This window comes from Blastococcus sp. KM273129 (assembly GCF_021698995.1).
GTDB lineage: Bacteria > Actinomycetota > Actinomycetes > Mycobacteriales > Geodermatophilaceae > Blastococcus.
Genome location: NZ_SSXB01000017.1, coordinates 1 through 103,160 on the forward strand (window position 1 = coordinate 1; position 103,160 = coordinate 103,160).

Below are 103,160 nucleotides of genomic sequence, written 5' to 3' on the forward strand. Positions count from 1 at the left end.
TGCGGAGCCACGGGGGCCTGGGGGGCCGCCTGCGGCGCGGGGGCGGACGGACGCGGCGCGGGCGCGCTCGGACGCGGGGCGGCTGCCCCGTCGTTGCCGCCGCCGGTGGCGGCGCCGAGCGCCTCACGCAGCCGCCGGGCCACGGGGGCCTCGACGGTGGAGGACGCGGACTTCACGAACTCGCCCTGCTCCTTGAGCTTGGCGAGCACGGTCTTGCTGTCGACACCGAACTCCTTGGCGAGTTCGTGTACGCGGGCTTTGCCTGGCACGGGTCTCCTCTTGGTGAGGCCGGCGGCTTGCCCGCTCGACCTCGTCGTCAGTGGCGCATGGTCATCGTGAGAACTTCACGGCTGAGTCATCCGACGGTGTCCTGTCAACGTGCGGACCGGCCTGGTGCCGGCCCGACTGGGTACTGCTCCCGCCCGCTCCCGACCCGCTCCCGGCGGCCTCCGGAGAGACACCCAGGACGTGGGCCCGGAGCGGACCGACCTCCACCGGGGCGCTGGTGCGCAGCGCCCGCGGGAAGGCCCGGCGTCGCTCCGCTGCGCGCAGGCACTCCGCCGTCGGGTGCAGCGAGGCACCTCGACCGGGGAGCCGCCGACGCGGGTCGGGGACGAGGTCCCCGGCCACGACGACGACGCGCAGCAGGTCGTCGACCGACGCGCGCTCCCGGCACCCCACGCAGGTGCGGACCGGGTTCGACGTTTCGGCCATCCGCAACTCTAGCGCGTGGCGGGTCCGCGTTGTTCCGCGCGGCGGGGAGCCGAACGCGGACCACCCGCCGGCGCCTGCCCCCGGGCCCCGGGGGCGCCGGCGCGCGACCCGCCCGGGGCGGGCGGCAGGCCCGAGCGCAGCGGCGGGCGGCCCACCCCGGGCGACGGGGTCGAGCCGGCCTCGTCGTCCTGGGCGTCGCTGCGGATGTCGATCCGGCAGCCGGTCAGCCGGGCGGCGAGGCGGGCGTTCTGACCCTCCTTGCCGATCGCCAGCGACAGCTGGTAGTCGGGCACCACCACGCGCACCGCCTTGGCCTGCGGGTCGACCAGCTCGGCGCTGGACACCCGGGCCGGGCTGAGCGCGGAGGCGACGAAGGACGCCGGGTCGGCCGACCAGTCCACGATGTCGATCTTCTCGCCGTGCAGCTCGCTCATGACGTTGCGCACCCGCTGGCCCATCGGGCCGATGCAGGCGCCCTTGGCGTTCAGCCCGGGCACGGAGGTGCGCACGGCGATCTTCGACCGGTGCCCCGCCTCGCGGGCGACGGCGACGATCTCGACGCTGCCGTCGGCGATCTCGGGCACCTCGAGGGCGAAGAGCTTGCGCACCAGGTTCGGGTGGGTGCGCGAGACGGTGACCTGGGGCCCGCGGTAGGTGCGGGAGACGGTGACGACGTAGGCCTTCAGCCGGCTCCCGTGGGGGTAGGACTCGCCCGGCACCTGCTCCGCGGAGGGCAGCACCGCCTCGACCTTGCCGATGTCGATCATCACGATGCCGCTGGCGTTGCGGCGCTGGTCGGCCTGCACGATGCCGCTGACGATGTCGCCTTCCTTGCCGGCGTACTCGCCGAAGGTCTGCTCGTGCTCGGCGTCGCGCAGCCGCTGCACGATGACCTGCTTGGCGGTGCTGGCGGCGATGCGGCCGAAGTCCGAGGGGGTGTCGTCCCACTCGCGGACGACCTCGCCGTCGGGGCCGAGCTCCTGCGCGAGCACGGCGACCTCGCCGCTCTTCCGGTCGACGTGCACGCGCACGTGCTTGGCCGCGCCGTCGGCGTGCCGGTAGGCGGTGACCAGGGCGGTCTCGAGCGCCTCGATGACCGTGTCGACCGGGATGCCCTTCTCCCGCTCCACCGCCTTCAGCGCGGTGACGTCGATGTTCACTTCTCTCCTCCGTCGTCGTCCGCGAGCCCGGCCTGGTCCAGGTCGTCGTGCTCGGCGGCGTCGTGCTCCGCGATGTCGTCCGCGGTGTCGTCGGTGCTGTCGCCGGGCTCGTCCGCCCGGCCGAACTCGACCTGCACCCGCCCGGCCCCGAGCTCGGCCCAGGGCAGCCGGCGGGGCTGCGGGGGGCGCTTCTTCGCGCCCGGCTTGCCCTTCGCCTCGACGGCCAGCGTCACACCGTCCTCCTCCACCGCGGTGATCCGCCCGGTGAGCTGCTCGGTGGACCCGGCCGGGCCGGCGGTCACCACGACCAGCCGCCCGGTGTTCCGGCGCCAGTGGCGCGGCTCGGTGAGCGGCCGGTCGACCCCGGGGCTGGTCACCTCCAGCACGTAGGGGGTGCGCCCCATGCCGTCGTCGTTGCGGTCCAGCACGTCGGAGACCGCGCGGCTGACCTCGGCGATGTCGTCGAGGGTGACGCCGGCGTCGCGGTCGACGACCACGCGGACGACGCTGCGCCGGCCGGCGGGGGTGACGACGAGCTCCTCGAGGTCGTACCCCGCCTCGGTGACGACCGGCCGGATCCAGCCGGTGAGCCGGTCGGTGGCGGGGTCGCTCCGCTGGGTTCCGCGAGAGGCGGACACGCTGGCCTCCTCAGGCTCGTCGGCGGCACGGTGCCGTGCGCGCAGTTCTGCGGCCCGGCGCCGCGGACCTGCGTCGCTGGCCGGGCCCGGTGTCGAGGGGAAGTGCTCAGGCTACCGCCCGTCCCGGCGCCCCGGCCCGGCGCGGTGGGGCCCCGGCCGCCCGGGTACCCACCGCACCGCCGCGGGGCGACGACGGCGTGCGGCCGACGTCACGGTGACGCGGCGCGCCCGCCCGCGCCAACGCCCGGCTGCCGGCACCACCGGCTGCGAGGATGGGGGTGATGTCCTCCACCCCCCGTCCCGGCCCGCGGACGCTGACCCGCCGGACCCTGCTGGTGGCCTCCGCCGCCGGGCTGGCCGTCGCGGCGACCGGGTGCACCTCCTCGCCTCCCGTGGCCGAGCGCGACACCGTGACCGGCGCGCAGGCCTCCGAGCTGGCCGCGCAGGTCGCCGTCCAGGAGACCCTCGTGGGGGCGTACGAGACCGCGTTGGCCGCCGACCCCTCGCTCGCCGCGGCGGCCGGCGTCCTCGCCGACCAGGCCGGCGAGCAGCTCGATCGGCTGCGTGCGGCCGCCCCCGGCAGCAGCCCGTCGGCCACCCCCCCGGTGGACGCACCGGCGGGCGGGGACGCCCGGGCCTGGCTGCGCACGCAGGTCGCCGCCGCCGCCTCGTCGCACGCCGACGCCGCCCTGGGGCAGACCGGCGCGCGGGCGGCGCTCCTGGGCTCCATCGCCGCCGGCCTGGGCGGCCACGAGGCACGACTGGCATGACGGAGGGCCGCCATGGCTGACGACGAGACCACCGGCACCGCGGCCGAGGACGCCGCCCTGGACGCCGCGCTGGCCGCCGAGCACGCCGCCGTGTGGGGGTACGGCGCGGTGGGTGCGGCGCTGGGTCCGGAGGACCGCGGCACCGCCGCCGCCGCCGAGGCGGCCCACCGCGAGGTGCGCGACCGGCTGATCACCCTGCTGGACGCGCGGGGCGCCGACCCGGCCGCCCCCGAGGCGGGCTACGAGCTGCCCTTCCCGGTGCTCTCGCCGGTGGATGCCGCCGCCCTCGCCGTCGTGCTGGAGGAGGGCGTCACCGCCGCCTGGGTGCGGGTGCTGGACCGGGCGGTGGAGCGGACCACGCGGGGGCTGGCCGTGGCGGAGCTCGGCGCCGCGGAGGTGCGGGCCGTCGGCTGGCGCGAGGCCGCGGGGCGGACGCCGGTGACCAGCGCCCTGCCCGGCCTGCCCACCGGGTAGCCACGGCGCGTCAGCCCAGGGCGCCCAGGAAGACGTCGGTGACGGCGACCGCGGCGCTGCTGGACTGCCCGGCCTCCACGAGCGTCGCGAAGGCGATGTCGCCCTGCGGGCCGCCCAGCTGGTAGCCGGTGAACCAGCCGTGCGACTCCGGCGGGCTGGCCGTGCCGAACTCCGCGGTGCCGGTCTTGCCGTGGACCTCGCCCCGGTCGGCCAGCGCCTGCGCGGTGCCCGAGAGCACGACCTGCCGCATCATCGGGCGGAGCGCGTCGAGCACCGCGGCCGCCGGTCCGGCCGGCACCGGCCCTGCCGCCTCGGCCCCCACGACCTCCACCGGAGCGACCGGGGTCCCGCCGGCGATGCCCGCGGCGACCAGGGCCAGCTGGGCGGGGCTCACCAGCACCCGGCCCTGGCCGATGGCGTTCGCCGCCTTGGTGGTGCCGGTGCTGTCGCGCGGGACGCTGCCCCCGAAGACGTCGACCGGCAGGTCCCAGTCGGTGCCGAGGCCGTAGGCGGCGGCCGCGTCGGCGAGCGCCGCGTCGGGCAGCTCGAGCGCCTGCTGGATGAACGTGGTGTTGCAGGACTGCGCGAAGGCCTCGGTGAAGGGGACGGTGCCGAGGTCGAACTGGTCCTGGTTCTCGAACTCCCGGCCCTCGACGACCGTCGTCGCCGGGCAGGGCACCGGCGTCTGCGGGGTCAGGCCGCCGTCGCCGAGCAGCGCGGTCGCGGTCACCGCCTTCATGCTCGACCCCGGCGGGAACTGCCCGGTGAGCGCGTTGGCGGGGTTGGCCGCCTCGTTGGAGGCGACGGCGAGGATCTCGCCGGTCCCGGGGCGCACGACGACGAGGTGCGTGGGCAGGGGCTCGGTGGCGACGGCGGTCTCCGCGGCCGTCTGGATCGCGGGCACCAGCGGCGTCTGGACCGGCTCGCCCGCGACGGGCGGCACCGCGGCGATCTCGCGGCCGGTGTCGCCGGTGGTCTCGTCGGTGCTGGCCACCGCGACGGTGAAGCCGGCGGTGCCGCTGAGCTGCTCCTGGTAGGCGCGCTGCAACCCGGAGAGCCCGAGCTGGTCGCCGGCGGCGTAGCGGGGCTCCCCGTCGACCGCGGTCTCCTCCAGCAGCTCGGCCGTCGCCGGGCCGACCCGGCCCAGCAGCGCGACGGCGAACCGGGGTGAGGGGGCCAGCAGCCGGGTGTCGGTCGGGAAGACGGCGCCGGGCAGGTCGAACACCTGCGCGCGGATCTGCTCGAACTGCGGCCGGCGGAGGTCGATCACCGGCACGAACTGCCCCTCGGGTGCGGCCTCGACGTCGGCGACGATCTCCTCGGCGGCGATCCCCGTCGCGGCCGAGAGCCCCGCCGCCAGCGCCGGCAGGTCGGTGACCCGGGCGGGGTCGACGCCGACCCGGACCACCTCGGTCGGGGTGAACAGCGGCGCGCCGGAGGCGTCGGTGATCGGCGCCCGTTCCGGCAGCTGCCGGTCGAGCACCAGACGCTGCCCCTCGCCCAGCTCGGGGTGGACGAGGGCCGGCTCGGCGACCACCTCCCACGCGTCCTCGCCCTCGCGCAGCCGCAGGGTGCCCTGGTAGCCCCACCCGGGCGCGGCCTCCAGGTCCCAGGTGGCGGTCCAGCCGACGGTGGCGAGGTCGTCCTCGACGGCCACCTCGCCGACCTCCGCGGCCAGCTCCGCGCCGGGCAGGTCCCCGGCCGTCTGCTCGAGCAGCGCGGTGGCGGCGGCGGGGTCGGTGGTCGCCGCGGCCGCGGCGGCGAGGTCACCGGCCGACCAGTCCGCCAGGAAGGACTCCGCGGCCGCCCGGACGTCGTCCTCGCTGCCCGAGCAGCCGGCCAGCAGCGGCGCGGCGAGCAGGACGGGGATCAGCAGGGCCGGGGTCGGGCGGGTGCGCACCGGCACAGGTTCCCAGACGTCACCGACCGTTCAGAACAGGACGCTGGCGTACTCGCCGACCTCGCGGAACCCGACGCGGCGGTAGGAGGCGCGCGCCCGGGTGTTGTAGTCGTTGACGTAGAGGCTCACCACCGGGGCGATGGCCGCGCGGGCGTACTCGACCACGGCGGCGGTGCAGGCCGTGCCGATCCCCCGGCCGCGCAGCGACGGCGCCACCCAGACGCCCTGCACCTGGCAGGCCGCCCGGCACACCGCGCCGATCTCCGCCTTGAACAGCACGCGCCCGTCCTCGATCCAGGCCAGCGACTGCCCGGCCCGCACCAGCTCGTCCACCCGCGCGCGGTAGCCGGCGCCGCCGTCGACCCGGAGCGGGCTGACCCCGACCTCCTCGGTGAACATCGCCACCGCGGCCGGGAGCAGGACGTCCAGCTCGTCGGTGCGCACCGGCCGCACCCGCGGTTCGGGGGCGACGGCGGGCGGCCCGTCGATCGCCAGCAGCGGTTGCCGGGGGCGGTGGTCGCGCGCCGGCCCCCACGCCGGGGCGAGCAGCTCCCACAGCGGCGCCACGGCGGCGGAGGGACCCACGATGGTGGAGCAGCGGCGCCCGGCCCGGCGGGCCCGCTCGGCGAAGGCGACGGCGGCGGCGCGCTCGGTGCCGGGCAGGGCGAACGGGATCAGGTTCGCGCCGGCCAGGCAGACCGCGTCGAGCTCGCGGCCGGTGCCGATGCCCCAGAGCGGCGCGCCGAGGGAGACCGCCGCGGTGCCCGCCGCCTCCACCCGGCCGGCGACGACGCAGGCCGCGACCGGGTCCGTGGCCAGCAGCCGGAGCACGGTCGGCTCGTCGGCCTCGTCCAGGACGCGGGCGGCAGGCGTACGGAGCACGGGTCAGCTGACGGTGACGACCGGCGGCCCGGAGGGCTCACCGGCGTCGACGTGCTCTCCGGCGATGCGCATGGCCTCCTCGATCAGCGTCTCGACGATCTGCGACTCGGGCACGGTCTTGATCACCTCGCCCTTGACGAAGATCTGACCCTTGCCGTTGCCCGAGGCGACGCCGAGGTCGGCCTCGCGGGCCTCCCCCGGCCCGTTGACGACGCAGCCCATGACGGCGACGCGCAGCGGCACCTCCATGCCCTCCAGGCCGGCGGTGACCTCGTTCGCGAGCTTGTAGACGTCGACCTGCGCGCGCCCGCACGAGGGGCAGCTGACGATCTCCAGGCCGCGCTGCTTGAGGTTCAGCGACTCGAGGATCTGGTTGCCCACCTTGACCTCCTCGGCCGGCGGGGCCGAGAGCGAGACGCGGATGGTGTCGCCGATGCCCTTGCTGAGCAGGGCGCCGAACGCGACCGCGGACTTGATCGTGCCCTGGAAGGCCGGCCCGGCCTCGGTGACGCCGAGGTGCAGCGGGTAGTCGCACTGCGCGGCGAGCAGTTCGTAGGCCCGCACCATGACCACCGGGTCGTTGTGCTTGACCGAGATCTTGATGTCCCGGAAGTCGTGCTCCTCGAACAGCGAGCACTCCCACAGCGCCGACTCGACCAGGGCCTCCGGCGTCGCCTTGCCGTACTTGGCGAGCAGCCGCTTGTCCAGCGAGCCGGCGTTGACGCCGATGCGGATGGGGATGCCGGCACCCTTGGCCGCCTTCGCGATCTCCCCGACCTTGTCGTCGAACTTCTTGATGTTGCCGGGGTTCACGCGGACGGCGGCGCAGCCGGCGTCGATCGCGGCGAAGACGTACCGCGGCTGGAAGTGGATGTCGGCGATCACCGGGATCTGCGACTTCCTCGCGATGATCGGCAGCGCCTCGGCGTCGTCGGTGTCGGGCACCGCGACGCGCACGATCTGGCAGCCCGAGGCGGTGAGCTCGGCGATCTGCTGGAGCGTGGCGTTGATGTCGGCGGTCTTCGTCGTCGTCATCGACTGGACGCTGACGGGGAAGTCGCTGCCGACGCCGACGCCGCCGACGTCCAGCTGCCGGGTCTTCCGGCGCGGAGCGAGCACGGGCGGGGGCGCAGCGGGCATGCCGAGGCCGACGGGGATCGCCATGGGTCCAGTATCCCCTGCCCGGGCGTCCGCGCCGGTGGAGCGGCTGTGAGGTGCGCCCGCCCGGCCGTCCCGGATCACCCGGCCAGCCGCACCGGGTTGACGACGTCGGCGATGAGCAGCAGCAGCGACAACCCGAGGAAGAGCCCGGCGACGGCGTAGGCCACCGGCATCAGGCGGGCGATGTCGAAGGGCCCGGGGTCGGGCCGCCCCCGCAGCCGGGCGACCGTCGCGCGCGCCTTCTCGTACAGCGCGCCGGCGACGTGCCCGCCGTCGAGCGGGTAGATGGGCAGCAGGTTGAACAGGAACAGCACCAGGTTCAGCCCGGCCAGCAGCTGCACGAAGTAGCCGATCTTCTGCACCGGGGAGAGCTGCTCGAGGGCGAAGACCTCCCCGGAGATGCGGCTGACGCCGACCACGCCGATGGGCCCGAGCGGGTCGCGCTCCTCGCCGAGGAACGCGGCCCGGAACAGCTGCGGGACCCGCTCGGGGATCTCCACCAGGCGGTCCACCGACCGCACGAGGATGTCCGCGAAGTGGCCGGGCACCTCGGTGACCGACTGGCGCACCTCGCGCTGCAGCGGGCTGATGCCGACGAAGCCGACCACCTGGGTCGCCTCGCCCTCCTCGTCGGCGTAGACGACGTTCTCGATCGGCGTCACGGTGAGGTCCAGCCGCTCCCCGTCGCGCTCGACGGTGAACACCACCGGCTCGTCGGCGCTGGCGCGGATCGCCTCCTGCACCTGCTCCCAGCCCACGTCGGTCTCCTGCGGCACGGGCTCGCCGTCGAGCGCCAGCACGGTGTCGCCGGGCTGCAGGCCGGCCCGGGCGGCGGGGCTGCGCGCCGGCAGCGCGCAGCCCGCCGCGCCGGCCTCGCACAGCTCCCCCGCCGGCGTGATGGGGACGGCGCAGGGGTCCTCCGCGCCGGCGCTCGCGGCGCCCGCGGGCAGCACGCACTCGGGCACCTGGCGGATCGTCGTGGTGATCTCCGGGATGCCGAAGCCCATCAGCACGACGGCGAAGAAGACGACGGCGAGCACCAGGTTGTGGAACGGGCCCGCGAACATCACGATGACCCGCTGCCACCACGGCTTCTTGTAGAACACGCGGTCGCCGTCGCTGGGCAGCACGTCGTTGAGCGCCTGGCCGCGGACCTCGGCGATGAAGCTGCGCATCCGGGTGGCGCGCTTGCTCTCGCCCTCCTCGGCCGGCGGGATCATGCCCACGATGCGGATGTAGCCGCCGAGCGGGACCGCCTTGATGCCGTACTCGGTCTCGCCGCGGCGCCGGGAGAAGACGGTCGGCCCGAAGCCGACCATGAACTGCGGCACGCGCATGCCGAACTTCCGCGCCCACCAGAAGTGCCCGGCCTCGTGGAAGGCGATGGAGAGCATCAGGCCGAGGGCGAACAGGACGATCCCCAGGACCGTCAGCAGGAATCCGCTCAGCTCAGCCTCCGGCGATGACGCCCCGGGCGTGCTCCCGGGCCCACTTCTCCGCCGCCAGCACGTCCTCGACGCAGGTGGGGGCGCCGAGGTCCGGCGCGGCGTCGAGGGTACGCGCGACGAGCTGGACGATCCCTGGGAACGAGAGCCGACCCGCCGTGAAGGCGGCGACCGCCTCCTCGTTCGCCGCGTTGTACATCGCGGGCACCACGCCCCCCGACTCGCCGGCCGCGCGGGCCAGGCGGACGGCCGGGAACGCCTCCTCGTCCAGCGGCAGGAACTCCCACGTGCTCGCCGTCGACCAGTCCAGCGCGGGCTGCACGTGAGGCAGCCGGTCGGGCCAGGCCAGCCCCAGGGCGATCGGCAGCCGCATGTCCGGCGGGCTGGCCTGGGCGATCGTCGCGCCGTCGGCGAAGGTGACCATCGAGTGCACGATCGACTGCGGGTGCACGACGACGTCGATGTCGGCGTACGGGATGCCGAAGAGCAGGTGCGCCTCGATCAGCTCGAGCCCCTTGTTGACCAGCGTCGCCGAGTTGATGGTGACGACAGGGCCCATCGCCCAGGTCGGGTGGGCCAGCGCCTCGTCGACGGTGACGTCGGCCAGCTCCGCGGCGGTGCGCCCGCGGAAGGGCCCCCCGCTGGCCGTCAGCACCAGCCGGGCGACCTCGTCGCGGGAGCCGCCGCGCAGGCACTGGGCGAGGGCGGAGTGCTCGGAGTCCACCGGCACCAGCTGGCCCGGCGCGGCCGCGGCGAGCACCAGGTCGCCGCCGGCGACCAGCGACTCCTTGTTCGCCAGGGCGACGGTGCGCCCGGCCCGCAGCGCCGACAGCGTCGGCCCCAGCCCGATCGAGCCGGTGATCCCGTTGAGGACGACGTCGGCCGGCCGGGCGGCCAGCTCCTCGGCGGCGCGCGGGCCGGCCAGGATCTCGGGGAGCGCGAACTCCCCCGTGGCCCAGCCGCGCTGCTGCGCCGCGGCGTAGAAGGCCAGCTGCAGGTCCTGCGCGGCGGTGGCCCGCGCGACGGCGACGGTGCGGACCCCGAGCGCCAGCGCCTGCTCGGCCAGCAGGGCGACGTCGCCACCCCCGGCGGCCAGGCCGGTGATGCGCAGCCGGTCCGGGTTCTGCGCGGCGACCGCCAGCGCCTGCCGGCCGATGGACCCGGTGCAGCCCAGGACGGTGACCTCGCGCGGCTCGCTCATGCGGGCATCCTGCCAACCGGCCCGGTGCGGACCCCACCCCCGGCGCCCCGGCGCGGGCACGGGCAGGGCGGCGACCCGCCGATCCGGCACCTCGGGACGTGCGCCGCGGCGGCTCCTGCCAGAATGGCCGGGTGACCGAGGCACTGCACTCCCCGTCGACCCAGCGGGTCAACCAGCCCGGCCGTGAAGAGGCCGTCGTCCGCGCCGGCGAGCACCCCGTCGAGCACGAGCAGCCCGAGGACTGGGGCTGGCACGGCGAGACCGGCAAGTGGGGTCAGATCGGTGGCTGGTTCTCGACCGGGGTGATCCTGCTGTACCTGGTCGGCAACCACGAGGGCCGGGTCGAGGACATCTGGCTGCTCTGCCTGGCCGGCGTGATGGCGGCCGTCCTCATCTGGGACCTGCGCCGCAAGAGGACCGCCTGGCGCCGCTGACGGTGCAGCGGGCAGCGGCGCGGCTCAGGTGACGCTGACGCCGATCGCCGCGCCGATCAGGTAGGTCGTCCCGGCCGCTGCTGCACCGAACAGGAGCTGGCGCAGGCCGCCGTACCACCACGGCCGCGGCGTGAAGCGGGACGACAGCGCCCCGGCCAGCAGGAGCCCCAGCCCGCCGCTGAGCAGGGCGACCCACAGGACCGGGACGCCCAGCAGGTAGGGCAGCAGCGGCAGCACGGCGCCGGTGCCGAAGGTCAGGAACGACGAGACCGCCGCCACCCGCGGTGAGGGCTTGTCCTCCGGGCTCAGGCCGATCTCCGCGACGACGTGCAGCCGCAGGGCCGTCTCGGGATCGCGGGACAGCTGCACCGCCACCGTGCGGGCGAGCCGCTCGTCGACCCCGCGGACCCGCAGCATCTCGACGAGCTCCGTGAGCTCACCCTCGGGGTTCCGCTCGAGCTCGCGGCGCTCCTTCTCCACCTCGAGGTCCAGCTGCTCGTTCTGCGTCTTGACCGAGGTGTACTCGCCCAGCGCCATGGAGATCGCGCCGGCGACCAGGCTCGCGACGCCGGCGAGCACGATGGCCCGCGGGGCGGCGCCCCCGCCACCGACCCCGGCGACCAGGGCGGTGTTGGTCACGAGCCCGTCCATCGCCCCGAAGACGGCGGCCCGGAGCCAGCCGCCGGACACGTCGCCGTGGGAGTGCTCGTGGGCCTCCGCGTCGGGTGGCGCCCCGCTCACCCCTGGTCGGCCTCCGCGCCGAGCGCGACCGGCGCCTCGACCGCCGGGGCGGGCAGCGCGACGGCGGGCACGCCCTCGACCCGGTCCGCGGCGGCGAGCTGCCCGCAGGCGCCGTCGATGTCCTGGCCGCGCGTGTCGCGCACCGTCGTCGCGACCCCGGCGGCCCGCAGGCGGGCGACGAACTCCCGCTGAGCAGGCAGCGGGCTGGCGTCCCAGGGGCTGCCGGGCGTCGGGTTCAGCGGGATGAGGTTGACGTGCGCGAGCTTGCCCGCCAGCAGCTTCCCGAGCAGGTCGGCCCGGAACGGCTGGTCGTTCACGTCGCGGATGAGCGCGTACTCCACCGAGTAGCGGCGCCCGGTGCGCTGCGCGTAGGCGTCCGCGGCCTCGATCACCTCGCCGACCTTCCAGCGCGTGTTGATCGGCACCAGGGTGTCGCGCAGCTCGTCGTCCGGCGCGTGCAGGCTGACGGCGAGGGTGACGTTGCGCCCCTCCTCTGTGAGCCGGCGGATGGCGGGCACCAGTCCCACGGTGGAGACCGTCACCGACCGCTGCGAGAGGCCCAGCCCGTAGGGGGCGGTGCCGAGCAGCGCGTCGAGGGTGGCCCGCACGCGGGCGTAGTTGGCCAGCGGCTCCCCCATGCCCATGAACACGACGTTGGACAGCCGCCCCGGCCCGCCGGCGACCTCGCCGTCGGCCATCGCCGCGGCCGCCGCCACCGCCTGGCCGATGATCTCGGCGGCGGAGAGGTTGCGGGTCAGCCCGGCCTGGCCGGTCGCGCAGAAGGGGCACGCCATGCCGCAGCCGGCCTGGCTGGAGATGCACACGGTGGCGCGGTCGGGGTAGCGCATGAGGACGCTCTCCACGAGCGCCCCGTCGTGCAGCCGCCACAGGGTCTTGCGGGTGCGGCCGTTGTCGGCGGTCTGGTGCCGCACCACCGTGAGCAGCTCGGGCAGCAGCGCCTCGCGCAGCGCCTCGCGGGCGGCGGCCGGGATGTCGGTCATCTGCGCGGGGTCGGTGGTCCCGCGGTAGTAGTGCCGGGCCAGCTGGTCGGCGCGGAACGCCGGCTGACCGAGCTCGGCCACCGCGGCACGGGCCTCCTCACGGGTGAGGTCGGCGAGGTGGCGCGGCGGCTTGCCGCGGCGGGGGGCGTCGAAGACCAGGGGCAGGGCAGTCATGGCATCCCCATCGTCCCACTCCCCGGCCCGGCGGACCGGGTCCGGAGAGCGAACTCACGCGGACGGGCCGGCTTCCTGGCAGTGTCGGTGCTCATGAGCCGGCTGGACGACGTCGACCTGGGCCTCCGACTGGGCAAGAAGGAGGCGAAGGAGCAGCTCGCCGCCGCGCAGGAGCGCCTGGTCCACCTGCGGCTGCTGCTGGGTGGCCAGATCGGGCCCGGTGCGCTCGGCCCGCCGCTGCTGGTCCTCTTCGAGGGCTGGGACGCGGCCGGCAAGGGCGGCGCCATCCAGCGGCTGGTCGGCGAGCTCGACCCGCGGCACGTGCGGGTGGCCCAGTTCGCCGCCCCGACCCGCGACGAGAAGCGGCACCACTTCCTGTGGCGCTTCTGGCCGGTGCTGCCGGGCTGGGGCGGCATGGCTGTGCTCGACCGCTCCTGGTACGGCCGGGTGCTGGTGGAACGGGTGGAGGGGTTCGCCCCGGAGGACGCCTGGCGCCGGGCGTACCAGGAGATCGTCGACCTGGAGACCTCCCTGGCCGCCGAGGGCACGGTGCTCGTGAAGTTCTGGCTGCACGTCTCCCCCGAGGAGCAGCTGCGGCGCTTCGAGTCCCGCCGGGCGGACCCGTACAAGGCCTGGAAGCTGACCGACGAGGACTGGCGCAACCGGGAGAAGCGCGGCGAGTACGAGGCCGCCGTCGAGGAGATGCTCGCGCGCACCCACACCGGGGTGGCGCCCTGGCACGTCGTCCCCGCCGAGGACAAGCGGTGGGCGCGGGTCGCCGTCGTCCGGACCGTCTGCGAGGCGGTGGAGGCGGCGCTGCACGCGCGCGGCATCGACCCCGACCCGCCGCTGGAGGGCTACTGACCCGGGGTGCCGAGGTCGGCGTGCCGGCGCACCCAGGCGTGCATGGCGATGCCGGCGGCCACGCCTGCGTTGATCGACCGGGTCGAGCCGAACTGCGCGATGGAGACCGTCATGGCCGCGCCCGCACGCGCCTCCTCGGTCAGCCCCGGCCCCTCCTGGCCGAACAGCAGCACGCAGCGCCGCGGCAGCTCGGCGGACTCCAGCGGCACGGCGCCGGGGCCGTTGTCGACGGCGACGACGACGAGGTCCTGCTCCGCCGCGAAGGCGAGCAGCCCGCCGACGTCGGGGTGGTGGCGCAGGTGCTGGTACCGGTCGGTGACCATCGCCCCGCGCCGGTTCCACCGCCTCCGGCCCACCACGTGCACCTCGGCGGCGAGGAAGGCGTTGGCGGTGCGGACCACCGTGCCGATGTTGAGGTCGTGCCCGAAGTTCTCGATGGCGACGTGGAAGGGGTGCCGGCGCCGGTCGAGGTCGGCGACGATCGCCTCGACGGTCCAGTAGCGGTAGCGGTCGACGACGTTGCGCCGGTCGCCCTCGGCGAGCAGCTGCGGGTCGTACCGCGGATCGGCCGGCCACGGCCCCTCCCACGGGCCGACGCCGACCGTCGCGCCCCAGTCGGTGGGGCCGGGCAGTTCGTCCTCGCGCACCCAGGGAGGATGGCAGGGTGACCGACGGCGTCCTCCTGCACCTGGTCGAGCCGCCCGCCTGGCGGGCCGCCCTGCGCGCGGGCTCCATCGCCCCCGCGGCCGAGGGCTTCGTGCACCTCTCCGCGCCCGGGCAGGTGCACCTGCCCGCGCAGCGGCTGTTCCCCGGCCGGCGCGACCTGGTGCTGCTCGTCGTCGACCCCGCGCGGCTCCCGGACGCGGTGCGGTGGGAACCCGGGCACCCGGACGACCCGGCCGGCTCGCTCTTCCCGCACCTCCACGGGCCACTGCCCACGTCGTCGGTCGTGGCGGTCATCCCCTACCGGCCGCCGGCGCCGGTCGAGCCGCCCACGCCCGAGGACGCGCTCGGCCGCGCGGTGGCCCTGTACACCTCGGTCCCGGTGCGTCGCGCGGTCGGGGTGGGCGACGTGCCCGGCGGGGTGGCCGTGCTGGACCCCGACCACCCCCACTCCCGGGACAACAACCGGCTGGTCCTGACCCGGCCGGTGACCGCCGCGGCCGTCGAGGCCGCCGCCGAGGAGGTGGGGGGCAACGCCGGCTGGCCGCACCTGGCCGCCCTCCTCACCTGGCCGGGTGCCGGATCGGTGGCCGCCGAGCTCGCCGGCCGCGGCTGGAACGCCGAGGAGCTGGTCCTCATGGGTCGGCCCGCGGACCTCCCGGTGCCGGGGACGGCGGTGCGCGCCGAGGTGGTCGACCAGCGCGAGGTGCACGACCTGTGGGACCGGGGCTGGCGCCGCGACCTCGCCGGCCTGGGCGACCGGCTGGAGCCGGTGGTGCGCCAGCTGATCGGCCGCGAGCAGCTCAACGACCGGGTGCTCGCGGTGACCGACGTGGTGGTGCGCGAGGACGGCCGCGTCGTGGCCGCCGCACAGCTGCGGGTGGACGGCGCCACCGCCGCGGTGGAGTCGGTGATGACCGACCCCCGTGCCCGCGGGCGCGGGTACGGGGACGCCGTGCTGGCCCGTGTCCTGGAGCTGGCCGCGGCCGCCGGCTGCGACCTGGTGGTGCTGGAGGCCGCCGGTGACGACTGGCCGCGGCACTGGTACGCCCGGCGGGGCTTCACCGGGCTGGGCTCGACCTGGGCGGTCGACCGGCCGGTCTAGGCAGGCGCCAGCAGCGCCAGCAGCAGGTAGGCGGCGGCCGCGGACGGCAGCAGGGAGTCCAGCCGGTCCATGATCCCGCCGTGACCGGGCAGCAGGTCCCCCATGTCCTTGATGCCGAGGTCCCGCTTGATCAGCGACTCGGCGAGGTCGCCGATGGTCGCCGAGACGGCGAGCGCCGCGCCGAAGATCAGCCCGCCCCACCAGGGTGCGTCCAGACCCAGGACCAGGATCGGGGTGGCCACGAGCATGCAGGCGAGCACGGAGCCGGCCATGCCCTCCCAGGACTTCTTCGGGCTGATGGACGGCGCCATCGCGTGCTTGCCGAACAGCACGCCGGCCGCGTAGCCGCCCACGTCGCTGGCGATCACCGTGGCGATGAAGGCGGTCACCCGCACCGCGCCGTCGTCGGGCACCAGGAGCAGGACGGCGAAGCCGGCGAGGAACGGCACGTAGAGGGCGGTGAGCACGCCGGCGGCGGCGTCGCGGCGGTAGCCGACGGGGCCGCCGGCCAGCCGCCACAGCAGCACCGCGAGGGCGGTGAGGAAGAAGCCGGTGAGCAGGCCGGTGGGGCCGCGCGTCCAGGCCAGCCCCTCCATGGCGAGCGCGCCCACGAGCAGCGGGACCAGCGGCGCGGAGAAGCCGCCCTTGCCCAGCGCCCGCGTGAGCTCGACGACGGCGACCAGGATCGCCACGACGAGCACGCCGAGGAACGCCGGGCGCCAGAGGAACAGCGACAGCAGGATGACCGCGACCAGCGAGACGCCGACGCCGATGGCCGCACGGAGGTTCCGACCGGCCCGGCTCACCGGCTGCTCCGTGGTGGGCAGCTGCGCGACCGCCTCGGGCAGCGGCATCGCCGTCGCCGTGCGGGCGTCGTCGCCGGCTGGGGCGGCATCGTCGGGCAGCCCGTCGTGGGCGGCGGGCTCAGCGCTCCCGGGGTCGTCGGACGCCCGCTCGTCGGGCACCGGGACCGGAGCGCGCGACGGGAGCGGCGGCAGCGGGCGGGAGGCCGCGACCGGCACCGGACCGGTGTCGTCACCCCGCCGGCGCCCGCCCGCTCGCGGCTCAGCGGCCCGGGGGAACGGCTGTCCCCCCGGGCGCAGGGAGCCGGGACGGTCGGCGGGAGGAGGTGTCATGGGAGCGGCGGCCGAGCTCGGGATCAGACCTCGAGCAGCTCGGTCTCCTTGTTCTTCATCGCCTCGTCGACGTGCGCGACGTGCTGCGCGGTGAGGTCGTCCAGCTCCTTCTCCGCGCGGCGCACGTCGTCCTCGCCGGCCTCGCCGTCCTTGGCGATGCGGTCGAGCTCCTCCTTGGCGCGGCGCCGGATGTTGCGGATCGCCACCTTGGCGTCCTCGCCCTTGGCGCGGGCCTGCTTCACCAGGTCACGCCGGCGCTCCTCGGTGAGCTGCGGGAACACCACCCGCAGGATCTGCCCGTCGTTGGTCGGGTTGACGCCCAGGTCGCTGTCGCGGATGGCCCGCTCGATGGCCGTCAGCTGGCTCATGTCATAGGGCTTGATCACCGCCATCCGCGCCTCGGGCACGGTGATCGAGGCCATCTGCGGCACCGGGGTGTACGCACCGTAGTAGTCGACCATGATTTTGCTGAACATCGAGGGCGTGGCCCGGCCGGTGCGGACCGAGCCCAGGTCCTCCCGCGCCACCGAGAGGGCCTTGTCCATGCGCTCCTCGGCGTCGAGCAGGGTGTCGTCGATCACGGGTTGTCCCTCCTGCGGCGGTTCTCGTTCCGCCGGCGTCCTCGTCTGTACCCCGATCGGTGCCGCCGGCCTCAGGCCGGCTGGCTGATCAGCGTGCCGATCCTCTCACCTGCGGTGGCGCGGGCGATGTTGCCGTCGCGCAGCAGGTCGAACACCACGATCGGCATCCGGTTGTCCATGCAGAGGCTGATCGCGGTGGCGTCGGCCACCTTGAGCTGCTTGGCCAGCACCGTCGCGTAGTCCAGGTCGTGGTACATGACGGCGTCGGGGTTGGTGCGCGGGTCGTCGTCGTAGACGCCGTCGACCCCGTTCTTGCCCATGAGCAGCACCTGGCACTCGATCTCCAGAGCCCGCTGGGCGGCGACGGTGTCCGTGGAGAAGTAGGGCATCCCCGCCCCCGCGCCGAAGATGACCAGCCGCCCCTTCTCCAGGTGCCGGATGGCCTTGCGCGGGATGTAGGGCTCGGCGACCTGGCCCATCGTGATGGCCGACTGCACGCGCGTCTCCAGCCCGGCCTTCTCGCAGAAGTCCTGCAGCGCCAGGCAGTTCATGACCGTGCCCAGCATGCCCATGTAGTCGGCCTTGGTGCGGTCCATCCCGGCCTGGGAGAGCTCCGCCCCGCGGAAGAAGTTGCCACCCCCCATCACGACGGCGACCTGGGTGCCCCGCGCCACGACCTCCGCGAGCTGCTCCGCGATGCCCTTGACGATGTCGGCGTCGACACCGACCTTGCCGCCGCCGAAGGACTCACCGGAGAGCTTGAGCAGCACGCGCTTGTAGCCGTCGCCGTCGGCCGGCTGGAAGGCGGTGGGGGCGGACAGCGGCGCGGTGGTGTCGGTCAACGGTTCCATCCTGGGGTGGTGTGGTGGGGGGCTGTCGGGGGGTGATCCTGCCGCATCGGCGAAGCCGGGTCCTGCTGGGCGCGGGCCGCGGCCGGACAGCAGAGGACCCCGCTCCCCCACGCCTCGCACGCTGGGTGCGACCCCTGGACGGGGCTGGACGTGGGGACGCGGGGTCCTCGGCCGTTCGGCTGTCAGGCCTGGCCGACCTCGAAGCGCGCGAAGCGCTCCACGGTCAGGCCGGCCTCGTCGACGATCTGCTTGACCGTGCGCTTGGGCTCGGTGATCGACGGCTGCTCGAGCAGGACGAAGTCCTTGTAGTAGGCGTTGACCCGGCCCTCGACGATCTTGGCGATCGCCTGCTCGGGCTTGCCCTCCTCCTTGGCGGTCTGCTCGGCGACGCGGCGCTCGGTCTCGACCGCCTCGGCCGGGACCTCGTCGCGGGTGAGGTAGCGCGGCCGCGCGGCGGCGATGTGCATCGCCAGGCTGCGGGCGGCGTCCTCGCTGCCACCGGAGTACTGCACGGCGACACCGATGGCCGGCGGCAGGTCGGTGGCCCGCTTGTGCAGGTAGGTGGCGGTGGTGCCCTCGAACGCGACGAACCGGCTGAGGACCAGCTTCTCGCCGATGCGGGCCGACTCGGCCTCGATCAGCGCGGCGACGGTCCGGCCGTTGTCCTCGGTGGCCAGCAGCGCCTCGGCGTCGGCCGGCTTGCTGTGCAGGCCGATCTCGACCAGCCGCTCGGCCAGCGCCACGAAGTCGGCGTTCTTGGCGACGAAGTCCGTCTCGCAGTCGAGCTCGAGCAGGGCGCCGTCCTTGCTGACGACGACACCGTTGGTCGTCGAGCGCTCGAGGCGCTTGCCGACGTCCTTGGCGCCCTTGACGCGGAGCAGCTCGACGGCCTTGTCGTAGTCGCCGTCGGCCTCGGTCAGGGCCTTCTTGCAGTCCATCATGCCGGCGCCGGTGGCGTCGCGGAGACGCTTGACGTCGGCTGCGGTGAACTCAGCCATGTTCCTTCTCCTCAGAAGTACTGATGCGTGGGTGGGCCTGGAAGGCCCCTCGCAGGGCCCCGCCGCGAGCGCGCCAGCGGCGGGGGGCGAGGGGGCCCTTACGCGTTCTGGGCGCCCTGGGTGCCGGTCTCCGTGCTGCCCGTGGCGGGCACGCCCTCGACCGGGGCGACCTCGTTCGCCGTGACGTCGGCCGGCTGGGCCGGGGTCTCGGGCAGCGGGGTCGCGGCGGCCTGCTCCTCGGCGGTGCCGCCGGTCAGCAGCTCGCGCTCCCAGTCGGCCAGCGGCTCGCCGGCTCCGACGGCGGGCTCGCCGCCGTCCTCGCGGCCGGCGTTGGCCTGCGCGGCCGAGCGGGCCATGAGGCCCTCGGCGACGGCGTCGGCGATGACCCGGGTCAGCACGGTGATGCTGCGGATCGCGTCGTCGTTGCCCGGGATCTTGTAGTCGACCTCGTCGGGGTCGCAGTTGGTGTCGAGGATCGCGACGACCGGGATGTTCAGCTTGCGGGCCTCGCCGACGGCGATGTGCTCCTTCTTGGTGTCCACGATCCAGATGGCGCTGGGCACCTTCTGCATGTCGCGGATACCACCGAGGCTGCGCTCGAGCTTGGCCTTCTCGCGGCTGAGGACCAGCTGCTCCTTCTTGGAGAGGCTGACCAGCACGCCGGTCTGCTCCATGTCCTCGAGCTCCTTGAGGCGCTGGAGCCGCTTGTGGACGGTCTGGAAGTTGGTGAGCATGCCGCCCAGCCAGCGCTGGTTGACGTAGGGCATGCCCACGCGGGTCGCCTGCTCGGCGACGACCTCCTGCGCCTGGCGCTTGGTGCCGACGAACAGGATCGAGCCGCCGTGGGCCACGGTCTGCTTGACGAACTCGTAGGCCGAGTCGATGTACCCGAGCGTCTGCTGCAGGTCGATGATGTAGATGCCGTTGCGCTCGGTGAAGATGAAGCGCTTCATCTTCGGGTTCCAGCGACGGGTCTGGTGCCCGAAGTGGACGCCGCTGTCGAGCAGCTGCTTCATGCTGACGACTGCCATATCGCAGCCTCTCTGCTTCTCGCGCGCGACCGGGGCCGCGCGCATTCCGGTTGTCGCGGGCACCGGGTGGTGCACCGCCCTGGCGTCCTGCGGCGCCACTCACCCGGCTGGGCCGGGACCGAGGTGGCGACTGCCCCGCCGACCGGCGGGAAGAGGACGCGCGAAGTCGACCCGCTCGCACGGGCCGCACCGGACAGCATACGCGTCGCCGAGAGGACCCCGTCCCGCCGGCCGCCCACAGCCCGCGCGGGCGTCCACACCTCCCGGCCGCCCCCCTCGCTCGGCGCGATCTGCCCCGAGCATCGGGGGATGCCCCGTCCGCTGGTCGCCCTGCTCCTCCTCCTGGCGGTGCTGACCGGCGTCGCCCCCGCGGCGGCGGCGCCGGTCAGCACCCCTGCGCCCCCGCCGGAGGTGCCCTGGAGCGCCCCGCTGCCCGGCGAGCCGGAGGTGACCCGCCCGTTCGAGCCACCTCCGCACCGGTACGGGCCGGGGCACCGCGGGGTCGACCTGGCGGCGGCACCCGGCTCGCCCGTGCTGGCGGCCGGCGACGGGGTCGTCGTCTTCTCCGGGATGGTCGCGGGACGCCCGGTGGTGAGCGTGGAGCACGCGGGCGGTCTGCGGACGACGTACGAACCGGTCAGGCCGTCGGTGGGTGCGGGGCGCCCGGTCGCCCGCGGCGAGCCGCTGGGCGTGCTGGATCCGGGCCACGACGGCTGCCCGGTCGCGGCCTGCCTGCACTGGGGCGCACGCAGGGGCGAGGTCTACCTGGACCCCTTGTCGCTGCTCCGGCCGCCGCGTGTGCGGCTGCTCCCCCTGGGTGGTGACGATGGACGACACCCGGTGATCGATCGGTGACCGCACGTACGCACCGGGTGGGTGTGGATGCCGGGCGGCTCGGCCCTCCGGCGCTACCGTCGCGATGTGCGATTCCGACGCAAGCGAGCCGCGAAGCCGGTCTCCGGTGAGCCCACCGGCGCGGCGCCGATCGATGACCGGCCCAGCGGAGAGGTCGGGTCCGGCGGTGCCGTCGAGCCCAGCGGCGCCCCCGCGGCCGGCGTGGAGCCGGCCGCGGACCAGCCGGCGGAGGCTGGGCAGGACCCCGACCAGGTGCTCGGCGACCTGCGCCGGGTGATCGACACCTTCGGCTGGGCGGTGCTGCACGGGGGCGGCACCCCCGGCGAGCCGCGCTACTCCTACACGGTGGGGCTCGCCGCGTGGGAGCACCCCGAGATCATCGTGGTGGGGCTCCCCTTCCCGGCCGCGGAGAAGTACCTCAACCTGGTGGGCGAGGCGGTCCGCGCCGGCGCCCGCTTCGCGCCGGGCACCGCGACGACGGCGCTGACCGACGAGGACTCCCCCGTGGTGTTCCTCCGCGTCCAGGAGTCCGACCGCCTCACCGTGGTGGAGGAGCTCCACGGCACGGTGGACGCGCTGCAGCTCATCTGGCCGGACTCCACCGGCCGGCTGCCCTGGCAGGAGGGCCACCGGAACCCGCCCGGGACGCAGCCGCTGCTGGGGCCGCTCCCGGACGGCGGACCGACCGGCTGAGCACGCCACCCCCCGACGAGGCGGGCGGTGGGAGGTCTGTGACCCATCACGTTAGTTGGGCAAACCGCGATCTCCTGATCAGCGGCTTTATCACTCGTGAGCAACGCCGTCGTCACTTCAGTTGGGCAAACCCCGGGAAGTTCGTCACTTCAGTTGGGCAAGAAGGTTCGTCAGTTCAGTTGGGCAAAGCGTGCCCGGACGGCGGCACAGACGTGATCCGTCGGGGTTTCGAGCGAGTGCGGGTCAGTCAGACCCCGGTGCAGCCGTCGGGATAGGACGGTGTGCCGTGTCGGGGATCAGGCGAGGGCCTTGTTGGCGGCCGTGAAAAGGGCTTCGATTCCAGCACGTTCGTCGGCGGTCAGGTCGGCGGGCGTGTGGGTGGAGAGCCACCTGAGGAATGCGCGCGCGAGTCGGTACTTAGAGAACTGGGGGCACTCGGCCGTGAAGATGTCGACCACGCGCCGGGCGGGCTGGGATGCCGCTGAGGTGGTGATGTCCCAGCCGAGGTCGTTCTTCGCGATAGTGATGAGGGTGTCGCGGAGGAGGTCTTCGATCTCCGGGCCGGTGACGGCGCCCTTGTAGTGGTCCTTGGTGCGGAGGATTTCCTTGGGCTTGAGCAGCCGGACGAGTTCTTCCTGGGAGGCGGCCTTCTCTCCTGCGGTGTCGGAGTCGAGCAGGGCGGCAGCCTTGAGCCGCTGACTGGTGAGGATCGTGCAGTAGTAGAGGACCTTGCTGGCGCCCTGCGCGGGAACGATGGCGGTGCCGTCGCGGAGGTGCTTGAGTCCCGCGTCGGCGAAGGCGGTGTTGAGGCCCTCGATGTAGAACATGTCGGTCACGCCCTCGCAGACGAGGTTGCGGGGCTGGGCGAAGAGACTCTGGGCCAGTTCGTACCCGAGAGCGGCCTGGAGCGGGTAGATGCTGCGCGGGTCGTCGACAGCGATCCGGGTGTGCACCTTGGTGCCGGAGTCCCGGTCGGTCATCTCGACGATGCGGACGAGGTCGAGTTCGTCCGTCCCCACCATGAACGGCGAGTGGGTCGTGTAGAGGATCTGGTTGTCCTCGCTGAGCAGGGTGACGGTCTTGCGGAACTCCTGCTGCTTGAGGGCGTGCAGGCTTAGGCCGGGTTCGTCGAGGAGCAGGATCGCGTTGCTGAGTTCATCTCCGGCCTGGGCCTTGAATACGACGAAGAAGGACAGTGCCCACGAAAAGTGACGATTGCTCAACTATCGTGACGAGTCACAAGGTCAGGCGATGTCGGCGAGCTTGGTGCGCAGGTGCAGGACGGCCTTGGTGTGCAACTGGCAGATCCGGCTCTCGGTCACCCCGAGCACCCGGCCGATGTCGGCGAGGGTGAGGCCCTCGAAGTAGTAGAGCGAGACGACGACCTTCTCCCGCTCGGGCAGCTGCTCGACGGCCCGCGCCAGCAGCTGCCGCGCCTCGCCGTGCTCGGCCATCGCCTGCGGGTCGAGCGCGCTGGGGTCCTGCAGGGTGTCGCCGAGGCGCGGGGAGCCGCCCTCGTCGTCGGTGAGCAGCTCGTCCAGGGCGACGACGTTCACCAGGGAGAGCTGCCCGAGGAACTTGCGGATGTCCTCGACGTCCATGTCCATCGCGGCGGCGACCTCTTCGTCGGTCGGCGTCCGGTGCAGCGTGCTCTCCAGCTCGGCGACGGTGCGCTCGAAGGCGCGCGCCTTGACGCGGACCGACCGCGGGATCCAGTCGGTGTTGCGCAGCTCGTCGATGATCGCGCCGCGGATGCGGGCCATCGCGTAGCTCTCGAACTTCACCTCGCGGGTGGGCTCGAAGCGGGTGATGGCGTCGATGAGCCCGAAGGTGCCGTAGGAGATCAGGTCGGCCTGCTCCACGTGCGCGGGCAGGCCGCTGCCCACCCGGCCGGCGACGTACTTCACCAGCGGCGCGTAGTGCAGGATCAGCCGGTCGCGCAGGCCGGGGTCCCGGCCCTCGACGTACCGCGCCCACAGGTCGGCCAGCACGGCATCGGCGTCCTCGCCGGACTCGCCGATGCGGTGGATGGTTGCCTCAGACACGGTCGCGCTCCTCGGTCGTGCTGCGCGGGCACCGTCCGTGGTCCCGCGTGGTCCTGACTGCCGCTGCAGGCCCCGCCACCCGGCCGCACGCCTCAGGCACGGGGGTGCGCCTGGGCGTGGACCGCACGGAGCCGCTCGACCGTCACGTGCGTGTAGATCTGTGTCGTCGCGAGGCTAGCGTGACCGAGCAGTTCCTGGACGGAACGCAGGTCCGCGCCGCCCTCCAGGACGTGCGTCGCAGCGGAGTGCCGGAGCCCGTGCGGGCCGATGTCGGGCGCTCCCGGGACGCCGGCCGTCGCGGCGTGCACCGTGCGGCGGGCCTCGCGGGCGTCGAGCCGGCCGCCCCGCAGGCCGAGCAGCAGCGCGGGCCCCGAACCCGGCCTGGCCAGGGCCGGCCGCCCGCGGGTGAGCCAGGCCTCCAGCGCCCGCTCGGCGGGCAGGCCGTAGGGGACGCTGCGCTCCTTGCGCCCCTTGCCCAGGACGCGCAGCAGCCGCCGCCCGCGGTCGACGTCGTCGACGTCCAGGCCGACGAGCTCGCTGACCCGGATCCCGCTGGCGTAGAGCAGCTCCAGCACGACCGCGTCCCGGAGCTGCACCGGCTCCTCGGCCCCCGCAGCGCTCTCCACCAGGGCCCGCGCCTGCTCGGGCGCCAGAACGTCGGGCAGGGTGCGGTGCGCCTTCGGGCTGACCAGCCGCTGGCCGACGTCCTCGGGGGTGAGGCCGGCCCGGCGCAGCCAGGCGGTGAACGACCGCGCCGCGGAGGCGTGCCGGGCGGTGGTCGACCGGCTGTGCCCGCGGGTGCGCCCCTGGGCCAGCCAGCTGCGCAGGGCGGCGAGGTCGAGGTCGTGCGGCTGGGTGCCGCTGCGCCGGGCGAGGTGGTCCAGCAGCCGGGCCACGTCCCCGACGTAGCTGCGGACGGTGTTCGCCGACAGGTCGCGCTGCCCGGTCAGGTGCTCCTCGAAGCCGGCCAGCGCCTCGGCCAGCGCGGGCGGCAGCCCGGCGCGGACCTCGTCGGTGCTGGGGGTGGCCACGGGGGCACGGTCCGTCGGCTCCCGCCGCCGGTCAAGGCGCCGCGCCGGGCGGCTTCGGCGGCGGGGCCAGCCGCCAGCCGGTGCCGGTCCACTCGACGAGCTGGGCGAGCTCCAGGGCGGGCAGCACCCGGAGCACGTCCAGCACGTCGCAGCCCGCGCCCCGCGCCAGCCGCTCGGGGCCGACGCCGGTGCGCACCGGGCAGGCGTCGAGCACGCGGACGGCGACGTCGGAGAGCCCGTCCCGCGGCGAGTCCGGGCGCTCCACCGGCGGGGCGAGGTCCTCGCCGAGGCGGCCGACCGCCTCGACGACGTGGGCGGCGGAGGTCACCAGGACGGCCCCGACGTGCTCGTCGCGCAGCAGCTCGTGGCAGCCCACCGACAACGCGCTGGTCACCGGCCCGGGCACCACCATCACGGGGCGGCCGAGCTTCTGCGCGCGGTGCGCCGTGGCCTGGGCACCCGAACGGGCCGCCGCCTCCACGACGACCGTCCCCCGCGTCAGCGCCGCGATGAGGCGGTTGCGGACGAGGAAGCGGTGCCGCAGAGGGGCGCAGCCCGGTGGCCACTCGCTCACCAGCAGGCCGTCCTCGGCGATCCGGTGGAACAGGGCACCGTTGCCGGCCGGGTAGGGGCGGTCGACACCGCAGGAGAGCACCGCGACCGTGGGCGCCCCGGCGGCCAGCGCCCCGCGGTGGGCGGCCCCGTCGATGCCGAAGGCGCCGCCGGAGACGACGGTCCAGCCCCGCTCACCGAGCTGGTGCCCCAGCTCCCCGGCCACGTGCTCGCCGTAGGCGCTGGAGGCGCGGGCACCCACCACGGCGACCGAGCGCTCCGTGAGCACGTCGAGCCGGGCGGCGCCGCGGACCCACAGCGCCACCGGCGGCACCAGCGCCCGGGTGCGGTCGGTCTGGTCCTTCCGGTCGACCGGCTCCTCGGCGACCGCGACCGTCAGCGCGTGCAGCGCGTAGGCGGGCCACTCGTCGTCCTCGGGCACGACGAGCCGGGCACCGCACCGCTCGGCGCGGCGCAGGTCGGCGAGGGTGGCGTCCTCCTCCGCCCGCGCGCCGACCAGCGACCGGGTGCCGGACGGCGCGTTCCCCGCCCGCAGCCGCCGCACCGCCTCGACCGGGCCGACGTCCTCGACCCAGCGCCAGAGGTCGACCGTGCCCGGCTCCACCGCCCGGCTGAGCCACGCCCGCGCCCGGCGCAGCCCCGGGTGCACCACGCCGGCCTCCGGCGGCGCCGCGGCGGCGTCCTCCAGGTCTTCCTCGAGGGTGGTCACGCCGCGGCCCGCTGCAGCCGCATGCCGAGGGCCTCGGCGACGTCGTCCGCGGACGGCACGGCCCGGCCGGCCAGGTCCGCCACCGTCCACGCCACCCGCACCACCCGGTCGAACCCGCGCACCGAGATCGACCCCCGCTCCAGCGCCCGCTCGGCCAGCCGCAGCGACGCCCGCGGGACGGCGAACCGGTCGCGCAGCAGGCGGCCGGGCACCTCGCTGTTGAGCTGCAGGCCCGCGCCACCGCCCGCGCCCGCGCCACCGCCCGTGCCCGCGCGACCCGGGCGGCGACGACGGCGGTGGACTCCGGCGCCGGGAGGCCGTCCAGCCAGGCCGCCCGGGTGACCGGCGGCAGCTCGACCCGCAGGTCCACGCGGTCCAGCAGCGGCCCGGACAGGCGGGCCTGGTAGCGCCGCCGCTCCAGCGGGCTGCAGGTGCAGGCGGTGTCGCCCGCGGCGGTCGCGCACGGGCAGGGGTTCGCGGCCAGCACCAGCTGCGCCCGGCACGGGAACGTGGCGGCACCGGCGGCCCGCTGGATGGTGACCTGGCCGCGTTCCAGCGGCTGGCGGAGCGTGTCGAGCACCGCCCGCGGGAACTCCGGCGCCTCGTCCAGGAAGAGCACGCCACGGTGGGCCCGGCAGAGCGCGCCGGGCCGGATCTGGCCCGAGCCGCCACCGATCAGCGCCGCCATCGTCGCCGAGTGGTGCGGCGCCTCGAAGGTCGGCCGGGTGACCAGCGGCGCCTCCGGCGGCAGGGTGCCCGCGATGGAGTGGATGGCGGTGACCTCGAGCGCCGCCTCCTCGTCCAGGGGCGGCAGCAGCCCGGGCAGCCGCTCGGCGAGCATCGTCTTCCCGGCCCCGGGCGGCCCGGCGAGGTGGAGGTGGTGCCCACCGGCGGCGGCGATCTCCACCGCCCGGCGGCCCGCGGCCTGCCCGACGACGTCCCCGAGGTCCGGGACGGGCGGCTGCGCGGGCTGCGCACCGCGGACGTGCGGCACCAGCCGCTCGGCGCCCTGCAGGTGGGCGACCAGCTCGGCCAGGGTGGCGACGGCGAGCACCTCGACCCGGTCGACCAGGGCGGCCTCGGCCGCGTTCGCCGCCGGGACCACGACCTGCCCGTGCCCGGCCCGTGCGGCGGCGAGCACGGCGGGCAGGACGCCGCGGATCGCCCGCACCGAGCCGTCCAGCCCGAGCTCGCCCAGCAGCACCAGCCGGTCGACGGCCGCCTCGGGCACCGCCCCGGCGGCGGCGAGCACGGCCGCGGCCAGGGCGAGGTCGAAGCCGCTGCCCTGCTTGGGCATCGACGCCGGCGACAGCCCGATGGTGACCCGGCGGACGGGGAACTCGCCGCCGGCGTTGGCGATCGCGGCACGCACCCGGTCGACCGACTGGCGCACCACGGCGTCGGGCAGCCCGACCAGCGCCACCCCGGGGAGCCCGGCGGCGATGTCGACCTCCACCTCCACCATGGCCCCGCGGACCCCGGCGAGGCCGACCGACCACGTGCGGGCGAGCGTCACGAGAACGCCCCCCGCAGGTGCGTGACGACCGCCGGGCGGTCCGGGTGGACGAGCACGCCCACGACGTCGAAGCGCACCTGGGGCGCGTGCTCGTCGTGCGCGGCCAGCCAGCGCTGCGCCAGCACCCGGATCCGGCGCCGCTTCGCCGGCGTCACCGCCTCCACCGGGTGGCCGTAGCCGGTGCCACGCCGCGTCTTCACCTCGCAGAAGACCAGGGCGTCGCCCTCGCGCGCGACGAGGTCGAGCTCGCCCTCGCGGCAGCGCCAGTTGCGGTCCAGCACGCGCAGGCCGGCGTCGGTCAGGTGGGCGACGGCGATGCGTTCACCGCGGGCGCCGAGGTCGGTCGTGGGAGGCACCCCCCGACCGTGCCGCTCCCGGCCGGGCGGGCCCAGCCCCGGCGGGAGTCTGTGGAAAGGCGCGGAGGGGTGTGGACGGCTATGGGAGGCGGGGGCCGTCCGGCAGCTCGAGGTCGGGCTTGTCGAGCTCCTCGACGTTGACGTCCTTGAAGGTCAGCACCCGCACGTTGCGCACGAACCGGGCGGGCCGGTACATGTCCCACACCCAGGCGTCGGAGAGCTTGAGCTCGAAGAAGACCTCTCCCCCGGCCTCGCGCACCTGCAGGTCCACGGAGTTGGCCAGGTAGAACCGGCGCTCGGTCTCCACCACGTAGGTGAACTGCCGGACGATGTCCCGGTACTCGCGATAGAGCTGCAGCTCCATCTCGGTCTCGTACTTCTCGAGGTCCTCGGTGCTCATCGGTCCTCGGTGCTCGTCAGGGCTCGGGACGCAGGGCGCATGGTCCCATCATCGACCATGGGGCCCGAACCGGTCAGGTGGGTGGTCCGCGCGGCGTGCGCGTCGCGGGCGCTCCGGACGTTCACGAACCGCATCCGGTGCGCGGGGCACGGGCCGTGGCGCTCCAGCGCCGCGGTGTGCACGTCGGTGATGTAGCCCTTGTGGCCCGCGAAGTCGTACTCCGGCCAGCGCTCGTGCAGCTCCAGCATGAGGCGGTCCCGCGTCACCTTGGCCAGCACCGAGGCGGCGGCCACGCAGGCGGCCACCCGGTCGCCCTTCCACACGGCCAGCCCCGGACGGGCCAGCCCGGGCACGGGGAAGCCGTCGGTCAGCACGTAGTCCGGGCCGGGGTCGAGCGCGCAGACCGCGCGGCGCAGCGCCTCGATGTTGGTGACGTGCATGCCGCGGGCGTCGAGGTCCTCCACCGGCAGGACGACGACCGACCACGAGACCGCGCGGTCGACGATCTCGTCGTAGGCCCGCTCCCGCGCGGCCGCGGTGAGCAGCTTGGAGTCGGCCAGTCCCGGGACGCGGCCGCGGCGCCCCGCGGGCAGGATGCAGGCCGCGGCGACCAGCGGCCCGGCGCAGGCCCCCCGGCCGGCCTCGTCGGCCCCGGCGATCGCCGAGAACCCGCGCCGGCGCAGCGCGCGCTCCATGTCCCAGAGCGCATCGGGCCGGTCGTCGGCGACGCCGCGCCGGGCAGGGACCGCCGGCGCGGATCGGGTGGAGGTGGGACGAGCGGGCATCGCGGCACGACAGTACGACGGCGCGCCGGTCCCGCGACCACCCCCCGGACGCCTCGCAGGCCGGCTCCCCGGGCAGGGGGACCGGCCTGGGGGCCCGGGGATGACCGGGTCAGACGTCGGCGGTCGCCTCGGGCGAGCCGACCGGTTCCGGGTGCGCGCCGCAGCTGCAGCCCGGGGTGCGGTTGGACAGGACCAGCGACACCGCGTGCGCCCGGTCGCGGGCACCCAGCTTGCGCAGGATCGCCTTCACGTGGGACTTGACGGTGTCCTCGCTGATGAATAGGTTGCGGCCGATCTGGCGGTTGGACTGGCCCTGGAGCAGCTCGTCGAGCACGTCCTGCTCGCGGCGGGTCAGCGGGACCTCGGGGGTGAACGGCTTGGCCGCGGGCACCGCGGAGGGCTCCACCCGGCGGATCTGCGGGTCGACCACGGTGCGCCCGGCACGGGCGGCGAGGACGGCCCAGCCGAGCAGCGTCGGCGAGGTGTTGATCATCAGGTAGCCGCGGATTCCGGCGGCCAGCGCCTCGTTGACCACCGCCGGGTCCTCCGAGGTGGCCAGCGCGACGATCGTGACCCGCGGGAAGCGGCGCCGCAGGTCGCGGCAGACGTTCAGCGTGGCCGCACGGCCGGAGCCCAGCTCCACCACGACGGCGTCGGGGCGGGCGGACTCGACCAGCGTGAGGGCCCGCCGCAGCTCGCCGGGGGTGCCGACCGCCTGCATGCCGGCCGTCTCGTTGATCATGCTCACCAGCCCCCGGCGCAGGACGGGCGCGTCGGCGAGGAGGAGCACGCGGGTGATGCCGCGCGCGGTGCTCGCCATGGGTGCAGACACAACTGACTCCGTTTCACTTCCGGGAACGTGCAATCAGTCCATCGGAAGGGTGAAACGGTTGCTTGAATGCTTTTCCAGCATTTCTTCGATCAGTTCTCGAGGCCATTCCGTGTGCATGCGCCGATCACACCCGTAACGGCCCGTGGTCACCGCGGCGGCGGGTTCCTCCGCACCCGGCGCCAGGCGGTGAGCGGCACCGCTCCCGCCAGCCCGACCGCCCAGGGCAGCACCGCCACCGCACCGGCCGCTCCCACGGGCGCGACCGGCGGCACCGTCCCGCTGGCCTCCAGGCCCTGGATGTCGGGTGAGTCCAGCAGCCCGAACCGGTCCAGCGGCCAGACGATGACCGCAGCCTTGCCGATGACGTCGTCGACGGCGATGGTGCCCGCGTACTGGTCGCCCACGTGGGAGCGCGAGTCCGCCGACGCCGACCGGTGGTCACCCATGACCCACAGCCGGCCCTCGGGCACCGTCACCGGACCGAACGGCCGGCTCTCGATCGGCGAGTCCTCGTGGATGTAGGGCTCGTCCAGCGGCTCGCCGTCGACGGTGACCCGGCCCTCGACGTCGCAGCACTGGACGGTCTGCCCCTCGGTGGCGATGACGCGCTTGACGAAGTCGTCCTCGCTCGGCGGCGCCACCCCGATCGTGCGGCCGAGCCACAGCAGCGCGCCGGTGAACCAGTTGTCCGGGTCGTCGACCGCGATCTCCGGCGTCCACGTGTCGGGGCCCCGGAACACCACGATGTCGCCGGGCTCGGGCTCGCCGAACCAGTAGGGCACCTTGTTGACCAGCACCCGGTCACCTGTGCAACCGGTGCAGCCGTGCAGCGTCTGCTCCATCGAGCCGGACGGGATGAAGAACGCCTGCACGAAGAAGGTCTTGACGACCAGGGCGAGCACGAACGCGATCAGCAGCAGGACCGGCAGCTCGCGCAGCAGGGAGCCCTTCTTCGCGCCACCCCTGCGGCGGCGGGCAGCGTCGGCCGCCGGCGCGGCTCCCGTGCTGTCGTCGGGCTCGTCGGGCTCACCCGGGACGACGTCGGCGGGCCCCCCGGGCCGGTCGCTGCTCATCAGGAGCCAGCGTACGGCGCGGGGGGCCCGCCGGGTTCCAGCCGGTCGAGCCGGCCGGGGACGTGTCCTCGCGGAGAGGTCAGCGCGCGACGGTCTCGCGCTTCTCCTTGATCTTGGCGGCCTTGCCGCGCAGCTCGCGGAGGTAGTAGAGCTTGGCGCGGCGCACGTCACCGCGGGTCAGCACCTCGATCTTCTCGACGACGGGGGTGTGCACCGGGAAGGTGCGCTCGACCCCGACACCGAAGCTGACCTTGCGCACGGTGAAGGTCTCGCGGATGCCGCCGCCCTGACGGCGGATGACGACGCCCTGGAAGACCTGGATGCGCGAGCGGTTGCCCTCGATGACGCGGACGTGCACCTTGACGGTGTCACCCGGGCGGAACGAGGGGATGTCGTCGCGCAACGAGTCGGCGTCGAGTGCGTCCAGGGTGTTCATCTCGGCAGTCCTCAGTCTCAGGTGGCTCGTTCTCGGTCCGGACAGCGGCTTGCCCCGGCTGTCCGTTCCGGGGAGCTGCGGCTCCGGTGCGGAGCTCCCGACAGCCCGGCCGTCGGTCAGCAGCGACTCTCTACTGTGCCACACCGTCAGCCGACGATGCGCGGCGGCCCCGTCCACGGCCCCGCCCGCAGCTCCGCCACCAGCGCGGCGAGGTCGGCCGGGACGAAGGCGTCGCCGGCCGCGAGCTCGGCCGTCGTCCACCACCGGTGCGGCTCGTCGGCGAGGACCTCGAGCTCGGTGAGCGCCCCGGGGACCACGTCGTGGACGACGTCGCGAAGCACGAAGAAGGTCTCGCGGGTGTCGAAGACCTGCGCGCCGAAAGGTCCGACGTGCCGGCGCAGCCACACCGGGCCCTCCAGCGCGGCCGGCCCGACGTGCAGCCCGATCTCCTCGGCGAGCTCCCGGACGGCGGCCGCGCGCAGCGTCTCGCCGTCCTCCACCCCCCCGCCGGGCGTGTACCAGAACAGCACCTCGCCGGGCGGCACGGACGAGTCGGGCAGGCGGGCGCCGAGCAGCAGCACCCGGCCGTCGGGGTCGAGGACGACGACGCGCGCCGTCGTCCGCTGCACGGGCCGGTCAGCCACCGGCCAGCGCCGCCCGCTCCGCGTCGGTGAGGGCGTCCTCGGGCAGGGCGGCCAGCAGGTCGGGACGGCGGGCGGCGGTCCGGCGCAGCGACTCTGCCCGCCGCCAGCGCGCGATGGCCGCGTGGTCGCCCGACAGCAGCACCGGCGGCACCTCGTGGCCCCGCCAGTTCGCCGGCCGCGTGTACGAGGGGCCCTCGAGCAGCCCGTCGGCGTGCGAGTCGAGCTCGGCGGACTCCCGGTTGCCGAGCACCCCGGGGAGAAGCCGGGTGACGGCCTCGGTCATCACGAGCACGGCGGACTCACCGCCGGCGAGCACGTAGTCGCCGATGGAGACCTCGGAGACCGGGCCCGCCTCGGCGGCCCAGTCGGCGACGCGCTGGTCGATGCCCTCGTAGCGGCCGCAGGCGAAGACCAGCCCCGGCTCGGCCGCCCACTCCACCGCCATCGCGTGGGTGAACGGGCGCCCGGCGGGGGTCGGGACCACCAGCCGCGTGCCGGGCGGGCGGACGGCGTCGAGCGCGCGGCCCCACGGCTCGGGCTTCATCACCATGCCCGGGCCGCCGCCGTAGGGGGCGTCGTCGACGGTGCGGTGCACGTCGTCGGTCCACTGGCGCAGGTCGTGGACACCGACGGTGACCAGGCCCCGCTCGATGGCCTTGCCCAGCAGCGACTGGCGCAGCGGCGCCAGGTACTCCGGGAAGATCGTGACGACGTCGATCCGGAAGCTCACAGGTCGAGCAGCCCCTCGGGCGGGTCGACCACGACGAAGCCGCCGGCGACGTCGACGGTCGGCACGATCGCCGTCACGAACGGGACCAGCGCGTCCCCGCCCTCGGCCCTGCGGACGACCAGCAGGTCCTGCGCCTCGTGGCGCACCGCGGTGACCTCGCCCAGCACAGTCCCGTCGGGGAGCCGGGCGGCCAGCCCGACGAGCTGGTGGTCGTAGTAGGACTCGGGGTCGTCGAGCTCGGGCAGGTCGGCGACCCGGACGAGCAGGAGGGTGTTGCGCAGCTCGTCGACGGCCTCGCGGACGTCGTAGACGCCGCCGCCGGGCCCGGCGAGCTGGAGCAGCAGCGTGCCGCTGTGCCACCGCCGGTCGACGACGGTCAGCGGGCCGCGGTCGGCCGGGTCGGTCAGGAGCACCGCCCCGGGGGCGAAGCGCCCCTCCGGGTCGTCGGTGCGGACCTCGACGGTGGCCAGACCACGGACACCGTGGGGCCGGCCGATGCGGCCGACCACCACGGTGTCGGTGTATTCGTCCTGCGTGCTCAAAGGAGCCGGTGCTCAGCGCCCGTCGGTGTCGACGACGTCGACCCGCAGGCCCCGTCCGCCGACCCCGGTCATCACCTGGCGCAGCGCCTTGGCGGTGCGCCCGCCCCGACCGATGACCTTGCCGAGGTCGTCCGGGTGGACCCGGACCTCGAGGGTCTTGCCGCGGCGGTTGGTGAGCAGGTCGACGGTGACGTCGTCGGGGTTGTCGACGATGCCCCTGACCAGGTGCTCGAGCGCTTCTTCGAGCACGTCTTACTCGGCCGGCGTCTCGGCCGGAGCAGCCTCGGCGGCGTCCGCCGCGGGGGCGTCGGCCTTCGGGGCGGCCTTCTTCTTCGGGGTGGTGGCGCCGGCGGCCGGCTCGTCCATGCCCGCCCGGACGGCCTCCTCGTAGAGGGCCTTCTTGTCCGGCTTCGGGGCAGCGACCTTCATGGGGGCCGGGGCCGGCTCGCCCTTGAACTTCTGCCAGTCACCGGTCACGCGGAAGATGGCGGCGACGGCCTCGGTCGGCTGCGCGCCGACACCCAGCCAGTACTGCGCCCGCTCGCTGTCGACCTCGATGAAGGAGGGCTCCTCCTTCGGGTGGTACTTGCCGATCGTCTCGATCGAGCGACCGTCCCGCTTGGTGCGGGCGTCGGCGACGACGATGCGGTAGTACGGGGCGCGCATCTTGCCCAGGCGCATGAGCTTGATCTTGGTGGCCACGGTGTGTGGTGTTCTCCTCGAACGCGTTTTCGGGTGCTCGCCGGAGCGACGTGTGGGGGTACGCCGGGGCGGAGCCAGGGACACGCACGTCACCGGTGAGAGGGCCGCCGACGCCGTGTTCGACCGACCATGATGCCAGAAGAAGGACCCCGACCTCCTCCCGGCCTCGCGAGCTCGGACGCGAGCCTCTGGACGGGGCCGGGAGGCTACCTCCGGACGGCGGCCACCACGCGGGCGGCGGCGTCGGCCACGGGGACCTCCTCGCGCTCGCCGGTGGCCCGGTCGCGCACCTCGATCACGCCCTCGGCCAGGCCGCGGCCCACGGTGACGATCGTCGGCATGCCGAGCAGCTCGGCGTCCTTGAACTTCACCCCGGGCGAGACCTTCGGCCGGTCGTCGTAGAGCACCGTGAGGCCCGCGTCCACGAGCTCACGGGCCAGCGCGTCGGCGGCCTCGAAGACGGCGGCGTCCTTGCCGGTGGCGACGACGTGGACGTCGGCCGGGGCGACCTCGCGGGGCCAGACCAGGCCCAGCTCGTCGTGGGTGGACTCGGCGATCGCGGCCACCGCGCGTGAGACACCGATGCCGTAGGAGCCCATCGTGACCGTGACGAGCTTGCCGTTCTCGTCGAGGACCTTCAGCTCCAGCGCCTCGGCGTACTTGCGGCCGAGCTGGAAGATGTGGCCGATCTCCACGCCGCGGGCGAGCTCCAGCGGGCCCGAGCCGTCGGGCGCGGGGTCGCCGGCGAGCACCTCGGCGGCCTCGATGACGCCGTCCCAGGTGAAGTCGCGGCCGGCGACCAGGTCGAACACGTGCTTGCCGGGCTCGTTGGCGCCGGTGATCCAGCGGGTGCCGGTGACCACGCGCGGGTCGACCAGGTAGCGGATCCCCGACCGGCTCCCGCTGCCGAGCGCCTGCGGGCCGATGTAGCCCTTGACCAGCGCCGGGTGCTCGTCGAAGTCGGCGAACGGCTCGACCTCGGCCGGGACCACCTGGGCCTCCAGCCGCTTGAGGTCGACCTCGCGGTCGCCGGGGATGCCGATGACCAGCGGCTCGCGGGTGCCGTCGGGGTGCACCAGCAGGACGACGACGTTCTTCAGCGTCGAGGCCGCGGTGTAGCCCTCCTCGGGGAACATCTCCTGCGCGGCGGCGACCAGCGTCTCGATGGTCGGGGTGTCGGGGGTGTCCTCGACGTGCGCCTCGGGCAGGCCCTCGAGCGGGATGTCGTCGGGGACGACGGTGGTGACCGCCTCGACGTTGGCCGCGTAGCCGCCGGCCGACCGGACGAAGGTGTCCTCGCCGATCTCGGTCGGGTGCAGGAACTCCTCGCTCTTCGAGCCGCCCATGGCCCCCGACATCGCCGAGACGATGGCGTACTCGAGGCCCAGCCGGTCGAAGATCCTGATGTAGGCGTCGCGGTGCGCGGCGTAGGACTTGTCCAGCCCGGCGTCGTCGACGTCGAAGGAGTAGCTGTCCTTCATCGTGAACTCGCGGCCGCGCAGCAGGCCGGCCCGGGGCCGCGCCTCGTCCCGGAACTTGGTCTGGATCTGGTACAGCGAGAGCGGCAGGTCCTTGTAGGACGAGTACAGGTCCTTCACCAGGAGCGTGAACATCTCCTCGTGCGTGGGGCCGAGCAGGTGGTCCACCCCGCGGCGGTCCTTCAGCCGGAAGAGGTTGTCGCCGTACTCGGTCCAGCGGCCGGTGGCCTCGTAGGGCTCCTTGGGCAGCAGCGCGGGGAAGTGCACCTCCTGCGCGCCCATCGCGTCCATCTCCTCGCGGATGATGCGCTCGACGTTGCGGAAGACGCGGAAGCCCAGCGGCAGCCAGGTGAACCCACCGGGGGCGGCCCGCCGGATGTAGCCGGCCCGCGCGAGCAACCGGTGGCTGGCGACCTCGGCGTCGGCCGGGTCGTCCCGGAGGGTCCGCAGGAACAGGGTCGACATCCGCAGCAGCACGACAGGAGTCTCCCAGGACCGGCGGGGCCCGTCCACGCGGACGGCGACCGGAACGCCGAGTCGTCCAGGGCGAAACGGGGTGCGCCGTCGATGCAGGCGACGTGCACGTCGATGTCGTCGTCGTCGTTCTCGAACTCCATCTTCCCCACGTCGTCGGAGGGATCCACCCACCAGCCAGGCGCGGGCACGCCCGCCAGGACGGGCGTGCCGCTGCTGCAGTCGGCGAACACGGTGCCGCCGGACGTCGCGTACTCACCGGTCGCCGAGGCCGGGGACGCGAGCGGCTCGGGCGGGGACCCGTCCGGTGCGGATCCCGTGCGCTCCGGCGCGGTCGAGGACGACGTGGTGGCCGCGACGGGCGACGTGCCCGGGGACGCCGAGGCGTCCACGAGGGACACCGCGAGGAAACCCAGACCGATCGCTGCAGCCGCCGAGGCGGTCCAGGCGGCGCCGAGGAGGACCGGTCGTCTCATGCTGGTTCGTGTCATGGGTCAGACCCTCCGGCGGAGCGGGTTAAGACCACCCCAAGACGACGTCAAGGGAGGGGATCGATCTCCCTCCGGGGGACGGCGGGAACGCTAGCGTCCGCAGCGTGCCGCAACTCCTGGTCGTCGAGGACGACGAGCGCATCCGCTCGGCGCTCATCCGGGCGCTGCGCGACCGGGGGCACGCGGTCAGCTCGGCCGGTACGGCGCTGGACGGGCTGCGCCAGGCCGTCGACGGCCGCCCGGACCTGGTCGTGCTCGACCTCGGCCTCCCCGATCTCGACGGCGGGGAGCTGCTGCGGATGCTCCGTGCGGTGTCGTCCGTCCCGGTGATCGTGGCGACGGCGCGGGACGACGACGGGAGCATCGTGCGGGTCCTCGATGCCGGGGCGGACGACTACGTCCGCAAGCCGTACAGCGCCGACCAGCTCGACGCCCGCATCCGCGCGGTGCTCCGCCGGAGCGGCGCGGCAGACCGGGAGGAGACCGAGCTCAGGATCGGGGACCTGACCGTCGACCCGCGGGGCCGCCGGGTCAGCTACGCCGGCCGGGCGGTCGAGCTGGCCCCGAGGGAGTTCGACCTGCTGGCGTACCTGGCGGCGCGGGCGGGCGCGGTCGTCCCGAGACGGGAGCTGCTCGCGGAGGTGTGGCAGCTGCCCTACGGCGGTCCGGACAAGACCGTCGACGTCCACCTGTCCTGGCTCCGCCGCAAGCTGGGTGCCGAGGGTGCGCGGATGCTGCAGACGGTCCGCGGCGTCGGCGTCCGCCTGACCGAGCCCGAGCCGTGAGGGGCCGCATCACCCTGCTGGTGGCCGCGACGACCTCGGTGGTCCTGCTCGCCTTCCTCCTCCCCGCCGCGTCCCTGGTCGCCCGGGTCGCCGAGGCGCGAGCCCTGGACGCGGGTCAGGCGCAGCTGCAGTTCCTGCTGCCGTCGGTGGGTCTCGAGGACCGGGACCGGGTCGCCGCGGACCTGGCGGGGTTGACCGGGGCGACACGGCTGGGGGTGCTCTGGACCGACGGGACCACCTGGCTCGGCGAGCCGGGCAGCACGACGAGCCCGCCCGCCAGCCCGGTGGTCGACGAGTCGGCTGCGGGGACGCGCCTGGTCCAGCCGGTGGACCGTCCCGACGGGACGGCGGTCATCGAGGTGCTCGTGCCCTCCGAGCAGCTGCGGGCGGGCGTCGCCCGCACCTGGGCGGTGCTGACCGGGCTGGGCATCGCGCTGCTCGGGCTGGCGCTCGTGGTCGCGGACCGGTTGGCCCGCTCGCTCACCCGCCCGGTGACCGATCTGGCGTCCACCGCGCACCGGCTCGGCGGCGGCGACCTGACCGCGCGCGCCACCGTCGCCGGCCCGCCGGAGGTGCGCGAGGTGGGCGAGGCGGTGAACCGGCTGGCCGACCGGATCGGCGAGCTCCTGCTGGCCGAGCGCGAGGCCGCGGCCGACCTGGCGCACCGGCTGCGCACACCGCTGACCGCCCTGCGGCTGGATGCGGAGGGGCTCCCCGCGGCCGAGCGCGCCCGGATCCGGGACGACGTCGACGCGCTGGGCCGCACCGTGGACGCGGTGATCGCCGAGGCCCGCCGCCCGCTGCGGGAAGGGCTCGGTACGGGCTGCGACGCCTCCACGGTGGTGACCGACCGGGTCGCCTTCTGGTCGGTGCTCGCCGAGGACGAGGGACGCGCCCTCCGGTTCACCGGGAGTTCCGGGGCGCTCCCGGTGCGGGTGCCCGCCGACGACCTCGCGGCCGCCGTCGACGCGCTGCTGGGCAACGTCTTCCAGCACACGCCCGAAGGCACCCCCGTGGGCGTGGAGGTCCGGGTGCGGGAGGGCGGCGGGGCGCTGGTCACGGTCGCCGACGGTGGACCGGGGCTGGACGCCGCGGAGCTGCTCGCCCGCGGGCGCAGCGGCGGCGGCTCCACCGGGCTCGGCCTCGACATCGCCCGGCGGACGGCCGAGGCCTCCGGCGGACGGCTGCACGTGTCGTCCTCGCCGGCCGGGACGCGGGTGACCCTGGACCTGGCCCCGCCCTCCTGATCAGGCCGGTTCGGGCACCCCGCCCGGGTCGCCACCGGGGTCGTCGGGCGAGGGCTCGACCGGCGCGGGCGGCAGCGTGTCGGGCGTGTCCGGCGAGAGCTCGCCCGGGTCGTCGGGCACGGGCTCGCCGGGGTCGAGCGGGCGGTCGGGCTCCGGGATCGGGGTGACCATGCGCCCAGTCAACAGCGCCGGTGCCCGGTCGGCACCTCGCGGACGCTCCCCGGGCGGGCCGACCTGGCTACGATCGGGCCGGTCAGAGGCGCATCCACGCCCCCGTCGCGGGGCCGACCGGCGTGAGCGAGGAACCAGTGGGCCGAGACCGCGACCAGCAGGGCGCCCGGCCGCTCCCCCCGCGCCTGGACCCCCGCGCCGGCGGTCGCCCGCGTCCCCGGACCGGGTCCAGCGCGGCCGGGCTGCGGGAGCAGGGCGGCCGCCGCCGGCTCGTGACCGGCAGCCGTGTGGTCGCCGGGCTGCTGTCGGTGCTGCTGCTCGCGGGCTCGGGCTGGGGCTGGTACCTCGGCCAGGTCGCCGACGCGACGGTGAACCGCACCGACGCCATCCCCACCGAGGGCAACGACGGCGACGGCGAGGCGATGAACCTGCTGCTGGTCGGCAACGACAGCCGCAGCAGCCTCACCGAGGAGCAGCTGGCCGAGCTCCAGGCCGGCACCGACTCCGGCATCAACACCGACACGATCATCCTGGTGCACGTGCCCGCCGACGGGTCGCGTGCCTCGTTCGTCTCGTTCCCGCGCGACTCCTGGGTGGAGATCCCTGGCTACGGCGAGGACAAGCTCAACGCCGCCTACGCCTACGGCTACACCGACGCCGACGCCCGGAGCGAGGCCGCCCGCGAGGCGGCCGGGGCGCAGCTGCTGGTCCGGACGATCAGCCGGCTCACCGGGCTGCAGATCGACCACTACGCCGAGGTGGACCTGCTGGGCTTCTTCGAGCTCTCCAGCGTCGTGGGCGGCGTCGAGGTGAACCTCTGCGACGCCGTCGACGACCGCGAGTGGTCCGGTGCGTACTTCCCGGCCGGCCCGCAGACGATCAGCGGCGCCGACGCGCTGAAGTTCGTCCGCCAGCGGCACGGCCTCCCAGGAGGTGACTTCGACCGCATCGTCCGCCAGCAGGTGTTCATCGCCGGCGTGCTGCGCAAGATGCTCTCCCAGGACGTGCTGCTCGACCTCGGCAAGCAGCGCGAGCTCGTGCAGGCCGCCGCGGAGTCGCTCACGGTGGACGAGGACCTGAACCTGCTGCGGCTCGCCGAGCAGATGCAGTCGGTGACCACGGGCAGCATCGAGTTCCAGACCGTGCCCAACCTCGGGATCGACCGGGAGGGTGCCGCCTCGATCGTCCGGCTGGAGGACGAGGCGACGCTCGAGCGCTTCTTCGCCGAGCTCTCGTCCGAGCCCGAGGAGGCCCCCGCCGAGGAAGCGGTGCCGCCGGAGGCCGCCGACCCCGCCGACGTCCCGGTCGCGGTCTTCAACGGATCGGGCACGAGCGGCCTGGCGGCCGACGCGCAGGCCGAGCTCGAGGAGGGTGGCTTCCCCGTCGTCTCCACCGGCAACGCCGACAGCTCCGGCTACGAGCAGACCGAGATCCGGCACGCCGCGGGCGACGAGGCGCTGGCCGCCGCGCTCGCCGCCGTCGTCCCCGGCGCCGTCGTCCGGCTCGTCGACGACGCCGCGCCGGGCACCGTGCAGCTGGTCCTGGGCGCGGACTTCAACGGCATCGGCCAGGCCGTGACCGCCCAGCCGCCGTCGGCACCGGCCGAGGGCGAGGGCGCCCGCACCGCCGCCGACACCGGCTGCATCAACTGAGGGGCGGCCCTCAGGCGACGACGCGGCCCCGGAGGACGGTGCGCTGCGGTCGCCGGAGCACGTCGAGGTCAGCGCGCGGGTCGGTCTCGTAGACGACGACGTCGGCCGTCGCCCCCTCCTCGATGCCGCGCAGGCCCAGCCACTCCCGCGCCCGCCACGAGCCGGCGGCCAGCGCCGCCTGGGCCGGGAGGCCGGCCTGGCACAGCGCCCGGATCTCGTCGGCGATGACGCCGTGGTCGATGCCGCCGCCGGCGTCGGTGCCCGCGTACACCGGGACGCCCGCCTCGAACGCGGCCCGCACGACGGCGCCCGAGTTCGCGTACAGCCGCCGCATCGTGCTGGCGTAGCTCGGGAACTTCTTCTCCCCCGCCGCGGCGAAGCCCGGGAAGTTCTCCACGTTGACCAGCGTGGGGACGACGGCGGTCCCGCGGCGGGCCATCTCGCCGATGAGCTCCTCGGTGAGCCCCGTGCCGTGCTCGATGCAGTCGATGCCGGCCTCGATCAGCGCGGGCAGCGCGTCGGTGCCGAAGGTGTGCGCGGTGACCCGGGCACCCTCCTCGTGCGCGGCGGCGATCGCCGCGGCGACGACGTCGGCCGGCCACTCGGGCGCCAGGTCGCCGACCGAGCGGTCGATCCAGTCGCCGACGAGCTTCACCCAGCCGTCGCCGCGGCGGGCCTGCACGCGGGTCTGCTCGACCAGGTCCTCCGGCTCGATCTCGACGCCGAGGCCGGGGATGTACCGGCGGGTGCGGGCGATGTGCCGCCCGGCCCGGATGATCGTCGGCAGCTCGGGGTCGCCGTCCAGCTCCCGGGTGTCGACCGGCGAGCCGCAGTCGCGCAGCGCCAGCACCCCGGCGTCCCGCTCGGTCAGCGCCTGCTGGCGCGCGTGGGCGATGTCCTCGACGTGCCCGCCGCCGCGGGCGATGCCGACGTGGCAGTGCGCGTCGACCAGGCCGGGCAGCAGCCAGCCGCCGCGGCTGACCGTCTCCGCGCCCGGGACCGGCTCGAAGGTGAACCGCCCGTCACGGACCCAGACGTCGCGGTGCTCCTCCTCGGGCAGCACCACACCGGAGAGGTGGAGGGCGGGGGCGCTCACCGCCCGTTGCCGTCCTTGAACTGGTCGAAGTTCAGCTTGGTGAGGTCGGGCAGGCCCTGGCCCGGCGGCAGGCCCGGCATGCCGGCGCCGCCGAAGGGGTTGGCGCCGCCCGGGAACCCCGCGCCCGGGGGCACGCCGGGGGCGCCGGCGGGGCGGCGGGCCGGGCCACCCTTGCCCTTGCCCTTCTTCCCCTTGCCCTTCTTGGCCTGCGCCTGCATCTGCCGGCCGCGGGCCTTCTTCGACATGGGGCCCATGCCGGGCAGGCCCATGCTGCCGGCCATCTGGCCCATCATCTTCTGGGCCTGGGCGAAGCGCTCCAGCAGGCCGTTGACCTCGGTGACGGTCACCCCGGAGCCGTTGGCGATGCGCACCCGCCGCGACGCGTTGATGATCTTCGAGTTGGCCCGCTCCGCGGGGGTCATCGACTGGATGATCGCCGCGGTGCGGTCCAGGTCGCGGTCGTCGACCTGCTTGAGCTGCTCCTTCATCTGCCCCGCGCCCGGGAGCATGCCGAGCAGGTTGGCGATGGGGCCCATCTTGCGGATGGCCATCATCTGCTCGAGGAAGTCCTCGAGGGTGAAGCCCTCGCGGGCGGCGAGCTTGCCGGCCATCCGCTCGGCCTGCTCGGCGTCGAACGTCCGCTCCGCCTGCTCGATGAGGCTGAGCACGTCGCCCATGCCGAGGATGCGCGAGGCCATCCGCTCGGGGTGGAAGACGTCGAAGTCGCTGAGCTTCTCGCCGGTGGAGGCGAACATGATCGGCTGGCCGGTCACGTAGCGCACCGAGAGCGCGGCACCACCGCGGGCGTCGCCGTCGAGCTTGGTGAGGACGACGCCGGAGAAGCCGACGCCCTCCTGGAAGGCCTGCGCGGTGGTGACCGCGTCCTGGCCGATCATCGCGTCGACGACGAACAGCGTCTCGTCGGGCCGCACGGCGTCGCGGATGTCGGCCGCCTGCTGCATCAGCTCGGCGTCGATGCCCAGCCGGCCGGCGGTGTCGACGACGACGACGTCGTGCATGGTGCGGCGGGCGTGGTCGATGGAGTCGCGGGCCACCTGCACCGGGTCGCCGACGCCGTTGCCCGGCTCGGGCGCGAAGACGTCGACGCCGGCCTGGCCGGCCACGATCGACAGCTGGTTGACCGCGTTCGGGCGCTGCAGGTCGGCGGCCACCAGCAGCGGCGTGTGCCCCTGCGACTTCAGCCAGCGGCCGAGCTTCCCGGCGAGGGTGGTCTTACCGGCACCCTGCAGACCGGCCAGCATGATGACCGTCGGCGAGGTCTTGGCCAGCCGGATGCGACGGGTCTCGCCACCGAGGATCTGGATGAGCTCCTCGTTGACGATCTTGATGACCTGCTGCGCCGGGTTGAGCGCCTGGGAGACCTCCGCCCCGCGGGCGCGCTCCTTGACCGCGGTGATGAAAGCCCGCACCGCCGGCAGCGCGACGTCGGCCTCGAGCAGCGCGATGCGGATCTCGCGCGCCGTCGCGTCGATGTCGGCGTCGGAGAGCCGACCCTTGCCCCGCAGGCCGGTGAAGACCTTGTCGAGGCGGTCGGAGAGGGTCTCGAACACAGCACGTCCTCGTCAGAGCTCGTGGCGCGGCCCGCCGGCCCGACGACCGGCGACAGGCCCGGCCGTGCCGGGCCCTCGCGCCTCCTGACCCCCAGCGTATCCACCCGGTGGCCGGGCGGCCGCCACCGCGAGGCGTGCGGGGGTGGGTGAGCCGTACCCGGCGGGTCGATGGGAGCGCCGGGCTCAGGGGCGGTGCCCGGCCTCCTCGCCGCCCGCGCCGTCCAGGACGAGCGCCAGGAAGTCGCCGATCCGGACGTGCCGCTCCAGGTCGTGGCGGAACCGCCCGTGCCCCACCACGGTGTAGCGGTTGCGCCGGCCGATCCGCTCCCGGACCACGTACCCGGCGCGCTCGAGGTCGCCGACGATCATCTGGACGGCCCGCTCGGTGATGCCGACCCGGGCCGCGACGTCCCGCATCCGGACGTCGGGGTCGGCGGCCAGGCTGACGAGCACGTGCCCGTGGTTGGACAGGAAGGTCCACCCCGCCCCGCCACCCGTCACGTCCTGGACCTCATGCATGCGCCCATCACCGCTCCCTTGCCATGCGCATTTGATTTCGCATACCGTACTTCGTGCGAGGGGAGTACCCGACGCGCAGGACGCAGCCGCTGCCCGTCAGTCCCGGCCTCGGCCCGGGCACGGCCGGTCCCACCGGGACCGGGGGAGACCTCGCCGCAGCCCGGGAGACGCCCGTGCCGTCACTGGCCCCCACGCCCGCCGCCCGCGTGACCTGGCCCTCCCCCGGCCAGGTGCTCCTGCTCCAGTCGGTCCGCGCGGATCCCTGCATCAGCGTCCTGGCCTCGACCACGCCGGCGCCCCGCATGACCGACACCGACCTGCGGCGGCTCCGCCGGTTGGTCGACGACGCCGCTGGGCGCCTGGCGGGGGACGGCCCACCCGACCCCCACCTGCTGAGGGCGGCCCTCGACGAGGTGGTCGCCGGCGTCGCGCGGCAGGCGACCGGGTCCGCGATCGCCCTCTACGTCAGCCCGCACCTGCGCGAGGTGGTCCGGCTCCCGGTACCCGTCCCCGACCGCGTGGTGGTCGACCGCACCTTCGCGACCCGCGACCTCGTGCGCGCCCTGCACCGGACACCCCAGCACGTCGTCCTGCTGCTGAGCGAGGCCGAGGCCCGCCTCGTGGTGGGGGTGGCCGACGACCTGCGCCCGCCGCCGCGCACCTCGTTCCCCCTCACCGCGGAGACCGCGCCGCTCGACGCGTTCCTCCGCCGGGTGGACGAGGCGCTGGGCACCTACCTGCGGCTGCACCCCGCGCCGCTGGTGCTGGTGGGCGCCGAACGGGTCGTCGGGCGGTTCCGCCGGCAGTCCCGGAACACCGCCCGCCTGGCCGGCACGGTGGACGCGAACCTCACCCGGGCCCCCGTGACCGCCCTCGTGCCCCGGATCAGGGAGGTGCTCGAGGCCTACCTCCGCTCCCGGCAGGACGAGGCGCTGGAGCACCTGGACCGGCGGCGGTCGCGGCACGCCGTGGTGGAGGGCATCGACGCCTGCTGGCTGGCCGCGCGGCGGGAACGCCCGGAGATGCTCGCCGTCGAGGAGGGCTTCACCCACGCCGCCCGGCTCAGCCCCGACGGCGACTTCCTCACCCCGGCCGACGACGTCGAGCACCCGGACGTGGTCGACGACGTCGTCGACGAGCTGATCGAGACGGTGCTGCTGCGCGGCGGGTGGATCGCCTTCGTCGACGACGGGGCGCTCGCCGGCTCCGGCCGGGTGGCGCTCACCGTCCGCTGACGGCCGTCAGGCGGCGCGGCGGGCCCCCGTGCCGGTGGCACCGGCGAGCACGTCGCCGACCACCAGCGCCGCGCCGCAGTCGGCGCACGCCCACTCGGGGCACTCGCCACCGTCCTCGGTGTGGCCGTCGGCGCACGGCGGCTGCACGAAGTCGCGGTCGTCCCCGCAGGACGGGCAGGGCCAGTGGCGGCTGTCCACGAGCAGGCTCCTCTCGGCCGGTGGGACCGGTCCGTCCCGATCCACGCCGACCGTCGCACGGACCTCCGACAGAACCGGGTAGCTCAGGACGGCGTGTCGGTCCCCACGGCCACCGCCGGGCCACGGGTGGCCGCGACGAGCGCGGCATCCACCCGCTCGCGCTGCCCCTGGTCCACCGGGGAGCCCGAGGGGTTGGCGACGTAGAAGCAGTCGACCGCGTCGCCCCCCAAGGTCTCGATGCGGGCCGACGTGACGTCGAGCCCCTCCGCCGCGATCGCTGCGGTCAGCCGGTAGAGCAACCCCGCCCGGTCCCCCGCCCGCACCTCGACGATGCCGGTGGCGCGACCGCTCACCTCGTGGTTGTGCCAGGAGATGCGCGGCGGCGCCGACCGGGCCTCCTCGCGGTAGTCGGCCTCCCGCTGGCGCAGCCGCTCGGCCAGCCGGAGCGTGCCCTCGAGCGCGGCCCGCACGCCGTCGGCCAGGATCTCGGGCACCGGCGCCCGGCCGAACCGCGGGCGCACCGAGTACACGCCGGTCGCGTACCCGTCGGCCACGGTCATCTTCGCCGCCCGCACGTCGAGCTGGTTGAGCGCGAGCACGCCGGCGCAGGTGCTGAGCAGGCCGGGCCGGTCGGGGGCGCCGATCGTGACCTGCTGCCCGTCGGCCACCTCCTCGATCGCGACGGTCACGCCCCGCGTCGCACCCGGGAGCCCGGGCACCTGCACCGTCGCCTGGGCGCGGGGCGCCGGGTGCAGCACGGGTTCGGGCGCCGGCAGCGGGGTGCCGCCGAGCTCGGCCTGCACCCGGGCGACCAGCGCCGCCACCAGGTGCGCCTTCCACGGCGACCACGCCGACGCGCTCGTCGCCGCGCCGTCGGCCTGGGCCAGCGCGTGCAGCAGCTGGAGCACCGAGGGGTCGCGCCCGATGGTGGCGGCCACCCGCTCGATGGTGGCCGGGTCGTCGATGTCCCGCCGGGTCGCCGTCGCCGGGAGGAGCAGGTGGTGGCGCACCAGGGTGCCCAGCGTCGCGACGTCGGCCTCGGCGAAGCCCATCCGCGCGCCGATCGCGGCCGCGATCGGCTCCCCCACCACGCTGTGGTCGCCGGGCCAGCCCTTGCCGATGTCGTGCAGCAGCGAGGCCACCAGCAGCAGGTCGGGCCGGTCGACGTCGCGGGTCAGCTCGGAAGCGGCCGCGGCGGCCTCGACGAGGTGCCGGTCGACGGTGAACCGGTGCCACGGATGCCGCTGCGGCAGCGAGCGGACCCGGTCCCACTCCGGCAGCAGCCGGGCCAGCAGGCCCTCCTGGTCCAGCTGCTCCAGCACCGGCACCGCGGACCGGCCGCTGGCCAGCACGCGCAGGAAGGACCACCGCGCCTCGGCCGGCCACGGCTCGGGCATCGGCGGGCTGTGCACCGCCAGCACCTTGAGCGTGTACGGCGAGAGCAGCAGGTCGGCCCGCGCCGCGGCCGCCGCGGCCCGCAGCACCAGCCCCGGATCGGCGGCGGGGCGGGCGTCCCGCGCGAGGACCACCTCGTCCCCCTGCCGGACGACGCCCTCGGCCAGCGGCTCGCGGCGCACCCGGCGGTAACGGCCGCGGGGGCGGCGGACCAGCCCGGCCTCCACCCGCCGCCAGGTCTCGTCGGCGACGAATGCCAGCCGCCGGCCGGCCAGGCTGACCTCGCGCAGCAGCGCGTCCTCGTCGGCAAGCCCCAGCGCAGCGGCGATCGCCCGCTGCTCCTGGCGCACCAGGACGTCGGCCGCCCGCCCGGACCGCCGGCGCAGCTCGTCGCGCACGTCCAGGAGGAAGCCGTAGGCCTGCTCGACCTCGGCGGCGGGCTCGTCGGCGAGCTGGGCGGCGGCGGCCGCGCGCAGCACCTGCCCCTCGCGCAGGCCGCCGTAGGCCTCCTTGAGGTCGGGCTCGAGCAGGAAGGCGAGCTCGCCGAGCCGGCGGGCGCGGTCCCGGCGCAGGTCGCGCAGCTGGGGCAGCAGCCGGGCGGCGTGCTGGCGCCAGCTGGCCAGCGTCGCCGTGCGCAGCCGGGCGGCGAGCGCCGCGTCACCGGCGACCAGCCGCGCGTCCAGGAGCCCGAGCCCGGCCTTCACGTCGGTCGAGGCGACACCGACCGCCTCGGCGACCGACCGCACCGAGTGGTCCAGCCGCAGGCCGGCGTCCCAGACGGGGTACCAGAGCGCGTCGGCGACGGCGGCGACCTCCGGCCGGTCCTCGTGCACCAGCACCAGGTCCAGGTCGCCGTGCGGCGGCAGCTCCCGGCGGCCGAGGCTGCCGACGGCGACGAGCGCGAGGCCGTCGGTGCCCGTGCGGGGCGGCGGCCCCCCGCGCCGGGCGCGGGCGGGCGGGGTACCCCCCACGGCGTCCGCCAGCAGCCCGGCGAGCCACGCGTCCAGGGCCTCGACCCGCTCCGCGCGGGGCAGCTCCGCCAGCGCCTCGGTGTCCAGCACGACTCCCCCTCGGTACGGCCCGGATGGAAAGGCGCCGGCCGGGGGGCGGGCCACCCCACCACCCCGGCCGACGCCGTTGAGCTACGCGCGGAGCGCTCGCCTACAGGGCGTCGTCGCCGCGCTCCCCGGTGCGGACCCGCACGATCTCGTCGATCGTGGTGACCCACACCTTCCCGTCCCCGATCTGGCCGGTGGAGGCCGCCTCGACGACGGCGTCCACGACCCGGGCGGCGTCCAGCTCGCTGACGACCACCTCGATGCGGACCTTGGGCACGAAGTCCACCTGGTACTCCGCGCCGCGGTAGACCTCGGTGTGGCCGCGCTGGCGGCCGAAGCCCTGGACCTCGCTGACGGTGAGCCCGGCGATGCCGATCAGCTCGAGGGCGTTCTTGACGTCGTCCAGCTTGAACGGCTTGACGATCGCGGTGACCAGCTTCATGCCAGCGTCCTCTCGGTGTTGCGGGCCTCGGCACGCGCCTGGCCGGCCAGCGGGGCGGTGGAACCACTGCTGCCGAGCGACGCGAAGTCGTAGCCGGACTCCGCGTGCACGACGGTGTCGATACCTGCGACCTCGTCGTCCTCCGCGATGCGGAAGCCCATCGTCTTCTGGATCACGAAGCCGATCAGCAGGGTGACGACGAAGGAGAACGCCAGGACGGCGAGGGCACCGACGACCTGACGCCAGAGCTGGTCGACGCCACCACCGTAGAAGAGGCCGTCGACGCCGGACGGAGCGGCCGCCGTACCGAGGAAACCGATGGCGATGGTGCCCCAGAGGCCGCCGACGAGGTGGACACCGACGACGTCGAGCGAGTCGTCGTAGCCCAGCGTGTACTTCAGGCCCACGGCCAGGGCGCAGAGCGCACCGGCGACGACGCCGATGATGATCGCGCCGATCGGCGAGACCGCGTTGCAGGCCGGGGTGATGGCCACCAGGCCGGCGACGACGCCGGAGGCGGCGCCCAGCGACGTGGAGTGACCGTCGCGCACCTTCTCCACGAGGAGCCAGCCGAGGATGGCGGCACCCGTGGCGACGAGGGTGTTGACCCAGGCCACCGCGGCGGTGTTGTTCGCGGCCAGCGCGGAGCCGGCGTTGAAGCCGAACCAGCCGAACCACAGCAGCCCGGCACCGATCATCACCAGCGGCAGGTTGTGCGGGCGCATGGCCTCGCGGCCGAACCCGCGCCGCTTGCCGAGCACCAGGGCCAGCGCCAGGCCGGCCGCACCGGCGTTGATGTGGACGGCGGTGCCGCCGGCGAAGTCGAGCGCCGCCAGGTCGTTGGCGATCCAGCCGCCGATGACGTCGTCGCCGTCGAAGGCGAAGACCCAGTGGGCGACGGGGAAGTACACGATGGTGGCCCAGATGCCGGCGAAGACCATCCACGCGCCGAACTTGGCGCGGTCGGCGATGGCGCCGGAGATCAGCGCGACGGTGATGATCGCGAAGACGGCCTGGAAGCCGACGAAGGCCATGACGGGCAGGCCGCCGGCCTCGCTGGTGGCGTCCTCCATCAGGCCGTTCAGCCCGAAGTACTCCAGCGGGTCGCCGAGCAGGCCGGCGCCGCCGACGCTGTCTCCGAAGGCGATGGAGTAGCCGTAGAGCACCCAGAGGACGCTGATCAGCGCCAGCGCCCCGAAGCTCATCATCATCATGTTGAGGACGCTCTTCGCGCGGACCATGCCGCCGTAGAAGAGCGCGAGGCCTGGCGTCATCAGCAGCACGAGCGCCGCGCTGGTGAGGATCCAGGCGGTGTCGCCGGTGTTGACCACGGCAACCTCCTGTGTCGGGTCGTCGGCCGGGCGGCCGGATCGGTGGGCTCGGGCCCTCCGTGCGGGAGGGGCGACGCGGTGTTCACCGTGCCGGGCGCGTGTTTCCGGCGATGTCGGCGCCGCGTTTCACGGGCGTGAACTCCTCGCCGCGTGTCCCGCGGTCACGTTGCGTCCGTGTTGCGCGCCCGCCCGGAGCCCTCCCTCACCCACCGATCGCGGGGATCACCCCTCGCCGACCAGCCCCTCGGCGAACTCCCGCGGCTCGAACGGCGCGAGGTCGTCGGGGCCCTCCCCCAGCCCGATCAGCTTCACCGGGATGCCCAGCTCCTGCTGCACCCGGACGACGATGCCGCCCTTGGCGGTGCCGTCGAGCTTGGTGAGCACGACACCGGTGACCTCGACCGCCTCGGTGAACACGCGGGCCTGCACGACGCCGTTCTGGCCGGTGGTGGCGTCGAGCACCAGCAGCACCTCGGTGACCGGCGACTGCTTCTCCACGACCCGCTTCACCTTGCCCAGCTCGTCCATGAGCCCCGACTTGGTGTGCAGCCGGCCGGCGGTGTCGACGACGACGGTGTCCACCTCCGCCTCGACGCCGGTGCGCACCGCCTCGAACGCCACCGCCGCCGGGTCGCCGCCCTCGCGGCCGCGGACGGTGAGCACGCCCACCCGCTCGCCCCAGGTCTCCAGCTGGTCGGCGGCGGCGGCGCGGAACGTGTCGGCCGCACCCAGGACGACGCTCTTGCCGTCGCCGACGAGCACGCGCGCGAGCTTGCCGACGGTGGTCGTCTTGCCGGCGCCGTTGACGCCCACCACCAGCACCACGCCGGGCCGGCCCTCGTGCCGGGAGGTGCCCAGGGTCCGGTCGAGGTCCGGGCCCAGGACGGCGGTGAGGTTGTCGACGAGGAGGTCGCGCAGCTCGGCGCCCGACGCGGTGGCCAGCACCATCGACTGGGTGCGCAGCCGCTCGACGATCTGGGTCGTCGCGGAGACGCCGACGTCGGCGGCGAGCAGGGTCTCCTCGATCTCCTCCCAGTCGTCCTCGGTCAGCTTCTCGCGGGCGAGCACGGTGAGCAGGCCGCGGCCGAGCGAGGACTGCGACCGGGCCAGCCGCGAGCGCAGCCGCACCAGCCGGCCGGCCGAGGGGGCCGGCTGGTCGAACACCAGCCCCGGCTCGGGCTCGGCCGGGGGCAGCTCGACCGTGGGCGGCGCGTCGGGGACGACCGCGTCGGGCTGGTCCTGCAGGCCCTGGCCCGAGGCGGTGGCGCCCGTGGGCCGCGGTGGCTCCGCCGGGGGTGCGGGGGGCCGCGGCCGGGTGAGCGTCGTGCCGCTGACGGCGTCGTCGTCGAGACGCGTGGTCCGCCTGCCGCGGCCGACGAGGAGGCTGACCCCGAGGATCAGCGCCACGACCAGGATCGCGATCGCGATCAGCACGAATTCCATGCCGCGAGTCTCCCAGCACCGGCCCCCGGAGCACCTCCGGGACGGCGGGTCCCCGCACGCGGGGGTGGATGCGCCAGGCTGTGCCCATGCCGCCGCCCGCTCCGTCCTCCCCCGCCCTCGTGCTGGGCCCCCTGCTGCGGCACGTGGACCCCGTCTCGGCCACCGTGTGGGTGGAGACCGATCGCCCGTGCGAGGTCGACGTCCTGGGGCGGCGGGCGCGCACCTTCACCGTGGGCGGCCACCACTTCGCGCTGGTGCTGGTGGAGGACCTCGCGCCGGGCAGCACCACGCCCTACGAGGTGCGGCTCGACGACACCCTCGTCTGGCCGCAGGCGGGCTCGGGCTTCCCGCCCAGCCGCATCCGCACCCCCGGGCGGCCCGGCCCGTTCCGGCTGGCCTTCGGCTCGTGCCGGTACGCCAGCGCCCGCACCGTGGAGGAGTCCGAGGGCATCCCGCCCGACGCGCTCGACCTGTACGCCCGGCAGCTCGCCGCCCGGCCGGAGGAGGAGTGGCCCGATGCGCTGGTGCTCCTCGGCGACCAGGTCTACGCCGACGAGCTCACCGAGCGCACCCGCGGCCGGCTGGCCCGCCGCCGGGACCGCGGGCAGCGGGCCCGGGTGCCGGAGGCGCAGGTCGCGGACTTCGAGGAGTACACCCACCTCTACCTCGAGTCCTGGCGGGACCCGGAGGTGCGCTGGCTGCTCTCGACGATCCCGTCCTCGATGATCTTCGACGACCACGAGATGATCGACGACTGGAACACCTCGGCGGCCTGGCGGCGGACGATGCAGGACGAGCCGTGGTGGTCCGGCCGGATCACCGGCGGGCTGATCAGCTACTGGGTCTACCAGCACCTGGGCAACCTCAGCCCGCAGGAGCTGGCCGAGAACAAGGCCTGGCGCGCCGTCCAGGACCTGGTGGACGCCTCCGGGGACACCCCGGCCGACGCCGAGCCGATCCTGCGCGAGATGGCCGTGCGCGCCGACGCCGACCCGGCGAGCGTGCGGTGGAGCTTCGTGCGGCACTGGGGCGACGCGCGGCTGGTCGTGGTCGACAGCCGTGCCGGGCGGGTGCTGGAGGAGACCGGCCGCCGGATGCTGGACGACGACGAGTTCGACTGGGTCGAGGCAGCGATGCGGCAGGCCGCGCGGGACGGGGTGGAGCACCTCGTCGTCGGCACCTCGCTGCCGTGGCTGCTGCCGCACGCCGTCGACGCGCTCGAGCGGTGGAACGCCACGCTGAACCTCCGCCACCACGGCCGCTGGCGCGGTCGGCTGGCCGAGCAGGTGCGCCAGCTGGCCGACCTCGAGCACTGGGCGGCGTTCGGGCACTCCTTCGACCGGCTGGGCCGGGCGCTGCTGTCGGTCGCGCGCGGCGAGCACGGCCGGCCCCCGGCGACCGCGCTGGTCCTCTCCGGCGATGTCCACCACGCCTACGCGGCCGAGGTCGTGGAGCCCGGCGGGCTCGCCTCGCGCGTGCACCAGCTCACCGTCTCCCCGCTGCACAACCAGGCGCCGCACCCGATCAAGGTGGCGTTCCGGATCGGCTGGAGCCGGCGCGCCCGGCGGCTGATGGAGGCGCTCGCCCGGTGGGTCGGCGCCGAGCCCGCCGGCCTGGAGTGGGAGAAGCAGGCCGGGCCCTACTTCGGCAACCAGATCGGCGAGCTGGTGCTCGACGGCCGCGAGGCGCGTTTCGTCCTGTCGGTGAGCGAGCGGGGCGCCACCACGCTGAGCCAGGTCGTGGACGCGCCGTTGTCGAGCGCCTGAGAGGGTGAGGAGGTGAGCAAGCCGGCCCCCGGTCCCGACCAGCCGCCGATCCCGGTCCGCCTGGTCACCTTCAACACCCACCACGGCGTGGGTACCGACGCGCGCCACGACCTCCCCCGGCTGGCCAGGCTGCTGGCCTCGGTGGACGCCGACGTCATCTGCCTGCAGGAGGTCGACCGGCACTTCGGCCCGCGCAGCGAGGACGTCGACCAGGCGCTGCTGCTCTCCCGGGCGCTGGACATGCAGCTGGCCTGGGGCCCGGCGATCGACGAGCGGCGGCCGGGTGACCAGCCGCCTCGGCAGTACGGCAACGCGCTGCTCTCGCGGCTGCCGATCCTGATCAGCGACGTGCACCGGCTGCCCGGCAGCGGCGAGCCGCGCAGCGCTCTGCGCACGATGGTCGAGCTCGACGGCGGGGCGCTGTGGGTGACCGCGACCCACCTCACCACCCGCTCGGCGGACGAGCGGCGGGCGCAGGTCGAGGCGCTGGCCGCGCTGCACACCGACTCCATGGAGACCGGCGTGCTGGTCGGTGACTTCAACACCGCGCCCGACGCCCCGGAACTGGACGCGCTGCGGCGGCGGTTCACCGACGCCTGGCGGCTGGCCCGGGCCCGGGACGACCAGTCGGGCTGGCGGTTCTGGCAGTCCGACGCCGGCCACACCCACCCGGCGCGGTCGCCGCACCGGCGCATCGACCAGGTGTGGGTCTCAGCGGGGGTCGCCGTCGCCGGGGCCCACGTCCTCGACGCCGGGGGCGCCTCCGACCACCTCCCCGTCGTCGTCGACCTCGAGGTCCGCTCCGGCGTCTGAGGAACCCGGCACCCGCCGTCCCCGCCTCAACCCTCGGGGGGGTCAGGCGGTCTCGAGCTCGCGCAGGCGCTGGCTGATGACGCCGGTGATGCCGTCCCCGCGCATGCTCACCCCGTAGAGCGCGTCGGCGATCTCCATCGTCCGCTTCTGGTGCGTGATGATGATCAGCTGCGACGTCGACCGGAGCTGCTCCACGAGCACCAGCAGCCGGCCGAGGTTGACGTCGTCCAGCGCCGCCTCGACCTCGTCGAGCACGTAGAACGGCGAGGGCCGGGCGCGGAAGATCGCCACCAGCATCGCGACCGCCGTCAGCGACCGCTCCCCGCCCGAGAGCAGCGACAGCCGCTTCACCTTCTTGCCCGGCGGCCGCGCCTCCACCTCGACGCCGGTGGTCAGCATGTCCTCCGGGTCGGTGAGCACCAGCCGCCCCGAGCCGCCCGGGAACAGGGTGGCGAAGACCTGCTCGAACTCCCGCGCCACGTCGGCGAACGCCGCGGCGAAGACGTCGTGGATGCGGCCGTCCACCTCGCGGACGACGGTGAGCAGGTCCTTGCGGGTGGTCTTGAGGTCCTCGAGCTGGGTGGCGAGGAAGGTGTGCCGCTCCTCCAGCGCCGCGAACTCCTCCAGCGCCAGCGGGTTGACCTTGCCCAGCGTGGCGAGGTCCCGCTCGGCGCGGGCCACCCGCCGCTCCTGGACGGCGCGGTCGTAGGGCACCGGGTCCGGTGCCGGCTCGCCCTTGGCCTCGGCCTCGGCCACCTGCTGCGGCGGGGGCGGCACCGGGGCGGCGGGCCCGTACTCGCCGATGAGCGTGGGCAGGTCGACGCCGAACTCCTCGGCCGCCCGGGTCTCCAGCGACTCGATGCGGTAGCGCTGCTCGGTGCGGGCCACCTCGTCGCGGTGCACCTCGTCGGTGAGCCGGTCGAGCTCCGCGGTGGCCGCGCGCACCCGGCTGCGCACCTCCAGCAGCTCGGCCTCCGCGCCGCTGCGGGACGACGCCAGCGCATCCCGCTCCGCGGCCGCGCGCACCAGGGAGTGCTCGAGGGCGGCGAGCGCGACCCCCGCGTCGTGCCGCACCCGGTCGGCCACCGCGGCCCCGCGCTCGCGCGCCACCCGGGCCGCCGCGGCCCGCTCCCGGGCCGCCCGCTCCTGCCGGGCCTGCCGGCGGAGCGATTCGGCTCGTCCCTGCAGGGCGCGGGCCCGCTCCTCGGCGGTGCGGACGGCGAGGCGCGCCTCCGTCTCGGCCTGCCGGGCGGCGGCCACCTCGGCGCGCAGCCGGTCGCGCTCCTCGGTCGGCGGCTCCTCCTCCACGGGCGCGGCCTCCGCCTCGGCGAGCTGCTGCTCGAGCCCGGTCAGCGAGGTCTGCGCCTGCTCCAGCGCCTGCTCGGCCCGCACTCGCGCGGCCAGCGAGCGCTCTGCCTCCGAGGCGGCCGAGCGCGCCGCGGCACCGAGCTCGGCCAGCTGCGCGGCGACCGCCGAGCGGGAGCGGTCGGCGGCCTGCCGGGCGGCCAGCGCGGTGTCGACGTCGGCCGAGCGCGCGCGGGCCGTCTCGCGGGCCGCGGCCAGCTCCTCGGCGAGCGCGGCCGCCCGCTCCGTCGCGGCCGCGAGCTCGGTGGCCGCCTCGTCCACGCGGGCCCGCAGCTCCAGGTTCGACGGCGCATCGGTCTGGCCGCCCAGGGCCCAGTCCGCGCCGAGGAGGTCGCCGGTGGCGGTGACCGCCCGGACCCGGGGGTGGGTGCGCACGAGCGCGACCGCCGCGTCCAGGTCGGCCACCAGCGCGACGCGCTCGAGCGCGCGGGCCAGCGCCGGGCGCAGCGCCTCGGGCGCCTGCACCGCGTCCAGCGCCCAGCGGGCGCCGCCCGGCAGCTCGGGCCAGCCGTCCCGCGGCACCGGCGGCACCCCCCCGGTGACCAGCAGTCCGGCGCGCCCGCCGTCGGTGCGGGTGAGGTGCTGCAGCGCCGCGGCGGCCTCGGCGACCCCGGCGACGACGACGGCATCGGACATCCCGCCCAGCGCGGCGGCCACGGCGACCTCGTCGCCGGGGGTCACGGCGAGCTGCTCGGTGACCGGGCCGAGCACGCCCGCCAGGCCCGCCCCGAGCACCGCGGCCGCGCCGTCGGCGGGGGTGAGCCCGAGGGCGAGGGCGTCGCGGCGGGCCTGCCAGGAGGCGCGGTCGCGCTCGGCGGCCCGCTCGGCCTCGGCCAGCTCGGTGACCCGGCGGGCCGCGGCGGTGTGCGCGGCGACGGCGTCCTCGTGCGCGGCGACCAGCGCGAGGTCGGTGTCCTCCTGGTCGGCGACCTGCCCGCGCCGGTCGGCCAGCCGCTCGTCGGCGGCCCGGGCGCGGTCGGCCGCCTCGGCGGCGGCGACGGTGAGCCGCTCGATCTCGGCCTCCCCGGCGTGCACCCGGGACCGCGCGGCCGCCACCTTGCCGGAGAGCCGGGCCAGCCCCTCGCGGCGGTCGGCGAGCGCCCGGGCAGCGGCGACCCAGGCCTTCTCGGCGGCAGCCAGCGCGGTCTCCAGCTCCGCCCGGCCGGCGACGACCGCAGCGAGCCGCTCCCGCTCGGCCTGCAGGCCCGCGGCGAGCTCCGCCTCGGTCGAGGCGACGCGGTGGGCCTCGGCGTCGAGCTGGTCGGGGTCGCGACCGGGCGCAGCCGAGGGGGCCGCGGCGGAGAGGTGCCGGTGCCGCTCGGCGGCGAGCTGGGCGACGCTGCGGAACCGCTCCCCCAGCGCGGAGAGCCGGTACCAGGTGTCCGAGGCGGCCTGCAGCCGCGGGGCGCTCGCGGCGAGCTCGCTCTCCAGCTCGCCCTCCCGCCGGGAGACGGCGGAGAGCTCGCGCTCCACCACGGCGCGCCGCTGCCGGGCCGCGGTCTCGTCGGCGACGTCCCGGTCGAGGGCGTCGCGGAGCTGGACGAGGTCGTCGGCGAGCAGCCGCAGCCGGGCGTCGCGCAGGTCGGCCTGCACGCCGGCGGCGCGGCGGGCGACCTCGGCCTGCCGGCCCAGCGGCTTGAGCTGGCGGCGCAGCTCGGCGGTGAGGTCGGCCAGCCGGTCGAGGTTGGCCTGCATCCCGTCGAGCTTGCGGAGCGCCTTCTCCTTGCGCTTGCGGTGCTTGAGGACGCCGGCGGCCTCCTCGATGAAGGCGCGGCGGTCCTCGGGGCGGCCGGAGAGGACGGCGTCGAGCTGCCCCTGCCCGACGATGACGTGCATCTCGCGGCCGATGCCGGAGTCGCTGAGCAGCTCCTGGACGTCGAGCAGGCGCACCTTGTCGCCGTTGATCTCGTACTCGCTCTCGCCGGAGCGGTACATGCGGCGGGTGATCGACACCTCGGTGTACTCGATCGGCAGCGCGCCGTCGGCGTTGTCGATGGTGAGCGTCACCTCGGCCCGGCCGAGCGCCGGGCGCCCGGCGGTGCCGGCGAAGATGACGTCCTCCATCTTGCCGCCGCGCAGGCTCTTGGCGCCCTGCTCGCCGAGGACCCAGGAGATGGCGTCGACGACGTTGGACTTGCCCGACCCGTTGGGGCCGACGACGGCGGTGATGCCGGGCTCCAGCCGGAGCGTGGTGGCGGACGCGAAGGACTTGAAGCCCTTGAGCGTCAGGCTGGAGAGGTGCACGAGGTCAGCACTCTAGCCCGGGATCCCGGGTTGCCGGGGGCCTGCGAGGCCGGTGGTGCGCCTGTGACCGGCCCGTTCGAGGCCCCGGGGTCCCGCCTCAGGCGAGCGCGGGCTCGGCGGTGTCGCCCGCCAGGGAGAGCAGCTCGTGGGCGATGGCGGCGTCGCGCTGGGCGCGCAGCTCGGCGAGCTCCTGCTCGAGCCGCTGCACCCGGGCCCGCAGGGCGGCGTTCTCCTCGGCTACCCGGAGTTCCACGGGGGTGACGACCGAACCGAACAGGGCCTTGGCCATGGCTGTGACGGCCTTTCGAGAGCGAGAGGGTGTGCCCGGCGCCCCGGTGCGCGGTCGGCGCGGGCTGGATGTTCCCAGGGTGACAGCCCCCGACACGCAGGTCAACGGCGCCGGGGTGAGGCTCCCGTGTCGGGGGGATGTCGTCTTCGTCACGCCGTGGTGAAGCCCTCCAGCCCCTGCGGGGGTGCGGAGCGGACGTCGACGCCGGTCACCCGGCCCGGGGCGTCCGGGCCGTCGAGCGCGGCGACGAGTTCGCGCACCGCCGCCTCGGGCCCCTCGGCGACCACCTCGACCCGCCCGTCGGGGAGGTTGCGCGCGACCCCGGAGAGCCCGGCCCGCTGCGCGAGCCCGCGCACGAAGTACCGGTACCCGACGCCCTGGACGCGGCCGGAGACCAGCACCTCCACGCGGACGGTCACGCGCGCCGCGCTCTCGGCCGGGGCTGGCAGGTGGGGCAGCTGTAGCTGGAGCGGTTCATGAACGACTCGCGGCGGATCGGCGTGCCGCAGCGGGGGCACGGCCGGTCCTCCTGCCCGTAGACCGCGAGGAAGCGGGAGAAGTACCCGCTCTGCCCGTTGACGTCGACGTAGAGGGAGTCGAAGGAGGTGCCGCCCTGCGCGAGCGCCTCCCCCAGGACGTCGCGGACGCCGTCGAGCAGGTCGGCCACCTGCGCCCGGGTGAGCCGGTCGGTGGGGCGGGAGCCGTGCAGGCGGGCCCGCCACAGCGCCTCGTCGGCGTAGATGTTGCCCACCCCGCCGATGAGCGTCTGGTCCAGCAGCGCCCGCTTGACCTCGGTGCGGCGGCGGCGCAGCGCCGCGGTGAACGCGTCGACGTCGAACGACTCGTCCAGCGGGTCGATCGCGATGTGCGCCAGCCGCCCCGGCACGTCGTCGCCGTCCGCCTCCTCCACCGCCAGGCCGCCGAACGTGCGCTGGTCGACGAAGCGCAGCTCCCGGCCGCGGTCGGTGAAGGTGAACCGGGCGCGCAGGTGGGTCTCGTCGGGGGCCGACGGCTTCTCGACGAGCAGCTGGCCGCTCATCCCCAGGTGCCCGACCAGCGCGCGCCCCGACGGCGACCCGTCGGGCTCGGCCAGCGGCAGCCACAGGTACTTGCCGCGGCGGTGCGCGGCGGTGAGCGTGCGGCCGGTGAGCGCCTCCACGAAGTGGTCGGCGCCCTCCAGGTGGCGGCGCACCGCCCGCGGGTGGTGCACCTCGACGGCGGCGACGGTGCGCCCGGCCACCCACTGCTCCAGCCCCCGGCGCACCACCTCGACCTCGGGCAGCTCGGGCACGGGTCTACTCCTCCGACAGCGCGCGCCAGGCGGCCTCGGCGGCCTCCTGCTCGGCGGCCTTCTTGGTGCGCCCCGTGCCGGTGCCGCGGACGGTGCCGGCGAGCAGCACGTCGGCGCGGAACGTCTTGGCGTGGTCGGGCCCCTCGTCGTCCACCTGGTAGACCGGTGCACCGAGCCCCTGCGCCGCGCCGAGCTCCTGCAGGCTGGTCTTCCAGTCCAGGCCGGCGCCGCGCGTGGCCGCCTCGGCCAGCAGCGGGTCGAACAGCCGGTGCACGATCGCCGCGGCGGTGTCCAGCCCGCAGCCCAGGTGCAGCGCACCGATGAGGGCCTCGAGCGCGTCGGCGAGGATCGAGTCCTTCTCGCGGCCGCCGGTGGTCTCCTCGCCGCGGCCCAGCAGCAGGTGCGGGCCCAGCCCGTCCTCCCCGAGGCGCCGGGCGACGCCGGCCAGCGAGGTCATGTTCACCACGGAGGCACGCAGCTTGGCCAGCTGGCCCTCGGGGAGGTCCGGCTGGCTGCGGTAGAGCTCGTCGGTGACGACCAGACCGAGCACGGAGTCGCCGAGGAACTCCAGGCGCTCGTTGGTCGGCAGGCCACCGTTCTCGTAGGCGAACGACCGGTGGGTCAGCGCCAGCGGCAGCAGCCCGCCCGGCAGCGCGACACCGAGGGCGTCGAACAGCCAGGTGGCGGCCCGCTCGGCGTGCTCCGGCCCGCCCGGGGGCGCCGCCGGGACGCGGCCGTCCGCGGCATCCCGGTCAGGATGCGGAGCGGCGGCCGTCGTCCCCATGGCGGTGCGGCAGGTCAGACCGAGAGGACCTGGCGGCCGTCGTACTGCCCGCAGGTCGGGCACGCCTGGTGCGGCGGCTTGAGCTCGCCGCAGGCGCGGTTCGGGCACGGCGACAGGGTCGGCGCGGTGGCCTTCCACTGCGACCGGCGCATGCGGGTGTTGGCCCGCGACATCTTCCGCTTCGGAACGGCCACGTCAGTTCTCCTCTGGGGTGGTGGATTCGCCGGGGGTGCCCGGCGAGGAAGCGAATCGCTCCGCGAGGGCCGCCCAGCGGGGGTCGGTCACCTCGTGGGTGTGGTCCTCGGGCAGGTCGTCGATCCGCTGACCGCAGCCGACGCACAGGCCGCCGCAGTCCTCGGTGCACACCGGCGAGAGCGGGAGGCTCAGCACGATGGTGTCCCGCGCCAGCGGCTCGAGGTCGAGGAAGTCACCCTCGACCCGGCGCACCTCGTCCTCCTCGCTGGTGGCCTCGGTGGTGCTGCCCGCGTAGGCGTACAGCTCCTGGACGTCGAGCGCCAGCGTGTCCTCGAGCGGCTCGAGGCAGCGGGCGCAGGAGCCGACGACCGGCACCTCCAGGTCGCCGGAGACCAGCACGCCCTCCATGACCGACTCCAGCCGGAGCCGCAGGTGGACCTCGGCGCCGCCGGGGACCCGGATGAGCTCCAGGCCCCAGCCCTCGGGCGCCGGCGCCGTCCGGTCGAGCTCGTGCAGGCTGCCCGGGCGCCGGCCCAGCTCCCGGAGGTCGACCTTCCAGGGGTTGGTCGAGGGGCGCCGGTCCTCGGGGGACGCAGCGCCGGGGTGGTTCCGGGGAGCAGCAGGCATGTCGGTACTCGCGGTCGGGTGCGGGAGGGGTGGTCAGCCGGGCGGGACGCCGACGGCCGGACCGGTGGTCGAGACTACCCGATCCTCTCCGGGGCCCCACCGTGCGGAAGGTCTCAGCCGTCCCGCAGGTTGCTGCGGGCCTTGTCCACCGAGCGCAGCATGCGCTCCAGTGCCGCCCCGAACTCGGCCAGCCGGGTGTCCACGTACTCGTCGACCTCGGCCCGCATCTGCGCGGCCTCGGCGTGGGACTGCTCGCCGAGCTCGTCGGCCCGGGTGACGGCGGTGCGGTAGACCTCGGTCTCGGTGATCAGCCGCTCGTGCTCGGCCTGGCCGTCGGCGACGAGCGCGGCCCGGTGCTGCTGCCCCTCGGCGACCAGCGCCTGGGCCTCGGCCTCGGCGTCGACCAGGATCTGCTCGGCGTCGGCCCGGGCCTGGGCCAGCAGCTCGTCGCGCTGCCGCCGGGCCGTGCCGATGATCTCGTCGCGCTGCCGCCGGGCCTGGACGAGCAGCTGCTCGCTCTCCGCCCTGGTGCGGCCGGTGAGCCGCTCGGCCTCGGCCTGGGCCTGCTGCAGGATCTCGGTGCGCTGCTCGACGATCGCGCCGGCGGCCTGCACGTCCTCGGGCAGCGACTCGCGCAGGTCGTCGAGCAGGTCGAGCACGTGGTCCCGGGGCACCATGCAGGAGCTCGACATCGGCACGCTGCGGGCGTTCTCGATGACCGTGGTCAGCTCGTCGACGGTCTCGTAGAGGCGGTAGACGACCTCGGTGGTGTGGCCGCGCCCGGGCCGGGTCACGACCGCCCCTCGCGGGCCCGTTCGCGCAGCCGGTCGTCGACGACCTTGGGCACCAGCCGCGAGACGTCGCCGCCGAAGCCGGCGATCTGCTTGACCAGGCTGGAGGAGAGGTGACCGACCTGCGGGGCGGTGGGCACGAAGAGCGTCTCGATGGCGGCCAGCTCGCGGTTCATCTGCGCCATCTGCAGCTCGTACTCGAAGTCGCTGACCGCGCGCAGGCCCTTGACGATGACCGGGATGTCCTGGCTGCGGCAGTAGTCGACGAGCAGGCCCTGGAAGCTGTCGACGCGCACGTTGGGCAGGTCGGCGACGGCCTCCCGGATCAGCTCCATGCGCTCCGCGACGGAGAACAGCCCCGCCTTGCCCGGGTTCACCAGCACGGCGACGACCAGCTCGTCGTACAGCCCGGCGGCCCGGTTGATGACGTCGACGTGCCCGTTGGTCACCGGGTCGAAGGAACCTGGGCAGACGGCACGTCTCACGGACGCCGACCGTACCGGAGCACGGCCTCGCCGTAGCGCCGCTCGCGCAGACCTTCCAGGGGTGTCGGCCAGGCCCACGTGCGCTCCCGGCTGGGCCGCTCGACCACGACGACGCCGCCGGGGGCCAGCCACTCCCCCGCGACCAGCGCCCCGAGCACCTCGTGGACCTCCTCCGCGGGCGTCTCGTACGGCGGGTCGGCGAGGACGACGTCGAACGCCTGCGGCGCGGGCCCGGCGGCGACCGCGGGCACGGAGCCGGCCACGACCCGCCCGCCGGGCAGCCCGACGGCCGCCAGGTTGGCCCGCAGGACCGGCAGCACCCTCGGGCCGGACTCGACGAAGACAGCGGTGGCCGCGCCGCGGGAGAGCGCCTCCAGCCCGAGCGCGCCGGACCCGGCGTAGAGGTCCAGCACCGCGGCCCCCTCGAGGTCGACGAGCGAGCCCAGCGAGTTGAACAGCGCCCCGCGGGCCTTGTCCCCGGTCGGCCGGACGCCGGTGGAGGGGACCTGCAGCCGACGGCCGCCCGCGAGCCCCGCGATGATCCGCGTCACGCCTTCTCCAGCCACTCGGCGCGCTCGTCGCTGGCCAGGGCCGCGACCTCGGCGGCGAGCCCCGGGTGGTCGGCCAGACCGCGCTCGGTGGCCAGCAACGCCGTCGCCTCCGCCCGCGCCTCGGCGATCAGCTCCTCGTCCTCCAGCAGCGACAGCAGCTTGATGCCCGAGCGCCGGCCGGACTGCGCGGCGCCGAGGACGTCGCCCTCCCGCCGGGTCTCCAGGTCCAGGCGGGCCAGCTCGAAGCCGTCGGAGGTGGCGGCGACCGCGGCCAGCCGCTGCCCGGTCGGCGAGGAGGTCGGGGCCTCGCTCACCAGCAGGCACAGCCCGGCGTGCTTGCCGCGGGCGACGCGTCCGCGCAGCTGGTGCAGCTGGCTCACGCCGAACCGGTCGGCGTCCATGACCACCATGACGGTGGCGTTGGGCACGTCGACCCCGACCTCGACCACCGTGGTGGCCACCAGCACGTCGGTCGCGCCGTCGGCGAAGGCGCGCATCACGCCGTCCTTCTCCTCGGGGGTCATCCGCCCGTGCAGGACGTCCAGGCGCAGGCCGGCCAGCGGGCCGGCGCGCAGCGCCTCGGCGACGTCGAGGACGGCGAGCGGGGGCCGCCGGTCGCTGCGGCCCTCGTCCTCCGGCGGCGCGCCGTCGGCGTCCTCCGGCTCGTCCCCGGGCACGTCGCCGATGCGGGGGCAGACGACGTAGGCCTGCCGGCCGGCGGCGACCTCCTCGCGGAGCCGCTCCCAGGCGCGGTCCAGCCAGCCGGGCTTCTCCACGACCGGCACCACCGAGCTGGCCACACCCCCGCGCCCGCTGGGCAGCTGCCGGAGCGTGGAGACCTCGAGGTCGCCGTAGACGGTCATCGCGACCGTCCGCGGGATCGGCGTCGCGGTCATCACCAGCACGTGCGGGGGGCGGCTGCCCTTGGCGCGGAGCGCGTCCCGCTGCTCCACGCCGAACCGGTGCTGCTCGTCGACGACGACCAGCCCGAGGTCGGCGAAGTCGACACCCTCCTGCAGCAGCGCGTGGGTGCCGACGACGATGCCGGCCCGCCCCTCGGCCACCTCGGCCCGGGCCTGGCGGCGGGGCGCGGCCTTGAGCGAGCCGGTGAGCAGGGTGACCCGGGTGCCGGCCGGGTCGCCGTCGAGCTCCCCGGCGCGGCCGAGCGGGCCGAGCAGGGCGCGGATGCCGCGGGCGTGCTGGGCGGCGAGCACCTCCGTGGGCGCGAGCAGGGCGGCCTGGCCGCCGGCGTCCACCACCTGCGCCATCGCACGCAGCGCGACGACCGTCTTGCCCGAGCCGACCTCGCCCTGCAGGAGGCGGTGCATCGGCTGGTCGCGGTCCAGCTCGGCGGCGAGCTCCTCCCCCACCGCACGCTGGCCGTCGGTGAGCGCGAACGGCAGCGCGGCGTCCACGGCGTCGAGCAGCCCCCCCGGCTTCCGCGGGCGCGCGGTGCCGGGCTCCAGGGCGGCGGCCCGGCGGCGGGCGGCGAGGGTGAGCTGCAGGGTGAGCGCCTCGTCCCACTTCAGCCGGTGCTCGGCGCGCTCGACGTCCTGGGCGGTGGTGGGGCGGTGGATGTCCAGGAGCGCCGCCGGCAGCGACAGCAGGCCGTGCCGGGTGCGGATCTCCTCCGGCAGCGGGTCGGTGACCAGGTCGGCCAGGTTGCCCGCACCGCCCAGCAGCAGCTTCACCGACTTCTGGATCACCCAGCTGGAGACGTCCTTGCTCGCCGGGTAGATCGGCACCAGCTCGCGGGCCCAGTCGTCGTCATCGTCGTCGCCGCTGAGCAGGTGCATGTCGGGGTGGGTGAACTGCAGCTTGCCCTGGTAGGTGCCGACGGTGCCGGCGAACATGCCCCACACCCCGGGCGCCAGGCGCGCGTGCCGGTGGCTGAAGAAGACCAGCTTCATGGTGCTGGCGCCGTCGCCGACGGTGACCTCGGTGAGGGTGCCCCGGCGCTGGCGCATGGGCCGGGTGCTCACGTTCCTCACCTGGGCGAGCACCGTCACCCGGTCGCCGGGCTGCAGGTCGTCGAGCCGGGCCATCTCGCCGCGCCGGGCGTAGCGGCGGGGGTAGTGGCGCAGCAGGTGGCGCACCGTGTGCAGGCCGAGCGACTCGGCCATGCCGGTGGCGGTCTTGGGCCCCAGCACCTTCGCCAGCGGGGTCTCCAGCGTCACCGCCATGTCACTCGACCCCGATCTGCAGCGGCAGCGACCCGGGGCCGCCGCCGTAGCGCACCACCTCCACGGTGGGGTGCGCCGACGACAGGTGCGCGCACACCGCGTCGCCGAGCGCCTCGTCGGGGCCGACGACGAGCGTGGCCATCTCCCCGCCCGCGGACAGCAACCGGTCGAGCAGGTCGCAGGCGACGGCGGCGTGCTCCGCGCCGATCACGACGACGTCGCCCTCGGCGGAGCCCAGCACGTCGCCGGGCCGGCAGAGACCGGCGCTGGTCAGCGCCTCCTGGTCCGCGACGGCGAGCTCGGCCCACCGGGTGGCGGCAGCGGCCTCGGCCATGGCGATCACGTCGTCGCCGAAGCGGCGCTGCGGATCGCCGACGGCGAGGGCCGCCAGCCCCTGCACCGGCGAGCGGGTGGGCACCACCCCGATCTCCCGGCCGGCCTCGCGCGCCCGCTCCGCCGCCCGGGAGGCGACGGCGTGCAGGCCGGCGTCGTTCGGGAGGACGACGACCTCCTGGGCGCCGGCGGCGACGATCTCCTCGTACAGGTCGTCCTCGGTGATGCCGCCGGGCTCGCAGACGACGACGCGGGCGCCCTCGGCGCGGAACAGCTCGGCCAGGCCCTCGCTGTGCACCGCCGCGACGACCGCGCGGACCCCCGGGGCCGGCGCCGCCGGGGGCACGGGCGCCAGCGGGGTGACCGTGATGCGGTGCGGGCGGCCGGCCTCGATGCCCGCCTCGATGGCGGCGCCGACGTCGGCGACGTGCACGTGGACGTTCCACTCGCGGCCGGTGGGCGTGTCCACCCCGACGACGACGAGGCTGTCGCCGAGCGCGGCCAGCCGCTCGTGCAGGCGGGCGACAGAGGCCTCGTCGGCGTCGGCGAGCAGGTACTGCACCTCGCTGCCCGGCCCCGGCGGCGGCTGGTGCGGGGCGTGCACGTGGTCGTGCGGGGCGTGCGCGCGGCGGGCCAGTGCAGGGCGCACCGGCTGCACACCGGTGACCGTGCGGACGAGGGCGTCCAGGACCAGGGAGAGCCCGGCGCCCCCGGCGTCGACCACCCCGGCCTCGCGCAGCGCGGCGAGCTGGTCGGGGGTGCCCTCCAGGGCCCGGTGGGCGCCGTCGGCCGCGGCCCCGACGACGTCGGCCAGCGCCGTGCGTCCCTCGTCGACGGCGGCGACGGCGGCCTCCCCCGCGGCCCGGGCGACGGTGAGGAAGGTGCCCTCCTCGGGGTCGGCGACAGCGGTGTAGGCGCCCTCGGCGGCCTTGCGCATCGCGGCGGCCAGCACCGGCCCGTCGGCCGGGGGCTGGCCGGCGAGCTGGTCGGCCAGCCCGCGGAGCAGCTGGGCCAGGATCGTGCCGGAGTTGCCGCGCGCCGACAGGACCGCGCCGCGCGCCACGACCGCCCAGGTGGGCTCGCCCGGCGGCGCCTGGTCCAGCGCCGCCAGGGCGCCCTCGGCGGTGAGCAGCAGGTTGGTGCCCGTGTCACCGTCGGGGACCGGGAAGACGTTGAGGTCGTCGAGCCGCGCCCGGAAGTCGGACAGCGCCTCGACCGCGGCCCGGCACCACTGTCCGACCGCGGCGTCGTCCAGCGCCGTCAGCACGGGAGCAGGCTACCCACGGGCACCGACACCACCGGGCTGCGCGAGCCGCGGACCGCGGTCCGGAGGGCGCTGCGGCACCGCACCCGCGGAGCGGTTAGACTGCTGGACGGTCTTGATGCGGGTGCTGCCTTGCCCCGCCGTCTGCGAACGAATCTTCTGGGAGTGATCAACCGTGGCTGCCAACTGCGATGTGTGTGGCAAGGGCCCCGGTTTCGGTATGTCGGTGTCGCACTCGCACCGCCGCACGCCGCGCCGTTGGAACCCGAACATCCAGTCCGTGCGGGCGCTGATCGCCCCCGGCAACCGTCGCCGGATCAACGCGTGCACCTCGTGCATCCGCGCCGGCAAGGTCGTCCGCGCCTGAAAGAGGACCCCGTCCCTCTCACCGCTCGCGAGCTCGCGGTGAGCCTCTGGACGGGGCCGTTCCATCTCGTCACGAGAGCCCCGGAGGTCACCGACCTCCGGGGCTCCTCGCGTGCGGTCAGCGCCCGATGCCCCGCCCGCGCGCGGCGGTCACCACGAGGTCGACGACGGTCTCCACCGGGAACGCCGTCGCGTCCACGACCAGGTGGTAGAGGCGGGGGTCGGCCGGGTCGCGGCGGTAGAAGTGCCGCACGTAGGCCTCGCGCGCCCGGTCGTTGGCCGCCAGCTCCCGCGCCACCTCCTCGCGCGGGCGCCACGACCGGGCCACCGCCGCGGCCAGCCGCCGCTCCCGCGGCCCGTCCAGCCGGACGTGCAGCGCGTCGGCGCGGTCGGCCAGCACGACCATCGCGGCCCGGCCGAGAACCACGCCGCCGTCACCGGTCGCGATCTCGGCGAGGACCCGCTCGGTCTGCTCCCGGTAGGCCCGGGTGTCGGGCAGCGGCGCCCCCGGCACCACCCCGCCCACCGGGTCGGGCATGGTGCCCAGCGACGCCACCAGCCGCCACAGCCCGCGCACCACCGTCTCGTCGTTGGCCTCGGCCTCCTCGACCGGCACGCCGAGCCGCCCGGCCACCTGGGCGGGGATCGCCCGGTCGTGGAAGGGCAGCCCCAGCCGCTGGGCGACCGCCGGCGCCACCTCGGCCCCCGCGGCGCCGTAGGGGGCCGAGATCGTCACGACGCCCACGTCGGCTCCTCCTCGAGCACCGGCAGCTCCTTGCCGAGGAACACGGCCTCCGGCGAGCACGCGTACACCCCGTAGCCCGGCACGGGCGCGTAGCCCAGCTCCCGGTACAGCGCGACCGCCTCGGGCTGCCGCTGCCCGGTGTTGAGCACCACGGAACGGTGCCCGGCACGGGCGGCCGAGGCCTCCAGCTCCGCCATCAGCACCTGCGCCAGCCCTCGCCGGCGGAACCCCGGCGCCACGTAGACCCGCTTGATCTCCGCGCCCCCCGGCGGGTACGCCCGCCACGCGCCGCAGCCGGCCGGCTCCCCCGCCACCTCGGCGACCAGGAACAGCCCGGCCGGCGGCCGGAACTCCGCCGGGTCGACGACGGCCTCGTCGCGGCCGCCGTAGCGCACCACGTACTCCTGCTGCACCTGCTCGACGAGCAGCTGCGCCAGGGGGTCCTCGTAGGGCAGCGCCCTGAGCCGGACCACCGCGCCGTCCCGCAGCACCTGCTCAGCCGAAGTGCACATGCCCCGCCCTCTCCGCTCCCACGGCCGCCAGCGCGTCCGCGGCGTCCACGCCGTCGACCCGCACCGCGGGCCCCCGCTTCCCCGGCCGGACCAGCCCGACCGGCGTCCAGCCCTCGGGCAGCCGGACCTTGCGCGGGAAGGTCGCCAGCAGCGCGTGGTCCTCCCCGCCGGTGAGCACCCACGCCATCGGGTCCACCCCGAGCGCGGAGCCCACCTGCTGCAGCGGGCCGACCGGCTCCAGGCACGCCTGCGCCAGCGCCGCCCGGTCCAGGTCGAGCACGACGCCGCTGGCCTCCGCGATGTGCCCGGCGTCGGCGAGCAGCCCGTCGCTCACGTCGCACATCGCGGTGGCGCCCGCGTCGGCCGCCACCTGCCCCGCCGCGTACGGCGGCGTCGGGCGCCGGTGCGCCGACACCACGGCCAGCGGGCTGCTGAACCCGCGACGCAGCACCGCCAGCCCGGCCGCCGACCACCCCAGCCGCCCCGCCAGCGCGACGACGTCGCCGGGCCGTGCGCCCGACCGCAGGACGGGCGCCCGGCCGGCCAGGTCGCCCAGGGCGGTGACCGACAGGACGACGGCGGTGCTGCCGGGGGCGGCGGCCACGGTGTCCCCGCCCACCACGGCGGCCCCCTGGGGTGCGCACTCGTCGGCCAGGCCGGTGGCGACCCCCTCCAGCCAGCTGGTGGGCGTGTCCGGCGGGCAGGCCAGCCCCACCACGAGCGCCGTCGTGCGGGCGCCCATCGCCGCGACGTCGGCCAGGTTCGCCGCGGCCGCCTTGTGCCCGATGTCCTCGGCCGAGGACCAGTCCCGCCGGAAGTGCCGCCCCTCCACGAGCACGTCGGTGGTGGCGACGACCCGCCGGTCGGGGGTGCGCACCACGGCGGCGTCGTCGCCGGGGCCGACGTCGGCGGCCGCCGCGGTGCCCGACCGGGCCAGCACGCGGGCGATGACGCCGAACTCCCCGACGACCCGCACGCTGTCGGCCGGATCGCCGCGTGGGACCAGGGGGCGGGGTCGGCTCATCGATGCTCTCCAGTCGCTGCGGTAGGTTGCCGACGAGTCCGCCAGCCGGCGGGGACGACGTCTCGGCACTGTTGCCGGAGGAAGGATCTCCCGTGGTCCACGCCTACATCCTCATCCAGACCGAAGTCGGCAAGGCCGCCCAGGTCGCCAAGACGATCAGCGAGATCAGCGGTGTCACCAAGGCCGAGGACGTCACCGGCCCGTACGACGTGATCGTGCGCGCCGAGGCCGACACCGTCGACGAGCTCGGCCGCCTCGTGGTCGCCCGGGTGCAGTCGGTCGACGGGATCACCCGGACGCTGACCTGCCCGGTCGTCAACATCTGAGCGCTCGCCCCGTGGACCCGCTGCGCCGGGCCGCGATCCTGATCACCGCGGTCACCCTCCCGGTGGTGATCGCGCTGGTCGTGCTGGTCAACCTGCGCGGCGGGGAGGAGCCCGCCCCGGAGGCCGAGGGGCCGGCCGCCGTCGACGGGATCACCCCGGTCCGCCCCGAGGACCTGCCGACGCTCGACCTGGACAGCCCCGAGCTCGGCCCCGAGGCCGAGCAGGCCTGCACCGCGCTGATGGGCAACCTGCCGCTGGAGCTGGCCGGGGAGCCCTCCCGCCGGGTGCGCTCCGAGCGCGCCAACGTCTACGCCTGGGGGGAGCCGCCGGTCGTGCTCACCTGCGGCGTGGAGCGGCCGGCCGGCTGGACCGTCGAGGCGTCGGCCATCCAGATCAACGGCGTGCAGTGGCACGTCGACACCAGTGATCCCGACGCGACGGTGTGGACGGCGGTCGACCGCCCGGTCTACGTCGAGGTGCGGCTGCCCGCCGGCGTCGACAGCGCCCCGGTGACGGCGCTGACCGTGCCGCTGGCCGAGGCCCTCCCCTACCAGGAGCCGGCCCCCGGCCCCTGAGCGCCCGCGCGCGCTCACGCCGGGGGCAGCAGCGCCAGCTGCTCCTCGAGGACGGCGTCGACCTCCCGCACCGCGTCGGGGACCGACCCGGCGACGGCGGTCACCGACACGCTGAACACGCCGTGCCAGCACCACGCGAACGCCGCGGGGTCGACCAGCCCGGCGTCCGGCACGGGGGTGTCCACGGTGAGCAGCCGGCAGTTCGCGGGCAGCTCGGGCGGGTCCACGCTCAGCACGCCGCCGTAGAGCTCGGCGTCGTTGCGGGCCAGGGCCTCGGCGTAGGCGCCGGCGCCTGCCCGCTGCTCGAACTGGTCGACGAAGACGCCGGTCATCGGGCCGGACTCCCGCCCCCAGAAGCGCTCCCACCCGTAGCGGTAGCCGTAGTCGTCGAGCACCGCGAGCTCGCGCTCCGGGTCGGGCGCGTAGGCGGCGACGTCCTCCAGCCGCTTGGCGCCGGCCGGCGGCTCCAGCTCGTCGTCGGGCAGCCGCGGCAGGCCCGAGGGCACGTCCCGGACGACGAGCTCCTCCAGCTCCTGCGGCGAGGAGGGCCGGTCCGAGGACGGGGCGGCGGTGGGGACGCCGTCGACCGCGCGCCCGCAGGCGGTGAGCAGGCAGGCGGTCAGGAGGACCGCCGGGGCGACCCGGGACCCGGTGGCGGCTCCGCCACGGCCCGGTCGCCCGGCGGTCACCGGCCCGGCCGTGCGCCGCCGGCGAGCGCCCCGCTCACCAGGCGGTCCACGAGCTCGGCGAACCCCACCCCGCTGGCGCCCCACATGCGGGCGAACATCGAGATCGGGGTGAACCCCGGCATCGTGTTCACCTCGTTGACCACCAGCCGGTCGGCGCCGTCCGGCCCCGTGGAGAGGAAGAAGTCGACGCGGGCCAGGCCCCGGCAGTCCAGCGCCAGGTAGGCGCGGCGCGCGGTGTCCTGCACCGCGGCGAGCTGCTCGGGGGTGAGGTCGGCCGGGATGTCGAACTCGGCGGCGTCGTCGAGGTACTTGGCGGCGAAGTCGTACCAGTCCACGCCGGGCCGCAGCCGGATCTCGGCGGGCAGGCTGGCCTCCGGCAGGCCCGGGCCGCGCGCGGCCAGCACGCCGCACTCGATCTCCCGGCCGGGGACGGCGGCCTCCACGATCACCTTCGGGTCGACCGCCGCGGCCGCGGCCACGGCGGCCGGGAACTGCGCCCAGTCGGTGACCTTGCTGATGCCGATGCTGGAGCCGGCGCGGGCGGGCTTGACGAAGACCGGCAGGCCCAGCCGCTCGCGCCCGGCCTCGCCGAGGAGGTCGGCGTCCGCGCACACCGCGCCGTGCTCGTCGCGCAGCACGACGTGGTCGCCCTGCGGCAGGCCGGCGGCGGCGAGGAGCTTCTTGGTGAACTCCTTGTCCATGGAGGCGGCGCTGGCGAACACCCCGGAGCCCACGTAGGGCAGCCCGGTCATCTCCAGCAGGCCCTGGACCGTGCCGTCCTCGCCGAAGGCCCCGTGCAGCACCGGGAAGACGACGTCGACCTCGGTGAGCGCCCGACCGACCGCCGCACCGGGCTCGAGGACGGCCAGCCCGCGGGCCTCGGGGTCGCCGACCAGGGAGACCGCCGTGCCGCCGGTGACCTCGGGCAGCGCGCCGCCGGTGAGGGCGAGCTGCTGGCCGGGGTCGGGCAGCACCCAGCGGCCGTCCTTGGCGATGCCGACGGGCACCACCTCGTAGCGCTCGGGGTCCAGCGCGGCCATCACGCTCCCGGCCGAGATGCAGGAGATGGCGTGCTCCTCGCTGCGCCCGCCGAAGACGACCGCCACCCGCACCCTGCCCCGCTGTCCGCTCATCGACGCGACCCTAACCGAGGGCCGGCCGCGGCCCCCGCCGCGTCGCCGGCGCACGCGCCGGTCCGCCGGGGCGGCCCGGGTGTGGCAGCCTCGTCGCCGTGCACGACGACCCAGCCCACCAGACCGCTCCCGGGGCCGCGCGCACCACCGACGGGCCCCGGCACCCCCTGGGGCTGCGCCTGGCCGGCGCCGCGGTGCACCTGTACACCGCCAGCGGTTCGGTGCTCGGCCTGCTCATCGTCCTGGCCGCCTTCGACGGCGCGGTGGAGACCGCGCTGTGGCTGATCCTCGCGACCCTGTTCATCGACGGGACCGACGGGATGCTGGCCCGGAGGTTCCGGGTCAAGGAGACGATCCCCTGGTTCGACGGCGCCCGGATGGACGACATCGTCGACTACCTGACCTACGTCTTCGCGCCCGTCGTGCTGCTCTGGACGACCGACCGGATGCCCGGCGGCGCGCTCGGCTGGGTGCTGGCCGCGCTGCCGCTGCTCGCCTCCTGCTACCAGTTCTGCCGGGTGGACGCGAAGACCGAGGACCACTACTTCCTCGGCTTCCCCAGCTACTGGAACGTGGCGGCGTTCTACGCGATCGTCCTCGACGTCGGCCCCACGGGCGTCGGCGTGACGCTCGCCGTCCTCACCGTCCTGGTGTTCGTGCCGGTCAAGTACGTCTACCCGTCGCGCACCAAGCTGCTGCGCGGGCTGAACCTGGGGCTGGCGGCGGTCTGGCTCGTCGCCTTCGCCGTGCTGATCGTCCAGTACCCCGACCCGCACCCGCTGGTCGTCGCGGTGAGCATGGTCTACCTGGCCTACTACTTCGGCATGAGCATCTGGCTCACCGTGGCCGGCGCCCGCCGCCGGCCTGCGTCAGCCGACGGCGTCCAGCGCGCGGGCTAGGTCGGCGACCAGGTCCGCGGTGTCCTCGATGCCGCAGGAGAACCGCACGAAACCCCCGGGCACGGCGTCGCCACCCCACTGCGCCCGCCGGTCGATCGTGCTGTGCACGCCGCCGAAGCTGGTCGCCGCGGCCCACAGCCGGCTGGCGCCCAGCAACCGGGAGACGGCGGCCTCGTCGGGCAGCTCGGCGGAGACCACGCCGTTCGGGCGGAGCATCTGCCGGGAGGCCAGGGCGAACGACGGGTCCTCCGGCCGCCACGGCCAGCGCAGCCCGGTGACGGCGGGGTGCCCGGCGAGCAGCTCGGCCACCGCCGCCGCGTTCTCCGACTGGCGGGCCAGCCGCAGGTCCAGCGTGCTCATCGAGCGGTGCCCCAGCCAGGCCTCGAACGGGCCCGGCGTGCTGCCGGTGCGGTCGCGGAAGCCCTTCACCGCCGCGTGGAGCTCGTCGTCGGTGACCGACACGTGCCCGAGCAGCAGGTCGCTGTGCCCGGTGAGCGCCTTGGTGTCGCTGCCGACGGTGAGGTCGGCGCCCAGCGCCAGCGGCCGCTGGCCGAGCGGGGTGGCGGTGGTGTTGTCGACCGCCACCAGGGCGCCCGCGGCGTGCGCGGCCGCGGCGACGGCCGCGATGTCGCAGACGTCGAGCTGGGGGTTGCTGGGCGTCTCGAGCAGCACCATCCGGGCGCCGGCGAGCCCGCCCCCGGCCGCGAGCTGCTCGATCTCCGGCGTCGGCACGTACTGCACCTCGACGCCGAACCGGGTCAGCTCCTGCGCGGCCAGCATGCGGGTGGCGTAGTAGCCGTCCGAGGGGAGGACGACTCGGTCCCCGCTGCGGACGCAGGCCAGGACGGCGGCGGTCAGCGCCGCCATGCCGGTGGCGAAGGAGAGGCAGCGGCCGCCGTCGAGCTCGCCGACGGCGTCCTCGAAGTGCCGCAGGGTGGGCTGCTCGGTCCGCGCGTAGGCGTCGGCACCGCCGGCCCGCGGGGGCTGGTCGCCGAGGTGGAAGGGGGCCGCGAACACCGGTGAGGGCCGCAGCGGCGCCCCGGGCACCGCCGGGTCCTCCCCCGCCCGCACCGACCTGGTCCCGTCGCCCCACCCGCTGTCCACGACCGGTTACTCCATCACTCGGGCTTGGCCTCCCGCGACATGATCTCGCGCACCATCTGCGCCGGCGCCTCCCCCTCGTGGCAGACCCGCACGACGGCCTCGGTGATCGGCACGTCGACGCCGTGCGCCCGCGCGAGGTCGAGCACCGAGCGGCAGCTCTTCACGCCCTCCGCGGTCTGCCGGGTGCTCTGCTGCACCTCCTCGACGCTCATGCCGCGGCCGAGCTTCTCGCCGAAGGTGCGGTTGCGCGACAGCGGCGAGCTGCAGGTGGCCACCAGGTCGCCCAGGCCGGCCAGCCCCGCGAAGGTGGTCAGCTCGGCCCCCAGCGCGAGCCCCAGCCGGGCGGTCTCGGCCAGCCCGCGGGTGATCAGCGAGGCCCGGGTGTTGTCCCCGAACCCCAGCCCCTCGGCGATGCCGGCCGCCAGCGCGATCACGTTCTTCACCGCGCCGCCCAGCTCGCAGCCGACGATGTCGGGGTTGGTGTAGGGCCGGAAGTAGCGGGTGTGGCACGACGTCTGCAGCTGCGTGCCGCGGCCGCTGTCCGCGCACGCGATCACGGTGGCCGCCGGCTGCTCCTCGGCGATCTCCCGGGCCAGGTTCGGCCCGGAGAGCGCCGCCACCCGGCTGGGGTGGGCGCCGGTGACCTCGCAGATCACCTCGCTCATCCGCTTGGTCGTGCCGAGCTCGATGCCCTTCATCAGCGACAGCAGCGTGGCGTCCGGCGGCAGCAGCTCCCGCCACGCCGTCAGGTTGCCGCGCAGCGACTGCGAGGGGACCGCCAGCACGACCAGCTCGGCGTCCGCCAGCGCCTCGGCGGGGTCGGCGGTCGCCTGCAGCCGGTCGGGCAGCCGCACGCCGGGCAGGTAGTCGGGGTTCTCGCGCCGCTCGCCGATGGCGTGCACCAGCTCGGGCCGGCGCGCGTGCAGCCGGACCTCGCAGCCGGCGTCGGCGAGCACCTTGGCGAAGGTGGTGCCCCAGGAGCCGGCGCCGAGCACCGCCGCCCGCGTCACGCCGCGCTCCCCGCGATGCCGTCGCGGCGCGGGTGGCCCGGTCCGGGGTGGACGGCGGCGGGAGCTGGCTCGCCCCGCAGCTCGGCCAGCTGGTGGCGCACCCGGGTCATCATCAGGTCGGTCGTCTCCCGCAGCAGAGGGGTGTCCAGCGGCCGGCCGGCACGGACCTCGGCGCGCAGGGCCGAGAGGTCGATCGGCTCGCCGACCAGGTAGTCGGTGGGCGTGCGCAGCCGCAGGTGCAGCTTCTTGGTGTGGTAGTCGTGCACCCGCTGCGGGCCAAACTGGGCCACGGGGACGACGACCGCGTCGGTGGTGAGCGCCAGGTGCGCTGCCCCGGTGCGGGCCTGCATGGGCCACCACGCCGGGTCCCGCGTCACCGAGCCCTCGGGGTAGATCACCACGAGGTTGCCGGCCTGCAGGTCGGCCCGAGCCGCGTCGAGGGAGCCCCGGGCCGTCGAGGAGTACCGGGCCACCGGGATCTGCCCCGCCGCCCGCAGGATCGTGCCGGCCAGGCCCTTGAACACGGTCTCCTTGGCGAGGAAGTGCGGGATGCGCCCGCGGTCGAACACCAGGCGGGCGCAGGCCAGCGGGTCGAGCACCGACACGTGGTTGGCCACGAGCAGCACCGGTCCGCGCACGGGGATGCGCTCGAGGTGGCGGTAGCGCAGCCGGAACAGCAGGGACGCCACCGGGTACACGACCACGATGCACAGCCACAGGGGGAACGGGATGTGCCCCCGGGTGCGCCACCTGCCCTCGGGCCGGGCGCCCGGTCCCCCGCCGGCGGCCGCACCGCGCGCGGACGTCTCCTCCGTCACCGACCCGCCTCCCTCTGCTGTGAGCCAGCCCATGATCGACCCGCCCGGCCCGGCCCGGACCACCGGGTCCGGTCCGGGGGCTGCGCGCCTCCCGGGTGCTGACATTGTGGTGCCGTGTCCAGGTGGTCGGTCGTCGTCCCGGCGAAGCGGCTCGCGGCGGCCAAGACGCGGCTGCGCCCGCTCACCGCCGGCCCGGACGGCGACCACGGCGCCCTGGTCCTGGCCCTGCTCGCCGACACGGTCGCCGCCGCGCTGGCCTGCGCCCGGGTGGGGTCGGTCGTCGTCGTCACCGACGAGCCGGCGTCCGCGGACCTGGTGCGCGGGCTCGGCGCCACCACGGTGGCCGACGAGCCCGACCGCGGCCTGAACCCGGCGCTGGAGCACGGCGCGGGGTCCACCGGGAGCACGCACGTGGCCGCCCTCTCCTCCGACCTGCCCGCGCTGCGCCCCGAGGAGCTGGCCGAGGCGCTGGCGGCCGCCGAGACGGCCCCCCGCTGCTTCGTGGCCGACGCGCAGGGGACGGGCACCACGCTGCTGACAGCCGCCGGCGTGCCGCTGCACCCGCGGTTCGGGCGCGGCTCGGCCGGCGCCCACGAGGCCGGGGGCGCGGTCCCGCTGACCGGCGCGTGGCCCGGGCTGCGGCGCGACGTCGACGTCCCCGGCGACCTGCGGGCCGCGCTCGGGCTCGGTGCCGGGCCGCGCACGACCGGGCTGGTGCGCAGCTCGCCATCGCTCGCGAGCCGGGTGGGTGCGGCACGATGAGGGCGTGGCCGAAGAGAGCGCTCCCCGGACCGATCCCCTGCCCGCCGACCGCTACCTGAACCGCGAGCTGTCCTGGCTGGACTTCAACGCCCGCGTCCTCGAGCTGGCCGAGGACGACTCGCTGCCGCTGCTGGAGCGCGTCAAGTTCCTCGCCATCTTCGCCAGCAACCTCGACGAGTTCTACATGGTCCGCATCGCCGGCCTGAAGCGCCGCCAGAGCACCGGGCTCACGGTCCGCTCCCCCGACGGGCTGACCATCCGCGAGCAGCTGGAGCTGGTCACCGCGCGCACCCAGGAGCTGGTGCAGCGCCACTCCGACGTCTTCAACAAGGACGTGCTGCCGCGCCTGGAGGAGTCCGGCATCCGGATCGTGCACTGGGAGGACCTCGCCGACGAGGACACCCGCCGGTTGCGGGACTACTTCCGCGACCAGGTGTTCCCCGTGCTCACCCCGCTGGCGGTCGACCCCGCCCACCCCTTCCCCTACATCAGCGGGCTCTCGCTGAACCTGGCGGTGTCGGTGCGCGACCCCGACACGGGGGCCCCGCGCTTCGCCCGGCTCAAGGTGCCCAACAACGTGCCGCGGTTCGTCGCGGTGGAGTCGGCCGACTCCACCGCCACCTTCCTGCCGCTCGAGGACCTCATCGCCGCCCACCTCGCCCAGCTCTTCCCCGGCCTGGAGGTCATCGACCACCACTTCTTCCGGGTCACCCGCAACGCCGACCTCGAGGTCGAGGAGGACCGCGACGAGGACCTGCTGCAGGCGCTGGAGCGCGAGCTCGCCCGGCGCCGCTTCGGCCCGGCCGTCCGGCTCGAGGTGGCCGAGCCGATGGACCCGCGGATCCTCGAGGTGCTCGTCTCCGAGCTGGAGGTCTCCCCCGACGACGTCGTCCACGTGCCCGGCCTGCTGGACCTCGCCTCGCTCATGGCGCTCTACGACCTCGACCGGCCCGAGCTCAAGGACGAGCCGTTCGTGCCGGCGACGCACCCGCGGCTGTCCGAGGGCGAGACGCCCAAGAGCGTCTTCGCCACCCTCCGCGAGGGCGACGTCCTGGTGCACCACCCCTACCACTCGTTCGCCACGAGCGTGCAGCGGTTCATCGAGCAGGCGGCGGCCGACCCGCACGTGCTGGCGATCAAGCAGACGCTGTACCGCACCTCCGGGGACTCGCCGATCGTCAACGCGCTCATCGAGGCGGCCGAGGCCGGCAAGCAGGTGGTCGTGCTCGTCGAGATCAAGGCACGCTTCGACGAGGAGGCCAACATCAGCTGGGCCCGCTCGCTCGAGCGCGCCGGCTGCCACGTCGTCTACGGCCTGGTCGGGCTCAAGACCCACTGCAAGACCGCCCTGGTGGTGCGCCGGGAGCAGGGCGTCATCCGCCGGTACTGCCACATCGGCACGGGCAACTACAACCCCAAGACCGCCCGCATCTACGAGGACCTGGGCATCCTCACCGCCGACCCCCGGGTGGGCGCGGACCTCACCGACCTGTTCAACGTGCTCACCGGCTACTCGCGGCAGACCAACTACCGCACGCTCCTGGTGGCGCCGCACGGCATCCGCACCGGGCTGATCGAGAAGATCCGCCGCGAGGCCCGCCACGCCGCCGAGGGCCGGCCGTCGGGCATCCGCATCAAGGCGAACTCGATCGTCGACGAGCGGCTCATCGACGCGCTCTACGAGGCCTCGCGCGCGGGCGTCCCGGTCGAGCTGTTCGTCCGCGGCATCTGCGCGCTCCGGCCCGGGGTGCCCGGTCTGTCGGAGACCATCCGCGTGCGCTCGATCGTCGGCCGCTTCCTGGAGCACTCGCGGGTCATGTCGTTCCACAACGGCGGGGACCCGGAGTGGTGGATCGGGAGCTCGGACCTCATGCACCGCAACCTCGACCGCCGCGTGGAGGTGCTGCTCCGCGTCTGCGACGAGGCGGCCCGCATCCAGCTGCGCGAGGCGCTCGAGCCGGCGATGGCCCCCGGGGTCCGCTGCTGGGAGCTGCGCAGCGACGGGAGCTGGGAGCGGCTGGCGGGCCGGGACCACCAGGCCGCGCTGATGCGGAGGGCCCATGAGCTCGCCGGCTGAGCGCCGCACCGTCGTCGCCGCGGGCGGCGTGGTCTGGCGCCCGGCCGACGGCGGCGGGATCGAGGTCGCCGTGGTGCACCGCGCCCGCTACGACGACTGGTCGCTGCCCAAGGGCAAGCTCGACGCCGGCGAGCACCCCCTGCAGGCGGCCTGCCGGGAGGTGCTCGAGGAGACGGGGCTGGAGGTGGTCGCCGGGCGCCGCTGCCCGACCACCCGCTACGCCGTCGACGGGGCGCCCAAGCGGGTCGACTACTGGGCGATGCGCTGCGTGGGCGGCAGCTTCGTACCCAACGACGAGGTCGACGAGCTGCGCTGGCTCCCCCCCGGCGACGCCGGCGCGCAGCTGACCCACGACCACGACCGGCTGGTGGTCGCCGACGCCGCCCGCACCGACGTCCCGCGAGAGGTGGCCGTCCTGCTGGTGCGCCACGGCCGCGCGGGGAGCAAGCAGGAGTTCGACGGCCCCGACGACCTGCGCCCGCTGGACACCAAGGGGCTGCGCCAGGCGCAGCGGCTGGCCGGCGCGCTGCCGCTCTTCTCCCCGGGCGCGGTGGCGTCGGCACCGCCGCTGCGCTGCCGCTCGACGGTGGAGCCCCTGGCGGAGCGGCTCGGCCTGGACGTGCGCGAGCGACCGGAGTTCGGCGAGGAGTGCTTCGCCGAGGACCCGCAGGCGGCGCTCACCGCGCTCGAGCGGCTGCTCGGCGCCGGCCCGGACGCGGGGGTCTCCGTGGTGTGCAGCCAGGGCGGGGCCATCCCGTCGCTGCTGCAGGCACTCGGGGTGCACGGCCACGGCGTCCCCGCCCTGCCGCCGCCGGCCGCCAAGGGCAGCGTCTGGGCCCTGGGCGGGCGGTCCGGTGCGCTGGCGGCCGACTACTACCGCGACTTCGAGCCCGACCCCGACGCCCCCCGCTGAGGCCTCTCGCCGAGACCCCTGGTGAGGCACGGGCAGCTTCACCCGCGACTCCGGGGCCAGATCTGCAGGAAGAGCTTCCTGTGCCTACGGGCTCCTAGGCCGGGCGGGCGGGGAGGGCCGTCGGCAGCCAGGCGGGGCGCCGCGCCTCGTACGCCTCGACGTCGGCCAGGTGCCGCTCGGTGAGGCCGACGTCGTCGAGCCCCTCGAGCAGGCGCCAGCGGGTGTAGTCGTCGGCCTCGAACGGCACCGTGGTGTCGCCGTAGGTGATCTGCTTGGCCACCAGGTCGACGGTCACCTGGGTGGTCGGATCGGCCTCGGCGGCGGCCCACAACGCCTCCACCTCGGCCTGCGGCAGGACGACGGTGAGCAGCCCGGCCTTGGTCGAGTTGTTCTTGAAGATGTCGGCGAACCGCGAGCTGATGACCACGCGGAAGCCGCCGTCCATCAGCGCCCAGACGGCGTGCTCGCGGGAGGAGCCGGTGCCGAAGTCGGGCCCGGCGACGAGGATCGAGGCGTCGGCGAACTCCGGCTTGTTCAGCACGAAGTCCGGCTCGTTGGTGCGCCAGGCGACGAAGAGGCCGTCCTCGAACCCGGTGCGGGTGATCCGCTTGAGGTACTCGGCCGGGATGATCTGGTCGGTGTCGACCGCGCTGCGGCGCAGCGGGGCGACGGTGCCGGTGTGGGTGGTGAAGGCGTCCACGGGTCAGGCTCCGATCAGGTCGGCGGGGGCGGTCAGGCGGCCGGTGAGCGCGGTGGCGGCGGCCACCGACGGCGAGACCAGGTGGGTGCGCCCGCCCTTGCCCTGCCGGCCCTGGAAGTTGCGGTTGCTGGTGGAGGCGGAGCGCTCCCCCGGCTTGAGCTGGTCGGGGTTCATGCCCAGGCACATCGAGCAGCCGGCGCCGCGCCACTCCGCCCCGGCCTCGACGAAGACCCGGTCCAGCCCCTCGGCCTCGGCCTGGTTCTTCACGCCGACCGAGCCGGGGACGACGAGCATGCGGGTGCCGGGGTCGATCTTCTTCCCGCGCAGCATCTCGGCGGCGACGCGCAGGTCCTCGATCCGCCCGTTGGTGCAGGAACCCAGGAAGACGGTGTCGACCTCGATCTCGGTGAGCGGGGTGCCCGGGGTCAGCCCCATGTAGGCCAGCGCCTGCTCGGCGGCCCGCCGCTCCCCCTCGTCGGCCATCTCCGCCGGGTCGGGCACCCGCCCGCTGATCGGCAGGCCCTGGCCGGGGTTGGTGCCCCAGGTGACGAACGGGGTGAGGGTGGAGGCGTCCAGCACGACCTCGGTGTCGAAGACCGCGCCCTCGTCGGTGCGCAGCGTCGACCAGTGCTCCACCGCGGCCTCCCACTCGGCGCCCTCCGGCGCGTGCGGACGGCCCCGGAGGAACTCGAAGGTGGTGCGGTCGGGGGCGATCAGCCCGGCGCGGGCACCGGCCTCGATGGACATGTTGCAGATCGTCATGCGGGCCTCCATCGACAGCGCCTCGATGGCGCTGCCGCGGTACTCGATGACGTGGCCGGCGGCGCCGTTGGTGCCGATCTGCGCGATGACGGCCAGGATGATGTCCTTCGCCGAGACCCCGGGCGCCAGCTCGCCCTCGACGGTGACCGCCATCTGCTTGGGGCGGTACTGCGGCAGCGTCTGGGTGGCCAGCACGTGCTCGACCTCGCTGGTGCCGATGCCGAACGCGAGCGCCCCGAAGGCGCCGTGGGTGGAGGTGTGGCTGTCGCCGCACACGATGGTCATGCCGGGCTGGGTGAGCCCCAGCTGCGGGCCGATGACGTGCACGATGCCCTGGTCGCGGTCGCCCATGGGGGCCAGCCGGATCCCGAACTCGGCGGCGTTCCGGCGCAGCGCCTCGACCTGCGCCCGGCTGACGGGGTCGGCGATCGGCGCGAGGATGTCGAGCGTGGGGACGTTGTGGTCCTCGGTCGCCATCGTCAGGTCGGGACGGCGCACGGTGCGCCCGGCTGCCCGGAGGCCGTCGAAGGCCTGCGGGCTGGTGACCTCGTGCACGAGGTGCAGGTCGATGTAGAGCAGGTCGGGCTCCCCCGGCGTGCTGCGCACGACGTGGGCGTCGTAGACCTTCTCGGCCAGGGTCTTCGGCACGGGCTCGTCCCCTCCGGGTGACTGGTCGCTCCCGAGTTGACGATCTCACTCTTCGGGATGCGAGTATTGCTGTGTGGGACAGCCTAACCCGGTCGCGGTTCTGGACAAAGCGGTGTCGATCCTGCACGCCGTCGCGCACGAGCCCGCCACCCTCGCCGAGCTCGTCGCACGCACCGGCCTGCCCCGGGCGACGGCCCACCGGCTGGCCGTCGCGCTGGAGGGGCACCGCCTGGTCCGGCGCACCGACAGCGGCAGCTGGGCGCCGGGGCCGGCGCTGGCCGAGCTGGGGCGGGGCACCGCCGACATCGGCGAGATCGCCGCGCGCCACCTGGTCACCCTGCGCGACGCGACCGGCGAGAGCGCCCAGTTCTACGTGCGCGACGGCGCCACGCGCGTGTGCGTCGCCGCGGCCGAGCGCACCAGCGGCCTGCGGGACACCGTCCCGGTCGGCGCGCGGCTGCCCATGACGGCGGGGTCGGCGGCGCACGCCCTGCTGGCCTTCATGCCGGCCGACGAGGTCACCCGCCTGCTGCCCTCGGCGAGCTTCACCGCGCGCACCCTGCTCGACGTCCGGCGGCGCGGCTGGGCGCACAGCGTGGCCGAGCGCGAGGCCGGCGTCGCCTCGCTGTCGGCGCCGGTCCGCGACGGCACCGGCACGGTGCTCGGCGCGGTCTCCATCTCCGGTCCGGTCGAGCGGCTGGGCCGCCGGCCGAGCCCCGACGTCGTCGGCGCCGTCCTGGACGCCGCCGCGGCCATCTCCCGCGCCGCACGCTGAGCCCACGCCACCACGGCCGCCGGTCAGGCCAGCCGGCGGGCACCCGCGGACGGGACCGCGGAGAGGACGCGCGGCGCGGCGGCGCCCTCCCGGGCGAACCGGTCGGCGACGGCGGCGGTGACGGCGTCGACCGCACCGGCGTCGACCAGCGCGATCGCGCTGCCGCCGAACCCGCCACCCACCATCCGGGCGCCGTGGGCGCCGGCAGCCACCGCGGCTTCCACGCAGGCGTCCAGCAGGGGCACCGAGACGGCGAAGTCCTCGCGCAGGGAGGCGTGGCCCTCGGTGAGCAGCGGGCCGATCGACCGGGGGTCGGCTCCCGAGCGCAGCACCGAGACCACCCGGTGCACGCGGTCCTCCTCGGTGAGGACGTGCCGGGCGCGGCGGTGCAGCCGGTCCCCTTCCGCGCTGCCGTCGGCGAGGACGTCGAGCGCGGCGACGTCGGGCACCTCGCGCAGCAGTCCGACGCCCAGCCGGGCGGCCGCCTCCTCGCACTCGCGGCGCCGGTCGCCGTAGCCGGAGGCGGCGTGGTCGTGCGTCGTGCCGGTGTCGAGGACGAGCAGCGCCAGGCCGGCGGCGGTCAGGTCGAACGGCACCTGCTCGCTGCTGCGGTCGCGGGTGTCCAGGAGCAGCGCGTGCCCTTCCACGCACAGCAGCGACGCCGACTGGTCGAGGATCCCGGTGGGGGCGCCGACGAAGTCGTTCTCGGCCCGCCGGGCGACGTCCACCAGGTCCCCCGGGGCGAGGTCGAGGTGCAGCAGGTCCCGGACGGCCAGGGCGACGGCGCACGCCAGCGCCGCCGACGAGGAGAGCCCTGCGCCCTCCGGTACGTCGCCGTCGACCAGGATGCTCAGCCCGCCCGGCACCGAGCCGGCCACCTGGTGCACCACCCCGGCCACGTAACCGGCCCAGCCGGGCGGGGTGCCCGGCCGCAGGTCGGGGAGGGCGACGTCGGCGTCGGCGCCCGGGTGCTGGAGCGAGCGCAGCACCAGCCGGCCGTCGTCGCGCCGGCCGACGGCGGCGCGCGTCGTGCGGGGCAGCGCGATCGGCAGCACGTGGCCACCGTTGTAGTCGGTGTGCTCCCCGATGACGTTGACCCGGCCGGGGGCGGCCCAGACGCCCTCGGGCGCGGAGCCGAAGCGCCGGGCGAAGGCGCCGGCTGCCGTGGCGGCACCGTTCACGGCAGGACCACGGCACGCAACTGCTGGGCGACGTCCTCGGGGTTCGTGTCGGTGAGGAAGGCGCCCATGCCGGACTCCGAGCCGGCCAGGTACTTCAGCTTCCCCGGCGCCCGGCGCAGCGAGAACAGCTGGAGGTGCAGCCACCACTCCCCGCGGCCGTCGCGCACGGGCGCCTGGTTCCACGAGGCGATGTAGGGCATCGGGGTGTCGAAGCGGTGGGCGAAGCGGCCCAGGAGGTCCAGGTACACCTCGGCCAGGGCGTCCCGCTCGGCGTCGTCGAGGGCCGGCAGGTCGGGCACCCGGCGGTTGGGGAACAGCTGCACCTCGTAGGGCCAGCGGGCGGCCGCCGGCACGAACGCCGTCCAGTGCTCGTCGGCGGCCACCACCCGGGGGCCGCTCCGCTCCGCCGCGAGCACGTCGGCGAACAGGTCGCGGCCCGTGGCCCCGCGGTACCGGCGCACCGAGGCGAGCACCTTCGCCACGCGCGGCGGCACGAAGGGGTAGGCGTAGACCTGCCCGTGGGGGTGGCCGAGGGTCACCCCGATCTCCTCGCCGTGGTTCTCGAAGCAGAACACCTGCTCGACGCCCTCGAGGGCGGACAGCTCCGCCGTGCGGTCCGCCCAGACGTCGACGACCAGCCGGGCGCGGTCGGGGCCGAGCTCGGCGAACGCGCGGTCGTGGTCGCTGGTGAAGCAGACGACCTCGCAGCGGCCCAGCCCCGGCCGCAGCTCCGCCAGTGGGGTGCCGGGAGCCGCGGCCGGCAGGTCCCGGTCGACGTCCGCGGCCAGGGAGGGGAAGCGGTTCTCCAGGACGACCACCTGGTAGTCGCCCTCGGGCACCTCGGTGGCCCGGCCCGGCCGGGTGGGGCACAGCGGGCACTCGTCCGCCGGCGGCAGCACGGTACGGGCCTGCCGGTGCGCGGCGACGACGACCCACTCGCCCAGCAGCGGGTCGAACCGGAGCTGCGAGCGGGTGGCGACGGCGGGCAGGTCCCGGCCGTCCCGGGCGTCGCGCGGCACGGGCTCGGCGTCGAAGTAGAGGATCTCCCGGCCGTCGGCCAGGGCACGCCTCGTCCGGAACACCGTGCGACCGCCTTCCGCCGACAGCTGGGACGGCGAGAGCCCCCGACCGCTGGTCGGGGGCTCTCGATCGCGTAGCCCCGAAGGGATTCGAACCCTCGCTACCGCCGTGAGAGGGCGGCGTCCTAGGCCGCTAGACGACGGGGCCGTGCGCGGAACATCTTGCCATGCCCGCCGGCGGGGTTCGCAGCGGGGGTCCCGGGACGGCGAGAGCCCCCGACCAGTGGTCGGGGGCTCTCGGTCGCGTAGCCCCGAAGGGATTCGAACCCTCGCTACCGCCGTGAGAGGGCGGCGTCCTGGGCCGCTAGACGACGGGGCCGTGCTGGGTGGTGCAAGAGGAACCAGGCTTCCTCGCTGGGGTACCAGGACTCGAACCTAGACTAACGGAACCAGAAACCGTCGGGCTGCCAATTACCCCATACCCCATGGGTAGCACCTCGCGGCGCCGTGAAGAACTGTACCCGACGTCCCGGGGGCGGGTCGCACCGCCCCCCGACGGCGGGTCAGCGCGCGGGCGCCGGCCCGGGCGGGGGCCGCAGGTCCAGGGCCGGGGTCCGCAGCTCCGGCCGCGCCGACCGCCGCCACCGGGCCACCAGCAGCACGAAACCGCCGAATCCGGCCGCGGTGAGCGCGAGCGACACGGGCGCGAGCCCGGCGGGGACCACGTCGGTGGTCACCGCGTCCCCCAGCAGGGCGACGAGCAGGAACAGCACCACGTTGTTGACCGCGTGCAGGACCACGGCCGCCTCGATGCCGCCGGTCAGCCACACCACCGCCGAGGCGGCGAGGGCGAAGGCGAACCGGTCCAGGAAGGTGGCGAGGTCCGGCGGCAGGTGCGCCAGCGAGAAGAGCGCGCCGGTCACCACCGCGGCCACCACCGCGCCGGTGCGGGGCGCGCGGATCCAGCCGGCGATCGCCTGGCTGAGGTAGCCGCGGAACAGGTACTCCTCGGCCGCCGACTGCAGCGGCGTGGTGAGCAGGACGACGGCGAGCAACCAGCCCCACGAGGGGACCGGCCCGGTGACCTCCACCTCCCCCGCGGTGACGGCCACGAGCACCGACAGCCCGATGACGACGCCGATCGACAGCAGCGCCAGCACGGTCAGCCGGGGCAGCAGCCGCCACCGGAACCTGGCCAGCACCGACGACGACCAGCCCGGGCGCATGCCGTGCGCCACCGCCCAGGCCAGCCACACCACCGGGATGCCCACGGCCAGGGTCGCGTTGGTGACCAGCAGCGTGCCCGGATCGGTGAGCTCGATGAGGGCGAGGTCGGGGCTGATCCCGGTCAGGATGCCGAGCACGCCGAGCAGCGCCCCGGCCACGAGGAAGACCACCCCGAGCAGGAGCAACCCCAGCAACGGCCGCCACCAGGCCCAGTCGCGGGACCGCATGGCGTGCAGGAACGACGTCGGCTCGTCGTGCGGCGGCGTCCCCGGCGGCAGTGCCCACCCGGCCGGCGGCACCGGCGGGGACGGCGCCGGCCCGGGCGCCCACGGCGCAGGAGCCCACGGCGCGGAGGGCCACGCCGCGGGCGGGTACGGGCCCGGGGCCTGCGGCCACGGCGGCACCGGGAAGCGCCCCGGCACCGGCCGCAGCGTGGGCGGCGGCCCCGCGTAGGGCTCGTCGGCCGGTCCCCCGCCGCCCGCCGGGGAGCTCATCCCTCCGACGCCACCGCGCGGGCCGCGGCCAGCCGGGCGAGCGTCCGCTCCCGGCCCAGCAGCTCCATCGACTCGTACAGCGGCGGGGACACCGTGCGCCCGCTGACGGCGACGCGGACGGGCCCGAACGCCTGCCGCGGCTTGCGGCCCAGCCCCTCGACGAGCGACTCCTTGAGCGCCTGCTCGATGGCCGGCGTGGTCCACTCCGGCAGCGCGCCCAGCGCGGCCGCCGCGGCGTCCAGCACCTCCACGGCGGAGTCGCCGGCGAGCTGCTTCTGGGCGGCGGCGGGGTCGATCTCGACCTCGTCGACGAACAGGAAGCCCAGCAGCCCGACGGCCTCGGAGAGCACCACCATGCGCTCCTGCGCCAGCGGCGCGATGGCGCGCAGCACCGCCTCCTGCTCGGCGGTGGGCGGCTCGGCGACCAGGCCGGCGGCGGCCAGGTGCGGCACCACGCGGGCGGTGAACTCCTCGACCGGCAGCGCCCGCAGGTGGGTCGCGTTGATCGCCTCGGCCTTCTTCAGGTCGAACCGCGCCGCGTTCGCGTTGACCTTCGTGACGTCGAAGGCCTCCACCATCTCGGCCACCGAGAAGATGTCCCGGTCGTCGGCGATCGACCAGCCCAGGAGCGCCAGGTAGTTGACCAGCCCCTCGGGCAGGAAGCCGCGCTCCCGGTAGACGTCCAGGTTCGACGTGGGGTCGCGCTTGGACAGCTTCTTGGTGCCCTCGCCGGTCACCAGGGGCAGGTGGCCGAAGCGCGGGGTGCCCTGGGCGACGCCGATGTCGGTGAGCGCCGCGTACAGCGCCAGCTGCCGGGGGGTGGAGGGCAGCAGATCCTCGCCGCGGAGCACGTCGGTGATGCCCATGAGGGCGTCGTCGACCGGGTTCACGAAGGGGTAGAGCGGCACGCCGTTGCCGCGCACCAGCACGAAGTCGGGCACCGCGCCGGCGGCGAAGCGCACCTCGCCGCGCACCAGGTCGGTCCAGGTGAGGTCCTCGTCGGGCATGCGCAGGCGCAGCACCGGCTGGCGGCCCTCGTCCCGGAACGCCGCCTTCTGCGCCTCGGTGAGGAACCGGTCGTGGTTGTCGTAGCCGAGCTTGGGGTCCTCGCCGGCCGCCCGCCGCCGGGCGTCGACCTCCTCGTTGGTCGAGAAGGACTCGTAGGCGTGCCCGGACTCGAGCAGCGTGGCGGCCACCTCGCGGTAGACCTCGTGCCGCTCCGACTGCCGGTACGGGCCGTGCGGGCCGCCCACCTCGGGTCCCTCGTCCCAGTCCAGGCCCAGCCAGCGCAGGCTGTCCAGCAGGTGCCGGTAGGACTCCTCGGAGTCGCGGGCGGCGTCGGTGTCCTCGATGCGGAAGACGAAGGTGCCGCCGTGGTGGCGGGCGTGCGCCCAGTTGAACAGGGCGGTGCGGATCAGCCCGACGTGGACCAGCCCGGTCGGCGACGGGCAGAAGCGGGTGCGCACGGTCACCGGGCGCCACCGGCGGTCGAGACGGCGTCGGCCGCCGTCACCGTGTTGGTCAGCGTGCCCAGCCCCTGCACCGAGCAGGAGACGGTCTGGCCGGGGCGGATCGGGCCGACGCCCGACGGCGTGCCGGTCAGCACGACGTCGCCGGGCAGCAGGGTCATCACCTGCGAGATGTAGGAGATCAGCGTCGGGACGCCGAAGAGCAGCTGGCTGGTGCGGCCGCTCTGGCGGCGCTCGCCGTCGACGTCGCAGGTGATCTCCAGGTCACCGGCGTCCAGGCCGATGCCGGCCAGGTCGGTCTCGATCCACGGGCCGAGGGGGCAGAAGGAGTCGAAGCCCTTGGCGCGGGTCCACTGGCCGTCGCTCCGCTGCATGTCCCGCTCGGTGACGTCGTTGGCGATCGTCCAGCCGAAGACGCTGCCCAGCGCCTGCTCGGGGGTGACGTTGCGGGCCCCGCGGGCGCCGATCACCACGGCCAGCTCGACCTCGTGGTGGACGTTGGTGCTGCCCGGCGGGATGCGGATGGCGTCCCCGGGACCGATGACCGAGGTGGAGGGCTTGAGGAACAGCAGCGGCTCCCCCGGCGCGTCCCCGGTCCCCATCTCCTTCACGTGCTCGGCGTAGTTCTTGCCGACGCACACCACCTTGCTCGGCAGGATCGGCGAGAGCAGCCGGATGTCGGCCTGGGCGAACCGGGCGCCGGTGAAGGAGATCTGGCCGAAGGGGTGGCCCTCGATCTGGGCCACCTGGCCGTCTCCGTCGAGGACGCCGAAGGACATGCCCTGAGGACTGGCGAAACGGACGATGCGCACGAGCCGAGGTTAGCCGCGCCCCTTCCCGCCTACCGTGCACCCATGGCCTGCCGGTTCAGCGAGCTCGTCGTGGACAGCCGGGACCCCGAGTCCCTCGCCGCCTTCTGGGCGGCGGTGCTCGGCTACCGGGTCGTGGGGCGGGAGGACGACGGCGCCGTCGAGATCGGCCCGGAGGACGGCTTCGGCGGGCCCGCCCCCACGCTGGTCTTCGTACCGGTCGGCGACCCGACGCCGGGCAAGGTGCGCCTGCACATCGACGTCAGCCCCACCGACCGCGACCAGGACGCCGAGCTGCGGCGGCTGCTCGACCTCGGCGCGACCCCGGCCGACGTCGGCCAGGCCGAGGACGCGACCTGGCACGTCCTGGCCGACCCCGAGGGCAACGAGTTCTGCCTGCTGCGCACCCGGCTCGATCCGGCGTAGCCGGGGGACGGCAACTGGCCGCGGCTCCGGCCGGAGGCCGACAATGTCCCGGTGATCCTCATCGTCGTGAAGTTCCCCGTCCGTCCCGAGCGCGCCGACGAGTGGACCGCGCTGGCCACCGACTACGCCCGCGCGGTGAACGCCGAGGAGGGCTCGCTCTTCTTCGAGTGGTCGCGCAGCCTCGAGGAGCCGGGCACCTTCGTCTGCGTGGAGGGCTTCCGGGACTCCGACGCGGGCGCCGCCCACGTGGCCACCGACGCCTTCAAGCGGTTCGTCGAGCAGGCCCCGGACCTGGTGTCCGCCCAGCCGCAGATCATCTACGTCGACGCACCCGAGGTCTCCGGCTGGGGTCCGATGGGCGAGATCCAGCCGCGCTGACCGGGTGAAGCCGTTCCTGCTGCTGTCCTCGCGCCCGGAGGACGAGGCGGCGGACGAGGAGCACGCGTCGTTCCTGCGCTGCACCGCCCTGCCCGCCGACCGGCTGCACCGCATCCGGATGGAGGCCGGGCCGCTGCCGCCGCTGGACCTCGACGACTACGCCGGGGTCTTCCTCGGCGGGGGTCCGTTCAACTCGTCGGACGCGGAGAAGTCCGCCGTCCAGGTGCGGGTCGAGCGCGACGTCGCCGGCCTGCTCGACGAGGTCGTCGACCGGGACCTGCCCTTCTTCGGCGCCTGCTACGGCATCGGGACCCTGGGCACCCACCAGGGCGGCGTCGTCGACCGGACGTTCGGCGAGCCGGTGTCGGCGGTCGAGGTGGGCCTGACCCCGGCGGGCCGGGCGGACCCGCTGCTCGCCGGGGTGCCCGACCGCTTCACCGCGTTCGTCGGCCACAAGGAGGCCTGCCGCGTGCTGCCGCCGACCGCGGTGCTGCTGGCCTCCTCGGCGACCTGCCCGGTGCAGATGTTCAAGGTGAAGCAGAACGTCTACGCCACCCAGTTCCACCCCGAGCTCGACGTCGCCGCGATCGTCGCCCGGGTGCGCATCTACCAGCACGCCGGGTACTTCGCGCCCAGCGAGGTCGAGACGGTCATCGCCCGGCTGACCCCCGCGGTGGTGACCGTGCCCGGCCGGTTGCTGGCGAACTTCGTCGCCCGCTACGGCTGAGGACGGCCGCTACGGCTGGGGACGGCGCAGCACCGCGTAGGTGAACGCGTCCACCAGGGCGTGCCACGAGGCCTCGACGATGTTGGCGTGGACCCCCACGGTGGTCCACTCCCCCACCCCGTCGGTGGTGTCGATGAGCACCCGGGTGGTCGCGCTGGTGCCGCCCTTCCAGCCGAGGATGCGCACCTTGTAGTCGGCCAGCGAGACGTCGGCCAGCTGCGGGTAGCGGTGCACCAGCGCCTGGCGGAGCGCGTTGTCGAGAGCGTTCACCGGGCCGTTGCCCTCACCGGTGGTGATGATCCGTTCGCCGTCGACGTGCACCTTGACCGTCGCCTCGCTGACGACGACGCCGTTGCCCCAGTGCTCGACGGAGGTGCGGTAGCTCTCCAGCTGGAACAGCGGCGGCGGCGCCTCCGGCAGCTGCCCGCGCAGCAGCAGCTCGAAGGAGGCGTCCGCGGCCTCGAACGACCAGCCGTCGGCCTCGAGCACCTTCACCTGGTCGACCACCCGGCCGATCGCGTCCGACTGGCCGGCGAGGTCCACGCCCAGCTCCCGCCCCTTGAGCTCGACCGAGGCCCGGCCGGCCATCTCGGTGACCAGGATGCGCATGTCGTTGCCGACGACGGCCGGGTCGAGGTGGTTGTACAGCTCGGGGCTCACCTTGATCGCGCTGGCGTGCAGGCCGGCCTTGTGCGCGAACGCCGAGGCGCCCACGAAGGGCTGGTGGTCGTCGGGGGCGATGTTGGCCAGCTCGGCGATCGCATGGCTCACCCGCTGCAGCTCCGGGAGGCACTCGGCGGGCACGGCGGGGATGCCCATCTTGGTGACCAGGTTGGCGATCAGCGCGAAGGTGTCGGCGTTGCCGGCCCGCTCGCCGTAGCCGTTCGCCGTCCCTTGCACGTGGGTGACGCCGGCCTCGACCGCGGCCAGGGTGTTCGCGACGGCGCACCCGGTGTCGTCCTGGCAGTGGATGCCGAGCTTCCCGTCCACGCGGGACGCGACATCGGCCACCACGCGTCCGACGCCCATCGGCAGCATGCCGCCGTTGGTGTCGCACAGGACGCCGACCTCGGCCCCGGCGTCGAACGCCGCCTGCAGCACCCGCACCCCGTAGTCGCGGTCGGCCGCGTACCCGTCGAAGAAGTGCTCGCAGTCGAGGAATACCCGCCGGCCCTGCGCCACCAGGAAGGCGACGGTGTCGGCCACCATCGCCAGGTTCTCCTCCAGCGTCGTGCGCAGGGCCTCGCGCACGTGCCGGACGTCGGACTTGGCGACCAGGCAGACGACCGGCGTCCCGGCGTCCAGCAGCGCGCGCACCTGCAGGTCGTCCTCGACGGCGACGCCGGCCTTGCGCGTCGCGCCGAACGCCACGAGCTGCGCGTGCTTGAGCTGCAGCTCGGTGCGCGCCCGGGCGAAGAACTCGGTGTCCTTCGGCAGGGCGCCGGGCCACCCGCCCTCGATGAAGCCGACCCCGATCTCGTCCAGCAGCCGGGCCACCGCGAGCTTGTCGGCGACCGAGTAGCTGATGCCCTCGCGCTGGGCGCCGTCGCGCAGCGTGGTGTCGAAGACGTGGAAGTCGGTGCTGGTCATGGGGTCTCCCGGGGCGGTGGTGTCGGCCCGAACACGAAAAAGACCCCCCGGGTACGGGAGGTCTGCGCGCAGTCGGGGAGGTGACTGCGCGCTAGGCGATGATGATCCGGCCGGTGGTGCTCATCACGGAGGAGTAAACCACTGCTGCGACGCCAGGCCCCAGCCCGGGGCCGCGGATCGGCGGGATCGGCGCCGGCCCGCCGGCGAGAATCCGGGGGTGACCCCACGAGGCCGGAGGCCCGTGCACCCCGCGGACGGCGAGCTCCCGGGCTGACCGGCGCCCGGGGGCGACCTGGCCCACCCGTGCTCCGCCCGGGTGGCTCAGCCGCCGGCGAGCGCGGTGAGCCGGTCGCCGACCTCCGCCGTGCGGATCGCCGCCCGCGGGTCCCGCGTGGACAGGTCGAAGGCGACGGCGGCGTCGACCTTGCGGGCCTGCTCGGTGCGGCCCAGGTGCTCGAGCAGCAGCCCCACCGACAGGACGGTGGCCGTCGGGTCGGCGATGCCCCGGCCGGCGATGTCGGGAGCCGACCCGTGCACCGGCTCGAACATGCTCGGGTTGGTGCCCGAGGCGTCCAGGTTGCCGCTCGCCGCCAGCCCGATGCCACCGGTCACCGCGGCGGCGACGTCGGTGACGATGTCGCCGAACAGGTTGTCGGTGACGATGACGTCGTAGCGGCCCGGGTCGGTGATGAAGAACATCGAGGCGGCGTCGACGTGCTGGTAGGCGACGGTGACCTCCGGGAACTCGACCGACACCTCCTCCACGATCCGCGACCAGAGCCCACCGGCGTGGGTGAGCACGTTGGTCTTGTGGATCAGGGTCAGGTGCTTGCGCGGGCGGGCGACGGCGCGCTCGAACGCGTAGCGGACCACGCGCTCCACGCCGAAGGCGGTGTTGAGGCTGACCTCGGTCGCGACCTCCTGCGGGGTGTCCTTGCGCAGCACCCCGCCGTTGCCGACGTAGGGCCCCTCGGTGCCCTCGCGGACGCAGAGCATGTCGATCGGGCCGGCGTCGGCCAGCGGGCTGCGGACGCCGTCGAACAGCTTCGCGGGACGCAGGTTGACGTGGTGGTCGAGCTCGAAGCGGAGCCGGAGCAGGAGCCCGCGCTCGAGGATGCCCGGCGGGACGCCGGGGTCGCCGATGGCGCCGAGGAGGATGGCGTCGTGCTGCCGGAGCTCGTCGAGCACCGTGTCCGGCAGGAGCTCACCGGTGCGCTGCCAGCGCGCGGCGCCCAGGTCGTAGGGCGTCGTCTCCAGGTCGGGGGCGACCGCGCGGAGGACCTTGAGCCCCTCCGCCACGACCTCGGGCCCGATGCCGTCTCCGGGGATCACTGCCAGGCGCATGGGAAGGGACACTAGGTCAGAGGGGGCCCGGGCCTGCCGCCCGGGCTGGCGACGCCCCGGTGGAAGGCCCTGCCGGCACCGCGTCCCGGCTGCCGCGGCGGTCCTTGCTCCCGCTCGGCGGCACCGACATCCTGACCGTGTCGCCGGCGCAGACCGGCCCCGACGGAGGAGAACAGTGAGCCAGTCCGACGACCAGCGTCGTTCCGAGTCCCAGCCGTACGGCGGCGGGAGCGGTCAGGAGCACGGCCAGCCCTCCTACGAGCAGCAGCAGTACGGCCAGCCCCGGTACGGGGAGCAGCCGTACGGCCAGTACGGCCAGCAGGGCTACGGCCAGCCCCAGTACGGCCAGCAGTACGGAGCCCCCTCCCCCTACGGGCAGCAGCAGCCCCAGCCGTACGGCGCGTACGGCGGGTACGCCGACCCCGGGGTGCCGGCGAAGCCGGGCGGGGTGATCACGGCGGCCGTGCTGGGCTTCGTCTACGGCGCCATCGGGCTGCTGGTGACCTTCTTCCTCCTGGTGTTCGGGGCGGCCGCCAGTGGCGCCGGCGGCGGCCTGGACGAGGAGATCCCCGGCTTCGGCGCGGTCAGCGGCGCCGTCGGTGGTGCGCTGATCGCCGTCGGCGTGCTGGCCCTGGCCTGGACGGTCGTCATGGTGTGGGGCTCGGTCTGGGCGCTGACCGGCCGCAGCCGGGTGCTGCTGCTCGTCGGCGGCTCGATCGCGCTCGGCTTCACGACCATCGGCCTGCTCGGCAGCCTCGTCGACGGCACCTCCGGGGACGTCGTGGTGAACCTGCTGTTCTGGCTGGCGGCCCTGGCGATCGTCGTCCTGCTGTCCCTGCGGCCGGCCACCCAGTTCTTCGCCGCCCACCGGTACCGCCGCACCGGTCGCTGAACCGGGTGGTTCCGGCCGGCCGGTCCTCCTCGGGGCTGCTCCGGCCCGGCTCCGGTGTGACCATCACTACCAACCGTCCCCGTCGGTCGCGACGGGGGACCCGAGCAGGAGGAACCGCCATGTCCAGCCCCACCGGTCCCGATCCCGACCGTCCGCAGGGCGGCTCGCCGCAGGACCAGCCGGGCTGGGGGCCGCCACCGGGCCAGCAGCCGGGCCCCGGGTACGGCCAGCAGCAGCCGCCCCAGCAGTACGGGCAGGGGTACGGCTACCCGAACGCGCCCGCCGGCTACGGCCAGGCGCCGGGCGGTCAGCGCCCGGGCCAGGTCACCGCGGCGGCGGTCATCGGTGTGGTGATCGGCGGCCTCGGCACGCTCGGTGGGCTGCTCACCCTCTTCGCCATCGGTGCCGTCTTCGAGATCGACGCCCTGCTCGGCCTCCTGGCGCTGCTGTCCTTCGCGTCGGCCGTCGTCGCGCAGCTTGCGCCCGGTCTCCTCGATCGGGTGCGCCTCGGCCTCGGCCCGGCGGCGCTTGAAGTCCGGCGCCCCGGCGTCCTGGTCGGCGATGAACGCCGCGGCCCACGAGCCGTCCTTGATCGCGCCGAGGACCTCCTTCATCGACTCCTTGACGCGGGCGTCGATGACCTTCGGGCCGGAGGTGTAGTCGCCGTACTCGGCGGTGTCGGACACCGACCAGCGCTGCTTGGCGATGCCGCCCTCGTACATGAGGTCGACGATCAGCTTCAGCTCGTGCAGGCACTCGAAGTAGGCGACCTCGGGCTGGTAGCCGGCCTCGGTGAGGGTTTCGAACCCGGCGGTGATCAGCGCGCTCGCGCCACCGCAGAGCACCGCCTGCTCGCCGAAGAGGTCGGTCTCGGTCTCCTCGGCGAAGGTCGTCCTGATCACGCCGGCGCGGGCACCGCCGATGGCCTTCGCGTAGGAGAGCGCGAGCTGGAGGGCGCTGCCGCTGGCGTCCTGCTCCACCGCGACGAGGCAGGGCACGCCCTTGCCGTTCTCGAACTCGCGGCGCACGAGGTGGCCCGGGCCCTTGGGGGCGACCATCGCGACGTCCACGCCGGCCGGGGGCTTGATGTAGCCGAAGCGGATGTTGAAGCCGTGCCCGAAGAACAGCGCGTCGCCGTCCTGCAGGTTGGGCTCGACCGACTCGGCGTACAGGTGCCGCTGCACGTGGTCCGGGGCCAGGATCATGATCAGGTCGGCCTCGGCGGCCGCCTCGGCCGGCGTGACGACCCGCAGCCCCTCGGCCTCCGCCTTGGCCCGGCTCTTGCTGCCCTCCGGCAGGCCGACGCGGACGTCGACGCCCGAGTCGCGCAGCGACAGCGCGTGGGCGTGCCCCTGGCTGCCGTAGCCCAGGACGGCGACGGTGCGCCCCTGGATGATCGAGAGGTCGGCGTCGTCGTCGTAGAAGATCTCGGCGGCCATGCTGTGGTGCTCTCCTTCGTTCGGTGCGACGGTTTGTGCACAAACCGCCCGAATGGGGTGGTGCGGACTAGGCGGTGCGCTCGACCGGGCGCAAGGTACCGGCGCCGGACATGGCGCGCGGGCCCCGCCCCAGGGCGACGGTGCCGGACTGGGCCATCTCCTTGATCCCCAGCGGCGCGAGCACCGCCAGCAGCGCCTGGAGCTTGTCGGGGGTGCCCGTGGCCTCGAGCGTCACGGTGTCCGGGTTGACGTCGACGACGCGGGCGCGGAACAGCTCGGCGGTCTGCAGGACCTGGGTGCGCTCGGCCATCGGCGCGCGGACCTTCACCAGCAGCAGCTCGCGCTGCACGGCGGCCCCGCCGTCCAGCTCGACGATCTTGATGATCTCGACGAGCTTGTTCAGCTGCTTGGTGATCTGCTCGAGCGGCTGGCTCTCCGCGTCGACGACGATCGTCATGCGGGAGAGGTCGGGGTTCTCGGTCGGCCCGACGGCGAGGGACTCGATGTTGAACCCGCGGCGGCTGAACAGCGCCGAGACGCGGGCCAGCACACCGGACTTGTTCTCGACCAGCACCGAGAGCGTGTGCCTGCTCATCCGATTCACACCTGCCCGTCGCCGAAGACCGGGCGCAGGTCGCGCGCGGCCAGGATGTCGTCGTTGCTCGCCCCCGCGGCCACCATCGGCCACACCTGGGCGTCGGCCCCGACGACGAAGTCGATGACCACCGGGGCGTCGTCGATCTCCATCGCCTTCTGGATGACCGCGTCCACCTCCTCCTTGGTCTCGCACCGCAGCCCCACGCAGCCCAGGGCCTCGGCCAGCGCGACGAAGTCGGGGATGCGCACCGGCTTCGGGGTGCCGTCGGCATTGCGGGCGTGCAGCTTGGTGTTGGAGTAGCGGCCCTCGTAGAACAGGGTCTGCCACTGCCGGACCATGCCGAGGTTGCCGTTGTTGATGACGGCGACCTTGACCGGGATCCCCTCGATGGCGCAGGTGGCCAGCTCCTGGTTGGTCATCTGGAAGCAGCCGTCGCCGTCGATGGCCCACACGGTCGTCTCCGGGCAGCCGTACTTGGCGCCCATCGCGGCCGGGACGGCATAGCCCATCGTGCCCAGCCCGCCGCTGTTGAGCCAGGTGCCGGGCTTCTCGTAGGAGATGAACTGCGCGGCCCACATCTGGTGCTGGCCGACGCCGGAGGTGTAGATCGCGTCGGGCCCGGCGATCGCGCCCAGCCGCTCGATGACGTACTGCGGGGACAGCGCGCCGTCCTCGGGCCAGTCGTAGCCGAGCGGGTAGCGCCGGCGCCAGTCGTCCAGCTGGGCCCACCAGGCGTCGAGATCCGGGGTGCGGCCGGCCTCGTGCTCGGCGCGCAGCGCCTCGACCAGCTGGGCGATGGTCTCCTTCGCGTCGCCGACGATCGGCACGTCGGCCTTGCGGTTCTTGCCGATCTCGGCCGGGTCGATGTCGGCGTGGACCACCGACGCCTCGGGGGCGAAGCTGGAGAGCTGACCGGTCACCCGGTCGTCGAACCGCGCGCCCAGCGCGACGATCAGATCCGCCTTCTGCAGCGCGGTCACCGCCGCCACCGTGCCGTGCATGCCGGGCATGCCCAGGTGCTGCGGGCTGCTGTCGGGGAACGCGCCGCGGGCCATGAGGGTGGTGACGACCGGGGCGCCGGTCAGCGCGGCGAGCGCGGCCAGCTCCTCGGTCGCCCGCGCCTTGAGCACGCCGCCGCCGACGTAGAGGACCGGTCGGCGGGCCCCGGCGATCAGCGCCGCCGCCTCGCGGACCTGCTTGCCGTGCGGGCGGGTGGTCGGCTTGTAGCCGGGCAGGTCCAGCCGCGGCGGCCAGGCGAAGTCGGTGGTCGCCTGCAGCACGTCCTTGGGGATGTCGACCAGGACGGGGCCGGGGCGGCCGGTCGCGGCCAGGTGGAAGGCCTCGGCGATCCGCTGCGGGATCTCCTCGGCGTCGGTCACCAGGAAGTTGTGCTTGGTGATCGGCATCGTGATGCCGCGGATGTCGGCCTCCTGGAAGGCGTCGGTCCCGATGGCGGCGCTGGGCACCTGCCCGGTGATCGCCACGACCGGGACCGAGTCCATGTAGGCGTCGGCCAGCGGGGTGACCAGGTTGGTCGCGCCCGGGCCCGAGGTCGCCATGCAGACGCCGACCCGGCCGGTGGCCTGGGCGTAGCCGGTGGCGGCGTGGCCGGCGCCCTGCTCGTGGCGGACCAGCACGTGGCGCACCTGCGAGTCGAAGAGCGGGTCGTACGCCGGCAGGATGGCCCCGCCGGGGATGCCGAAGACCACGTCGACGCCGACCGCCTCGAGCGAGCGCACGAGGCTCTGCGCGCCGGTGATGCCGGCCACCGGCTGGGCGGCGGCCTCGGCCACGGAGCGGGCGGTCGTCTCGACGCCGGTCAGCGCCGCGGCGGCCTCGCGGGTGGCGGCCTCGGAGCCGGGGGCCTCGTGGGGGGTGCTGGTCATCGCGCGTATCTCCTGTGCCTGGCGGCGTGGTACGGGCTGGTGCGACGGACGACGTGCTCGCTGTGCGGCAGGTCACGGCCAACAAAAAACCCCTCGTGCCGCGGGCACGAAGGGTCAGCGCGTCGGTCGGTGACCGGACGCGCTAGGCGAGTACGAGGACGCCGCGGGTGCGGGCGTCGGCGAGCATGCAGGTGCGAGGCACGGGGACACTGTGCGCCCGCGGCCCGCCCCGCGTCAACCGTCCCGTCCCACCACGTGGACACCCGATTCCATTTTCGACGTGTCCGGTGCCGTGACATCCAGCACCGACTCGTCGAAGCCGGCCAGCAGCGCGCGCAGCTCACCGAAGGGCATCGGCCGCGCGAAGAGGTAGCCCTGCAGGTAGCGGCAGTCCATGGCCTGCAGCTCGGCGAGCTGGGCCTCGGTCTCCACGCCCTCGGCGACGACGTCCATGCCGAGGGCCCGGCCGAGCTCGACGACGCCGGCGACCAGGGCGCGGCCGCGCGGGTCGGTGTCGATGCCGGCCACGAACTCCCGGTCCATCTTGAGGATCTGCACCGGCAGCCGGGCCAGGTACGCCAGCGAGGACCAGCCGCGTCCGAAGTCGTCCAGGGAGAGCACGACGCCCATGCCGCGCAGCGTCCGCAGGTCGCCGAGCGCGCCCTCGTGCGCATCCAGCAGCACCGACTCGGTGATCTCCAGGATCAGCTTGCCGGCGGGCAGCCGCGCCGCGGTGAGCGCGGCCGCGACGTCCGGGGCGAGGCAGCCGGCCTGGAGGTGGCGGGGCGAGACGTTGACGCCGGTCTGCACGTCCCAGCCGTCGGCGAGGAGCACCGCCGCGTGCTCGGTCGCCACCCGGAGCACCCAGCGCTGGAGGGGCACGATCAGGCCGTCCTCCTCCGCCAGCGGGATGAACTCGTCCGGCGGCACGGTGCCCAGGAGCGGGTGCTCCCAGCGCACCAGCGCCTCCAGCCCCAGCACGCGGCGGTCGTGCACGCCGACGACGGGCTGGTACAGCACGCGGAGCTGGCCCTCGGCGATCGCCGCGGGCAGGTCCCGGGCCAGCCGGGTGCGCCGGCCCACCGCCGCGTCGACGGCCTCCCCCGAGGAGCGCACGCAGCGCTTGCCCGCGGCCTTCGCCGCGCGCAGGGCCAGGTCGGCCTGCCGGACGGTGGCCGGCGCGTCGGCGGCGGGGTCGACCTCGGCCAGGCCGATGCTCCCGGAGACGGCGAACCGCGGACCGGCGCCCTGCCCGTCGGGCGAGGTCGCCCGGAACGGTCGGTCCAGGGCCACCACGAGGCGCTCGGCCAGCCCGGTGGCCTCCTCGAGCCCGCCCGGCACCAGGAGGGCGAACTCGTCGCCGCCCAGCCGGGCGACGAGGTCCTGCTCGCGGGCGCCGGCGCGCAGCTGGTCGGCGACCTGGGTCAGCAGCTCGTCACCGGCGTCGTGCCCGGCGACGTCGTTGACGGCCTTGAAGCCGTCGAGGTCGACCAGCAGCACGCAGCTCGGCCGGCCGTGGGCGGCCCGGTCGCGCGCTGCCTCGAGCGCGGCGAGGAACCGGGCCCGGTTGGGCAGCCCCGTGAGGAAGTCGGTCCAGGCCATGCGCTCCAGCTCCCGCTGGGTGGAGCGGTGCGCCGTGACGTCGCGCAGGTGCAGCATGAGCCCCGACCGCAGGGCGCTCCCGGGCACCCCGGCGCGGGCGGCGCCGGAGAGCTCGACGTCGCGCCGGTCGCCGCTGCCGGTGACCATGCGCACGGTCGGCGGCAGCGCGCCGGGCTCCGAGGGGACGCTCCCGCGCAGCACGTCCTCCAGCACCGCGCGGTCGCCGGCCTCGACCAGGTCGGCCAGCCGGCGGCCGGTGAGCTCGCGCTCGGACCAGCCGAGCTGGCCGTCGACCGCGCCCGACACCCAGTGCACCCGGCCGTCGCCGTCCAGCACCACGGTGACGTCCTCGGCGCTGGCGGCCAGTGCGCGGAAGTAGGCCTCGGCCCGCTGGAGCCGGCGGGTGAGCCGGCCGCCGTCGACGACCCAGACGAGGCTGCGCAGCGAGGTGCAGAGGACCAGCAGCCCGATCGCCGCCTGCTCCGGCGTCGTGAAGGAGTGCCCGGTGCCGAGCAGCCAGATGACCACGCCCGCGACGCCGTAGGCGGTCGCGTGGCTGACGGCCAGCCCGAACAGCGGCAGGCCATCGGTCTCCCGGCCGGGCTCGCTGTGGTACCCGCGGTCGGAGTCGACGGCCTGGACCGCCGCCGCCAGCATGGCTGCCCAGGCGAGGCTGACGAGCAGGTCGGACGGGGCCTCGCCCAGCACCCGGCTGAGCGCGGCCACGACGGTCGCGACCGAGGCCGCCAGCATCGAGACCAGCAGCCACACCGCCGGCGCGCGGCGGGACGCCGGCGCGCGGGAGACGGTCATGAGCGCGCCCGCGCAGAGCAGCGCGGCACCGGCGGGGTAGCCCATCGCCTGCAGGACCCCGACGAACCCGCCGCCGCTGGGGGAACCCGACCGCGACAGCACGAGCCCGGCGAGCAGCAGCCCCGCGACCACCACGATGGCGCCGTCGAGCAGCTCCCGCACGCCGGCCCGGTCGCTGCGCGGCGGGAGGAGCAGCCAGCAGGCCGCGAGCGCCAGGGGCAGCGCCAGCACCTGTGCGGCGTGCTCGGCCGTGCCCGCCGGACCGTCCACCACGCTGGACAGCCGACCCACCGCGAGCAGCACGGCGACCGCCGTCATGGCCCACCACGGCCGCCGCGCGGCGCGGTCCAGCCGGGAGGCGTGCCGCGCCACGACGACCGCGGTGGCCAGGGCACCGACCGCCAGCAGCACGCTGAGGGTCCCCTCGCCGGCCGCGGAACCGAGGGCGGGTCCCACGACCGCCCCCGCGACCGCCAGGACGGCGAGGACGACGTGGAGGAACCGGGACTCCCGTCGCTCCGCCGCCGAGGCGGCCGGTGGCATCGCGCCCGGCGAGGCGGTGCGCGGCGGGGCGGCGAACGGGGCGACGACGGACGGCGGGACGGTCCGGGCCGCAGCTCCGTCGTCCCGTCGCTGTGCGCCCAGGTCCACGACCCCGTGGTCGGCACCGGGGCCGGGGCGGTGGAACCCCCGCCGCCCCGGCCTCACCCGATCGGGTGGGTCAGCCGCAGATGGCGCCCTGCGCCGCGGACCCGACCAGCTTGGCGTACTTGCCGAGCACGCCGGTGGTGTAGCGCGGCGGGAGCGGCTCCCACCCCTCCGCGCGGCGGGCCAGCTCGTCGGCGTCGACCAGCAGGTCGAGGGTGCGCGTGGTCAGGTCCAGCCGGATCCGGTCGCCGTCGCGCACGAAGGCGATCGGGCCACCGTCGGTCGCCTCGGGGGCCACGTGGCCGATGCACAGGCCGGTCGTGCCGCCGGAGAACCGGCCGTCGGTGAGCAGCAGGACGTCCTTGCCGAGGCCGGCGCCCTTGATCGCGCCGGTGACCGCGAGCATCTCCCGCATCCCGGGCCCGCCCCGCGGGCCCTCGTAGCGGATGACCACGACGTCGCCGGGCTGCAGGGTGCCGTCGGTGACGGCGTCCATGGCACCCTGCTCGCCGTCGAACACCCGTGCGGTGCCCTCGAACACGTCGGCGTCGAAGCCGGCCGACTTCACCACGGCACCCTCGGGCGCCAGCGAGCCGCGCAGGATGCTCAGCCCGCCGGTGCGGTGGATCGGGTCGTTCATCGCGTGCACGATCGTGCCGTCGAGGTCCGGCGGGGCGATCTCGGCCAGGTTCTCGGCCATCGTCTTGCCGGTCACGGTCAGGGTGTCGCCGTGCAGCAGCCCGGCATCGAGCAGCGCGCGCAGCACGACCGGCACGCCGCCGACCCGGTCGACGTCGGTCATGACGTACTTGCCGAAGGGCTTCACGTCGGCCAGGTGCGGCGTGCGGTCACCGATGCGGTTGAAGTCGTCGAGGGTGAGGTCGACCTGCGCCTCGTGCGCGATCGCCAGCAGGTGCAGGACGGCGTTCGTCGAGCCGCCCAGCGCCATGACGACGGTGATGGCGTTCTCGAACGCCTCCTTGGTCATGATCTGGCGGGCGGTGATGCCCTTGCGCAGCAGGTTGACCACCGCCTCGCCCGAGGCGACCGCGTACGCGTCGCGCCGGCTGTCGGGGGCCGGCGGCGCGGCGCTGCCGGGCAGCGCCATGCCGATCGCCTCCGCGACGCTGGCCATGGTGTTGGCGGTGTACATGCCGCCGCACGAGCCCATGCCCGGGCAGGCGGCCTTCTCGATCGCGTCCAGCTCGTCCTGGGTGATGAGCCCGCGGGCGCACGCGCCGACGCCCTCGAAGACGTCGATGATCGTCAGGTCGCGGTCACCGAGCTTGCCCGGCAGGGTGGAGCCCGAGTAGAGGAACACGCTGGCCAGGTCCAGCCGAGCGGCGGCCATGAGCATGCCGGGCAGCGACTTGTCGCAGCCGGCCAGCAGCACCGAGCCGTCCAGCCGCTCGGCGAACATGACCGTCTCCACCGAGTCGGCGATCACCTCGCGGGAGACCAGCGAGGCCCGCATGCCCTCGTGCCCCATGGAGATGCCGTCGGAGACCGAGATGGTGCCGAACTCCAGCGGGAACCCGCCGGCGGCGTGCACGCCCTCCTTGGCCCGCTTGGCCAGCCGGTCCAGCGACAGGTTGCAGGGGGTGATCTCGTTCCAGGAGGACGCGACGCCGATCTGCGGCTTGGCGAAGTCCTCGTCCCCCATGCCGACCGCCCGCAGCATCGCGCGCGCCGGGGCCTTCGCCAGGCCGTCGGTCACCTCGTGGCTGCGGGGCTTGAGCGGGCTGTGGGTCGCGCCCGCGGGCTCGTTTCCGGGGATGAGGTCCTCGCCGATCGTCACGAGCGGGGATGGTAGGCCCGTTCCCCGACAGGCCGTGGCGCCCGGGTGGGAGGATCGCCCTCCGTGACCCCTCCCGCCCGCTTCCGGATGAGCCGGAGCGCGCTGCTGCCCGTCGTCATCCTGGCGCTCTGCGTCCTGCCCACGGCCCTGGTCAGCGCGTGGACGCTCCTGCTGCTGCTCGTCCCCGCCGCGGTGGCCGCGTGGGTGCTGCGGGCCGGGGTGGACGTCGGCGAGCACGGCATCACCGCCCGGTCGCTGCTGGGCTCCCGCACCGTGACGTGGTCCGAGCTCTCCGGCCTCCGCCTCGGCGAGCGCGGGGAGCTGTGGCTGGTGACCACCGGTGCCACCGAGGTGCGGCTGCCGGTGCTCCGGGTGCGCGACCTGCCCGGTCTGGCCGCCGCCTCGGGCGGGCGCCTCGCCGACCCCACGGCCCGCCCGGCGGATCAGTAGGCGTCGACGACGTTCGTCAGCGGCTGCCCCGCCAGGATGCGGCCGATCTGCTCGGTGACCGCGGCCGTAGCCCGCTCCCGCGTCGCCGGCACCTCCCCGCCGACGTGCGGGGTGAGCAGCAGGTTCGGCGCGCGCCAGAGCGGGTGGGCCTCCGGCAGGGGTTCGGGGTCGGTGACGTCGACGGCCGCGCGCAGGCGACCCGAGGTGAGCTCGTCCAGCAGCGCCCCGGTGTCGACGACCGGTCCGCGGGCGGCGTTGACCAGGAGGGCGCCGTCGGGCATCGCGGCGAGGAACCCGGCGTCGACCATGCCGGTGGTCTCGGCGGTCAGGGGAACCAGAAGGACGACGACGTCGGCCTCGGGCAGCAGCTCCGGCAGCTCGGCCACGGTGCGCACGCCCTCGCGCGGGCGGCGCGCGACGTAGGTGAGCCGCACGTCGAAACCGGCGAGCATGCGGCCCACCGTCGCCGCGATGTCGCCGGCGCCGACGACCAGCACCCGGGCACCGACCAGCGAGCGGTGCGTGGCGAACGACCACCGGCCGGCGTCGTGCTCGCGGACGAAGGACGGCAGCCCGCGCTGGGCGGCGAGCGTCGCCGCCACGACCCACTCGGCGGTGGCGGGGGTGTGCGCGCCGCGGGCGTTGCACAGCACGACGCCGTCGGGCATCCGCCCGGCGAAGCCCTCGGCGCCGGCGCTGGTCAGCTGCACCAGCCGCAGCCGGGGCAGCGCGTCCAGGAAGCCCTCCGGCGGCGGTGCCGAGCCACCGCCGGCCACCCACACCTGCGCCTGCGCCGGCTCGCCCCGCGGCGGCCCCTCCGCCGGCACCACCCGGTGCGCCCGCACCCGCGGCGACAGCTCCTCCACCGCCTCGGCCAGCCGGCGCGAGGGGACCAGCACGTGCAGCGTCTCGTCCGGCGCAAGCTCCAGGGTCGTCACCGCCCCACGCTAGCCAGCGGCGCGCCCGCGCGCGCACCCCGGCCGCACGTACCCTGGGCCGGGTGAGGCCGACGAGGGCGCGGAGCGCACCGCGCGCGGCCGCCGCCCTGCTCGCCGGCCTCCTGCTGGCCGGCTGCGGCGGTGGCGGCTACGAGCCCGCCGGCCCCTTCCGCCCGCTGCC

The 103,160-nt window shown here is 75.1% G+C and carries 102 protein-coding genes, 3 tRNA genes and 2 pseudogenes; 25 read left to right on the top strand and 82 right to left on the bottom strand.

Annotation, left to right across the window (positions count from 1 at the left end; translation table 11 throughout):
- The 4 genes from E9565_RS07235 to rimP form a co-directional block, all read right to left on the bottom strand.
- Positions 1–269: translation initiation factor IF-2 N-terminal domain-containing protein (locus tag E9565_RS07235; protein ID WP_236834435.1), on the bottom strand; the 269-nt coding region annotated here is incomplete at its 3' end.
- Positions 270–330: 61 nt separating this feature from the next.
- Positions 331–714: a YlxR family protein gene (locus tag E9565_RS07240; RefSeq protein WP_236824526.1), complete on the bottom strand. Its 384-nt coding sequence runs from the start codon at positions 712–714 to the stop codon at positions 331–333.
- Between the two features lie 8 nt (positions 715–722).
- Positions 723–1,874 (bottom strand): transcription termination factor NusA, encoded by a 1,152-nt coding sequence (gene nusA / locus E9565_RS07245; RefSeq protein ID WP_236824527.1) that lies wholly within the window; start codon positions 1,872–1,874, stop codon positions 723–725.
- The gene (gene rimP / locus E9565_RS07250; RefSeq protein WP_236824528.1) at positions 1,871–2,512 is read right to left on the bottom strand and encodes a ribosome maturation factor RimP; all 642 of its coding nucleotides are present in this window, start codon (positions 2,510–2,512) and stop codon (positions 1,871–1,873) included. The genes nusA and rimP overlap by 4 nt, the downstream gene beginning before the upstream one ends.
- Before the next feature lie 281 nt (positions 2,513–2,793).
- Between rimP and E9565_RS07255 the strand changes: the two genes are divergently transcribed.
- Both E9565_RS07255 and E9565_RS07260 read left to right on the top strand, forming a co-directional pair.
- Entirely contained in the window at positions 2,794–3,282 is a 489-nt protein-coding gene (locus E9565_RS07255) for a hypothetical protein (protein ID WP_236824529.1), read from the top strand.
- 12 nt (positions 3,283–3,294) lie between these two features.
- Positions 3,295–3,756 (top strand): ferritin-like domain-containing protein, encoded by a 462-nt coding sequence (locus tag E9565_RS07260; RefSeq protein WP_236824530.1) that lies wholly within the window; start codon positions 3,295–3,297, stop codon positions 3,754–3,756.
- A 10-nt stretch (positions 3,757–3,766) separates the two neighbouring features.
- Here the strand turns inward: E9565_RS07260 and E9565_RS07265 are convergent, their stop codons facing one another.
- The 5 genes from E9565_RS07265 to dxr all read right to left on the bottom strand — a co-directional run bounded on the left by E9565_RS07265 (position 3,767) and on the right by dxr (position 10,345).
- Positions 3,767–5,656: a penicillin-binding transpeptidase domain-containing protein gene (locus E9565_RS07265; RefSeq protein ID WP_236824531.1), complete on the bottom strand. Its 1,890-nt coding sequence runs from the start codon at positions 5,654–5,656 to the stop codon at positions 3,767–3,769.
- A 30-nt stretch (positions 5,657–5,686) separates the two neighbouring features.
- Complete coding sequence (locus E9565_RS07270) at positions 5,687–6,538, bottom strand: DUF4081 domain-containing GNAT family N-acetyltransferase (RefSeq protein WP_236824532.1); 852 nt, start codon at positions 6,536–6,538, stop codon at positions 5,687–5,689.
- Between the two features lie 3 nt (positions 6,539–6,541).
- Positions 6,542–7,702, bottom strand: a complete 1,161-nt coding sequence (gene ispG / locus E9565_RS07275) for a flavodoxin-dependent (E)-4-hydroxy-3-methylbut-2-enyl-diphosphate synthase (RefSeq protein WP_255714651.1) — start codon at positions 7,700–7,702, stop codon at positions 6,542–6,544.
- A gap of 74 nt (positions 7,703–7,776) precedes the next feature.
- Entirely contained in the window at positions 7,777–9,147 is a 1,371-nt protein-coding gene (locus tag E9565_RS07280; RefSeq protein WP_308191112.1) for a site-2 protease family protein, read from the bottom strand.
- A gap of 1 nt (position 9,148) precedes the next feature.
- Entirely contained in the window at positions 9,149–10,345 is a 1,197-nt protein-coding gene (gene dxr / locus E9565_RS07285; protein WP_236824534.1) for a 1-deoxy-D-xylulose-5-phosphate reductoisomerase, read from the bottom strand.
- Positions 10,346–10,476: 131 nt separating this feature from the next.
- Here dxr and E9565_RS07290 point away from each other — a divergent pair, with 131 nt between their 5' ends.
- Positions 10,477–10,779, top strand: coding sequence for a DUF2631 domain-containing protein (locus tag E9565_RS07290; RefSeq protein WP_236824535.1), 303 nt, complete (start codon positions 10,477–10,479; stop codon positions 10,777–10,779).
- Positions 10,780–10,803: 24 nt separating this feature from the next.
- On the opposite strand, the gene E9565_RS07295 is transcribed toward E9565_RS07290, so the two are convergent.
- Both E9565_RS07295 and rlmN read right to left on the bottom strand, forming a co-directional pair.
- Positions 10,804–11,520 (bottom strand): VIT1/CCC1 transporter family protein, encoded by a 717-nt coding sequence (locus E9565_RS07295; RefSeq protein WP_236824536.1) that lies wholly within the window; start codon positions 11,518–11,520, stop codon positions 10,804–10,806.
- On the bottom strand, positions 11,517–12,695 hold the full coding sequence (gene rlmN, locus E9565_RS07300; protein ID WP_236824537.1) for a 23S rRNA (adenine(2503)-C(2))-methyltransferase RlmN: 1,179 nt from the start codon (positions 12,693–12,695) through the stop codon (positions 11,517–11,519). The genes E9565_RS07295 and rlmN overlap by 4 nt, the downstream gene beginning before the upstream one ends.
- 93 nt (positions 12,696–12,788) lie before the next feature.
- Between rlmN and E9565_RS07305 the strand changes: the two genes are divergently transcribed.
- On the top strand, positions 12,789–13,559 hold the full coding sequence (locus E9565_RS07305; protein WP_236824538.1) for a polyphosphate kinase 2 family protein: 771 nt from the start codon (positions 12,789–12,791) through the stop codon (positions 13,557–13,559).
- Here E9565_RS07305 and E9565_RS07310 read toward each other — a convergent pair.
- Positions 13,553–14,206 carry an RNA methyltransferase gene (locus tag E9565_RS07310; protein WP_236824539.1) on the bottom strand — a complete coding sequence of 218 codons (654 nt, stop codon included), beginning with the start codon at positions 14,204–14,206 and terminating at the stop codon, positions 13,553–13,555. The genes E9565_RS07305 and E9565_RS07310 overlap by 7 nt on opposite strands.
- Positions 14,207–14,223: 17 nt before the next feature.
- Here E9565_RS07310 and E9565_RS07315 point away from each other — a divergent pair, with 17 nt between their 5' ends.
- Positions 14,224–15,327: a GNAT family N-acetyltransferase gene (locus E9565_RS07315; RefSeq protein WP_236824540.1), complete on the top strand. Its 1,104-nt coding sequence runs from the start codon at positions 14,224–14,226 to the stop codon at positions 15,325–15,327.
- Here E9565_RS07315 and E9565_RS07320 read toward each other — a convergent pair.
- From E9565_RS07320 to rpsB, 5 genes are all read right to left on the bottom strand, one after another.
- A complete protein-coding gene (locus tag E9565_RS07320; RefSeq protein ID WP_236824541.1) occupies positions 15,324–16,349 on the bottom strand; it encodes a phosphatidate cytidylyltransferase in 1,026 nt (341 codons plus the stop codon). The two genes, E9565_RS07315 and E9565_RS07320, sit on opposite strands and share 4 nt — an antisense overlap.
- A 137-nt stretch (positions 16,350–16,486) precedes the next feature.
- A complete protein-coding gene (gene frr, locus E9565_RS07325; RefSeq protein ID WP_236824542.1) occupies positions 16,487–17,044 on the bottom strand; it encodes a ribosome recycling factor in 558 nt (185 codons plus the stop codon).
- A gap of 71 nt (positions 17,045–17,115) precedes the next feature.
- Positions 17,116–17,886, bottom strand: a complete 771-nt coding sequence (gene pyrH / locus E9565_RS07330) for a UMP kinase (protein ID WP_255723693.1) — start codon at positions 17,884–17,886, stop codon at positions 17,116–17,118.
- 191 nt (positions 17,887–18,077) lie between these two features.
- Positions 18,078–18,893, bottom strand: a complete 816-nt coding sequence (tsf, locus tag E9565_RS07335; RefSeq protein WP_236824543.1) for a translation elongation factor Ts — start codon at positions 18,891–18,893, stop codon at positions 18,078–18,080.
- A 98-nt stretch (positions 18,894–18,991) separates the two neighbouring features.
- Positions 18,992–19,924: a 30S ribosomal protein S2 gene (gene rpsB, locus E9565_RS07340; RefSeq protein WP_236824544.1), complete on the bottom strand. Its 933-nt coding sequence runs from the start codon at positions 19,922–19,924 to the stop codon at positions 18,992–18,994.
- 309 nt (positions 19,925–20,233) lie between these two features.
- Here rpsB and E9565_RS07345 point away from each other — a divergent pair, with 309 nt between their 5' ends.
- Positions 20,234–20,779, top strand: a complete 546-nt coding sequence (locus E9565_RS07345; protein WP_236834436.1) for a M23 family metallopeptidase — start codon at positions 20,234–20,236, stop codon at positions 20,777–20,779.
- A 66-nt stretch (positions 20,780–20,845) separates the two neighbouring features.
- Complete coding sequence (locus E9565_RS07350; protein ID WP_236834437.1) at positions 20,846–21,472, top strand: DUF4262 domain-containing protein; 627 nt, start codon at positions 20,846–20,848, stop codon at positions 21,470–21,472.
- A gap of 296 nt (positions 21,473–21,768) precedes the next feature.
- Here E9565_RS07350 and E9565_RS07355 read toward each other — a convergent pair whose 3' ends face one another.
- From E9565_RS07355 to E9565_RS07440, 18 genes and pseudogenes are all read right to left on the bottom strand, one after another.
- Complete coding sequence (locus tag E9565_RS07355; RefSeq protein WP_236834438.1) at positions 21,769–22,695, bottom strand: ATP-dependent endonuclease; 927 nt, start codon at positions 22,693–22,695, stop codon at positions 21,769–21,771.
- A 21-nt stretch (positions 22,696–22,716) separates the two neighbouring features.
- Complete coding sequence (gene whiG / locus E9565_RS07360; protein ID WP_236834439.1) at positions 22,717–23,517, bottom strand: RNA polymerase sigma factor WhiG; 801 nt, start codon at positions 23,515–23,517, stop codon at positions 22,717–22,719.
- Between the two features lie 92 nt (positions 23,518–23,609).
- Positions 23,610–24,548 (bottom strand): tyrosine recombinase XerC, encoded by a 939-nt coding sequence (locus tag E9565_RS07365; RefSeq protein WP_236824548.1) that lies wholly within the window; start codon positions 24,546–24,548, stop codon positions 23,610–23,612.
- A gap of 31 nt (positions 24,549–24,579) precedes the next feature.
- Positions 24,580–25,830, bottom strand: coding sequence for a DNA-processing protein DprA (gene dprA, locus E9565_RS07370; protein WP_236824549.1), 1,251 nt, complete (start codon positions 25,828–25,830; stop codon positions 24,580–24,582).
- Positions 25,827–26,042: a hypothetical protein gene (locus E9565_RS07375; protein WP_236834440.1), complete on the bottom strand. Its 216-nt coding sequence runs from the start codon at positions 26,040–26,042 to the stop codon at positions 25,827–25,829. The genes dprA and E9565_RS07375 overlap by 4 nt, the downstream gene beginning before the upstream one ends.
- An 83-nt stretch (positions 26,043–26,125) precedes the next feature.
- A pseudogene (locus E9565_RS07380) lies at positions 26,126–27,295 on the bottom strand (YifB family Mg chelatase-like AAA ATPase); the annotation flags it as partial.
- A gap of 47 nt (positions 27,296–27,342) precedes the next feature.
- Complete coding sequence (locus E9565_RS07385) at positions 27,343–27,702, bottom strand: YraN family protein (RefSeq protein WP_236824551.1); 360 nt, start codon at positions 27,700–27,702, stop codon at positions 27,343–27,345.
- 79 nt (positions 27,703–27,781) lie between these two features.
- The gene (locus tag E9565_RS07390; protein WP_029432918.1) at positions 27,782–28,102 is read right to left on the bottom strand and encodes a DUF2469 domain-containing protein; all 321 of its coding nucleotides are present in this window, start codon (positions 28,100–28,102) and stop codon (positions 27,782–27,784) included.
- Positions 28,099–28,887 (bottom strand): ribonuclease HII, encoded by a 789-nt coding sequence (locus E9565_RS07395; protein WP_236834441.1) that lies wholly within the window; start codon positions 28,885–28,887, stop codon positions 28,099–28,101. Before E9565_RS07395 ends, E9565_RS07390 begins: the two co-directional genes overlap by 4 nt.
- A gap of 109 nt (positions 28,888–28,996) precedes the next feature.
- Positions 28,997–29,719, bottom strand: coding sequence for a response regulator transcription factor (locus E9565_RS07400; RefSeq protein ID WP_236834442.1), 723 nt, complete (start codon positions 29,717–29,719; stop codon positions 28,997–28,999).
- Positions 29,720–29,865: 146 nt separating this feature from the next.
- On the bottom strand, positions 29,866–30,792 hold the full coding sequence (gene lepB / locus E9565_RS07405; protein WP_236824554.1) for a signal peptidase I: 927 nt from the start codon (positions 30,790–30,792) through the stop codon (positions 29,866–29,868).
- 79 nt (positions 30,793–30,871) lie between these two features.
- Complete coding sequence (gene rplS, locus E9565_RS07410) at positions 30,872–31,228, bottom strand: 50S ribosomal protein L19 (protein WP_091933693.1); 357 nt, start codon at positions 31,226–31,228, stop codon at positions 30,872–30,874.
- Positions 31,229–31,374: 146 nt separating this feature from the next.
- Positions 31,375–31,872: an NUDIX hydrolase gene (locus E9565_RS07415; RefSeq protein ID WP_236834443.1), complete on the bottom strand. Its 498-nt coding sequence runs from the start codon at positions 31,870–31,872 to the stop codon at positions 31,375–31,377.
- Entirely contained in the window at positions 31,865–32,602 is a 738-nt protein-coding gene (gene trmD / locus E9565_RS07420) for a tRNA (guanosine(37)-N1)-methyltransferase TrmD (RefSeq protein WP_236824556.1), read from the bottom strand. The genes E9565_RS07415 and trmD overlap by 8 nt, the downstream gene beginning before the upstream one ends.
- Entirely contained in the window at positions 32,599–33,144 is a 546-nt protein-coding gene (rimM, locus tag E9565_RS07425; RefSeq protein WP_236834444.1) for a ribosome maturation factor RimM, read from the bottom strand. The genes trmD and rimM overlap by 4 nt, the downstream gene beginning before the upstream one ends.
- A 12-nt stretch (positions 33,145–33,156) precedes the next feature.
- Entirely contained in the window at positions 33,157–33,393 is a 237-nt protein-coding gene (locus tag E9565_RS07430; RefSeq protein ID WP_091933685.1) for an RNA-binding protein, read from the bottom strand.
- Between the two features lie 3 nt (positions 33,394–33,396).
- Positions 33,397–33,846, bottom strand: coding sequence for a 30S ribosomal protein S16 (rpsP, locus tag E9565_RS07435; RefSeq protein ID WP_236824558.1), 450 nt, complete (start codon positions 33,844–33,846; stop codon positions 33,397–33,399).
- A 206-nt stretch (positions 33,847–34,052) separates the two neighbouring features.
- On the bottom strand, positions 34,053–35,801 hold the full coding sequence (locus E9565_RS07440) for a proline--tRNA ligase (protein ID WP_236834445.1): 1,749 nt from the start codon (positions 35,799–35,801) through the stop codon (positions 34,053–34,055).
- Positions 35,802–36,393: 592 nt separating this feature from the next.
- On the opposite strand from E9565_RS07440, the gene E9565_RS07445 reads away from it, so the two are divergent.
- Both E9565_RS07445 and E9565_RS23155 read left to right on the top strand, forming a co-directional pair.
- The gene (locus E9565_RS07445; RefSeq protein WP_236824561.1) at positions 36,394–37,074 is read left to right on the top strand and encodes a response regulator transcription factor; all 681 of its coding nucleotides are present in this window, start codon (positions 36,394–36,396) and stop codon (positions 37,072–37,074) included.
- Positions 37,071–38,321: a HAMP domain-containing sensor histidine kinase gene (locus tag E9565_RS23155; RefSeq protein ID WP_236824562.1), complete on the top strand. Its 1,251-nt coding sequence runs from the start codon at positions 37,071–37,073 to the stop codon at positions 38,319–38,321. Before E9565_RS07445 ends, E9565_RS23155 begins: the two co-directional genes overlap by 4 nt.
- Here E9565_RS23155 and E9565_RS07455 read toward each other — a convergent pair whose 3' ends face one another.
- A complete protein-coding gene (locus E9565_RS07455; RefSeq protein WP_236824563.1) occupies positions 38,322–38,492 on the bottom strand; it encodes a hypothetical protein in 171 nt (56 codons plus the stop codon).
- 122 nt (positions 38,493–38,614) lie between these two features.
- Here E9565_RS07455 and E9565_RS07460 point away from each other — a divergent pair, with 122 nt between their 5' ends.
- The gene (locus E9565_RS07460; RefSeq protein WP_236834446.1) at positions 38,615–40,144 is read left to right on the top strand and encodes an LCP family protein; all 1,530 of its coding nucleotides are present in this window, start codon (positions 38,615–38,617) and stop codon (positions 40,142–40,144) included.
- 10 nt (positions 40,145–40,154) lie between these two features.
- Here E9565_RS07460 and E9565_RS07465 read toward each other — a convergent pair whose 3' ends face one another.
- The 3 genes from E9565_RS07465 to E9565_RS07475 all read right to left on the bottom strand — a co-directional run bounded on the left by E9565_RS07465 (position 40,155) and on the right by E9565_RS07475 (position 43,330).
- Positions 40,155–41,240, bottom strand: coding sequence for an amidohydrolase family protein (locus E9565_RS07465; RefSeq protein WP_236834447.1), 1,086 nt, complete (start codon positions 41,238–41,240; stop codon positions 40,155–40,157).
- Positions 41,237–42,811, bottom strand: coding sequence for a signal recognition particle protein (gene ffh, locus E9565_RS07470; RefSeq protein ID WP_236834448.1), 1,575 nt, complete (start codon positions 42,809–42,811; stop codon positions 41,237–41,239). Before ffh ends, E9565_RS07465 begins: the two co-directional genes overlap by 4 nt.
- Before the next feature lie 183 nt (positions 42,812–42,994).
- Positions 42,995–43,330, bottom strand: a complete 336-nt coding sequence (locus E9565_RS07475; protein ID WP_236834449.1) for a winged helix-turn-helix domain-containing protein — start codon at positions 43,328–43,330, stop codon at positions 42,995–42,997.
- 173 nt (positions 43,331–43,503) lie between these two features.
- On the opposite strand from E9565_RS07475, the gene E9565_RS07480 reads away from it, so the two are divergent.
- Positions 43,504–44,565, top strand: a complete 1,062-nt coding sequence (locus E9565_RS07480; protein WP_236834450.1) for a hypothetical protein — start codon at positions 43,504–43,506, stop codon at positions 44,563–44,565.
- Between the two features lie 6 nt (positions 44,566–44,571).
- On the opposite strand, the gene E9565_RS07485 is transcribed toward E9565_RS07480, so the two are convergent.
- From E9565_RS07485 to ftsY, 5 genes are all read right to left on the bottom strand, one after another.
- Positions 44,572–44,763, bottom strand: a complete 192-nt coding sequence (locus E9565_RS07485) for a hypothetical protein (protein ID WP_236824569.1) — start codon at positions 44,761–44,763, stop codon at positions 44,572–44,574.
- A gap of 83 nt (positions 44,764–44,846) precedes the next feature.
- The gene (locus tag E9565_RS07490) at positions 44,847–47,219 is read right to left on the bottom strand and encodes a [protein-PII] uridylyltransferase (protein WP_236834451.1); all 2,373 of its coding nucleotides are present in this window, start codon (positions 47,217–47,219) and stop codon (positions 44,847–44,849) included.
- Between the two features lie 100 nt (positions 47,220–47,319).
- Positions 47,320–47,658: a P-II family nitrogen regulator gene (locus tag E9565_RS07495; protein ID WP_026856120.1), complete on the bottom strand. Its 339-nt coding sequence runs from the start codon at positions 47,656–47,658 to the stop codon at positions 47,320–47,322.
- A complete protein-coding gene (locus E9565_RS07500; protein ID WP_236824571.1) occupies positions 47,655–48,989 on the bottom strand; it encodes an ammonium transporter in 1,335 nt (444 codons plus the stop codon). Before E9565_RS07500 ends, E9565_RS07495 begins: the two co-directional genes overlap by 4 nt.
- A 222-nt stretch (positions 48,990–49,211) precedes the next feature.
- A complete protein-coding gene (gene ftsY, locus E9565_RS07505; RefSeq protein WP_236834452.1) occupies positions 49,212–50,432 on the bottom strand; it encodes a signal recognition particle-docking protein FtsY in 1,221 nt (406 codons plus the stop codon).
- A gap of 86 nt (positions 50,433–50,518) precedes the next feature.
- Between ftsY and E9565_RS07510 the strand changes: the two genes are divergently transcribed.
- The gene (locus E9565_RS07510) at positions 50,519–52,198 is read left to right on the top strand and encodes an alkaline phosphatase D family protein (RefSeq protein ID WP_236824573.1); all 1,680 of its coding nucleotides are present in this window, start codon (positions 50,519–50,521) and stop codon (positions 52,196–52,198) included.
- 12 nt (positions 52,199–52,210) lie between these two features.
- Positions 52,211–53,011 carry an endonuclease/exonuclease/phosphatase family protein gene (locus E9565_RS07515; protein ID WP_236824574.1) on the top strand — a complete coding sequence of 267 codons (801 nt, stop codon included), beginning with the start codon at positions 52,211–52,213 and terminating at the stop codon, positions 53,009–53,011.
- A 42-nt stretch (positions 53,012–53,053) separates the two neighbouring features.
- On the opposite strand, the gene smc is transcribed toward E9565_RS07515, so the two are convergent.
- From smc to E9565_RS07575, 12 genes are all read right to left on the bottom strand, one after another.
- Positions 53,054–56,620: a chromosome segregation protein SMC gene (gene smc / locus E9565_RS07520; protein ID WP_236834453.1), complete on the bottom strand. Its 3,567-nt coding sequence runs from the start codon at positions 56,618–56,620 to the stop codon at positions 53,054–53,056.
- A 97-nt stretch (positions 56,621–56,717) separates the two neighbouring features.
- A complete protein-coding gene (locus E9565_RS07525) occupies positions 56,718–56,909 on the bottom strand; it encodes a hypothetical protein (RefSeq protein WP_236824576.1) in 192 nt (63 codons plus the stop codon).
- Between the two features lie 149 nt (positions 56,910–57,058).
- Positions 57,059–57,328: an acylphosphatase gene (locus E9565_RS07530; protein WP_236824577.1), complete on the bottom strand. Its 270-nt coding sequence runs from the start codon at positions 57,326–57,328 to the stop codon at positions 57,059–57,061.
- Entirely contained in the window at positions 57,325–58,200 is an 876-nt protein-coding gene (mutM, locus tag E9565_RS07535; protein WP_236824578.1) for a bifunctional DNA-formamidopyrimidine glycosylase/DNA-(apurinic or apyrimidinic site) lyase, read from the bottom strand. The genes E9565_RS07530 and mutM overlap by 4 nt, the downstream gene beginning before the upstream one ends.
- A 4-nt stretch (positions 58,201–58,204) precedes the next feature.
- A complete protein-coding gene (rnc, locus tag E9565_RS07540) occupies positions 58,205–58,984 on the bottom strand; it encodes a ribonuclease III (protein WP_236824579.1) in 780 nt (259 codons plus the stop codon).
- 14 nt (positions 58,985–58,998) lie between these two features.
- Positions 58,999–59,178, bottom strand: a complete 180-nt coding sequence (rpmF, locus tag E9565_RS07545) for a 50S ribosomal protein L32 (RefSeq protein WP_014377519.1) — start codon at positions 59,176–59,178, stop codon at positions 58,999–59,001.
- Between the two features lies 1 nt (position 59,179).
- The gene (locus E9565_RS07550; protein WP_236824580.1) at positions 59,180–59,806 is read right to left on the bottom strand and encodes a DUF177 domain-containing protein; all 627 of its coding nucleotides are present in this window, start codon (positions 59,804–59,806) and stop codon (positions 59,180–59,182) included.
- 113 nt (positions 59,807–59,919) lie between these two features.
- Positions 59,920–60,600 (bottom strand): hypothetical protein, encoded by a 681-nt coding sequence (locus E9565_RS07555; RefSeq protein WP_236824581.1) that lies wholly within the window; start codon positions 60,598–60,600, stop codon positions 59,920–59,922.
- Complete coding sequence (gene coaD / locus E9565_RS07560; protein WP_236824582.1) at positions 60,597–61,082, bottom strand: pantetheine-phosphate adenylyltransferase; 486 nt, start codon at positions 61,080–61,082, stop codon at positions 60,597–60,599. The genes E9565_RS07555 and coaD overlap by 4 nt, the downstream gene beginning before the upstream one ends.
- The gene (gene rsmD, locus E9565_RS07565) at positions 61,079–61,633 is read right to left on the bottom strand and encodes a 16S rRNA (guanine(966)-N(2))-methyltransferase RsmD (protein ID WP_236824583.1); all 555 of its coding nucleotides are present in this window, start codon (positions 61,631–61,633) and stop codon (positions 61,079–61,081) included. Before rsmD ends, coaD begins: the two co-directional genes overlap by 4 nt.
- The gene (gene recG, locus E9565_RS07570; RefSeq protein WP_236824584.1) at positions 61,630–63,816 is read right to left on the bottom strand and encodes an ATP-dependent DNA helicase RecG; all 2,187 of its coding nucleotides are present in this window, start codon (positions 63,814–63,816) and stop codon (positions 61,630–61,632) included. The genes rsmD and recG overlap by 4 nt, the downstream gene beginning before the upstream one ends.
- Before the next feature lies 1 nt (position 63,817).
- Positions 63,818–65,416: a DAK2 domain-containing protein gene (locus E9565_RS07575; protein WP_236824585.1), complete on the bottom strand. Its 1,599-nt coding sequence runs from the start codon at positions 65,414–65,416 to the stop codon at positions 63,818–63,820.
- 172 nt (positions 65,417–65,588) lie between these two features.
- Between E9565_RS07575 and rpmB the strand changes: the two genes are divergently transcribed.
- Entirely contained in the window at positions 65,589–65,780 is a 192-nt protein-coding gene (gene rpmB, locus E9565_RS07580) for a 50S ribosomal protein L28 (RefSeq protein WP_104523111.1), read from the top strand.
- 117 nt (positions 65,781–65,897) lie between these two features.
- On the opposite strand, the gene E9565_RS07585 is transcribed toward rpmB, so the two are convergent.
- Genes E9565_RS07585 through E9565_RS07595 form a run of 3 tightly spaced genes read right to left on the bottom strand, consistent with a single transcriptional unit; the run spans position 65,898 to position 68,060 of the window.
- Positions 65,898–66,524: an AAA family ATPase gene (locus E9565_RS07585; RefSeq protein WP_236824586.1), complete on the bottom strand. Its 627-nt coding sequence runs from the start codon at positions 66,522–66,524 to the stop codon at positions 65,898–65,900.
- The gene (locus E9565_RS07590; protein WP_236824587.1) at positions 66,512–67,036 is read right to left on the bottom strand and encodes a GNAT family N-acetyltransferase; all 525 of its coding nucleotides are present in this window, start codon (positions 67,034–67,036) and stop codon (positions 66,512–66,514) included. The genes E9565_RS07585 and E9565_RS07590 overlap by 13 nt, the downstream gene beginning before the upstream one ends.
- Positions 67,020–68,060 carry a thiamine-phosphate kinase gene (locus E9565_RS07595; protein WP_236824588.1) on the bottom strand — a complete coding sequence of 347 codons (1,041 nt, stop codon included), beginning with the start codon at positions 68,058–68,060 and terminating at the stop codon, positions 67,020–67,022. The genes E9565_RS07590 and E9565_RS07595 overlap by 17 nt, the downstream gene beginning before the upstream one ends.
- Positions 68,061–68,152: 92 nt before the next feature.
- Between E9565_RS07595 and E9565_RS07600 the strand changes: the two genes are divergently transcribed.
- Both E9565_RS07600 and E9565_RS07605 read left to right on the top strand, forming a co-directional pair.
- On the top strand, positions 68,153–68,386 hold the full coding sequence (locus E9565_RS07600; protein WP_236824589.1) for an Lrp/AsnC ligand binding domain-containing protein: 234 nt from the start codon (positions 68,153–68,155) through the stop codon (positions 68,384–68,386).
- An 11-nt stretch (positions 68,387–68,397) separates the two neighbouring features.
- Complete coding sequence (locus E9565_RS07605) at positions 68,398–68,961, top strand: DUF3515 domain-containing protein (RefSeq protein ID WP_236824590.1); 564 nt, start codon at positions 68,398–68,400, stop codon at positions 68,959–68,961.
- 14 nt (positions 68,962–68,975) lie between these two features.
- On the opposite strand, the gene E9565_RS07610 is transcribed toward E9565_RS07605, so the two are convergent.
- Both E9565_RS07610 and E9565_RS07615 read right to left on the bottom strand, forming a co-directional pair.
- A complete protein-coding gene (locus E9565_RS07610) occupies positions 68,976–69,650 on the bottom strand; it encodes a hypothetical protein (protein WP_236834454.1) in 675 nt (224 codons plus the stop codon).
- Positions 69,647–70,783: a D-alanine--D-alanine ligase family protein gene (locus E9565_RS07615; RefSeq protein WP_236824592.1), complete on the bottom strand. Its 1,137-nt coding sequence runs from the start codon at positions 70,781–70,783 to the stop codon at positions 69,647–69,649. Before E9565_RS07615 ends, E9565_RS07610 begins: the two co-directional genes overlap by 4 nt.
- A 98-nt stretch (positions 70,784–70,881) precedes the next feature.
- Between E9565_RS07615 and E9565_RS07620 the strand changes: the two genes are divergently transcribed.
- Entirely contained in the window at positions 70,882–71,682 is an 801-nt protein-coding gene (locus E9565_RS07620) for a phosphatidylcholine/phosphatidylserine synthase (RefSeq protein ID WP_236824593.1), read from the top strand.
- Here E9565_RS07620 and E9565_RS07625 read toward each other — a convergent pair.
- From E9565_RS07625 to E9565_RS07635, 3 genes are read right to left on the bottom strand one after another with little or no spacing between them, the layout of a single operon-like run.
- On the bottom strand, positions 71,653–72,786 hold the full coding sequence (locus tag E9565_RS07625) for a cystathionine gamma-lyase (RefSeq protein ID WP_236834455.1): 1,134 nt from the start codon (positions 72,784–72,786) through the stop codon (positions 71,653–71,655). The two genes, E9565_RS07620 and E9565_RS07625, sit on opposite strands and share 30 nt — an antisense overlap.
- Before the next feature lie 14 nt (positions 72,787–72,800).
- Entirely contained in the window at positions 72,801–73,796 is a 996-nt protein-coding gene (locus E9565_RS07630; RefSeq protein WP_236834456.1) for an NAD(P)H-dependent glycerol-3-phosphate dehydrogenase, read from the bottom strand.
- Positions 73,793–74,614: a 1-acyl-sn-glycerol-3-phosphate acyltransferase gene (locus tag E9565_RS07635; RefSeq protein WP_236834457.1), complete on the bottom strand. Its 822-nt coding sequence runs from the start codon at positions 74,612–74,614 to the stop codon at positions 73,793–73,795. The genes E9565_RS07630 and E9565_RS07635 overlap by 4 nt, the downstream gene beginning before the upstream one ends.
- A gap of 114 nt (positions 74,615–74,728) precedes the next feature.
- Here E9565_RS07635 and cofC point away from each other — a divergent pair, with 114 nt between their 5' ends.
- The 3 genes from cofC to E9565_RS07650 are packed head-to-tail and all read left to right on the top strand — an operon-like array spanning position 74,729 to position 78,366.
- The gene (cofC, locus tag E9565_RS07640; protein WP_236824597.1) at positions 74,729–75,376 is read left to right on the top strand and encodes a 2-phospho-L-lactate guanylyltransferase; all 648 of its coding nucleotides are present in this window, start codon (positions 74,729–74,731) and stop codon (positions 75,374–75,376) included.
- A 4-nt stretch (positions 75,377–75,380) separates the two neighbouring features.
- Positions 75,381–77,453, top strand: a complete 2,073-nt coding sequence (locus tag E9565_RS07645) for an RNA degradosome polyphosphate kinase (RefSeq protein ID WP_236834458.1) — start codon at positions 75,381–75,383, stop codon at positions 77,451–77,453.
- A complete protein-coding gene (locus tag E9565_RS07650) occupies positions 77,437–78,366 on the top strand; it encodes a bifunctional NUDIX hydrolase/histidine phosphatase family protein (protein ID WP_236834459.1) in 930 nt (309 codons plus the stop codon). Before E9565_RS07645 ends, E9565_RS07650 begins: the two co-directional genes overlap by 17 nt.
- A 94-nt stretch (positions 78,367–78,460) precedes the next feature.
- On the opposite strand, the gene leuD is transcribed toward E9565_RS07650, so the two are convergent.
- Both leuD and leuC read right to left on the bottom strand, forming a co-directional pair.
- A complete protein-coding gene (gene leuD, locus E9565_RS07655) occupies positions 78,461–79,066 on the bottom strand; it encodes a 3-isopropylmalate dehydratase small subunit (protein WP_236824600.1) in 606 nt (201 codons plus the stop codon).
- A gap of 3 nt (positions 79,067–79,069) precedes the next feature.
- Positions 79,070–80,476 carry a 3-isopropylmalate dehydratase large subunit gene (gene leuC, locus E9565_RS07660; protein ID WP_236824601.1) on the bottom strand — a complete coding sequence of 469 codons (1,407 nt, stop codon included), beginning with the start codon at positions 80,474–80,476 and terminating at the stop codon, positions 79,070–79,072.
- Between the two features lie 73 nt (positions 80,477–80,549).
- Between leuC and E9565_RS07665 the strand changes: the two genes are divergently transcribed.
- A complete protein-coding gene (locus E9565_RS07665; RefSeq protein ID WP_236824602.1) occupies positions 80,550–81,251 on the top strand; it encodes an IclR family transcriptional regulator in 702 nt (233 codons plus the stop codon).
- Positions 81,252–81,274: 23 nt separating this feature from the next.
- Here E9565_RS07665 and galK read toward each other — a convergent pair whose 3' ends face one another.
- From galK to E9565_RS07705, 8 genes are all read right to left on the bottom strand, one after another.
- On the bottom strand, positions 81,275–82,432 hold the full coding sequence (gene galK / locus E9565_RS07670; protein WP_236834460.1) for a galactokinase: 1,158 nt from the start codon (positions 82,430–82,432) through the stop codon (positions 81,275–81,277).
- Positions 82,429–83,514, bottom strand: a complete 1,086-nt coding sequence (gene galT / locus E9565_RS07675; protein WP_236834461.1) for a galactose-1-phosphate uridylyltransferase — start codon at positions 83,512–83,514, stop codon at positions 82,429–82,431. The genes galK and galT overlap by 4 nt, the downstream gene beginning before the upstream one ends.
- Before the next feature lie 72 nt (positions 83,515–83,586).
- Positions 83,587–83,659, bottom strand: a tRNA-Glu gene (locus tag E9565_RS07680).
- Positions 83,660–83,757: 98 nt separating this feature from the next.
- Positions 83,758–83,830, bottom strand: a tRNA-Glu gene (locus E9565_RS07685).
- 35 nt (positions 83,831–83,865) lie between these two features.
- Positions 83,866–83,937, bottom strand: a tRNA-Gln gene (locus E9565_RS07690).
- Between the two features lie 77 nt (positions 83,938–84,014).
- Positions 84,015–85,172, bottom strand: coding sequence for a CPBP family intramembrane glutamic endopeptidase (locus E9565_RS07695; RefSeq protein ID WP_236834462.1), 1,158 nt, complete (start codon positions 85,170–85,172; stop codon positions 84,015–84,017).
- Positions 85,169–86,644, bottom strand: a complete 1,476-nt coding sequence (gene gltX / locus E9565_RS07700; RefSeq protein WP_236834463.1) for a glutamate--tRNA ligase — start codon at positions 86,642–86,644, stop codon at positions 85,169–85,171. The genes E9565_RS07695 and gltX overlap by 4 nt, the downstream gene beginning before the upstream one ends.
- Entirely contained in the window at positions 86,641–87,453 is an 813-nt protein-coding gene (locus E9565_RS07705) for a fumarylacetoacetate hydrolase family protein (protein WP_236824607.1), read from the bottom strand. The genes gltX and E9565_RS07705 overlap by 4 nt, the downstream gene beginning before the upstream one ends.
- Positions 87,454–87,495: 42 nt before the next feature.
- Here E9565_RS07705 and E9565_RS07710 point away from each other — a divergent pair, with 42 nt between their 5' ends.
- The 3 genes from E9565_RS07710 to E9565_RS07720 are packed head-to-tail and all read left to right on the top strand — an operon-like array spanning position 87,496 to position 88,981.
- Positions 87,496–87,876 carry a VOC family protein gene (locus E9565_RS07710; RefSeq protein ID WP_236834464.1) on the top strand — a complete coding sequence of 127 codons (381 nt, stop codon included), beginning with the start codon at positions 87,496–87,498 and terminating at the stop codon, positions 87,874–87,876.
- 51 nt (positions 87,877–87,927) lie between these two features.
- Positions 87,928–88,254, top strand: a complete 327-nt coding sequence (locus E9565_RS07715; protein ID WP_236824609.1) for a putative quinol monooxygenase — start codon at positions 87,928–87,930, stop codon at positions 88,252–88,254.
- Positions 88,255–88,258: 4 nt separating this feature from the next.
- Positions 88,259–88,981 carry a glutamine amidotransferase gene (locus E9565_RS07720; RefSeq protein ID WP_236834465.1) on the top strand — a complete coding sequence of 241 codons (723 nt, stop codon included), beginning with the start codon at positions 88,259–88,261 and terminating at the stop codon, positions 88,979–88,981.
- A gap of 9 nt (positions 88,982–88,990) precedes the next feature.
- Here E9565_RS07720 and cimA read toward each other — a convergent pair whose 3' ends face one another.
- The 7 genes and pseudogenes from cimA to ilvD form a co-directional block, all read right to left on the bottom strand.
- A complete protein-coding gene (gene cimA, locus E9565_RS07725; RefSeq protein WP_236824611.1) occupies positions 88,991–90,571 on the bottom strand; it encodes a citramalate synthase in 1,581 nt (526 codons plus the stop codon).
- Between the two features lie 321 nt (positions 90,572–90,892).
- Entirely contained in the window at positions 90,893–91,915 is a 1,023-nt protein-coding gene (locus E9565_RS07730) for a 3-isopropylmalate dehydrogenase (RefSeq protein ID WP_236834466.1), read from the bottom strand.
- Positions 91,916–93,277: 1,362 nt separating this feature from the next.
- Positions 93,278–94,246: pseudogene (ilvC, locus tag E9565_RS07735) on the bottom strand (ketol-acid reductoisomerase); the annotation flags it as partial.
- A gap of 67 nt (positions 94,247–94,313) precedes the next feature.
- Positions 94,314–94,841 (bottom strand): acetolactate synthase small subunit, encoded by a 528-nt coding sequence (ilvN, locus tag E9565_RS07740; protein ID WP_236824616.1) that lies wholly within the window; start codon positions 94,839–94,841, stop codon positions 94,314–94,316.
- A gap of 5 nt (positions 94,842–94,846) precedes the next feature.
- A complete protein-coding gene (locus tag E9565_RS07745) occupies positions 94,847–96,730 on the bottom strand; it encodes an acetolactate synthase large subunit (protein ID WP_236834467.1) in 1,884 nt (627 codons plus the stop codon).
- 234 nt (positions 96,731–96,964) lie between these two features.
- Positions 96,965–99,796 (bottom strand): bifunctional diguanylate cyclase/phosphodiesterase, encoded by a 2,832-nt coding sequence (locus tag E9565_RS07750; RefSeq protein WP_236834468.1) that lies wholly within the window; start codon positions 99,794–99,796, stop codon positions 96,965–96,967.
- Between the two features lie 70 nt (positions 99,797–99,866).
- On the bottom strand, positions 99,867–101,591 hold the full coding sequence (gene ilvD, locus E9565_RS07755; protein ID WP_236824619.1) for a dihydroxy-acid dehydratase: 1,725 nt from the start codon (positions 101,589–101,591) through the stop codon (positions 99,867–99,869).
- Between the two features lie 63 nt (positions 101,592–101,654).
- Between ilvD and E9565_RS07760 the strand changes: the two genes are divergently transcribed.
- Entirely contained in the window at positions 101,655–102,041 is a 387-nt protein-coding gene (locus tag E9565_RS07760) for a PH domain-containing protein (protein WP_236824620.1), read from the top strand.
- Here the strand turns inward: E9565_RS07760 and E9565_RS07765 are convergent.
- Positions 102,035–102,979 (bottom strand): 2-hydroxyacid dehydrogenase, encoded by a 945-nt coding sequence (locus E9565_RS07765; protein WP_236834469.1) that lies wholly within the window; start codon positions 102,977–102,979, stop codon positions 102,035–102,037. The genes E9565_RS07760 and E9565_RS07765 overlap by 7 nt on opposite strands.
- Positions 102,980–103,160 lie beyond the last annotated feature (181 nt).

Excerpts from the sequence above, each read along its gene's own strand:
- E9565_RS07240 (WP_236824526.1), bottom strand. The coding sequence starts at position 714 with ATGGCCGAAACGTCGAACCCGGTCCGCACCTGCGTGGGGTGCCGGGAG.
- E9565_RS07255 (WP_236824529.1), top strand. The coding sequence starts at position 2,794 with ATGTCCTCCACCCCCCGTCCCGGCCCGCGGACGCTGACCCGCCGGACC.
- E9565_RS07260 (WP_236824530.1), top strand. The coding sequence starts at position 3,295 with ATGGCTGACGACGAGACCACCGGCACCGCGGCCGAGGACGCCGCCCTG.
- ispG (WP_255714651.1), bottom strand. The coding sequence starts at position 7,702 with ATGGCGATCCCCGTCGGCCTCGGCATGCCCGCTGCGCCCCCGCCCGTG.
- dxr (WP_236824534.1), bottom strand. The coding sequence starts at position 10,345 with ATGAGCGAGCCGCGCGAGGTCACCGTCCTGGGCTGCACCGGGTCCATC.
- rlmN (WP_236824537.1), bottom strand. The coding sequence starts at position 12,695 with ATGACTGCCCTGCCCCTGGTCTTCGACGCCCCCCGCCGCGGCAAGCCG.
- E9565_RS07305 (WP_236824538.1), top strand. The coding sequence starts at position 12,789 with ATGAGCCGGCTGGACGACGTCGACCTGGGCCTCCGACTGGGCAAGAAG.
- tsf (WP_236824543.1), bottom strand. The coding sequence starts at position 18,893 with ATGGCTGAGTTCACCGCAGCCGACGTCAAGCGTCTCCGCGACGCCACC.
- rpsB (WP_236824544.1), bottom strand. The coding sequence starts at position 19,924 with ATGGCAGTCGTCAGCATGAAGCAGCTGCTCGACAGCGGCGTCCACTTC.
- E9565_RS07345 (WP_236834436.1), top strand. The coding sequence starts at position 20,234 with ATGCCCCGTCCGCTGGTCGCCCTGCTCCTCCTCCTGGCGGTGCTGACC.
- E9565_RS07390 (WP_029432918.1), bottom strand. The coding sequence starts at position 28,102 with ATGAGCACCGAGGACCTCGAGAAGTACGAGACCGAGATGGAGCTGCAG.
- E9565_RS07395 (WP_236834441.1), bottom strand. The coding sequence starts at position 28,887 with ATGCCCGCTCGTCCCACCTCCACCCGATCCGCGCCGGCGGTCCCTGCC.
- lepB (WP_236824554.1), bottom strand. The coding sequence starts at position 30,792 with ATGAGCAGCGACCGGCCCGGGGGGCCCGCCGACGTCGTCCCGGGTGAG.
- rplS (WP_091933693.1), bottom strand. The coding sequence starts at position 31,228 with ATGAACACCCTGGACGCACTCGACGCCGACTCGTTGCGCGACGACATC.
- E9565_RS07455 (WP_236824563.1), bottom strand. The coding sequence starts at position 38,492 with ATGGTCACCCCGATCCCGGAGCCCGACCGCCCGCTCGACCCCGGCGAG.
- E9565_RS07475 (WP_236834449.1), bottom strand. The coding sequence starts at position 43,330 with ATGCATGAGGTCCAGGACGTGACGGGTGGCGGGGCGGGGTGGACCTTC.
- E9565_RS07495 (WP_026856120.1), bottom strand. The coding sequence starts at position 47,658 with ATGAAGCTGGTCACCGCGATCGTCAAGCCGTTCAAGCTGGACGACGTC.
- ftsY (WP_236834452.1), bottom strand. The coding sequence starts at position 50,432 with ATGGAATTCGTGCTGATCGCGATCGCGATCCTGGTCGTGGCGCTGATC.
- E9565_RS07510 (WP_236824573.1), top strand. The coding sequence starts at position 50,519 with ATGCCGCCGCCCGCTCCGTCCTCCCCCGCCCTCGTGCTGGGCCCCCTG.
- E9565_RS07525 (WP_236824576.1), bottom strand. The coding sequence starts at position 56,909 with ATGGCCAAGGCCCTGTTCGGTTCGGTCGTCACCCCCGTGGAACTCCGG.
- rnc (WP_236824579.1), bottom strand. The coding sequence starts at position 58,984 with ATGGGGACGACGGCCGCCGCTCCGCATCCTGACCGGGATGCCGCGGAC.
- E9565_RS07550 (WP_236824580.1), bottom strand. The coding sequence starts at position 59,806 with ATGCCTGCTGCTCCCCGGAACCACCCCGGCGCTGCGTCCCCCGAGGAC.
- recG (WP_236824584.1), bottom strand. The coding sequence starts at position 63,816 with ATGGCGGTGACGCTGGAGACCCCGCTGGCGAAGGTGCTGGGGCCCAAG.
- E9565_RS07590 (WP_236824587.1), bottom strand. The coding sequence starts at position 67,036 with ATGTGCACTTCGGCTGAGCAGGTGCTGCGGGACGGCGCGGTGGTCCGG.
- E9565_RS07595 (WP_236824588.1), bottom strand. The coding sequence starts at position 68,060 with ATGAGCCGACCCCGCCCCCTGGTCCCACGCGGCGATCCGGCCGACAGC.
- E9565_RS07615 (WP_236824592.1), bottom strand. The coding sequence starts at position 70,783 with ATGAGCGGACAGCGGGGCAGGGTGCGGGTGGCGGTCGTCTTCGGCGGG.
- E9565_RS07650 (WP_236834459.1), top strand. The coding sequence starts at position 77,437 with ATGAGCTCGCCGGCTGAGCGCCGCACCGTCGTCGCCGCGGGCGGCGTG.
- E9565_RS07695 (WP_236834462.1), bottom strand. The coding sequence starts at position 85,172 with ATGAGCTCCCCGGCGGGCGGCGGGGGACCGGCCGACGAGCCCTACGCG.
- E9565_RS07710 (WP_236834464.1), top strand. The coding sequence starts at position 87,496 with ATGGCCTGCCGGTTCAGCGAGCTCGTCGTGGACAGCCGGGACCCCGAG.
- cimA (WP_236824611.1), bottom strand. The coding sequence starts at position 90,571 with ATGACCAGCACCGACTTCCACGTCTTCGACACCACGCTGCGCGACGGC.
- E9565_RS07730 (WP_236834466.1), bottom strand. The coding sequence starts at position 91,915 with ATGCGCCTGGCAGTGATCCCCGGAGACGGCATCGGGCCCGAGGTCGTG.
- ilvN (WP_236824616.1), bottom strand. The coding sequence starts at position 94,841 with ATGAGCAGGCACACGCTCTCGGTGCTGGTCGAGAACAAGTCCGGTGTG.
- E9565_RS07745 (WP_236834467.1), bottom strand. The coding sequence starts at position 96,730 with ATGACCAGCACCCCCCACGAGGCCCCCGGCTCCGAGGCCGCCACCCGC.